At 72.9% G+C, this 113581-nt stretch carries 103 protein-coding genes and 1 pseudogene (1 of these 104 cut by a window edge); 59 read left to right on the top strand and 45 right to left on the bottom strand.

Going from position 1 to position 113581, the window contains the following annotated elements:
• Positions 1 to 152: 152 nt before the first annotated feature.
• The gene (locus AB0G14_RS06115) at positions 153 to 536 is read right to left on the bottom strand and encodes a WhiB family transcriptional regulator (protein WP_350679881.1); all 384 of its coding nucleotides are present in this window, start codon (positions 534 to 536) and stop codon (positions 153 to 155) included.
• Positions 537 to 789: 253 nt separating this feature from the next.
• On the opposite strand from AB0G14_RS06115, the gene AB0G14_RS06120 reads away from it, so the two are divergent.
• Positions 790 to 1623 (top strand): helix-turn-helix transcriptional regulator, encoded by an 834-nt coding sequence (locus tag AB0G14_RS06120; protein WP_357694259.1) that lies wholly within the window; start codon positions 790 to 792, stop codon positions 1621 to 1623.
• A 158-nt stretch (positions 1624 to 1781) separates the two neighbouring features.
• On the opposite strand, the gene AB0G14_RS06125 is transcribed toward AB0G14_RS06120, so the two are convergent.
• Positions 1782 to 2192 carry a DUF5319 domain-containing protein gene (locus AB0G14_RS06125; RefSeq protein WP_357455387.1) on the bottom strand — a complete coding sequence of 137 codons (411 nt, stop codon included), beginning with the start codon at positions 2190 to 2192 and terminating at the stop codon, positions 1782 to 1784.
• 185 nt (positions 2193 to 2377) lie between these two features.
• Between AB0G14_RS06125 and guaB the strand changes: the two genes are divergently transcribed.
• The 4 genes from guaB (at position 2378) to AB0G14_RS06145 (ending at position 8128) form a co-directional block, all read left to right on the top strand.
• On the top strand, positions 2378 to 3940 hold the full coding sequence (gene guaB, locus AB0G14_RS06130; protein ID WP_357694262.1) for an IMP dehydrogenase: 1563 nt from the start codon (positions 2378 to 2380) through the stop codon (positions 3938 to 3940).
• A 30-nt stretch (positions 3941 to 3970) separates the two neighbouring features.
• Positions 3971 to 5089, top strand: coding sequence for a GuaB3 family IMP dehydrogenase-related protein (locus tag AB0G14_RS06135; protein ID WP_357694264.1), 1119 nt, complete (start codon positions 3971 to 3973; stop codon positions 5087 to 5089).
• A gap of 49 nt (positions 5090 to 5138) precedes the next feature.
• Entirely contained in the window at positions 5139 to 6563 is a 1425-nt protein-coding gene (locus AB0G14_RS06140) for a M1 family metallopeptidase (RefSeq protein WP_357694266.1), read from the top strand.
• A 107-nt stretch (positions 6564 to 6670) separates the two neighbouring features.
• Complete coding sequence (locus tag AB0G14_RS06145) at positions 6671 to 8128, top strand: M1 family metallopeptidase (protein WP_357694268.1); 1458 nt, start codon at positions 6671 to 6673, stop codon at positions 8126 to 8128.
• Positions 8129 to 8134: 6 nt separating this feature from the next.
• Here AB0G14_RS06145 and AB0G14_RS06150 read toward each other — a convergent pair whose 3' ends face one another.
• Entirely contained in the window at positions 8135 to 9268 is a 1134-nt protein-coding gene (locus AB0G14_RS06150) for an LCP family protein (RefSeq protein ID WP_357694270.1), read from the bottom strand.
• A gap of 135 nt (positions 9269 to 9403) precedes the next feature.
• Between AB0G14_RS06150 and AB0G14_RS06155 the strand changes: the two genes are divergently transcribed.
• A complete protein-coding gene (locus AB0G14_RS06155) occupies positions 9404 to 11101 on the top strand; it encodes a GMC family oxidoreductase (protein ID WP_357694272.1) in 1698 nt (565 codons plus the stop codon).
• A 145-nt stretch (positions 11102 to 11246) separates the two neighbouring features.
• Positions 11247 to 12800, top strand: a complete 1554-nt coding sequence (gene guaA, locus AB0G14_RS06160) for a glutamine-hydrolyzing GMP synthase (protein WP_357694274.1) — start codon at positions 11247 to 11249, stop codon at positions 12798 to 12800.
• Positions 12801 to 12807: 7 nt separating this feature from the next.
• On the opposite strand, the gene AB0G14_RS06165 is transcribed toward guaA, so the two are convergent.
• Entirely contained in the window at positions 12808 to 13125 is a 318-nt protein-coding gene (locus AB0G14_RS06165; RefSeq protein ID WP_350704027.1) for a PspC domain-containing protein, read from the bottom strand.
• A gap of 144 nt (positions 13126 to 13269) precedes the next feature.
• On the opposite strand from AB0G14_RS06165, the gene AB0G14_RS06170 reads away from it, so the two are divergent.
• From AB0G14_RS06170 to AB0G14_RS06180, 3 genes are all read left to right on the top strand, one after another.
• Positions 13270 to 14217 (top strand): NUDIX domain-containing protein, encoded by a 948-nt coding sequence (locus AB0G14_RS06170; RefSeq protein WP_350704025.1) that lies wholly within the window; start codon positions 13270 to 13272, stop codon positions 14215 to 14217.
• Positions 14218 to 14345: 128 nt separating this feature from the next.
• Positions 14346 to 15254 (top strand): NUDIX domain-containing protein, encoded by a 909-nt coding sequence (locus tag AB0G14_RS06175; RefSeq protein WP_357694277.1) that lies wholly within the window; start codon positions 14346 to 14348, stop codon positions 15252 to 15254.
• A 424-nt stretch (positions 15255 to 15678) separates the two neighbouring features.
• On the top strand, positions 15679 to 16596 hold the full coding sequence (locus tag AB0G14_RS06180) for a CDP-alcohol phosphatidyltransferase family protein (RefSeq protein ID WP_357694469.1): 918 nt from the start codon (positions 15679 to 15681) through the stop codon (positions 16594 to 16596).
• A 72-nt stretch (positions 16597 to 16668) separates the two neighbouring features.
• Here AB0G14_RS06180 and AB0G14_RS06185 read toward each other — a convergent pair whose 3' ends face one another.
• The 3 genes and pseudogenes from AB0G14_RS06185 to AB0G14_RS06195 form a co-directional block, all read right to left on the bottom strand.
• The gene (locus AB0G14_RS06185; protein ID WP_357694279.1) at positions 16669 to 17922 is read right to left on the bottom strand and encodes a phosphatidylserine decarboxylase; all 1254 of its coding nucleotides are present in this window, start codon (positions 17920 to 17922) and stop codon (positions 16669 to 16671) included.
• 577 nt (positions 17923 to 18499) lie between these two features.
• A pseudogene (locus tag AB0G14_RS06190) lies at positions 18500 to 18685 on the bottom strand (hypothetical protein); the annotation flags it as partial.
• Positions 18682 to 20343, bottom strand: a complete 1662-nt coding sequence (locus AB0G14_RS06195; protein ID WP_357694281.1) for a PspC domain-containing protein — start codon at positions 20341 to 20343, stop codon at positions 18682 to 18684. The gene AB0G14_RS06195 and the pseudogene AB0G14_RS06190, both read right to left, overlap by 4 nt.
• Before the next feature lie 173 nt (positions 20344 to 20516).
• On the opposite strand from AB0G14_RS06195, the gene AB0G14_RS06200 reads away from it, so the two are divergent.
• Both AB0G14_RS06200 and AB0G14_RS06205 read left to right on the top strand, forming a co-directional pair.
• The gene (locus tag AB0G14_RS06200) at positions 20517 to 21782 is read left to right on the top strand and encodes a PspC domain-containing protein (RefSeq protein ID WP_357694283.1); all 1266 of its coding nucleotides are present in this window, start codon (positions 20517 to 20519) and stop codon (positions 21780 to 21782) included.
• Positions 21782 to 22468: a response regulator transcription factor gene (locus AB0G14_RS06205; RefSeq protein ID WP_357694285.1), complete on the top strand. Its 687-nt coding sequence runs from the start codon at positions 21782 to 21784 to the stop codon at positions 22466 to 22468. Before AB0G14_RS06200 ends, AB0G14_RS06205 begins: the two co-directional genes overlap by 1 nt.
• A gap of 74 nt (positions 22469 to 22542) precedes the next feature.
• Here AB0G14_RS06205 and AB0G14_RS06210 read toward each other — a convergent pair whose 3' ends face one another.
• A complete protein-coding gene (locus AB0G14_RS06210; RefSeq protein WP_357694287.1) occupies positions 22543 to 23277 on the bottom strand; it encodes a PIG-L deacetylase family protein in 735 nt (244 codons plus the stop codon).
• A gap of 430 nt (positions 23278 to 23707) precedes the next feature.
• On the opposite strand from AB0G14_RS06210, the gene AB0G14_RS06215 reads away from it, so the two are divergent.
• The 5 genes from AB0G14_RS06215 to AB0G14_RS06235 all read left to right on the top strand — a co-directional run bounded on the left by AB0G14_RS06215 (position 23708) and on the right by AB0G14_RS06235 (position 29532).
• Positions 23708 to 25351: an ABC transporter substrate-binding protein gene (locus AB0G14_RS06215; RefSeq protein WP_357694289.1), complete on the top strand. Its 1644-nt coding sequence runs from the start codon at positions 23708 to 23710 to the stop codon at positions 25349 to 25351.
• Positions 25352 to 25497: 146 nt separating this feature from the next.
• Positions 25498 to 26424: an ABC transporter permease gene (locus AB0G14_RS06220; protein WP_357694291.1), complete on the top strand. Its 927-nt coding sequence runs from the start codon at positions 25498 to 25500 to the stop codon at positions 26422 to 26424.
• 75 nt (positions 26425 to 26499) lie between these two features.
• The gene (locus AB0G14_RS06225) at positions 26500 to 27477 is read left to right on the top strand and encodes an ABC transporter permease (RefSeq protein ID WP_357694293.1); all 978 of its coding nucleotides are present in this window, start codon (positions 26500 to 26502) and stop codon (positions 27475 to 27477) included.
• Between the two features lie 26 nt (positions 27478 to 27503).
• The gene (locus AB0G14_RS06230) at positions 27504 to 28526 is read left to right on the top strand and encodes an ABC transporter ATP-binding protein (protein WP_357694471.1); all 1023 of its coding nucleotides are present in this window, start codon (positions 27504 to 27506) and stop codon (positions 28524 to 28526) included.
• Complete coding sequence (locus AB0G14_RS06235; RefSeq protein WP_357694295.1) at positions 28519 to 29532, top strand: dipeptide ABC transporter ATP-binding protein; 1014 nt, start codon at positions 28519 to 28521, stop codon at positions 29530 to 29532. Before AB0G14_RS06230 ends, AB0G14_RS06235 begins: the two co-directional genes overlap by 8 nt.
• Positions 29533 to 29668: 136 nt before the next feature.
• Here the strand turns inward: AB0G14_RS06235 and AB0G14_RS06240 are convergent, their stop codons facing one another.
• Both AB0G14_RS06240 and AB0G14_RS06245 read right to left on the bottom strand, forming a co-directional pair.
• On the bottom strand, positions 29669 to 30058 hold the full coding sequence (locus AB0G14_RS06240) for a chorismate mutase (RefSeq protein WP_350704000.1): 390 nt from the start codon (positions 30056 to 30058) through the stop codon (positions 29669 to 29671).
• A gap of 266 nt (positions 30059 to 30324) precedes the next feature.
• Positions 30325 to 32169, bottom strand: coding sequence for a bifunctional metallophosphatase/5'-nucleotidase (locus AB0G14_RS06245; protein ID WP_357694297.1), 1845 nt, complete (start codon positions 32167 to 32169; stop codon positions 30325 to 30327).
• A gap of 310 nt (positions 32170 to 32479) precedes the next feature.
• Here AB0G14_RS06245 and pcrA point away from each other — a divergent pair, with 310 nt between their 5' ends.
• Positions 32480 to 34885 (top strand): DNA helicase PcrA, encoded by a 2406-nt coding sequence (gene pcrA / locus AB0G14_RS06250; protein WP_357694299.1) that lies wholly within the window; start codon positions 32480 to 32482, stop codon positions 34883 to 34885.
• A 57-nt stretch (positions 34886 to 34942) separates the two neighbouring features.
• Here the strand turns inward: pcrA and AB0G14_RS06255 are convergent, their stop codons facing one another.
• Both AB0G14_RS06255 and AB0G14_RS06260 read right to left on the bottom strand, forming a co-directional pair.
• The gene (locus AB0G14_RS06255) at positions 34943 to 35704 is read right to left on the bottom strand and encodes a peptidoglycan DD-metalloendopeptidase family protein (protein ID WP_357694301.1); all 762 of its coding nucleotides are present in this window, start codon (positions 35702 to 35704) and stop codon (positions 34943 to 34945) included.
• Positions 35705 to 36000: 296 nt separating this feature from the next.
• A complete protein-coding gene (locus AB0G14_RS06260; protein WP_357694303.1) occupies positions 36001 to 36699 on the bottom strand; it encodes a M23 family metallopeptidase in 699 nt (232 codons plus the stop codon).
• Between the two features lie 442 nt (positions 36700 to 37141).
• Here AB0G14_RS06260 and AB0G14_RS06265 point away from each other — a divergent pair, with 442 nt between their 5' ends.
• The 3 genes from AB0G14_RS06265 to sucD all read left to right on the top strand — a co-directional run bounded on the left by AB0G14_RS06265 (position 37142) and on the right by sucD (position 40116).
• Positions 37142 to 37546, top strand: coding sequence for a cobalamin B12-binding domain-containing protein (locus tag AB0G14_RS06265; RefSeq protein WP_350684229.1), 405 nt, complete (start codon positions 37142 to 37144; stop codon positions 37544 to 37546).
• A 501-nt stretch (positions 37547 to 38047) separates the two neighbouring features.
• Positions 38048 to 39226: an ADP-forming succinate--CoA ligase subunit beta gene (gene sucC / locus AB0G14_RS06270; protein ID WP_357694306.1), complete on the top strand. Its 1179-nt coding sequence runs from the start codon at positions 38048 to 38050 to the stop codon at positions 39224 to 39226.
• Between the two features lie 2 nt (positions 39227 to 39228).
• Entirely contained in the window at positions 39229 to 40116 is an 888-nt protein-coding gene (sucD, locus tag AB0G14_RS06275; RefSeq protein WP_350684227.1) for a succinate--CoA ligase subunit alpha, read from the top strand.
• Positions 40117 to 40162: 46 nt separating this feature from the next.
• Here sucD and AB0G14_RS06280 read toward each other — a convergent pair whose 3' ends face one another.
• Complete coding sequence (locus AB0G14_RS06280; protein ID WP_357694308.1) at positions 40163 to 40429, bottom strand: hypothetical protein; 267 nt, start codon at positions 40427 to 40429, stop codon at positions 40163 to 40165.
• Positions 40430 to 40585: 156 nt separating this feature from the next.
• On the opposite strand from AB0G14_RS06280, the gene AB0G14_RS06285 reads away from it, so the two are divergent.
• Positions 40586 to 41887 carry a DUF6350 family protein gene (locus AB0G14_RS06285; protein WP_357694310.1) on the top strand — a complete coding sequence of 434 codons (1302 nt, stop codon included), beginning with the start codon at positions 40586 to 40588 and terminating at the stop codon, positions 41885 to 41887.
• Positions 41888 to 41954: 67 nt separating this feature from the next.
• Here AB0G14_RS06285 and AB0G14_RS06290 read toward each other — a convergent pair whose 3' ends face one another.
• Together AB0G14_RS06290 and AB0G14_RS06295 are read right to left on the bottom strand one after the other, a co-directional pair.
• A complete protein-coding gene (locus AB0G14_RS06290; protein ID WP_357694312.1) occupies positions 41955 to 42563 on the bottom strand; it encodes a DUF4190 domain-containing protein in 609 nt (202 codons plus the stop codon).
• Positions 42564 to 42583: 20 nt separating this feature from the next.
• Positions 42584 to 42883 (bottom strand): CD225/dispanin family protein, encoded by a 300-nt coding sequence (locus AB0G14_RS06295; protein WP_357694314.1) that lies wholly within the window; start codon positions 42881 to 42883, stop codon positions 42584 to 42586.
• Positions 42884 to 43065: 182 nt separating this feature from the next.
• Between AB0G14_RS06295 and purN the strand changes: the two genes are divergently transcribed.
• Entirely contained in the window at positions 43066 to 43686 is a 621-nt protein-coding gene (purN, locus tag AB0G14_RS06300) for a phosphoribosylglycinamide formyltransferase (protein ID WP_357694316.1), read from the top strand.
• Positions 43683 to 45254, top strand: a complete 1572-nt coding sequence (purH, locus tag AB0G14_RS06305; protein ID WP_357694318.1) for a bifunctional phosphoribosylaminoimidazolecarboxamide formyltransferase/IMP cyclohydrolase — start codon at positions 43683 to 43685, stop codon at positions 45252 to 45254. Before purN ends, purH begins: the two co-directional genes overlap by 4 nt.
• Positions 45255 to 45398: 144 nt before the next feature.
• Here purH and AB0G14_RS06310 read toward each other — a convergent pair whose 3' ends face one another.
• From AB0G14_RS06310 to AB0G14_RS06330, 5 genes are all read right to left on the bottom strand, one after another.
• Positions 45399 to 46427: a dipeptide ABC transporter ATP-binding protein gene (locus AB0G14_RS06310; RefSeq protein ID WP_350703979.1), complete on the bottom strand. Its 1029-nt coding sequence runs from the start codon at positions 46425 to 46427 to the stop codon at positions 45399 to 45401.
• Entirely contained in the window at positions 46411 to 47448 is a 1038-nt protein-coding gene (locus tag AB0G14_RS06315; RefSeq protein ID WP_357694320.1) for an ABC transporter ATP-binding protein, read from the bottom strand. Before AB0G14_RS06315 ends, AB0G14_RS06310 begins: the two co-directional genes overlap by 17 nt.
• A 113-nt stretch (positions 47449 to 47561) precedes the next feature.
• Complete coding sequence (locus AB0G14_RS06320) at positions 47562 to 48518, bottom strand: ABC transporter permease (RefSeq protein WP_357694322.1); 957 nt, start codon at positions 48516 to 48518, stop codon at positions 47562 to 47564.
• Positions 48519 to 48581: 63 nt separating this feature from the next.
• Positions 48582 to 49520, bottom strand: a complete 939-nt coding sequence (locus AB0G14_RS06325; protein WP_357694324.1) for an ABC transporter permease — start codon at positions 49518 to 49520, stop codon at positions 48582 to 48584.
• An 85-nt stretch (positions 49521 to 49605) separates the two neighbouring features.
• A complete protein-coding gene (locus AB0G14_RS06330; protein ID WP_357694326.1) occupies positions 49606 to 51210 on the bottom strand; it encodes an ABC transporter substrate-binding protein in 1605 nt (534 codons plus the stop codon).
• Positions 51211 to 51639: 429 nt separating this feature from the next.
• Here AB0G14_RS06330 and AB0G14_RS06335 point away from each other — a divergent pair, with 429 nt between their 5' ends.
• The gene (locus AB0G14_RS06335) at positions 51640 to 52500 is read left to right on the top strand and encodes a bifunctional methylenetetrahydrofolate dehydrogenase/methenyltetrahydrofolate cyclohydrolase (RefSeq protein ID WP_350703969.1); all 861 of its coding nucleotides are present in this window, start codon (positions 51640 to 51642) and stop codon (positions 52498 to 52500) included.
• A 185-nt stretch (positions 52501 to 52685) separates the two neighbouring features.
• The gene (gene mdh, locus AB0G14_RS06340; RefSeq protein WP_350703967.1) at positions 52686 to 53636 is read left to right on the top strand and encodes a malate dehydrogenase; all 951 of its coding nucleotides are present in this window, start codon (positions 52686 to 52688) and stop codon (positions 53634 to 53636) included.
• A gap of 59 nt (positions 53637 to 53695) precedes the next feature.
• Here mdh and AB0G14_RS06345 read toward each other — a convergent pair whose 3' ends face one another.
• Entirely contained in the window at positions 53696 to 54502 is an 807-nt protein-coding gene (locus tag AB0G14_RS06345) for an MBL fold metallo-hydrolase (RefSeq protein ID WP_357694329.1), read from the bottom strand.
• 137 nt (positions 54503 to 54639) lie between these two features.
• On the opposite strand from AB0G14_RS06345, the gene AB0G14_RS06350 reads away from it, so the two are divergent.
• The 3 genes from AB0G14_RS06350 (at position 54640) to AB0G14_RS06360 (ending at position 57711) form a co-directional block, all read left to right on the top strand.
• Positions 54640 to 55857: an NADP-dependent isocitrate dehydrogenase gene (locus tag AB0G14_RS06350; protein WP_350703963.1), complete on the top strand. Its 1218-nt coding sequence runs from the start codon at positions 54640 to 54642 to the stop codon at positions 55855 to 55857.
• Between the two features lie 248 nt (positions 55858 to 56105).
• Entirely contained in the window at positions 56106 to 57092 is a 987-nt protein-coding gene (locus AB0G14_RS06355) for a LysR family transcriptional regulator (RefSeq protein WP_357694332.1), read from the top strand.
• Positions 57093 to 57186: 94 nt separating this feature from the next.
• The gene (locus AB0G14_RS06360) at positions 57187 to 57711 is read left to right on the top strand and encodes a DapH/DapD/GlmU-related protein (protein ID WP_357694334.1); all 525 of its coding nucleotides are present in this window, start codon (positions 57187 to 57189) and stop codon (positions 57709 to 57711) included.
• A gap of 410 nt (positions 57712 to 58121) precedes the next feature.
• Here AB0G14_RS06360 and galT read toward each other — a convergent pair whose 3' ends face one another.
• The 4 genes from galT to AB0G14_RS06380 all read right to left on the bottom strand — a co-directional run bounded on the left by galT (position 58122) and on the right by AB0G14_RS06380 (position 63319).
• On the bottom strand, positions 58122 to 59198 hold the full coding sequence (gene galT, locus AB0G14_RS06365; protein WP_357694336.1) for a galactose-1-phosphate uridylyltransferase: 1077 nt from the start codon (positions 59196 to 59198) through the stop codon (positions 58122 to 58124).
• Positions 59195 to 60016, bottom strand: coding sequence for a DeoR/GlpR family DNA-binding transcription regulator (locus AB0G14_RS06370; RefSeq protein ID WP_357694338.1), 822 nt, complete (start codon positions 60014 to 60016; stop codon positions 59195 to 59197). Before AB0G14_RS06370 ends, galT begins: the two co-directional genes overlap by 4 nt.
• A 130-nt stretch (positions 60017 to 60146) precedes the next feature.
• Positions 60147 to 61676, bottom strand: a complete 1530-nt coding sequence (cysC, locus tag AB0G14_RS06375; RefSeq protein WP_357694340.1) for an adenylyl-sulfate kinase — start codon at positions 61674 to 61676, stop codon at positions 60147 to 60149.
• 143 nt (positions 61677 to 61819) lie between these two features.
• Positions 61820 to 63319, bottom strand: a complete 1500-nt coding sequence (locus AB0G14_RS06380; protein WP_357694342.1) for a glycosyltransferase family A protein — start codon at positions 63317 to 63319, stop codon at positions 61820 to 61822.
• Positions 63320 to 63542: 223 nt separating this feature from the next.
• Here AB0G14_RS06380 and AB0G14_RS06385 point away from each other — a divergent pair, with 223 nt between their 5' ends.
• The 5 genes from AB0G14_RS06385 to AB0G14_RS06405 all read left to right on the top strand — a co-directional run bounded on the left by AB0G14_RS06385 (position 63543) and on the right by AB0G14_RS06405 (position 67739).
• Positions 63543 to 64457 carry an ABC transporter ATP-binding protein gene (locus AB0G14_RS06385; RefSeq protein WP_350703954.1) on the top strand — a complete coding sequence of 305 codons (915 nt, stop codon included), beginning with the start codon at positions 63543 to 63545 and terminating at the stop codon, positions 64455 to 64457.
• The gene (locus AB0G14_RS06390; protein ID WP_357694344.1) at positions 64450 to 65328 is read left to right on the top strand and encodes an ABC transporter permease; all 879 of its coding nucleotides are present in this window, start codon (positions 64450 to 64452) and stop codon (positions 65326 to 65328) included. The genes AB0G14_RS06385 and AB0G14_RS06390 overlap by 8 nt, the downstream gene beginning before the upstream one ends.
• The gene (locus AB0G14_RS06395) at positions 65325 to 66284 is read left to right on the top strand and encodes an ABC transporter ATP-binding protein (protein WP_357694346.1); all 960 of its coding nucleotides are present in this window, start codon (positions 65325 to 65327) and stop codon (positions 66282 to 66284) included. The genes AB0G14_RS06390 and AB0G14_RS06395 overlap by 4 nt, the downstream gene beginning before the upstream one ends.
• Positions 66285 to 66286: 2 nt before the next feature.
• Complete coding sequence (locus tag AB0G14_RS06400) at positions 66287 to 66997, top strand: ABC transporter permease (RefSeq protein ID WP_357694348.1); 711 nt, start codon at positions 66287 to 66289, stop codon at positions 66995 to 66997.
• A gap of 115 nt (positions 66998 to 67112) precedes the next feature.
• Entirely contained in the window at positions 67113 to 67739 is a 627-nt protein-coding gene (locus AB0G14_RS06405) for a hypothetical protein (RefSeq protein ID WP_357694350.1), read from the top strand.
• A gap of 36 nt (positions 67740 to 67775) precedes the next feature.
• On the opposite strand, the gene valS is transcribed toward AB0G14_RS06405, so the two are convergent.
• Complete coding sequence (gene valS / locus AB0G14_RS06410; protein ID WP_357694352.1) at positions 67776 to 70340, bottom strand: valine--tRNA ligase; 2565 nt, start codon at positions 70338 to 70340, stop codon at positions 67776 to 67778.
• A gap of 65 nt (positions 70341 to 70405) precedes the next feature.
• Between valS and AB0G14_RS06415 the strand changes: the two genes are divergently transcribed.
• Positions 70406 to 71056 (top strand): nitroreductase family protein, encoded by a 651-nt coding sequence (locus tag AB0G14_RS06415; protein ID WP_357694354.1) that lies wholly within the window; start codon positions 70406 to 70408, stop codon positions 71054 to 71056.
• Between the two features lie 63 nt (positions 71057 to 71119).
• On the opposite strand, the gene AB0G14_RS06420 is transcribed toward AB0G14_RS06415, so the two are convergent.
• The 5 genes from AB0G14_RS06420 to AB0G14_RS06440 form a co-directional block, all read right to left on the bottom strand.
• A complete protein-coding gene (locus AB0G14_RS06420) occupies positions 71120 to 72691 on the bottom strand; it encodes a trypsin-like serine protease (protein WP_357694356.1) in 1572 nt (523 codons plus the stop codon).
• A 131-nt stretch (positions 72692 to 72822) separates the two neighbouring features.
• Positions 72823 to 74691: an ABC transporter ATP-binding protein gene (locus AB0G14_RS06425; RefSeq protein ID WP_357694358.1), complete on the bottom strand. Its 1869-nt coding sequence runs from the start codon at positions 74689 to 74691 to the stop codon at positions 72823 to 72825.
• On the bottom strand, positions 74688 to 76508 hold the full coding sequence (locus tag AB0G14_RS06430) for an ABC transporter ATP-binding protein (RefSeq protein ID WP_357694360.1): 1821 nt from the start codon (positions 76506 to 76508) through the stop codon (positions 74688 to 74690). Before AB0G14_RS06430 ends, AB0G14_RS06425 begins: the two co-directional genes overlap by 4 nt.
• 48 nt (positions 76509 to 76556) lie before the next feature.
• Positions 76557 to 77057 carry a methylated-DNA--[protein]-cysteine S-methyltransferase gene (locus AB0G14_RS06435; RefSeq protein WP_357694362.1) on the bottom strand — a complete coding sequence of 167 codons (501 nt, stop codon included), beginning with the start codon at positions 77055 to 77057 and terminating at the stop codon, positions 76557 to 76559.
• Positions 77054 to 78514, bottom strand: a complete 1461-nt coding sequence (locus AB0G14_RS06440) for an AlkA N-terminal domain-containing protein (protein WP_357694364.1) — start codon at positions 78512 to 78514, stop codon at positions 77054 to 77056. Before AB0G14_RS06440 ends, AB0G14_RS06435 begins: the two co-directional genes overlap by 4 nt.
• A 142-nt stretch (positions 78515 to 78656) precedes the next feature.
• On the opposite strand from AB0G14_RS06440, the gene AB0G14_RS06445 reads away from it, so the two are divergent.
• Positions 78657 to 79139 carry a hypothetical protein gene (locus tag AB0G14_RS06445; RefSeq protein ID WP_357694366.1) on the top strand — a complete coding sequence of 161 codons (483 nt, stop codon included), beginning with the start codon at positions 78657 to 78659 and terminating at the stop codon, positions 79137 to 79139.
• 16 nt (positions 79140 to 79155) lie between these two features.
• Complete coding sequence (locus tag AB0G14_RS06450; protein WP_357694368.1) at positions 79156 to 79920, top strand: peptidase E; 765 nt, start codon at positions 79156 to 79158, stop codon at positions 79918 to 79920.
• Between the two features lie 3 nt (positions 79921 to 79923).
• On the opposite strand, the gene AB0G14_RS06455 is transcribed toward AB0G14_RS06450, so the two are convergent.
• Positions 79924 to 80484: an exonuclease gene (locus AB0G14_RS06455; RefSeq protein WP_357694370.1), complete on the bottom strand. Its 561-nt coding sequence runs from the start codon at positions 80482 to 80484 to the stop codon at positions 79924 to 79926.
• Positions 80485 to 80617: 133 nt separating this feature from the next.
• On the opposite strand from AB0G14_RS06455, the gene ychF reads away from it, so the two are divergent.
• The 3 genes from ychF to AB0G14_RS06470 all read left to right on the top strand — a co-directional run bounded on the left by ychF (position 80618) and on the right by AB0G14_RS06470 (position 83078).
• Complete coding sequence (gene ychF, locus AB0G14_RS06460) at positions 80618 to 81703, top strand: redox-regulated ATPase YchF (RefSeq protein WP_357694372.1); 1086 nt, start codon at positions 80618 to 80620, stop codon at positions 81701 to 81703.
• A 13-nt stretch (positions 81704 to 81716) separates the two neighbouring features.
• The gene (locus AB0G14_RS06465; RefSeq protein WP_357694374.1) at positions 81717 to 82082 is read left to right on the top strand and encodes a hypothetical protein; all 366 of its coding nucleotides are present in this window, start codon (positions 81717 to 81719) and stop codon (positions 82080 to 82082) included.
• Between the two features lie 165 nt (positions 82083 to 82247).
• Entirely contained in the window at positions 82248 to 83078 is an 831-nt protein-coding gene (locus AB0G14_RS06470; protein ID WP_357694376.1) for a M55 family metallopeptidase, read from the top strand.
• 28 nt (positions 83079 to 83106) lie between these two features.
• On the opposite strand, the gene AB0G14_RS06475 is transcribed toward AB0G14_RS06470, so the two are convergent.
• Positions 83107 to 83973, bottom strand: a complete 867-nt coding sequence (locus AB0G14_RS06475) for an SDR family oxidoreductase (RefSeq protein ID WP_357694378.1) — start codon at positions 83971 to 83973, stop codon at positions 83107 to 83109.
• 117 nt (positions 83974 to 84090) lie between these two features.
• Here AB0G14_RS06475 and AB0G14_RS06480 point away from each other — a divergent pair, with 117 nt between their 5' ends.
• The 5 genes from AB0G14_RS06480 (at position 84091) to AB0G14_RS06500 (ending at position 88298) form a co-directional block, all read left to right on the top strand.
• Positions 84091 to 84705, top strand: a complete 615-nt coding sequence (locus tag AB0G14_RS06480) for a TetR/AcrR family transcriptional regulator (RefSeq protein WP_357694380.1) — start codon at positions 84091 to 84093, stop codon at positions 84703 to 84705.
• An 85-nt stretch (positions 84706 to 84790) separates the two neighbouring features.
• Positions 84791 to 85252, top strand: a complete 462-nt coding sequence (locus AB0G14_RS06485; RefSeq protein ID WP_357694382.1) for a hypothetical protein — start codon at positions 84791 to 84793, stop codon at positions 85250 to 85252.
• The gene (locus AB0G14_RS06490) at positions 85239 to 85799 is read left to right on the top strand and encodes a DUF3995 domain-containing protein (protein WP_357694384.1); all 561 of its coding nucleotides are present in this window, start codon (positions 85239 to 85241) and stop codon (positions 85797 to 85799) included. Before AB0G14_RS06485 ends, AB0G14_RS06490 begins: the two co-directional genes overlap by 14 nt.
• Complete coding sequence (locus tag AB0G14_RS06495; RefSeq protein WP_357694386.1) at positions 85796 to 86800, top strand: hypothetical protein; 1005 nt, start codon at positions 85796 to 85798, stop codon at positions 86798 to 86800. Before AB0G14_RS06490 ends, AB0G14_RS06495 begins: the two co-directional genes overlap by 4 nt.
• 280 nt (positions 86801 to 87080) lie before the next feature.
• Entirely contained in the window at positions 87081 to 88298 is a 1218-nt protein-coding gene (locus AB0G14_RS06500) for a transposase (protein ID WP_357694388.1), read from the top strand.
• A gap of 30 nt (positions 88299 to 88328) precedes the next feature.
• On the opposite strand, the gene AB0G14_RS06505 is transcribed toward AB0G14_RS06500, so the two are convergent.
• From AB0G14_RS06505 to AB0G14_RS06515, 3 genes are all read right to left on the bottom strand, one after another.
• Positions 88329 to 88703 (bottom strand): PH domain-containing protein, encoded by a 375-nt coding sequence (locus AB0G14_RS06505; RefSeq protein WP_357694390.1) that lies wholly within the window; start codon positions 88701 to 88703, stop codon positions 88329 to 88331.
• 35 nt (positions 88704 to 88738) lie between these two features.
• Positions 88739 to 89476: a methyltransferase domain-containing protein gene (locus AB0G14_RS06510; protein WP_357694392.1), complete on the bottom strand. Its 738-nt coding sequence runs from the start codon at positions 89474 to 89476 to the stop codon at positions 88739 to 88741.
• 80 nt (positions 89477 to 89556) lie between these two features.
• On the bottom strand, positions 89557 to 90441 hold the full coding sequence (locus AB0G14_RS06515) for a LysR family transcriptional regulator (RefSeq protein WP_357694473.1): 885 nt from the start codon (positions 90439 to 90441) through the stop codon (positions 89557 to 89559).
• A gap of 86 nt (positions 90442 to 90527) precedes the next feature.
• Here AB0G14_RS06515 and AB0G14_RS06520 point away from each other — a divergent pair, with 86 nt between their 5' ends.
• Together AB0G14_RS06520 and AB0G14_RS06525 are read left to right on the top strand one after the other, a co-directional pair.
• Positions 90528 to 90719 carry a hypothetical protein gene (locus tag AB0G14_RS06520; RefSeq protein ID WP_357694394.1) on the top strand — a complete coding sequence of 64 codons (192 nt, stop codon included), beginning with the start codon at positions 90528 to 90530 and terminating at the stop codon, positions 90717 to 90719.
• Positions 90716 to 91108: a VOC family protein gene (locus AB0G14_RS06525; protein WP_357694396.1), complete on the top strand. Its 393-nt coding sequence runs from the start codon at positions 90716 to 90718 to the stop codon at positions 91106 to 91108. The genes AB0G14_RS06520 and AB0G14_RS06525 overlap by 4 nt, the downstream gene beginning before the upstream one ends.
• Positions 91109 to 91120: 12 nt before the next feature.
• Here AB0G14_RS06525 and AB0G14_RS06530 read toward each other — a convergent pair whose 3' ends face one another.
• Positions 91121 to 91426: a 4a-hydroxytetrahydrobiopterin dehydratase gene (locus tag AB0G14_RS06530; protein ID WP_350703912.1), complete on the bottom strand. Its 306-nt coding sequence runs from the start codon at positions 91424 to 91426 to the stop codon at positions 91121 to 91123.
• A 183-nt stretch (positions 91427 to 91609) separates the two neighbouring features.
• On the opposite strand from AB0G14_RS06530, the gene AB0G14_RS06535 reads away from it, so the two are divergent.
• Positions 91610 to 92050 (top strand): (deoxy)nucleoside triphosphate pyrophosphohydrolase, encoded by a 441-nt coding sequence (locus AB0G14_RS06535; protein WP_357455575.1) that lies wholly within the window; start codon positions 91610 to 91612, stop codon positions 92048 to 92050.
• 76 nt (positions 92051 to 92126) lie between these two features.
• On the opposite strand, the gene AB0G14_RS06540 is transcribed toward AB0G14_RS06535, so the two are convergent.
• From AB0G14_RS06540 to AB0G14_RS06565, 6 genes are all read right to left on the bottom strand, one after another.
• Entirely contained in the window at positions 92127 to 93224 is a 1098-nt protein-coding gene (locus AB0G14_RS06540; protein ID WP_357694399.1) for a succinate dehydrogenase/fumarate reductase iron-sulfur subunit, read from the bottom strand.
• A complete protein-coding gene (locus tag AB0G14_RS06545) occupies positions 93224 to 95176 on the bottom strand; it encodes a fumarate reductase/succinate dehydrogenase flavoprotein subunit (protein WP_357694401.1) in 1953 nt (650 codons plus the stop codon). Before AB0G14_RS06545 ends, AB0G14_RS06540 begins: the two co-directional genes overlap by 1 nt.
• Positions 95177 to 95189: 13 nt before the next feature.
• Entirely contained in the window at positions 95190 to 95996 is an 807-nt protein-coding gene (locus AB0G14_RS06550) for a hypothetical protein (protein ID WP_357694403.1), read from the bottom strand.
• A 359-nt stretch (positions 95997 to 96355) separates the two neighbouring features.
• Entirely contained in the window at positions 96356 to 97810 is a 1455-nt protein-coding gene (locus AB0G14_RS06555) for a metallopeptidase TldD-related protein (protein WP_357694405.1), read from the bottom strand.
• A 61-nt stretch (positions 97811 to 97871) separates the two neighbouring features.
• Positions 97872 to 99308 (bottom strand): TldD/PmbA family protein, encoded by a 1437-nt coding sequence (locus AB0G14_RS06560; protein WP_357694407.1) that lies wholly within the window; start codon positions 99306 to 99308, stop codon positions 97872 to 97874.
• 113 nt (positions 99309 to 99421) lie between these two features.
• Positions 99422 to 99970, bottom strand: a complete 549-nt coding sequence (locus AB0G14_RS06565) for a Uma2 family endonuclease (protein WP_357694475.1) — start codon at positions 99968 to 99970, stop codon at positions 99422 to 99424.
• Positions 99971 to 100245: 275 nt separating this feature from the next.
• On the opposite strand from AB0G14_RS06565, the gene AB0G14_RS06570 reads away from it, so the two are divergent.
• The 5 genes from AB0G14_RS06570 (at position 100246) to AB0G14_RS06590 (ending at position 106375) form a co-directional block, all read left to right on the top strand.
• Positions 100246 to 101301 (top strand): ABC transporter ATP-binding protein, encoded by a 1056-nt coding sequence (locus AB0G14_RS06570; protein ID WP_357455683.1) that lies wholly within the window; start codon positions 100246 to 100248, stop codon positions 101299 to 101301.
• A gap of 55 nt (positions 101302 to 101356) precedes the next feature.
• Positions 101357 to 102475 (top strand): dipeptide ABC transporter ATP-binding protein, encoded by a 1119-nt coding sequence (locus tag AB0G14_RS06575; RefSeq protein ID WP_357694409.1) that lies wholly within the window; start codon positions 101357 to 101359, stop codon positions 102473 to 102475.
• Positions 102472 to 103479 carry an ABC transporter permease gene (locus tag AB0G14_RS06580; protein ID WP_357694411.1) on the top strand — a complete coding sequence of 336 codons (1008 nt, stop codon included), beginning with the start codon at positions 102472 to 102474 and terminating at the stop codon, positions 103477 to 103479. The genes AB0G14_RS06575 and AB0G14_RS06580 overlap by 4 nt, the downstream gene beginning before the upstream one ends.
• 9 nt (positions 103480 to 103488) lie before the next feature.
• Positions 103489 to 104475: an ABC transporter permease gene (locus AB0G14_RS06585; protein ID WP_357694413.1), complete on the top strand. Its 987-nt coding sequence runs from the start codon at positions 103489 to 103491 to the stop codon at positions 104473 to 104475.
• A gap of 157 nt (positions 104476 to 104632) precedes the next feature.
• Positions 104633 to 106375, top strand: a complete 1743-nt coding sequence (locus AB0G14_RS06590) for an ABC transporter substrate-binding protein (RefSeq protein WP_357694415.1) — start codon at positions 104633 to 104635, stop codon at positions 106373 to 106375.
• Positions 106376 to 106512: 137 nt separating this feature from the next.
• On the opposite strand, the gene AB0G14_RS06595 is transcribed toward AB0G14_RS06590, so the two are convergent.
• Positions 106513 to 108654: a prolyl oligopeptidase family serine peptidase gene (locus tag AB0G14_RS06595; protein WP_357694417.1), complete on the bottom strand. Its 2142-nt coding sequence runs from the start codon at positions 108652 to 108654 to the stop codon at positions 106513 to 106515.
• Between the two features lie 86 nt (positions 108655 to 108740).
• Here AB0G14_RS06595 and mshB point away from each other — a divergent pair, with 86 nt between their 5' ends.
• From mshB to AB0G14_RS06610, 3 genes are all read left to right on the top strand, one after another.
• The gene (mshB, locus tag AB0G14_RS06600) at positions 108741 to 109667 is read left to right on the top strand and encodes an N-acetyl-1-D-myo-inositol-2-amino-2-deoxy-alpha-D-glucopyranoside deacetylase (protein ID WP_357694419.1); all 927 of its coding nucleotides are present in this window, start codon (positions 108741 to 108743) and stop codon (positions 109665 to 109667) included.
• A gap of 17 nt (positions 109668 to 109684) precedes the next feature.
• Positions 109685 to 110125, top strand: coding sequence for a hypothetical protein (locus AB0G14_RS06605; RefSeq protein WP_357694477.1), 441 nt, complete (start codon positions 109685 to 109687; stop codon positions 110123 to 110125).
• A 78-nt stretch (positions 110126 to 110203) separates the two neighbouring features.
• The gene (locus AB0G14_RS06610; RefSeq protein ID WP_357694421.1) at positions 110204 to 110671 is read left to right on the top strand and encodes a hypothetical protein; all 468 of its coding nucleotides are present in this window, start codon (positions 110204 to 110206) and stop codon (positions 110669 to 110671) included.
• A 186-nt stretch (positions 110672 to 110857) separates the two neighbouring features.
• Here the strand turns inward: AB0G14_RS06610 and AB0G14_RS06615 are convergent, their stop codons facing one another.
• A complete protein-coding gene (locus AB0G14_RS06615) occupies positions 110858 to 111808 on the bottom strand; it encodes a GNAT family N-acetyltransferase (protein WP_357694423.1) in 951 nt (316 codons plus the stop codon).
• Between the two features lie 79 nt (positions 111809 to 111887).
• Here AB0G14_RS06615 and fdxA point away from each other — a divergent pair, with 79 nt between their 5' ends.
• From fdxA to AB0G14_RS06630, 3 genes are all read left to right on the top strand, one after another.
• Positions 111888 to 112214 (top strand): ferredoxin, encoded by a 327-nt coding sequence (gene fdxA / locus AB0G14_RS06620; RefSeq protein ID WP_089005361.1) that lies wholly within the window; start codon positions 111888 to 111890, stop codon positions 112212 to 112214.
• Complete coding sequence (dapC, locus tag AB0G14_RS06625; protein ID WP_357694479.1) at positions 112211 to 113320, top strand: succinyldiaminopimelate transaminase; 1110 nt, start codon at positions 112211 to 112213, stop codon at positions 113318 to 113320. The genes fdxA and dapC overlap by 4 nt, the downstream gene beginning before the upstream one ends.
• A gap of 165 nt (positions 113321 to 113485) precedes the next feature.
• A protein-coding gene (locus AB0G14_RS06630; protein WP_357694425.1) for a DUF4034 domain-containing protein crosses the window boundary here: on the top strand, positions 113486 to 113581 show its beginning. Its footprint extends 816 nt past the window's final position; only the first 96 of its 912 coding nucleotides appear in the window; its start codon is at positions 113486 to 113488; the stop codon falls past the right edge of the window.

The raw sequence follows: 113581 nt of genomic DNA on the forward strand, positions 1-113581 counted from the left end.
CCTGCCTGCTCACGACGTACACGATCGGGGTTCCTTCCTGCTCGGGACGAAAAGAAAGGGCGCCGGCGGCGCGCCGCCCGTGGACCTGGGACGGCGCGACGCCGCGCCCCGGGCGGGGGCGCGGCGTCGGCGTGGTCCTCGGGTGGCCGGGCTCAGGCGATCTTGCGCTGGGCCGGGACGGTCGACTTGTGCGGCCGGCCCAGGCGGGCCTCCAGGCGGGCGATGTCGACCCGGGTCTGGCGGCGGTCGGCCAGGTCCTCCCAGCCGACGGCGAGCAGCCGCAGCCGCTCGGACTCGCTGAAGCCGCCCCACACGCCGTACGGCTCCCGGACGGAGAGGGCGTGCGCGGCGCACTCGGCCCGGACGGGGCAGGTGCGGCAGACGGCCTTGGCGCCGGACTCGCGGCGCAGGCGCGACGAGCCGCGCTCGCCGTCGGGATGGAAGAACTGTGCGCTGTCCCGGCCCCGGCAGGCACCGAGCCGCTGCCAGTCCCAGAGATCGACGATGGGTCCGGGCAGTCTACGTACGTTCGACATCAGCACCCCTCCTCCCGCGCGGCACCGCGGAGATCCATGTGAACCGGCGTCCGGGCGGCGGTCCGCGCAGGCGCGCCGTTTCCGGCCTGGATGCTCCGTACCCGAGCTTTTCCCGGCTCACACATCGGTGATCGAAAACCTCGGGCAACTAGCGGCATATGCCCTACTTGTCGGAAAAGTTCGGAGGATTGCCGGGAACCTCCTCGCGACCGGACTCGGTCATGGTCTGCTCGTGGGCGGAGAGGAGACCACTGTGCGTACGGTTCTCGTGTGCGTTCGGACACCGCTTGCGGCGCAGCATCTGACGTCCGCGGCGGCCCGGCTCGGGCTGTCCGCCGTCGTGCGGACCGCCGTCTCCGATCCCGAGGTGATGTTGCGTCTGGCCGAGCGTCCGGCCGACGTGGTGCTGGCGGACACGGCCCTCACCCGGCCGGACAGCGCGGGCTTCGTGCGCCGGGTGCTCGCCCGCGCGCCGCAGGCCTCCGTGCTGCTGCTCGGCACCGAGGAGTCGGAGGCGGCCGCCGCCACCATCAGCGCCGGCGCCCGGGGCCTGATCCAGGGCGCGGACCACGACCTGACCAGCGCGGTGGCCAAGGCCCTGCTGCTGCTCGTCGCCCCCGGCCGGGCGACCCGGAGCCGGATCACCGACCCGGCGCGGGACACCGCGGCGGTCGGCGGGCCCGCCCGCGCCACCCCGGCCGGCCGGCCGCCGGCCGACCCGGGCCCCGCCTGGTCGACCCCGTCCGCGGACGGCGCGGGCGGCGCGCCGACCGTGGTGCCGGCGCAACGCGGCGACGACCCCGCCGACCCGGCCGACCCGGCCGGTGAGCCGGCGGAGTCGGTGCCCGCGGGGCAGCGGGGCGCGCCCGGCGCGCGTGGCGGCCGGTCCCAGATCGGGCTGACCGAGCGCGAACTCCAGGTGCTGCTCGGCATGGCGGAGGGCAAGAGCAACGCCGAGATCGGCCGCGAACTGTTCGTCTCGGAGGACACGGTGAAGACCCACGCCCGCCGGCTGTTCCGCAAGCTCGGCGCCCGGGACCGCGCGCACGCCGTGGCCGCCGGTTTCCGGGCCGGGCTGGTGGCCTGAGCCCGGAATACCGGGCCGGTGGCCTGGGCCCGGGACGCCGGGCCGATGGGCTGGCGAGCGCGGCCGCCCGCTGCCGCTCGGTGCCGAGCGTGCGGTGCCGGGCCGGTGAACTGTCGGGGGTGGCCGGCGGCCGGTGCCCCCGCGGCGGCGGCCGTGCCTCAGCTCTCCGTGCCGGGCTCCTCGTCCGAGCCCTCGGTCAGGGTGTCGTGCACGCCGTCCGCGTAGCCCCGGGCGTAGTCCCAGGTGACGTAGTGGTCCGGGTCGGGGTCGTAGGCCGGCTCGTGCACCCGGGGCCGCCCGGAGCTGAGCAGGTGACGCAGGTTGCCCCGGAGCAGGTCCCAGTCGAAGTAGTGCGGCTCCCGGCAGTCCTCGCACTCGATGACCAGCCCGCGCACCCCGATCGGCGCCAGCAGCGCCTGGTAGATCTCCAGGTCGGCGAGGTCCTCCAGCACGTCCTGCCGCTCGACGTCGGTCAGCGGGTCGAGCGGGGCGTCGTCGCCCGGATCGTGCAGACCGGCGGCCGGGTCGGCCGGGTCGCCGTTGAAGGGGTCGATGGGCTCGTCGTGCACCCCCTCACCGTAGACCCAACGCCGGGGCCGCGTCCGCCCCCGGGCCGTCGGTGACCTGCGCCGCCACCGGCGGGGGCGGCCCAGGTCAGTGGGTACGATGGGACGACGCGCAGTCACCCGGCGTGCGCCGGCGCCCGCCCGCGCCACCTCGCTGAAGCCCGTCCGAGCAGCTCAGGGGAGCAATCGTGGAAATTTCGCCCAGCACCGATCTGCCGACCGCCGCCGACAGCGGCGAGCTGGGCGGCCACCTGCCGGAGTTGCCCGCCGGCTCGGCCCGGGTGGTCCCGCTCGGCCTGACCTTCGACGACGTGCTGCTCCAGCCGGGCGAGTCGGACGTGGTGCCCAGCCGGGTCAACACGGTGACGAAGCTGACCCGCAACATCAACCTGAGCGTCCCGCTGCTCTCCAGCGCGATGGACACGGTGACCGAGGCGCGGATGGCGATCGCGATGGCCCGCCAGGGCGGCATCGGCGTGCTGCACCGCAACCTCTCCCTGGAGGACCAGGCCCTCCAGGTCGACCTGGTCAAGCGCTCCGAGTCCGGCATGATCACCAACCCGGTGACCGCCAGCCCCAACGACACCCTGCGGGACGTCGACGCGCTCTGCGGGCGCTACCGCATCTCCGGCGTGCCCGTGGTGGACGGCGAGGGCCAGCTGGTCGGCATCGTCACCAACCGCGACATGCGCTTCGTCTCCGACCCGGCCACCCCGGTCCGCGAGATCATGACCCGCACCCCGCTGATCACCGCCTCGGTCGGGGTGAGCAAGGACGACGCCCTGGGCCTGCTGCGCCAGCACAAGGTCGAGAAGCTGCCGATCGTCGACGAGTCGGGCCGGCTGCGCGGGCTGATCACGGTCAAGGACTTCACCAAGAGCGAGCAGTACCCGAACGCCACCAAGGACGACGCCGGCCGGCTGCGGGTCGCCGCCGCCGTCGGGGTGGGCGACGACGCGTACAAGCGGGCGCGGGCGCTGGTCGACGCGGGCGTCGACGTGCTGATCGTGGACACCGCGCACGGCCACCAGCGGGCGGTGCTGGACATGGTCCGCCAGCTCAAGAAGGACGTCACGATCGACATCGTCGGCGGCAACGTGGCCACGTACGCCGGCGCGAAGGCGCTGGTCGACGCGGGCGCCGACGGCGTGAAGGTCGGGGTCGGCCCGGGTGCCATCTGCACCACCCGGATCGTCGCCGGGGTCGGCGTACCGCAGATCACCGCGATCATGGAGGCCGCCCGCGCCGCGCGGCCGGCCGGCGTCCCCGTGATCGGCGACGGCGGCATCCAGTACTCGGGCGACATCGCCAAGGCGCTGGTCGCGGGCGCCGACACGGTGATGCTCGGCAGCCTGCTGGCCGGCTGCGAGGAGAGCCCCGGCGAGCTGATCTTCATCAACGGCAAGCAGTACAAGGCGTACCGGGGCATGGGCTCGCTCGGCGCGATGCAGTCCCGGGGCCAGGCCAAGTCCTACTCGAAGGACCGCTACTTCCAGCAGGACGTGCTCGCCGAGGACAAGCTGGTCCCCGAGGGCGTCGAGGGCCAGGTGCCCTACCGCGGCCCGCTGTCCGCCGTCGCCCACCAGCTCATCGGCGGGCTGCGCGCGGCGATGGGGTACATCGGCGCGGAGAGCATCCCCGAGCTGCACCGCCGCGGTCAGCTCATCCGGATCACGGCGGCCGGGCTCAAGGAGAGCCACCCGCACGACATCCAGATGACGGTCGAGGCGCCCAACTACCACTCCCGCTGACCATCCCCCCTGTGACAACTGGAGTCCCCCATGCGTGACGTGGTCGAGATCGGGCTGGGCAAGACCGCGCAGCGCGGTTACCACCTGGACGACATCGCCATCGTGCCGAGCCGCCGGACGCGGGACGTCGACGACGTATCCACCGCCTGGCAGCTCGACGCGTACCAGTTCGGCATCCCCTGCGTCGGGCACCCCTCCGACGCGACGATGAGCCCGGCGTCCGCCGTCCGGCTCGGCCAGCTCGGGGGTCTCGGCGTGCTCAACGTCGAGGGCCTGTGGACCCGCTACGAGAACCCGACGAAGGTCCTGGAGGAGCTGTCCGCGCTGGGCGAGGACGCCCGTGCCACCAAGCGGCTCCAGGAGTTTTACGCGGAGCCGATCCGCCCCGACCTGATCGCCGAGCGGGTCCGTGAGCTGCGCGCCGGCGGCGGGACGGTGGCCGTCCGGGTCAGCCCGCAGCACACCCTGGCGCTGGCCCCGGTGATCCTCGACGCCGGCGTGGACATCCTGGTCATCCAGGGCACCATCGTCTCGGCCGAGCACGTCTCCACCACCGAGGAGCCGCTGAACCTCAAGGAGTTCATCGCCGACCTGGACCTCCCGGTCATCGTCGGCGGCTGCACGGACTACAAGACGGCGCTGCACCTGATGCGCACCGGCGCGGCCGGGGTGATCGTCGGCATCGGCGGCGACGACTGGTCGACCACGGACTCCGTGCTCGGCATCCGGGTGCCGATGGCGACCGCGATCGCCGACGCCGCCGCGGCCCGCCGGGACTACCTCGACGAGACCGGCGGCCGGTACGTGCACCTGATCGCCGACGGCGACATCCAGACCTCGGGCGACATCGCGAAGGCCCTCGGCTGCGGCGCGGACGCGGTGATGCTCGGCGAGCCGCTGTCGCTCTGCGCGGAGGCGCCGGCCGGCGGCGCCTGGTGGCACTCCGCCGCCAGCCACCCGTCGCTGCCCCGGGGCGCGTTCGAGGTGGCCGGCGAGCCGCTGGGGTCGATGGAGCAGCTGCTCTTCGGCCCGGCGGACGAGCCGGACGGCCAGCTCAACCTCTTCGGCGGGCTGCGCCGGGCGATGGCCAAGTGCGGCTACCGCGACCTCAAGGAGTTCCAGAAGGTCGGCCTGGTCCTCGACCGCTGACCGCACGAAGAAGCACCGCACGCACCGGTCGCGCCGATAGGCTCGGCCGGTGCGTCGTACTCCTGCCCGGATCCGCCCGACGCTCGTCGCCGTGGCGGCGGCGCTCGCGCTGCTGGTCGCCTGCACCACCGATGCCGCCGACCGGCGGGGCGGGCGCGACGGTCTGCGCCCGGGCAGCGTCGACCTCGCCGACCCGTACGTGCCGGGCGCCGGAAACGGCGGGTACGACGTCTCGCACTACCGCCTGGCGGTCCGGTACGACCCGGCGACCGACCGGTTGACCGGGCGGGCGAAGGTCGTGGCGACGGCGGTGCACGGGCTGTCCCGGTTCACCCTCGACCTCGCCGGCCTCGACGTCGCCGCGGTCACGATGGGCGGCACCCGCACCGAGCACCGGCGCGACGGCGACGAGCTGGTGGTGACCCCGCGCCACGGGCTCCCGCAGGGCCGGCAGTTCGCGGTCGAGGTGGACTACTCGGGCGTGCCGACCGCGAAGGCCGACGGGCAGCTCGGCACCGGCGGGTTCCTGCACACCGCCGACGGCGCGATCGCGCTCGGGCAGCCCTGGTCGGCGGCCACCTGGTTCCCGGTCAACGACCACCCGTCGGACAAGGCCACGTACGACATCGAGGTGACCGTCCCGGACGGGCTGGCCGCGGTGAGCAACGGGGTGCCGGGGGAGAGGACGAGCGCCGACGGCTGGACCACCTGGCGGTGGGCCGAGCCGGCGCCGATGGCCAGCTACCTCACCACGCTGGTGATCGGCGACTACCGGGTGCAGACCGGCACGCACGCCGGCAAGCCGATGGTCACCGCCGTGCCGGCGCACCTGCCGGCCACCGGCCCCGAGGCCGCCTCGCTCGCCCGTACCGGCGAGATCGCCGACTTCCTGGCCAGCCGGTTCGGGCCGTACCCGTTCGACGCCTACGGTGGGGTCGTGGTCACCGACGACCGGGTCGGCTACGCGCTCGAGACCCAGTCCCGACCGGTCTACGGGCCCGGCTTCTTCCGCAGCGGTCGCCCCAACCTCGGAGTGGTCGCGCACGAGCTGGCCCACCAGTGGTTCGGCAACAGCGTGACGCTGACCCGCTGGGGCGACATCTGGCTCAACGAGGGCTTCGCCAGCTACGCGGAGTGGCTGTGGGAGGAGCACGACGGCGGTCGCACCGCGCAGCGCACCTTCGAACTGGAGTACGCCGCCACCGACTGGTCCCGCCCGGTCGTCGACCCCGGACGGTCGGGGCTGTTCGGCACGACCGTCTACAAGCGCGGGGCGCTCACCGTGCACGCGCTGCGCCGCACGGTCGGCGACGACGCGTTCTTCCGCATCCTGCGCACCTGGACGGCCGAGCGGCGGGGCGGCAACGCCACCACCGACGACCTGGTCGCCCTGGCCGAACGGGTCTCCGGGAGGTCCCTGCGCCAGCTCTTCGACGCCTGGCTCGTCGGCCGGTCCGCCCCCGCCGTGCCCTGACGCGGCTCCCAGGGCCGCTCGGTAGGCTGCCGCCGGACGGGCCGGGCGCGGGTCCGGCACGGGGTCGCCGGTGGGGCAGCCGGCGGCACAGGGGAAGGGACGAGGCGATGACGCTGTCGCGGCGGCTTCTGCGCGCGGGCACCGGCCTGCTGCTGATCGGGGCGCTCGGGTTGACCGGGTGCGGGTCGGCCGACGAACCGGCCCCGACCACGACCGCCGCGTCGCCGAGCGCGGCCCGCCAGTTCAAGCCCGGGGCGGCCGGCGTCGGCGACGAGTACTTCCCGACCTACGGCAACGGCGGGTACGACGTCAGCCGCTACACGGTCAGGGTCCGCTACCACCCGGAGCAGGACCGGCTCACCGGCACCACCACGCTCCAGGCGGCGGCGACGAAGGACCTGTCGGCGTTCAACCTGGACCTGGCCGGGCTGACCGTGCGGTCGGTGACGGTGGACGGCGCCCCGGCGAAGCACAGCCGCAAGGACGACGAGCTGGTGGTCACGCCGGCCAGCGGCCTGATCGCGGGCAACGGCTTCGTCGCCGAGATCGCGTACGAGGGCGAGCCGGAGCCGCTGCGCAACGAGACCCTCGGTGTCGGAGGCTTCCTGCACACCGCCGACGGCGCCATCGCGCTCGGCCAGCCCGAGTCGGCGAGCACCTGGTTCCCGGTCAACGACCACCCCTCGGACAAGGCCACCTACGACTTCGAGATCACCGTCCCGAAGGGACTGACGGCGGTCAGCAACGGCGTGCCGGCGGGGACGAGCACGGCCGGCGACTGGACCACCTGGAAGTGGGCGGAGCGCAGCCCGATGGCGAGCTACCTCAGCACCGTCGTGATCGGAAAGTTCCGGATCACGGAGGGTGAGCACAAGGGGCGGCCGGTGTTCCACGCGGTCACCACCGCCCTGCCGGAGGGTGCGGCGGACCGGTCGATCGCCGACACGGTCGAGGTGGCCGACTATCTGGAGAGCGTGTTCGGGCCGTACCCGTTCGGGGCGTACGGCGGCGTGGTGATCTCCGACGCCCGGATCCGGTACGCCCTGGAGACGCAGAGCCGCCCGGTCTACTCGGCGGGCTTCTTCCGCAGCGGCGAGAACACCGGGGTGGTCGCGCACGAGCTGGCCCACCAGTGGTTCGGCAACAGCGTGTCGCTGGCGAGGTGGCAGGACATCTGGCTCAACGAGGGGCTCGCCACGTACGCCGAGTGGCTCTGGGCCGAGCACGACGGCGGGCGCACCGCCCAGCAGGCGTTCGACGACCGGTACGCCGGCTCGTCCGGCCAGGTCTGGCGGACGCCGCCCGGCGAGCCGGGGGTGGCGAACCTGTTCAGCGAGTCGGTCTACCAGCGCGGCGGGATGACCGTGCACGCGCTGCGGGTGGCCGTCGGCGACAAGGCGTTCTTCGAGATCCTGAGGACGTGGGCGGCGCAGAAGCGGGACGCCAACGCCACCACGGCCGAGTTCGTCGCGCTGGCCGAGCGGGTCTCGGGCAAGAAGCTCGACGACCTCTTCGACGACTGGTTGCGCGGCACCGAGCGCCCCGCCCGGCCCGAGCCGCTGTGACGACGGTCAGCCCTTGACGCGCAGCTCCGGGTGGGCGGCGAGGTACGCGTCCGCCCGGCCGGCGCGCAGCTCGGTGAGGAACTTCCGGCCGGTCGGCTCGAGCTGCTCGCCCCGGTAGGCGCTGCCCTGGCCCACCCCCTCGCCGGGCAGGCCGACCAGCACGAACCGGTCCGGCGACAGCCCGCCGAGGGCGTACGCGACGTCCACGATCCGCGGCCCGCCCGCGTAGACCAGCGTGTCGCCGAGCGCGTCCACCACCTGCTGGACGCGTTCCGGCTGCCGGGCCAGGTCCTCGTCGAGGATCTTGGTCACCAGCGCCTTGACCAGCTGCTGCTGGTGGCGCTGCCGGGCGTAGTCGCCGCCGGTGATGTAGCGCTGCCGGGCGTAGTCCAGCGCCTGCCAGCCGGTGAGGTGCCGCTCGCCCTTCTCGTAGACCATCTGCGGCCCGACGTAGCCGCCGCCGCCCGGGGCGGGCTCCCGGTGCCGGCCGTCCGGGCGGCGGTGCAGCGAGACCACCCGCTGGTCGACGTAGAGGTCCACCCCGCCGAGGGCGTCCACCAGATTGTCGAAGCCGTTGAAGGTGAGCACCGCGCCGGCGTCGAAGCGCAGCCCGGTGTAGCCGCTGACCGTGCTGCGCAGCAGCTCGAACCCCTGGGCGGTGCTCGGCTCCTTGGGCTTGCCCGGCACCCGGCTGCCGTAGCTCATCGCGTGGGTGAGCTTGGTCTTCCCGCCGCCGTAGTCGGCCTTCGGGAAGGCCGGGATGTCGACCAGCAGGTCGCGGGGGAGGGAGAAGAGGTACGCCCGGTCGAGCCCCTTCGGCACGTGGACCACCAGCACGGCGTCGCCGTGCGGCTCCCAGCCGGGCACGCTGACCCGGGTGTCCACCCCGACCAGCAGGAGGTTGAGCGGGCCGGTGATGCCGGCGCCCGGCGGCGCCGTGGGGCTCGGGGTGGGATCCGCGCGCGGCGTGGCGCTCGCGGCCGGCGTGGCGGTGGCGGCGGTCGGGCCGGTCCGCCGTGACCCGTCGTCGCCGACGAGGCGGGTGACCACCAGCACGCCGGCGGCCACCAGCACCGCCGCCGCGAGGGCGGCGAGCCCCAGCACCCACCTCGGGCGCTGTGCCCCTGTCCCCTGAGCCATGCAACACCCCCGTGTGAGACAACGTTCGGACTCCGGGCCCGGGTTCGGGTGGGCGTCCCCGGATCGACGGACCGGAGCATGATCGCGCGGAAACCCTTGCTGGCGCGATGGCTACTCAGCGGTAATGATGCGTGCATGCGGTACGACGTGGTCGTCATCGGGTCCGGCTTCGGCGGCAGCGTCACCGCGCTCCGGCTGGCCGAGAAGGGCTATGCGGTCGGTGTGCTGGAGGCCGGGCGTCGCTTCGCCGACGACGAGTTCCCGCAGACCTCCTGGCGGCTGCGCCGCTTCCTCTGGGCGCCCCGCCTCGGCTGCTACGGCCTCCAGCGGATCACCCTGCTGCGGGCGGCCGACCGGAAGGCCGGCGGCGGGGTGCTGGTGCTCTCCGGGGCCGGGGTGGGCGGCGGCTCGCTGGTCTACGCGAACACCCTCTACGAGCCGCTGGACGCCTTCTACGCCGACCCGCAGTGGCGGGGCATCACCGACTGGCGCGACGAGTTGGCCCGCCACTACGACCAGGCGAAGCGGATGCTCGGCGTCACCGCGTACCCCGTCGTCACTCCTGCGGACCGGGCGATGCGGGCGGTGGCCGAGCGGATGGGGGTCGGCCACACCTTCCACGCCACCCCGGTCGGCGTGCACATCGGTCGGCCCGGGCAGCGGGTCGCCGACCCCTACTTCGGCGGCGCCGGCCCGGAGCGCACCGGCTGCACGCACTGCGGCGCGTGCATGACGGGCTGCCGGTACGGCGCGAAGAACACCCTGGTCAAGAACTACCTGTGGCTGGCCGAGCGGCTCGGTGCCCGGGTGCACCCGCTGACCACGGTGACCGCCGTGCGCCCGGTCGAGGGTGGCGGGTACGCGGTGCACACCGTGCGCACCGGGGCCTGGCCGCGCGCAGGGCGGCAGGTGGTCCACGCCGACCAGGTCGTCTTCGCGGCCGGCGCCCTCGGCACGCAGCGGCTGCTGCACGCGATGCGGGCCGAGGGGGCGCTGCCCGCGCTCTCGCCCCGCCTCGGCGAGCTGACCCGGACCAACTCGGAGGCGATCCTCGGCGCCTCGGTGCCCCGCCGGCGGGCCCGCGCCGACGGGCTCGACTTCACCGAGGGGGTGGCGATCACCAGCTCGTTCCATCCCGACCCGCAGACCCACGTCGAGCCGGTCCGCTACGGGCGGGGCTCCAACGCGATGGGGCTGCTCCAGTCGCTGCTGGTCGACGGCGGCCCGCACCGGGTGCGCCGCTGGCTGGGCACGCTGCTGCGCCAGCCCGGCCCGGCGGCCCGGCTGCTGTCGGTGCGCGACTGGTCGGAGCGGACGGTGATCGCCCTGGTCATGCAGTCGGCGGACAACTCGCTGACCACCCGGTTGCGGCGCGGCCCGCTGGGGCGGCGCCTGGTCTCCGAGCCGGGGCACGGCGTGCCCAACCCGACGTGGATCCCCGCGGGCAACCGGGCGGCCCGGCTGCTCGCCGAGGAGATCGGCGGTACGCCCGGCGGGACGCTGACCGAGCCGTTCGACATCCCGATGACCGCGCACATCCTCGGCGGGGCGGTGATCGGCGCCACCCCGGCCGACGGCGTGGTCGATCCGTGGCACCGGGTCTTCGGCCACCCGGGGCTGCACGTGGTCGACGGCGCGGCGGTGTCGGCGAACCTCGGGGTGAACCCGTCGCTGACCATCACCGCCCAGGCGGAACGCGCCATGTCCTTCTGGCCCAACAAGGGCGAGGAGGACCCCCGCCCGCCCCTGGGCTCCCCGTACGCCCGGATGGACCCGGTGCCCCCGCGCCACCCGGCGGTGCCTCCGCACGCCCCCGGCGCCCTCCGCCCCTGATCTCCCGCGATTTTGCACTTTCGGCCCCCGTTGTGCGGCTTTCGGGCCGCACGTCCGGGCGGAAAGTGCAAGATCACGCGCGGCGGGGGTGACGTGTGGCGGGCCGTCGTGGGCGCGGGCGTGACGGTGGGTAGGCTTTCTGCACATGAGCACGCCTCGCCCCGTCCTCGTGGTGGACTTCGGAGCCCAGTACGCCCAGCTCATCGCGCGCCGGGTGCGCGAGGCCAACGTCTACTCCGAGATCGTGCCCCACTCGATGCCCGTCGCCGAGATGCTGGCGAAGGACCCGTCCGCGATCATCCTCTCCGGCGGTCCGTCCAGCGTCTACGCGCCGGACGCCCCGCAGATCGACGCCGGCATGTTCGACTCCGGGGTGCCGGTCTTCGGCATCTGCTACGGCTTCCAGGCGATGGCCCAGGCCCTCGGCGGCACGGTGGCCCGCACCGGCAACCGCGAGTACGGCGGCACCCCGCTGCGTGCCCGCCCGGAGGCCGGCGTGCTGCTCCGCGAACTGCCGGACGACCTGCCGGTGTGGATGAGCCACGGCGACTGCGTCACCGAGGCCCCGGCGGGCTTCGCGGTGACCGCCGAGTCGGCGGGCGCGCCGGTCGCCGCGTTCGAGGACGTGGCCGGCCGCCGGGCCGGCGTGCAGTTCCACCCCGAGGTCGGGCACACCGCGCACGGCCAGGAGATGCTGCGCCGCTTCCTCTACGACATCGCCGGCATCGCGCCGACCTGGACGCCCGAGAACATTATCGACGAGCAGGTCGCCCGGATCCGCGAGCAGGTCGGCGACAAGGAGGTCATCTGCGGCCTGAGCGGCGGGGTCGACTCGGCCGTGGCCGCCGCGCTGGTGCACCGGGCCGTCGGCGACCAGCTCACCTGCGTCTTCGTCGACCACGGCCTGCTGCGCGCCGGCGAGGCCGAGCAGGTCGAGAAGGACTACGTCGCCGCCACCGGCATCAAGCTGAAGGTGGTCGACGCCGCCGACCGGTTCCTGGGCGCGCTGGCCGGGGTGACCGACCCGGAGCAGAAGCGCAAGATCATCGGCCGGGAGTTCATCCGGGTCTTCGAGGCCGCCGCGCGGGAGATCGCCGCCCACGGCGACGTCGAGTTCCTCGTCCAGGGCACCCTCTACCCGGACGTGGTCGAGTCCGGCGGTGGCACCGGCACCGCCAACATCAAGAGCCACCACAACGTCGGCGGCCTGCCGGAGGACCTGAAGTTCAGCCTGGTCGAGCCGCTGCGCACGCTGTTCAAGGACGAGGTCCGGGCGCTCGGCCTCCAGCTCGGCCTGCCGGAGGCGATGGTCTGGCGGCACCCGTTCCCGGGGCCCGGCCTGGCGATCCGGATCATCGGCGCGGTCGACCGGGAGCGTCTCGACCTGCTCCGCCAGGCCGACCTGATCGCCCGCGAGGAGCTGACCGCCGCCGGGCTGGACCGGGGCGTCTGGCAGTTCCCGGTGGTGCTCCTGGCCGACGTGCGCAGCGTCGGGGTGCAGGGCGACGGCCGCAGCTACGGGCATCCCGTGGTGCTGCGGCCGGTCTCCAGCGAGGACGCGATGACCGCCGACTGGTCCCGGCTGCCGTACGAGGTGGTCGCCCGGATCTCCACCCGGATCACCAACGAGGTCGCCGAGGTCAACCGGGTGGTGCTCGACGTCACCAGCAAGCCGCCGGGCACCATCGAGTGGGAGTGACCCGGCTTCACGCCGCCGGCGGGTAGGTCGGCGGCGTGGGCTGCGCCACGGTCGGCTGCGCCACCGTGGGCGGCGCGGCCTGCGCCGGGTGCGGCCAGGCGGGGGCGTCGGCCGGCTCCTCGGGCATCAGGAACCACATGATCGGGTACGCGAGCAGCGCGAGCCCGCCGGTGAGCAGGCCGGTGACCGCGAAGACCACCCGGACGAGCGTGGGGTCGACGGCGAAGTAGCGGCCGAGGCCGCTGGCCACCCCGGCGACCATCCGGTCCGTGACGGGGCGGCGGAGCTGCTTGTACGGGGGCTGGGAAGAGGCGGTGGAAGTCATGCCTCCACCATCCGCGCCGCCGACCCGGCCGACCTCGGTGACCGCCCGGAGCCTTACCCTGACCTGCCCCTGAGGCGCGAGCCTTGAGTCAGGAATCTGACTCTTTTCGATGCAGGCAACCCGGGCCGGGGAGAATTTGGCCCCGTGACCACCATGCTGGAGCCGCTCCGCAGGATCGCGGCATACGCAGTTTGTGCTGATTCAGTCGGCCGAGTGTTGCTGGTCCGCGCATCGGAGCGCTCCGGCACTCCCGGCACGTGGTCGCTGCCCGGCGGGGCGGTCGATCACGGTGAGGACCCGAACCACACCGTCGTCCGCGAGACCGCCGCCGAGACCGGCCTCTCCGTCACCGTCGACGGCCTGCACGACGTGCTGGCCGACATGCGGGCGCTGCCGGACCGGGGCATCACCATCCACACCGACCGCCTGATCTACCACGTCTCCGTCCGGGGCGGGACCCTCACCGACCGGGTCGACCGGCCGACCGACCTGGCCCGCTGGTTCACCCCGGAGGAGGCCCGCGAGCTGCCGCTGCGGTCCTTCACGGCACGCGCCCTCGGGGTGCCCGCCTCGTCCGCCGACATCGTCCCGGACGAGCCGCCGGAGTTCCCCTCGTTCTACGCCGTGCCCGGTCCGGACGGGCTGCACCGGGCCCAGCGCTTCGCCGCGTACGCCGTGGTGACCGACCCGGACGGGCGGGTGCTGCTCACCCGGGTCTCCGACGGCTACCCGGGCGCGGGCTGCTGGCACCTGCCCGGCGGCGGCACGGACTACGGCGAGCAGCCCGGCGCGGCCCTGATCCGGGAACTGGTCGAGGAGACCGGGCAGACCGGCCGTCTCGTCGAGCTGCTCGGCGTGGCCAGCCACCGGGACGCCGCGTCCCTGGGCCCGGAGGGTTACCCGATCGACTGGCACGGCGTCCGCGCGTTCTACCGGGTCGTGGTCGACAAGCCGGCCCCGCCCACCGTCGCCGACGTGGGCGGCTCCACCTGCGAGGCCCGCTGGTTCGCCCGCGAGGAGCTGGGCGCCCTCCCCACCGACCGCCTGACCGAGGTCACCGCCGAGGCCGTCCAGGCCGCCCGCCTGGCCTGATCCGCCTCCCACGCCCCCTTCTCCCACCCGTCCGCCGATCACGAGGTTGACCGGACGGCACGTCGGCTCCGCTGCCGCTAACCTCATGATCGACGGAGCGGGTCGGCGCGGGCGGGGAGTGCGGGCGGGTGGAGGAACGGCGGCGGGTCGGGGCGTACGGGGTGTGTCGGGGCGCCGGCGGTCGGGTGCTGCTGGCCCGGGGCTCGGCCTCGTGCCCGTTCCCCGGCGTCTGGCAGCTGCCGGGCGGCGGGCTTGAGCACGCGGAGGATCCCGCGCACGCCGTGGTCCGTGAGTTCGCCGAGGAGACCGGCCTCACCGTGGAGGTGACCGGGCTGCGGGCCGTGCTCGCCGACGTGGCCAGGTTCCGTGACTCCGGCGTCGCGGTGCACACCGACCGCCTCGTCTTCGACGTCACGGTGCGTGACGGCGAACCGCGGCCGGAGCCGGCCGGCGGCAGCGACGAGCTGGCCTGGTTCGCCCCCGACGAGGCGGCGGCGGTGCCGCTGATGCCGTTCACCGCCGAGGTGCTCGGCCTTCCCGTCGCGCCCTTGCCGGCGGGCCTGCCCCGGGCGCTGCCCCGCGAGGGCGCGCCGTCGGCCGACCGGCGGCAGCGCTTCGGGGCGTACGGGCTGGTGACGGACCCGGCCGGGCGGGTGCTGCTCGCCATGATCGCCGACGGCTACCCGGGGGCCGGCCGGTGGCACCTGCCCGGCGGCGGCACCGACCACGGGGAGCAGCCGGTCGCCGCCCTGCTGCGCGAGCTGGTCGAGGAGTCCGGTCAGCTCGGCCGGGTGGTCGAGCTGGTCGGCGTCGACAACCTGCACAACCCGGCCGCGCTGGGCCCGGAGGGCCGACCGCTGGACTGGCACGGCATCCGGGTGGTCTACCGGGTGGCGGTCGACGCGCCGACCGAGCCGCGGGTGACGGAGCTGGCCGGGGGCTCGACCGCCCGGGCCGCCTGGTTCACCCCGGAGCAGCTCGCCGGGCTGCGGCTCACCGAGATCGCCGCCCTGGCGCTGGGCCACCGGTCCCGCTGACGACGGTCGCCGACCCGCGCCCGGTGCGCCCGGCCGGCTGTGACATCGATGACGGTCCGTAATCGGACATCGGGGCAGGCGGCGGTCGCTCCCCGAGCCGGTGGCGAGGGCGTCCGGTACATTCGATGTGGGGTTGGTGGAGGAAACGGGCGATGGCGCCCGGGTTGGGAATAAGAGGCGGTTCGCGCGGTTTAAGGGAGATATAAGTACCGCCGGCAGCTATCGCCAACCCCCGTTCCCCTATGCGATGGTGTACTCCGCAAAATGGCTGCCGGGCCAGAAAGGTCCGGCATGAGACAGCCGGACACCCGCCCCCGTGGCGGTCAGCCGATCCGGTGATGGAGGAAACGTGCCGAGAGCCCCATGGCGCCGGCGTCGTACCACTGACAGTCCGCGCCCCGCAGGGCGTCGCTGGGCGGGCTCCCTGCGCCGCAGCAGCACGTTCGCCCGGCAGGTGCTGCTGGTTCGGGTGGGCCGCCGCGACGGCGACCTGCGCGGCGCCACCGACCTGTCGCTGCCCGAGCACCGGTACGTCGACCGGCCGCGCCGCCGCTACGGTCTGAACCGGTTCGAGCGCGGCGACGTCGCGTCGATCGCCCCGGTCAGCCCCGCGCTCCCGCCGGCGACCCCGGTCGACGAGCCGGCGATGGCGATCCCGCTGCTCCCCGGCGAGCGGACGGTCGCCCGCCGGATGAAGTTCGCGGTGGTCAACGCCTGCACGCTCAGCAGCCTGATGCTCGGCATGCTGGCGATCTTCCTCGCCATGCAGGGCGAGGTGCGGGTCGCCGCGCTGTGCCTGATCGCCTGCGTGGTGTTCGACGGCCTCGACGGCGCGCTTGCCCGCAGGTTCGGCGTGGCCAGTCCGTTCGGCGCGCAGATGGACTCGCTGGCCGACATGTGCTCGTTCGGCCTGGCCGCCCCCGTGGTGGTCTACGCCTCGCTGGCCGGGTCGGTGTCCACCGCGGCGGCGGCGGTGGCGTGCGCCCTCGTCGCGGCGTGCGCGGCCATCCGGCTCGCCCGGTTCAACGTCTCGCCGAAGGACGGCCGGTTCTTCTGCGGCGTGCCCACCACGATGGCGGCCGCCGTCCTCGCCCTCACCGTCGCCATCGGGCTGCCGGTGCCGGGCACGGTCCAGGTCGCCGGCGTGGCGCTGCTCGCCTTCGCCATGGTCTCCAGCTTCCCGTACGCGAAGCTGGCCCGCCTGGTCAAGCTGCCGCCGTGGCTGTGGCTGGCCCCGGTGATCGGCGCGCTGGTCGACATCCGGCTCACCTTCGCCCTGATCGTGGTCGGTTACCTGGTCAGCGGCCCGGTGCTCTGGCTCCGCCAGCGTCGCACCGCCTGACCCCCCACGTACGCCGAAAGGGGCGCCGCGATCCCGCGGCGCCCCTTTCGTGTCTGCCCGTGCCCGCCGGGGTCAGCGCCAGCGGGCGATGACGGTGGAGCCGCCGACCACCTTGTCGCCGGGCCCGACCAGCGGCTCGGCGGCGTCGGCCGGCAGGTAGACGTCGGTGCGCGAGCCGAACCGGATCAGCCCGAACCGCTCGCCCCTGGCCAGCAGCGCGCCGATCGGCGCCCGCTGCACGATCCGCCGGGCGATCAGGCCGGTGCGCTGCGCCACGACCACCGTGCCGTGCGCGGTGTCCAGCACCGTGTACGCGGCGACGTTGTGCTCCGCCGCCGGCTTCATCGCGTTGGCGAAGCCGCCGTCGGCGACGAAGTAGTCGACCACCTTCCCGGCGACCGGGGCGCGGTTGACGTGCACGTCCAGCACCGAGAGGAAGACCGCGACCCGCAGCCACTCGCCCTCGCCGAAGCGCTCGTCGTGCAGCCGCTGGACCGACAGCACCTGGCCGTCGGCCGCGGCGACCACCGCCGACGGGTCCTCCGGCACGTCGCGCTCCGGGTCCCGGAAGAAGGCGGCCACCGGCGCGGCGGCCAGGGCGGGGAGCAGCCAGAGCTTCGACTTCGGCCGGGCGAGCCGGGTTAGCGCGGCCAGGCCGAGCGTGATGCCGGCGGCGGCCACCCCGTTGCTGTCGATGTGCATGCCGCGGGTCAGCGGCACGCTCGACGGGCGGTGCGCCGGGGCGAGCGACGCCGCCGAGGCGGCGTCGGCCGGGGTGAAGCGGAGCCGGTGAACCCGCAGCGGCGGGTTGTTGCGCAGCAACAGGTCGGCGCCGACGCCGTACAGCGCACCCTGCCGGTCCAGCTCCGCCGCCGCGCCCGCCGTGCGCCCCGGCGTGGCGGTCGTCGCCACGCTCAGCACCGCGCCGTCGGTGAGGTACTTCGTCAGGCCCTCGACGGCGCCGCGGGTCTCGTCGGCCGTGCCGGTGAACGCCTCCCCGGCGATGACCACCGCGGCGGGCTCGGCCTCGGTGAGCGTGTCGACCACGCGGACCCGGTCGGCGACCCAGCGACCCTGGGCGGTGACGTGCTCCCGCAGCGACCCGGGGCTGGTCGACCCGGCGGGCACCAGCGTGAGGGTGTCGCCGGGCAGCAGCGCGTCGATCGCCGCGGCCAGCACCGCGGACTCCGGCGTCGCGCCGACCAGCAGGGCGGCCTTCGGGTCGTTCATCCGGGCCAGCTCGGCGACGAGGGTACGGGCGGCTCGCTCGCCGATGCGGACCGGACCGGAGCGGCCGGCGGGGCGCACGGCGGGGGACTGCGTCATGTCGGACGGGCTCCTGACGGGGTAGAGACGGGAATCGCGGCGGGACCGCCACGGCGGCGCGGTCCGGCCGGCTCGGCGGCCAGGTCGGCGCGGGCCGGCCGGCGGAGGCGAGATCTCCACCGGCCAGCATAGGCGGCTGCGGAGGCGGGCCGCACCGCTGTGGTCAGCCGCGCGGGCGCTCCTCGCCGGACGGCACGCCGCCGATCGGGCCCGGCCGGTCGTCCTCGTTGGCGGGCCGGTCCTCGACCGCGTCGGCGCGGACGTCGGTGACCGCCTCGGTGGGCGACTCCTCGGCGTCGTCCCCGGTCCGTGGGACGGCCGTCGGCGCGCCCGACATCGGCGCGGACACCTCCCACTCGGACGGCCCGCCCCATTCGGACCGTTGGCCCCAGTCGGACCGCCCGGTGCCCCATGCCGCCGGCTCGTCGGCCGGGGCCGGCCGGTCGAGGTCCCACCGGGTCGGGTCGACGTCGGCGGTGTGCCGGTCCGGCTCGTCACCGGCGGGTCCGGCGGCCGGCTGGGCGGTGGTGGGCTCGACGCCGTCCGGGGTGGAGGCCGCGTCCGTGCCGGTCGCGGCGGAGCGCCCGGAGCGCAGCGCGCCCACCAGGCCCAGCAGACCGATCACGATCAGCGCGCCGGCCAGGAACCAGCCGACCGGTGGCAGGGCGAGCCCGAGCAACTTGGCGAGCAGCCACCACGCGGCGAGCCCGACGAAGATCAGCCCGAAGGCGAACGACACGATGTCGGTGCGGTGGGCCTTCACCGGGTCACCTCCAGGTTGCCGGCGTTCACGTGGACGTAGAGGCGCAGCGTGCCGCCGCCGGCGCCGTCGGCGCCCAGGTCGGTCGACTCCCGTAGCGGGCCGTCCAGCCCGCCGGAGCGCTTGCCGAAGACGACCGCGTCACCGGCGTTGACGTCGGTCACCGTGGTGACGTCGACGTTGGGCGGCACCACCACGGTGCACTCGCCGAAGTTGACGGAGACCGTGATCTCGGTGTTCTTCTTGTCGAAGTCGACCGCCCGCAGGTCGAGGGTGGCGTCGCCGAAGCTGTTCTCGTAGCGGACGGCGAGGTCGCGGTGGTCGGTGGGGGCCCAGGTCACGTTGCCGTCGACGCCCCGGACCCGGTCGTAGGACTCGGCCACGGTGGCCACCCCGAGGGCGGCGGCGGCCACCACGCCGAGCGCGATCAGCCACCGGGCCCGTCCGAACCAGGTGCCGACCAGCAGGCCGAGCCCGATGGTGGCCAGGGTGGCGGCGAAGTACGCCGACGCCCCGACGTCGAAGACGTCCAGCAGGTCGACGACGGCGACCACGCCGAGGGCGAGGAAGATCAGCGAGAAGGTCACCGCGCCGAGCGGGGACCGCTCACGCGGGCGCTTCGGGGGCTTCGCCGGTCGCGGCGGCGGTGGCGGCAGTGGCGGGACGCCCGCCTGGCCGGCGTACGGGCCGTGCGGGGCGAACGGGGGCCGGTAGCCCGGCGGCAGGGGCGCGGGGCGGGCCGGTGCGCCCCCCGAGGTCGCGGCGGGCCAGCCGGACGTGGGCGCGGCCGGCGGCCAGCCGGCGGTCGGCGTACCCCCGGGAAAGGGGGCCGGCGCGGGCGGGGCGGCCGGTGGCCAGGCGGGCAGCTCGGCGGTCGGCTCGGCCGGCTGGCCGGTGACCGGGACGCCACCCGCGTGCGCGGCCGGGGCCGGGGTCCCGCCGGGGGCCACGGCGACGCTCGACGGGGCCTGGTACGCGGCCGGCGCGGGATAGCTGACCGGCGGCACCGGGCCGGGCGGGGCGGCCGGTGCGGGCGGGACCGTGCCGGCCGGCGTGGCCCCGGTACCCCGGTTGTCCCGGTTGAGCATCAGCGCCCCGCCGATCAGGATCGTGGCGCCGAGCAGCACCGCCCGGAACGCGTCGGTGACGATGTAGCCGAAGCTGATCGCGACCAGGATGCTGAGCACGATCACGGTGATCGGGGACATGCTGGACCGGCCCCGACCGAGCATCGACTCGACGGGGGAGGCGCTGTCCCCCTCGCCGGGGATGATCAGCCAGGCGGTGACGTAGACCAGGATGCCGATGCCGCCGAAGAAGCCGAGCACGGCGAGGAGCACCCGCCAGAGCACCGGGTCGGTGTTGGTGGCCCGGCCGATCGCCGCGCAGACGCCGGCCAGGTAGCGGCCGTCGCGGGGGCGGACCAGCCCGTACCGGGAGGTGAAGCCGGCGCCGCCGGACGGCGGCTGCGGCCCGGCGCCCGGGTCCACGCCCGGCCCGGCGCCGGGCGGCGGCGTCCACCCGGCCGCGCCAGGCGCGGCCACCGGCGGCGGCGCACCGGAGGCGGTGGACGCGGTCCCGTCGGCGGGCGTCGCGGCGGGCGGCGGTCCACCGGGCTGTGCCGCCCCGGGACGGGGGGACTGGGCAGCTTCCTCGGTCATGCCCTCGATCCTGCTGCCCCGACCGCCCCGACGACCTCAGGACCCGACCCTGACCCCACCCTGAGATCCCGGCGGCCGGAATGTCGGGGGCGTCCCCGTGGTCGGGTGGCGGCGCAGCGTGTGACGATCGAACCGGCGCCGGCAGCGGACGGTCGCCCCGCCCCGTGCCCGTCGTGACCAGGGAGCCTCCGATCGACGCCGTGACCCAGCCACCTCGCCTCTACCGCGCCCCCGAGCACCGGATGGCCGCCGGGGTGGCCGCCGGCATCGCCGACCACCTCGGTATCTCGGTGCGCCGGGTGCGGGTCGCCTTCATGGTGCTGCTCGGGCTGAGCGGTCTCGGCCTGCTGCTCTACGCGGCCTTCTGGGCGGTCGTGCCGCTGCGGCCCGGCGACACCGCCGTACCGCCCCGTCGGGACGTCGCCCAGCTGCTGCCGTTCGTGGCGATCGGCCTCGGCGTGCTGCTGGTGCAGATGATCGTCTTCGACTCGGTCGGCGCGGCCGGCACCGCCGGCTGGCTCGTCGCGATCATCGCGGTCGGCGCCGGGGTGATCTGGCACCAGTCGGCGCCGGAGCGGCGGCGGCAGTGGGGCGACTCCATGCCGGTGCCGTGGCTCGGCGCGGTGGTGGAGGAGAGCGACCGGCGGGCCTTCGTGCTGCGGTTCATCGGCGGTGGGGTGCTGGTCGCGGTCGGCATCATCGGCGTCGCCGCGGTCTACTCCCCGGCGCAGAACTTCGACGCGGTGCTCAACGGCGTGATCTTCGCCCTGGTCGGGCTCGCCGGGGTCGGGGTGGTGGCCGCGCCGGTGCTGTGGCGGACGTTCAACCAGCTCCGCTTGGAGCGCGAGGGGCGCATCCGTGAGCAGGAGCGGGCCGAGCTGGCCGCGATGGTGCACGACCAGGTGCTGCACACCCTGGCCCTGATCCAGCGCAACGCGGCCGACGTGAAGACGGTCCAGCGGCTCGCCCGGGGGCAGGAACGCTCGCTGCGCAACTGGCTCTACAAGCCCACCGGATCGCCGACCGAGCGCTTCGCCGCCGCGCTGGAGCAGGCCGCCGCCGAGGTCGAGGACACCTTCGCGATCACCGTCGAGGCGGTGGTGGTCGGCGACCGGGAGACCGACGAGCGGGTCGGCGCGCTGGTCGCGGCCGGGCGTGAGGCGCTGGTGAACGCCGCCCGGCACGCCGGGGTGCAGACGGTCTCGCTGTACGCCGAGGTCGAGCCGGACCAGGTCAGTGTCTTCGTCCGGGACCGGGGGAAGGGCTTCGACCCGGATACGGTGGAGGATCACCGGCACGGCGTCCGGGGCTCGATCATCGGGCGGATGAAGCGGCACGGTGGCCGGGCGGAGATCCGGTCCGGGCCGGGGGAGGGGACCGAGGTCCGGTTGATCCTGCCGATCTCCCGGGACTCGTCCACGGCGGAAAGGGACAAGTGATGACCGAGCAGTCGATGGAACCGGTCGAGGGAGCGGGTGCCGGCACGGAGCGGCTGCGGGTCTTCCTCGTCGACGACCACGCCATGTTCCGCGCGGGGGTGCGTGCCGAGTTGGGTGCGCACGTCGAGGTGGTGGGGGAGGCGAGCACGGTCGGCGAGGCGGTCACCCGGATCGCCGCCACGCTGCCCGACGTGGTGCTGCTCGACGTGCACATGCCGGACGGCGGCGGTCGCGCGGTGCTGGAGGCGATGCGGCGTACCCATCCGCAGGTCAAGTTCCTGGCGTTGAGCGTCTCGGACGCGGCGGAGGACGTGATCGGGCTGATCCGGGCCGGCGCGCGGGGCTACGTCACCAAGACGATCTCCCCGGAGGAACTGGCCGCCGCGATCCGCCGGGTGGCCGACGGCGACGCCGTGTTCAGCCCCCGGCTGGCGGGGTTCGTGCTGGACGCGTTCGCGGCCCGTCCGGACGCGCCGGTGGCCGATCCGGAGCTGGACCAGCTCACCAACCGCGAGCGCGAGGTGCTGCGGCTGCTCGCCCGGGGGTACGCCTACAAGGAGATCGCCAAGGAGCTCTACATCTCGATCAAGACGGTCGAGACGCACGTGTCGAACGTGCTGCGCAAGCTCCAGATGTCCAACAGGTACGAGTTGTCCCGCTGGGCGGCCGACCGTCGGCTCGTGTGATCCACCTCTTTCCCCACTCCGGCCCCGGCACCCGCTCCATGCGGTGCCGGGGCCGGACCCGTCCGGCGGTCAGGTCACCCGGTACGCAGCACGGTGAACGCCTCGGCCAGCCGGCCGGCCGGCAGCCCGGCCTCGTCGGCCGCCGTGGCGAGCTGCTCCCGGACCCAGGTCTCCACGTCCATCCGCGCGGTCTGCGAGCGGTGCGTGCGCATCGCGGCGACCTTGCGCGCGTACTGCCCGGTGACGTCGACGGTGTGGTCCGGCGCCGGGCCGCCGGCGTACCAGATCTCCCGGACCACCCACGGCTGGAGCCCCTCGGCCAGCAGTTCGGGGTGGGCGCACGGGTTGCGCGCGTCCGGGTAGACCGCGCAGGTCGTGGCCTCGCCCACGGCGAGGTGGTCGGGGTGGCCCGGCCCGGCGAGGTGTTCCCATCGGCGCAGCGGCGAGCTGGTCAGCACCCGGTCGGGCCGGTGCCGGCGGATCGCCGCGGTGACGTCCCGGCGCAGGTCGAGCGTCGGGGCGAGGGCGCCGTCGACGTACCCGTCGAGGAACTCCACCTGCCGTACGCCGACCGCGGCGGCCGCCGCCCGCTGCTCCTCCTCCCGCAGCCGGGTCACCGACCCGCGCGGGGGGCCGTCGCAGCCGCCCGCCTCGCCCCGGGTGACGATCAGGTACGCGACGTCGATGCCCTCCTCCACCCAGTTGGCCATTGTGCCCGCACAGCCGAAGTCGATATCGTCCGGATGGGCAAAAACTGCCAGCGCCCGGACGACGTCCGAAAGTGCGGGTGCGGACGCGGGAAAGCTCACAAGCGTCGAGCGTACGCCCGGGGTGCTGATCCCGCAGAACCGTGTCTTTCCTGCTCAGAGCAGTACGACCGGCACCGATCATGATCTTTTTTCAAGTATCGGCAACGTGGCAAGCAACTAACGGCTTGATAACGGCACCTTCACGGAACGGGCCGGTAAGTGTCACAGTGGCAGCACCTCACCCCTCGAGTGAGGCACTCCGTACGGCCTGACGACCACGGCCGCCGTCTGTCGACGGTGCTCCGTGGTGGTCTCGCGTGCGCGGTGCCGAGCCCGGCGGGCGGGGCGGCCCGGCGGATCGGTACAACATCTTGTCCCGTTTCACTGCGGTGAAACCGGCGTCCCGCGCTGCGGGTCGTCGGACGTGTCACCCCCCTTGCGTGCGTGAAACCCACGACGGAACCAGGTTAGAAAGAGGAGGCCCCTCGGAATGAGAGTCTCGAAGCGGGCAAGCAGCGCGGTCGCGCTGGGCGCGGCGTTCGCGCTCGTCGCGTCCGGTTGCTCGAGCAGCGACAGCGACGGCGGCGACGCCGGCGCCAGCGCCGACGGCGCGATCACCATCGAGGGCACCCAGCCGGAGAACGGCCTGGTCCCGTCGAACACCACCGAGACCGGTGGCGGCAAGATCATCGACTGGGTGTGGACCGGCCTGGTCGAGTACCCGAACGACGGCAGCGCTCCGCGCAACGCTCTCGCCGAGTCGATCGAGACGACCGACTCCAAGGTCTACACCATCAAGATCAAGAAGGACACGAAGTTCCACGACGGCACCGTCGTCAAGGCCAAGAACTTCGTGGACGCCTGGAACTGGGGCGCCTACTCGCCGAACGGCGCGCAGAACGGCAGCTTCTTCGCCGACATCCAGGGCTTCGCGGACGTCAACACCGAGGACCCGGACGGCGCCGAGGGCCCGCAGAAGGCCCCCGAGCCCAAGGCCAAGGAGATGTCCGGCCTGAAGGTCGTCGACGACTGGACCTTCGAGGTCACCCTCGCCGCGCCGACCGCCGTGTTCCCGACCAAGCTCGGCTACAGCACCTTCATGCCGCTGCCGGACGTGTTCTTCACCCAGGGCGCCGAGGCGTTCGGCAAGAAGCCGATCGGTAACGGCCCGGTCAAGTTCGTGTCGTGGGAAGACGACGTCCAGATCAAGCTGACGCGCTTCGACGACTACACGCTGCGCGACAAGATGAAGATCAAGGACGTCACCCTCAAGATCTACCAGGATGACACGGCGGCCTACAACGACCTGCTCGCCGGCAACATCGACTTCATGCAGCAGGTTCCGGTCTCCTCGCTCGCGGGCGACAAGTGGAAGCAGGACCTGACCGACCGGGCGATCTCCTCGACCACCCCGTCGACCGGCATCATCGCCTTCCCGATCTACGACAAGCGCTTCCAGAACGCCAAGCTGCGCAAGGCGATCTCGATGTCGATCAACCGCCAGGAGATCAGCGACAAGATCTTCTTCGGCAACCGGAAGCCGGCCGACAGCTGGGCCAACCCGCTGACCCCGGGCGCCAAGCCGGGTAACTGCACCGCCTGCCAGTTCAACGTCGACGAGGCCAAGAAGCTCCTGGCCGAGGCCGGCGGCTTCACCGGCGAGCTGGTCATGTACTACAACGCCGACGCCAGCCACAAGGAGTGGATGGAGGCCGTCGCGCAGCAGGTCAAGACCAACCTGGGCATCAACGCCCGCGCCGAGGGCATGCCGACCTTCGCGGTGTTCCGTCAGAACATCAACGCCCACAAGATGAAGGGCATGTACCGCGCCGGCTGGCAGCAGGACTACCCGGACGTGGAGAACTGGGTCAACCCGCTCTACGTCAAGGGTGGCTCCTCGAACGACGGTCTGTACAGCAACCCGCAGGTCGACGCCCTGGCCAAGGAGGCCAGCTCCGCGCCGAGCCTGGAGGCCGCGCACGAGAAGTTCGCTCAGGCGGTCGCCATCATCGACCAGGACGTTCCCACGGTTCCGATCTACTTCGGCGGCCAGCAGTCCGGCCACTCCGAGAAGATCAAGAAGCTCGAGCTGACCAACGTCGGCGAGCTGGACCTCACCTCGGTCGAGCTCTGATCCGAACGGTCTGACCCCGGGTCGGGCTCACCTACCGGTGGGCCCGACCCGGGCCGTTCCGTGAGGGAGTGTTACAACAGTCCCTCGCCACGTCCGTCATCCCCGTGTCGGCCGTCCGACGCGCCCCCTGTCTGGAGGACCACCCCATGGGCCGTTATCTGTTGAGACGGCTGCTCCAACTCATCCCGGTCTTCATCGGAACGACGTTCCTGATCTACTGGCTGGTCTGGTCGGTGCCCGGCGACCCCTTCGCCGGCAAGTGCGGCGAACGCGCCTGCCCGGACGCCTACGTCAACATGATGACCGAGAAGTTCAAGCTGGATCAGTCCATCTGGGTGCAGTACGGCAACTACATGCAGAACCTGTTCCGGGGCGACTTCGGGCAGACGTTCGGCGGCCGGGAGATCGGCGACATCATCGCCACGTCGTACCCGAACACTCTGAAGCTGGCCCTGGTAGCCCTCGTCATCGAGGCGGTCATCGGTCTCACCGCGGGTGTGCTGACCGGCCTGCGCCGTAACGGCTTCCTGGACAACCTGGTCCTGGTCTCCAGCCTCTTCCTGATCGCGCTGCCGATCTTCGTCATCGGCTTCGTGCTCCAGTGGGTGCTCGGCGTGCAGTGGCAGATCATCAAGCCCACCGTCTCCAGCGAGATGCGCATCTCGGAGCTGATCGTGCCCGGCTTCGTGCTGGGTAGCGCCTCGATGGCGTACATCGCCCGGGTCGCCCGGACGAGCATCGCGGAGAACCGGCGCGCCGACTACGTCCGCACCGCGATCGCCAAGGGCCTGCCGATGCGCCGGGTGGTCGGGGTGCACCTGCTGCGCAACTCCCTCATCCCGGTGGTCACCCTGCTCGGCACCGACCTCGGTGCCCTGATGGGCGGCGCGATCGTGACCGAGGGAATCTTCCAGATCAACGGAATCGGCCGCCAGGTCTTCCGCGCGATCGTCACCAAGGAGAGCGCTACGGTTGTCTCCATCGTGGTGGTCCTGGTGCTGGTCTACCTGGTCATGAACCTCGTGGTGGACCTGCTCTACGCCGCCCTGGACCCGAGGATCCGCTATGAGTGAGCGCAGCGAACGAAACCTGGTCATTGCAGCGTGCCCGGGCAACCACGCCCGGGTCGAGCGGAGCGAGGTGCCGGCATGAGCGACCCCAGTGCCGCGTCGATCGTCAGTACGCCCCCGGCCACCGCGCCGACCGAGCTGGGCGCGCCCACCAACGCGGGCCAGCCGGAGAACGCCCGCAAGGAGAAGCCGCGCGGCCTGCTCGGCGACGCCTGGCTCATCCTGCGTCGCAAGCCGCTGTTCTGGATCTCCGCGACGTTCATCGTCATCTTCCTGGTGATGACCGCGTTCCCGTCGCTGTTCAGCTCCGGCGACCCGGCGAACGGCGACCTGAAGAACAGCCTCGTCGGCCCGTCGTCGGAAGCCTGGTTCGGCTACGACTTCCAGGGGCGCGACGTCTACGCCCGGGTGATCTACGGCGCTCGCGCCTCCATCGTGGTCTCCGTGCTCTCGGTGCTCGGCGTGCTGCTGATCGGTGGCGCGATGGGCATCATGGCCGGCTACCGGGGCGGCTGGGTGGACGCCCTGCTCTCCCGGATCGCCGACGTCTTCTTCGGCCTGCCCTTCGTGCTGGGCGCCATCGTCATCCTGACCACCTTCAACGGGTCGGGCACGAGCAACAGCAAGGCCGAGATCATGGCCCTGGTGAGCATGTCCCTGGTCGTGCTGGGCTGGCCGGTCGTGATGCGGCTGATGCGCTCCTCGGTGCTGGCCACCAAGGAGGCCGACTACATCGTCGCCGCCCGGGCGCTGGGTGCCGGCACCGGCCGGATCATCCTCAAGCACCTGCTGCCGAACAGCCTCGCGCCGCTGCTGGTCTACGGGACGATCCTGGTCGGCTCGTTCATCGGCGCCGAGGCGACGCTCTCCTTCCTGGGTGTCGGCCTGAAGAGCCCGGTGGTCTCCTGGGGCATCATGATCAACGAGGCCCAGTCCCTCATCCGGGTCGCGCCGTACCTGCTCTTCTTCCCGGCCGCCTTCCTCGTCACCGCCGTGCTGAGCTTCGTGGTGCTCGGTGAGACGGTCCGCGAGGCCCTCGATCCGAAACTCCGCTAGGGGCGATTCAGTTGTCCGACATTCTCGTGTCCGAGCAGTCCGCGGCGGGTACCTCCGGTCGCCCCTCCGGCCGTCTGCTCGAGGTCGAAGACCTCCGCGTGGAGTTCCGCACCCGGGACGGCGTCGCGAAGGTCATCAACGGGGTCACGTACCACGTCGACGCGGGGGAGACCCTCGCCGTGCTCGGCGAGTCCGGCTCCGGCAAGAGCGTCACCGCCCAGACCATCATGGGCATCCTGGACACGCCCCCCGGTTTCGTCACCGGCGGCCAGGTCCGCTTCCATGGCAAGGACATGCTGAAGATGTCCTTCGAGGAGCGTCGCCGCATCCGCGGTGAGGGGATCGCCATGATCTTCCAGGACGCGCTCTCCGCGCTCAACCCGGTTTTCACCGTCGGCTTCCAGATCGCCGAGCAGTTCCGGGTGCGGCGCGGCATGAGCCGTGCCGACGCCAAGAAGCGCGCGATCGAGATGCTCGACCAGGTCAAGATCCCGAACGCCAAGGGCCGGTTCAGCAACTACCCGCACCAGTTCTCGGGTGGTATGCGGCAGCGCGCCATGATCGCGATGTCGCTGGCGCTGGACCCGGAGGTGCTGATCGCGGACGAGCCGACCACCGCCCTGGACGTGACGGTGCAGGCCCAGATCATGGACCTGCTCGCCGAGCTCCAGCGGGAGCGGCAGATGGGCATGATCCTGATCACCCACGACCTCGGCGTGGTCGCCGACGTCGCGGACCGGATCGCGGTCATGTACGCGGGTCGCATCGTCGAGGAAGCCAACGTGTACGACCTGTACGCCAAGCCGGCGCACCCGTACACGATCGGTCTGATCAACTCGATTCCCCGGCTGGACGAGAAGGGGCAGCAGCTCCGGACCATCAAGGGCCTCCCGCCGAACCTGATGAACATCCCGCCGGGCTGCCCGTTCAACCCGCGCTGCCCCATGGCGCAGCCGGTCTGCCGGGAGAAGGTCCCGCCGCTGCTGCAGGTGGGTGCCGGCCGGGCCAGCGCCTGCCACTTCGCCGAGGAGCTGGTGAACCGTGACTGAGAAGATCCTCGAGGTCCGCGACCTGGTCAAGCACTACCCGGTGACCCGGGGTGTGGTCTTCAAGAAGACCATCGGCCAGGTCAAGGCGGTGGACGGGGTCTCCTTCGACCTCAAGGCCGGCGAGACCCTGGGTGTGGTCGGCGAGTCCGGCTGCGGCAAGTCGACCCTGGCCCGGGTCCTGATGAACCTGGAGCGGCCGACCTCCGGCAGCGTGCTCTACAAGGGCCAGGACATCTCCAAGCTCTCCGGCGGGGCGCTGCGGCGGCTGCGCCGGCAGATCCAGCTGGTGATGCAGGACCCGTACACCTCGCTGAACCCGCGGATGACGGTCGGCGACCTCATCGGCGAGCCGTTCGAGATCCACCCGGAGGTGGCGCCGAAGGGCAGCCGCCGGGGCAAGGTGAAGGAACTGCTCGACCTGGTGGGTCTGAACCCGGAGCACATCAACCGGTACCCGCACCAGTTCTCCGGCGGTCAGCGGCAGCGCATCGGCATCGCCCGGGCGCTCGCCCTGCGGCCCGAGATCATCGTCTGCGACGAGCCGGTGTCGGCGCTGGACGTGTCGATCCAGGCCCAGGTGATGAACCTGCTGGAGCAGCTCCAGGGCGAGTTCGGCCTGTCGTACGTGTTCATCGCGCACGACCTGTCGGTGGTCCGGCACCTGTCGGACCGGGTCGCGGTGATGTACCTCGGCAAGATCGCGGAGATCGGCACCGAGGACGAGATCTACGAGCGGCCGACCCACCCGTACACCCAGGCGCTGCTGTCGGCGGTGCCGGTGCCGGACCCGACCGTCCGCGAGAACAAGGCGATCATCCGCCTCACCGGTGACGTGCCGTCGCCGGTCAGCCCGCCCTCGGGCTGCCGGTTCCGGACCCGCTGCTGGAAGGCGCAGGACGTCTGCGCCGAGCAGGTCCCGCTGCTGGAGATCCGGCCGGGATCGGACCACCCGAGCGCCTGCCACTTCGCCGAGAAGCGGGAGATCGTGCAGACGCACGAGGTGTGACACCCACGGGACCGCCTGCCGACGTCACCGCGACGACGGCAGGCGGTTCCGTCGTTTCCGGGCGGGCGCGGCGGCCGGCGGCCGGGACGCGACCACCACGCCGCCCGGTCCGCCCGCCGCGCCGCCCCCGTACGCCTCACAGGGGGCCGCGGCCGGCGCGGAGCAGCAGCAGCGCGAGCTGCGTGCCGTCGGCGCCGAGGGCGACCCGGAAACGCTCCAGGATCTCCCGTTCCCGGGAGAGCACGAGTCGGGTGCCGCCGGAGGCCATCCGGGTCGCCCCGACCTCCTGGGAGAGGCGGGCCCGCTCCTGCCACAGCTCGATGAGCGCCCGGTCGATCTCGTCGATCCGTTCCCGGATCTCCACGATCCGGGCGGCCGCGCCCGGCTCCGCGGTGCCGGTGCGCGCCTCCGGCTTCGCGTCGTCGGCGCCGCCCGGCGCGTCGACCTGGCCGGATGCCCCCGGGTCGGGCCGGCCCGCCCCGGGCCGCGTCAGGCTGCCGTTGGACTCCACCACGTCTGTCATCATCGGGTACCCCTCGCCGTCAGGTGCCCGGTGCCCGGATCCTGGGACGCAGAAAGCCCCGGGCTCCAGGAGCCCGGGGCTTCTCGTAGGTCTGTTGATCAGGCGCGACCCACGGCTGCCGGACTCCCGGTGCCGTAGTAAAAGTAGAAGCGCTGACCGAACACGTCGTCGAGTATGCCGACCCAGGGCCGGCGCGCGCAAGGATTCGGCCGGACACGTGGCCGGCGGCACGGTCCCGGCGCCGTCGGCGACGCCGGGACCGTGCCCGGTCAGCCGAGGCGGGTGATGCGGTCGGCCGGCCCGGGGGCCACCGGCTCGCCGGCGCCCAGGTACGCGATCAGCGCGTCGACATCGAAGCCGGGGGCCGTGGTGCGGCCGGTGCCGGCGCGCAGCTCGGTGAAGCCGTCCCCGCCGTTGGCCAGGAAGTCGTTCGTGGTGACCCGGTAGCTGGCCGCCGGGTCGACCGGCACGCCGTCGAGCGCCAGGGCGCTCACCCGCGAGCCCGCCGGGGCGGTGGTGTCGTAGGAGTAGGCCAGCCCGGCGGAGACCTGGAGGATGCGCTGGGTGGTCTGCCCGTTGAAGCCGACGAACTGCTGCTCCAGCACGTTGCGTAGCTGGGCGCCGGTGAGGGTCTGGGTGACCACCAGGTTGTTGAACGGCTGGACGGTGAACGCCTCGCCGTACGTGATCTCACCCGGCGCCTCGCCGCCGGCGGAGGCGGCGTACGGCAGCGACGCCCGGATGCCGCCCGGGTTCATCAGCGCGATCTGCGCCCCGGTCGACCGGGTGTACGCGAGCTGCGCGTCGGCGATCACGTCACCGAGCGGGCTCTCGCCGTTGGGGCGGGCGTCGCGGACGATGTCGCCCGCCACCCGGCCCACCACCCGGTTGGCGATGGGCGCCACGGCCGCCCGGTACTTGTCGGCCAGCGCCTTGGCGGCCGGGTCCACCAGGTCGGGGTTGCGCACGTACGTGCCCGGCGCGCTCTGCTGCCAGGTGCCGTCCGGGTTGCGGACGCCGTTCTCGACGACCACGTTGCGGGCGGAGATGCCGGTGAACCGGCCGGTGCGCCGGTCCAGCGAGTAGTCCACGTCGGTGATCAGCTGGCCGTTGTTGCCGGCGCTGGTGACGACGCTCTGCGCGCCGGAGGAGTTCGGCAGGGAGCAGGAGTAGAAGCGGTGCGTGTGGCCGGAGACGACCAGCCCGAACTCCGGCCGCAGGCCGCGGACGATGTCCACGATCGGGCCCGAGAAGTTGGCGCAGTCCGAGACGCCCGGGGTGGCCGGCGGCGGGGACTGCGCACCGCCCTCGTGCACCAGCAGCACCATCGCCTTGACGCCGAAGAGCTTGAGCAGCCCGGCCCACTTGTTGGCGGTCGCCACCTCGTCGGTGAACCGCACCGAGGCGATGCCGGCCGGGTTGACGATGTCCGGGGTGCCCTCCAGGGTCACGCCGACGAAGCCGACCGGCACGCCGCCGACGAACTTCACGTCGACCGGGGGCAGGATCGGCAGCCCGGTCTTCCTGCTGACGGTGTTGGCGGCGAGGTACGTGAACTTCGCGCCGGCGAAGCCGTCCCCGTCCTGGCAGCCGTCGACCGGGTGGCAGCCGCCCTTGTTGATCCGGATCAGCTCGTCGACGCCCTCGTCGAACTCGTGGTTGCCGACCGAGCTGACCTCCAGCCCGATCTCGTCCATCAGCTCGATGGTCGGCTCGTCGTGGAAGGCGGCGCTGACCAGCGGGGTGGCGCCGATCAGGTCGCCGGCCCCGACGGTGGTGGTGACCCGCCCCTCGGCGGCGGCCTCGGCGCGCAGCCGCTTCAGCCAGGTGGCGAGGTACTCCACCCCGCCGGCCGGGGTGCCGTTGACCACCGCGCCGTTGCCGCCCGGCGGGTCGATGGCGCCGTGGAAGTCGTTGTAGCTGAGGAAGTTGCCCTTGACCTCCCCGCCCGTCGGGGTGGCGTAGGAGACGGGGGCGAGGGCGGCCCACGGGTCGTCGGCGGGGGCCGGGGCGGGCCGGGAAGCGGTGGGCAGCGTGGCGACGACGGCCAACGCGAGGGCGGGCGCGGCGAGGTGACGCAGCGCCGCCCGACCGCGCGAACGCGGCTGAGTCATGGTCGTTCTCCCAGTCGTGTACGGGGGAAGGAGCCGGATTTTCACCGTCATCGTTCTGTACTCCGGCCGGCGGCACCAGACGGGACAGGGTGACATCTTCGTCTCAACCTGGCCCGCCCCGCCGGATCCCCCTGGCCCGCCCTGCCGGACCCGCCCGGCACGCCGCGCCGGATCGGCCCGCCCGGGCGCCCGTCCGGTCGCTCGGGCGGGTCCGGGCCCTCGGCCCGGCCGGTCCGCCGATGACGGCTCGGTCGCGCCGGGGTCCACGCGGCGGGGAAGTGTCCGGCCGGCGGCATAGACTCGCCGTGCGATGCATCCTCTCTTCGACATCCCCGTGTCCCCGCCCGCGCCGGCGCCTGCCCCGACCCCGCCGCACCGGCCGGGGTCCGCCGCCGCCCGCCTCGACCCGCAGGCCCTGGTCGAGGGCCTCAACGGGCCGCAGCGCGACGCCGTCACCCACGCCGGCTCGCCGCTGCTGATCGTGGCCGGCGCCGGTTCGGGCAAGACCCGGGTGCTCACCCACCGGATCGCCTACCTGCTGGCCGCCCGGGACGTGCACCCCGGCGAGATCATCGCGATCACCTTCACCAACAAGGCCGCCGGCGAGATGAAGGAGCGCGTCGCGCACCTCGTCGGCCCGCGTGCCCGGCTGATGTGGGTGTCGACGTTCCACTCCGCGTGCGTGCGCATCCTGCGTGCCGAGCACGAGCACGCCGGGCTGAAGTCGACCTTCTCGATCTACGACGCGGACGACTCCCGCCGGCTGATGCAGATGGTCGCCCGGGAGCTCGACCTCGACCCGAAGCGCTACCCGGCGCGCGGGCTCGCCGCCCAGGTCTCCAACCTGAAGAACGAGCTGGTCGACCCGGAGGCGTTCGCGGGTCGCGCCAAGGGCCCCAACGAGCGGGCGCTGGCGGAGGCCTACACGCTCTACCAGCGGCGGCTGCGCGAGGCGCACGCGCTCGACTTCGACGACCTGATCATGACGACGGTGCACCTGCTCCAGTCCCACCCGCACGTCGCGGAGAGCTACCGCCGGCGGTTCCGACACGTGCTGGTCGACGAATACCAGGACACCAACCACGCCCAGTACGTGCTGATCAAGGAGCTGGTCTCGGGCACGGAGGGGGTCGAGCCGGCGGAGCTGTGCGTGGTCGGCGACGCCGACCAGTCCATCTACGCGTTCCGCGGCGCGACGATCCGCAACATCCTGGAGTTCGAGCGCGACTTCAGCGACGCCCGCACGATCCTGCTGGAGCAGAACTACCGCTCGACCCAGACGATTCTCAACGCCGCCAACGCGGTGATCGACCGCAACACCTCCCGCAAGCCGAAGCGGCTGTGGAGCGAGGCGGGCGCCGGCGAGCGGATCGTCGGCTACGTGGCGGACACCGAGCACGCCGAGGCCGACTGGGTGGCCCGGGAGATCGACCGGCTGGTCGACGCCGACGAGACCCGCCCCGGTGACGTGGCCGTCTTCTACCGCACCAACGCCCAGTCCCGGGTCTTCGAGGAGGTGTTCATCCGGGTCGGCCTGCCCTACAAGGTGGTCGGCGGGGTGCGCTTCTACGAGCGCAAGGAGGTCCGCGACGCGCTGGCCTACCTGCGCGCGGTGGTCAACGACGACGACACGGTCAGCCTGCGCCGGATCCTCAACACCCCCCGACGGGGCATCGGCGACCGCGCCGAGGCGTGCGTGGAGGCCCTGTCCAGCCGGGACCGGATCTCCTTCGGCGCGGCGCTGCGGCGGGCGAAGGACGCGCCGGGCATCTCCACCCGGGCGGCCAACGGCATCGCGGACTTCGTCGACCTGCTCGACGGCGCCCGCGAGCTGGCCGAGACCGGCACCCCGGAGGAGGTGCTGGAGGCGCTGCTGACCCGCTCGGGTTACCTCACCGAGCTGGAGGAGAGCCTCGACCCGCAGGACGCCGGTCGGGTCGACAACCTCCAGGAGTTGGTCAGCGTCGCCCGGGAGTACACGGAGCGGATCGAGGCGACCGGCGAGGAGGGGGAGCGGGCCACCGTGGCCGGCTTCCTGGAGCAGGTCGCGCTGGTCGCCGACGCCGACCAGGTGCCGACCGACGACCCGGACCACCAGGGCGTGGTCACCCTGATGACGCTGCACACCGCCAAGGGGTTGGAGTTCCCGGTCGTCTTCCTGACCGGCCTGGAGGACGGCGTCTTCCCGCACCTGCGCTCGCTCGGCGACACCCGGGAGCTGGAGGAGGAGCGCCGGCTGGCGTACGTGGGCATCACCCGGGCCCGCCAGCGTCTCTACCTCTCCCGGGCGGTGACCCGCTCGGCGTGGGGGCAGCCGTCCTACAACCCGCCGTCCCGGTTCCTGGAGGAGTTGCCGCCGGAGCTGGTCCGCTGGGAGCGCACCGAGGGGTCGTACACCTCGTGGGCCGGCGGGGGCGGCGGCGTCGGGGGCCGCGCGGACCGGGTGCCCGGCGGGCGCGGCGGCTTCAACGGCGGCACCCCCAAGGCCGCCCAGTTGGCGAAGCGGCTCGGTGTCGACGCCAGCCGGCTGACCACGGCGAGCGAGCTGCCGCAGGGGCCAAAGGTGTCCGCCGGCGACCGGGTCAACCACCAGCGCTACGGCCTGGGGCGGGTGCTCGCGGTGGAGGGGCACGGCCCGGGCGCCCGGGCGCAGATCGACTTCGGCGACCAGACGATGTGGCTGGTGCTGCGGCACGCGCCGATCGACAAGCTCTGAGACGGCCACGGCCCGGCCCGGCGGCGCGCCGGACCGGGCCGTCCCGGTCGGTACGGGTCAGCAGGCCACGTCGATGCCCCGGGCGCGCAGGAACGGCGCCGGGTCGATCTGGTTCCACATCTGGCCCTGGTGGACCTCGAAGTGCAGGTGCGGCCCGGTGGAGTCGCCGGTGGAGCCCTCCAGACCGATGGTCTCGCCGGCGCCCACCTTGTCGCCCACGCCCACCTTGGCGGTGCTGAGGTGGGCGTAGTGGGTCAGGTAGCCGTTGCCGTGGTCGACGACGACGGAGATGCCGTACCCGTCGCCGACGTCGCCGGCCTTGGTGACCGTGCCGCCGAAGGCGGCGCGGACCGGGGTGCCGGCGGGCAGCGCGAAGTCGATGCCGGCGTGCAGGGTGCCCCAGCGCGGGCCGTAGCAGGAGGTGATCGTGGCGCCCTTCATCGGGACGACCCAGCTCGGCTTCGGTTTGCTGGTCTTCTTCGGCGTCGGCTTGGCGGTGGTCGCCTTCGGGCTGGGCTTCGCCGACGGGCTGGCCGTCGTGGGGCTCGGCGTCGGGCTGGCCGAGGGGGTGGCCGGGGCGGCCGACTCGCGCGCGGACCGGTCGGCGCGGTCGGCGGCCTCGGCGCGGGCCTGCGCGTCGAGGGAGACGGCGGCCGGGACGGAGGGCTCGTCGTTGCCGGTGGCCGCGAAGGCGGCACCGCCGAGGCCGAGGCCGACCAGGGCCGCCGCGGCGACGATCACTCGGGTGCGGCCGCCGGCCCGCCTCCGGTGCCGGGCGGGGGCGTCGGGGGTGTTCTCGTTCTGAATGTCTTCCTGCACGGCGGACCTTCGCTGATCGAGGGGGCACTTGACCTCGAAATACTGGTGTCGGCGGGGTCGGCAGCGGGTAGGGGGACCAGGTCGGGACGGAGCGACGGTGGCCGGTGCCGTCCGCTAACTCCCGACTTGAGGCTTTGGTAGCGATAAGTGATCATGGTCGGCCGTGGCGCCGGTCACACTCGCGGCTGTGACCCAGCAGACTTTCGCCTGCCGTCAGCCGACGAAAAACCGCCCGGATCGACAGATCCGGGCGGTCAACGGTCGGTACGCAGCGTCAGGGCGCGGCTACCCCGCCGTTAGAGTGCCTCGATTTGCAGCTTGATGTCCACGTTGCGCTCCTGGAGCCACGGCACCGGGTCGAGCGGCTCGCCCTTGACATGCACCTCCAGGTGCAGGTGGGAGCCGTAGGAGTGGCCGGTGTTGCCGACCAGGCCAAGCTGGTCGCCCGCCTTGACCTGCTGCCCCTGCTGCACGCTCAGCGCGGAGGAGTGGCCGTAGATCGCCTCGCTGCCGTCGGCGTGCTGGACGATCACGGTGTAGCCGTAGCCGCCGAACCAGCCGGCCTTCGTGACCGTGCCGGAGTGGATGGCGACGTAGGGCGTGCCCTCGGCGGCGACGAGGTCGATGCCGGTGTGCAGCTTGCCCCAGCGCATGCCGTAGGGGGTGTTGAACTCGTAGTCCTGGAGGGGGAGCCGGCAGGCCTCGCGTTCGGCGGCGTCCTCCGCCCCGGCGGCGCGGGTGCTGTCGCGCGAGGCGCGGTCGGCGGAGTCGGCGCGGGCCGCGGCGTCCTGGTTGACGGTCGAGGCGGCCTTGAGCTCGTCGAGGACCGACGGGCTGACGCTCTTGGCGTCCGGCATGGCTCCCGCGCCGAGGGCGACGATGCCGGCACCGAAGAACGCGGTGGTGACGACGGCGGCGTAGCGGCTACGCGGGGGGGTGGGTACGCGGCGGCGGCCGCGATATCGATCGGGCTCAGACGACAGGCGCTGGCGCACGCACACCCTCCGTTGTCGGGGATCCGATGCGGCTTCCTCGACGCTCGTGAAGCTCCGATGAACGTCGGCTGGCCGCGTCGTCACCCGTCCGTGGACCTGATGACAACCGTGGACACGTTAGCCAACCACCAGGCCCGTCACAAGCCGAAGCGCCGAATTGCTACCGCGTTCTGTCCCTTTGCGTCCGTGATTGTCACGCCTCGTTCCCGTCGAACGGCGCCCCTGTAACTGCCCGTTCGTCGCGCAGCGTGACCGAACGGCGGAGTCGTCCGGCTTGACGGCGGTGATCATCTACGGCAGGCGTACCGTCTGCGGCGGCAGCCTCCCCCGGGTGTCGCCGGCCGGTGTGCCGTGCGCTTCGCCGCCCGGATTTCCCGGGCCGGGCGGGGCGGGTTACCGTTCGTTCAGGTGAAGCCGCGGAGCCGGTGAAAGGGATGCGCAGATGAGCTCTCGTGTTCGGGTCGTCGTCGCCAAGCCGGGCCTGGACGGCCACGACCGTGGCGCCAAGGTCGTCGCGCGTGCCCTCCGGGACGCCGGTATGGAGGTCATCTACACCGGCCTGCACCAGACCCCGGAGCAGATCGTGGAGACCGCGATCCAGGAGGACGCCGACGCGGTCGGCCTCTCCGTGCTGTCCGGGGCGCACATGACGCTCTTCCGGCGGGTGGTGGAGCTGCTCGGCGAGCGGGACGCCCGCGACATCGTCGTCTTCGGCGGCGGCATCATTCCCGACGCGGACATCCCCGAGTTGCAGAAGCTGGGCGTCGCCAAGATCTTCACGCCGGGCGCCACCACCGCCTCGATCGTGGAGTGGGTCCGGGAGAACGTCGCGCAGCCGGTCGCCTGAGCGTCGGTCAGCATTCCGGCGGAGGGCGAGGACGTGCTGTTCACGGACTCGGGGCGGTCGACGGGTCGCAGACGACTTAGGCCGGTCCACGGCTGACGTCGGACAGGGGGGAGGGGCCGGACGCACCCCTCACACGTCCGGCCCCTCTATGCACGATGCCCCGCCGCCACCCCTCGACCGACAGGGCATCGGCCGTCTCCCGTCGCCGCGCTGCATCAGCGCTTTGACACCTGACTCAACGACGCCCCCGCGGAGGGGTTACGCAGCCCGGACAACATCGTCCGGACGGCTGACGTCGGGGCCCGAAGTCGCGGAAAGGCCGCGCGACGCCGCTGGTTGTGCATTACCGCACACCGCGCACCCGCTCGGTTGCGGCCGGTGTCCACCTCGCTAGGCTGCGCCCAATGGCCTGTTTCAACTGATGACAGGCGTCAAACTGTTTTCCATAACGCTGGTGGCGGCGCGACGGCGCGCCGCGGAGACGGGACGGGACGCGCAAACGTGGACCTGTACGAGTACCAGGGGCGGGACCTGTTCGAGCGGCACGGCTTGCCCGTGCTCGCCGGCGGCGTCGCCACGACCCCGGAGGAGGCCCGCGCGATCGCCGAACGCCTCGGCGGTCGGGTGGTCGTCAAGGCGCAGGTGAAGGTCGGCGGCCGGGGCAAGGCCGGCGGCGTGAAGCTGGCCGAGGGCGCGGATGAGACGGTGGCCCGGGCCACCGACATCCTCGGCATGGACATCAAGGGTCACACGGTCCACAAGGTCATGATCACCGTGACCGCGGACGTGGCCGAGGAGTACTACTTCTCCTACCTGCTCGACCGGGCGAACCGCACCTTCCTCTGCATCGCCAGCATCGCGGGCGGCATGGACATCGAGCAGGTCGCCGCCGACACCCCGGAGAAGGTCGTCAAGGCCCCGATCGACGCCAACACCGGCGTCGACGAGGCGAAGGCGCGCGAGATCGTCGCCGCCGCCGGCTTCCCGGCCGAGGTCGCCGACCAGGTCGTCGAGGTCGCCGTGGGCCTGTGGAAGGCCTTCGTCGCCGAGGACGCCACGCTGGTCGAGGTGAACCCGCTGGCCAAGACCGGCGAGGGCAAGCTGCTGCTGCTCGACGCCAAGATCACCCTGGACGAGAACGCCGGCTTCCGGCACCCGGACCACGAGGCGCTCGTCGACCAGGCCGCGGTGGACCCGCTGGAGCAGGCCGCCAAGGAGAAGGACCTCAACTACGTCAAGCTCGACGGCGAGGTCGGCATCATCGGCAACGGCGCGGGCCTGGTCATGTCGACCCTCGACGTGGTCGCGTACGCCGGCGAGCGGCACGGCGGCGTCAAGCCGGCCAACTTCCTCGACATCGGCGGCGGCGCGAGCGCCGCGGTGATGGCGAACGGGCTGGAGATCGTCCTGTCCGACCCGTCGGTGAAGAGCGTCTTCGTCAACGTCTTCGGCGGCATCACCGCCTGCGACGAGGTCGCCAACGGCATCGTGCAGGCGCTGGCCCTGCTCGAGCAGCGCGGCGAGAAGGTCACCAAGCCGCTGGTCGTCCGCCTCGACGGCAACAACGCCGAGGCCGGCCGGGCGATCCTCGACGGCGCGAACAACCCGCTGGTCCAGCGGGTGGACACGATGGATGGTGCGGCCGAGCGGGCCGCCGAGCTGGCGGCTGCGGGGGTCTGACAATGGCTATCTGGCTGACCAAGGACTCGAAGGTCATCGTCCAGGGGATGACCGGTTCCGAGGGTTCCAAGCACACCCGGCGGATGCTCGCCGCGGGCACCAACGTCGTCGGCGGCGTCAACCCGCGCAAGGCGGGCCAGACCGTCGACTTCGACGGCACCGAGCTGCCGGTCTTCGCCAGCGTCGCGGACGCGATGGCGCAGACCGGTGCCGACGTGACCGTGATCTTCGTACCGCCGCAGTTCACCAAGGGCGCGGTCGTCGAGGCGATCGACGCCGGGATCGACCTGGCCGTGGTGATCACCGAGGGCGTGCCGGTGCACGACACCGCCGCGTTCTGGGCGTACAACGTGGCCAAGGGCGAGCGGACCCGGATCATCGGGCCGAACTGCCCGGGCATCGCCTCGCCGGGCGCCTCCAACGCCGGCATCATCCCGGCCGACATCACCGGCACCGGCCGCATCGGCCTGGTCAGCAAGAGCGGCACGCTGACCTACCAGATGATGTACGAGCTGCGCGACATCGGCTTCTCGACCTGCGTCGGCATCGGCGGTGACCCGATCATCGGCACCACCCACATCGACGCGCTGGCCGCGTTCGAGGCCGACCCGGACACCGACGCGATCGTCATGATCGGTGAGATCGGCGGCGACGCCGAGGAGCGGGCCGCCGAGTTCATCAAGGCGAACGTGACCAAGCCGGTGGTCGGCTACATCGCCGGCTTCACCGCGCCTCCCGGCAAGACCATGGGGCACGCCGGCGCGATCATCTCCGGCTCCGCCGGCACGGCCGAGGCCAAGAAGAGCGCGCTGGAGGCCGTCGGCGTCAAGGTCGGCAAGACGCCGACCGAGACCGCCAAGCTGATGCGGGAGATCATGTCCGCCGGCTGATCCAGGCTGGTGGACGACCAGGGGGCCGACCGTTCGCGGTCGGCCCTCAGTCGTTGTAGAGCGGGTAGTTGCCGCCGGCCCAGAGGATGCCGCTGCCGATGATGTTGAGCACGCCGAACGCGATCGCCAGCCAGCCGAGCACCGGCGACTGGCCGAAGCGTTTGGCGTCCCGGATCGACAGGTAGCCGAAGACGATCCCCAGGATGCCGCAGCAGAGCAGGCCGAGGATGATGCCGAGCACGCCCCAGAGCGTGGTGCGGTCCTGGCCGGCCGCGGGCGGTGGCGGCGGTGGCGGCGGGTACGGAGCGTTCACGGCTTCCCTCCGGACGTCGGTGCCGCGACTTCGGTCGCGTCCCTGGGCCGAGGCTAGACCGGATCGGGGGTGGGAGACGGTGGATCACGGAACTCGCCGCCGCTCGGGGGCGGTATCGGACTGCCGCCACGCGCGCGGCATGCCAGAGTAGACCCGATGTCCTCCGTCACCCCTGATCAGCCGAGCCGCCCCGGCGTCGAGGCCGGCCCCGCCCGGCGGGCCGCGCCCGCCGGGCGGGGCCGGCGGGTGCCCGCGCCGCGGAGCGGCGAGCCCCCTCGCAGCCGCGCCCCGCTGGCCGTCGCCGCGGCGGTCGCCGCCGGCTGGGCGGCGCTCACCTCGTGGCTGCCGGTGGTGGTCGTGCTCTGGCTGTTCCAGCTCAGCGAGGACGCCGCCTCCGTGCCGAGCGCGCTCCGCGCCGGGCTGGCCGGCTGGCTGCTCGGGCACGGCGTCCCGCTCGACACCGGCGCCGGCCCGCTCGGGCTGGCCCCGCTGGCGCTGACCGCGTTGGTGGTCTGGCGACTGGCCCGGGCGGGCGTGCACACCAGTCGGGCGATCGGCGCGCGCGGTGGGGGGTCGCCCCGGCAGGCGCTCGTCGCGGCCGGCGCGGTCGGCATCGCGTACGCGCTGATCGGCGTGCTCGCGGCGGTGCTGGCCGGCGCGGGCGGCCCCGGGGCGTCACCGGTCCGCGCCGGGGTCACCCTCGCGGTGCTGGGCACGCTCGCCGCCCTGGTCGGCTCGGCCCGGACGACCCGCGTCGCCGGCCTGCTGGCCGCGCGGTCCCCGGAGCCGCTGCGTGACGGGATCCGCACCGGGCTGGTCGCCGGGCTGCTGCTGCTCGCCGCGGGCGGCGGGGCGGCGGGGCTCGCCGTGGCCACCGGGGGCGGTGACGCCGCCGACCTCATCGGGGCCTATCGCACCGGGGTCGCCGGGCAGGCCGGGATCACCCTGGTCAGCCTCGCCTACGCGCCCAACGCCACCATCTGGTCGGTCAGCTACCTGCTCGGGCCGGGTTTCGCCGTCGGCACGGACACGGCGGTCCGCACCAGCGAGGTGTCCCTCGGCGCGCTGCCGGCCGTCCCGCTGCTGGCGGGGCTGCCGCGCGGCCCGGTCGACGGCATCGGGGCGGCCCTGCTCGCGGTGCCGGTCCTCGCCGGGATGGCGGCGGGCTGGCTGCTGGCCCGCCGGCTGCTCCGGCTCGCCGCCGACGACCGGACGCCGCTGCGCTGGGGCCCGCTGCTCGGGCCGGCGGCGCTCGCCGGGCCGGTGGCCGGCGTGCTGCTGGGCGCCGCCGCGGCGGCCTCCGCCGGGTCGCTGGGTGGCGGCCGGCTGGCCGAGGTGGGGCCCGTGGCCTGGCAGGTGGCCGGCGTGGCGACCGCGGTCATCACGGTGGGCGCGCTGCTGGGCGCCGCCGTGACCCGGGCGCTCTCCCGCCCCGCCGACCCGCCCCGCGCCCGCTGAGTGAGGCCCGCCGGTACGCCGAGGGGCGCCCCGGACGAGCCGGGACGCCCCTTTCGTGCCGTGCCGGTCAGGGCTGGTAGGCGTCCATGCTGAATCCGACGAACAGCAGGACGACCTGGAGCAGGCCCAGCACGGCGCCGATGGCGCCGCAGATCAGGCCGGCGAGGGCCTGACCCTGGTTGTCGGCCAGGCCCTGGGCGGCCTTCTGCTTGCCCATCCAGCCGGTCACCACGGCGGCGATGCCCAGCGGGATGCCGAGGTAGCAGCAGACCAGCGGGATCGACGCGATGCCGAGGATCATCGACACCAGGCCGAGGGTGTTCTGCTGCTGCCCCGGCCCCTTGCCGGCGAACCCGGCGTTCGGGTACATGGGCGGCGGGTACGCCTGCTGGGCGTACGGGTCCTGGTACGGCTGCTGCCCGTACGGCTGGCCCGAGGTCGGCGGCTGCCCGTACGGCTGGCCCGAGGTCGGCGGCTGGCCGTAGGGCTGGCCGGAGGTCGGGGGCTGGCCGTAGGGGTTCTGCGGTGCGGCGTACGGGTCGTTCGGCTGCCCGGAAGTGGGCTGCTGACCGTACGGCGCCGCCGCTGGCGGGGCGTACGGGTCGTGGTGCGGCGCGGTCGGGTCCTGGTGCGGCTGCTGACCGTAGGGATCCTGACCGGGGTAACCGGGCTGCATGCGAACTCCTCGCAGTTCTGTCAGTAGGTGCTGGCCGAGCTGCCGCCAGCCAATCCGGCGAGGCCACCGAGCAGGCAGCACACCAGAGCGATCACGTACCAGCTGATGCCGACGATCAGCGCCCACTTGGACCACTTCTTCGACTCGGCGGCCGCGGCCTGGGCCCCGGCGTAGTCGCCCTGCTGGAGCAGGGTGTTCACCTTCGAGGCGTTGATGATGGCCGGGATGGCCAGCGGCCAGAAGAGAAAGATGGCGACGATCGACATCGCCATGTTGTTGTTGACCGGCGGTTGCTGCTGCGGCTGGTATCCGGGCTGCATCTCGGCGTACTCCTCATTCCACTCGACACCTCTGGGGTGCCGGATCACTGACGGGTGCGGGCCGGACGCGCGCGCCGGTCCCGAGCGACCGGCAGCGTACCCGGTTCTGCCCAATCACGTCGTCGGTGAATGTCGCGCTGCCCAGCGGATGGAACCGCCGGCCTGCCCGATAGGCTGGTCAAGTGACCGAGCCCGCGTCCGCCGCCCGCATCGTCGTCCTCGTCTCCGGCTCCGGGAGCAACCTCCAGGCCCTGCTCGACGCCTGCGCCGATCCGGCGTACGGGGCCCGGGTTGTCGCCGTCGGGGCCGACCGCGACGGTATCGCCGGGCTGGACCGGGCCGCCACGGCGGGTGTGCCGACCTTCGTCGAGCGGGTCGCCGACCACCCCACCCGCGAGGACTGGGACGCCGCGCTGGCCGCCCGCGTCGCCGAGCACCGGCCCGACCTGGTCATCTCCGCCGGCTTCCTCAAACTGGTCGGCCCGCGCTTCCTGGCCGCCTTCGGCGACCGCTACCTGAACACGCACAACACGCTGCTGCCGGCGTTCCCCGGCATCCACGGTCCGCGCGACGCCCTCGCCTACGGCGTGAAGGTCACCGGGGCGACGTTGTTCTTCGTCGACGCCGGCATGGACACCGGCCCGATCGTCGCGCAGGTCGCCGTGCCGGTGCGCGACGACGACGACGTGGAGACGCTCACCGAGCGCATCAAGGACGCCGAGCGGCACCAGCTCGTCGAGCAGGTGGGCCGCCTGGTCCGTGAAGGTTGGACGATCACCGGAAGAAAGGTCACGGTCCCGTGAGTTCCACTCAGGACGAACGCCGCCCGATCAGGCGGGCGCTGGTCAGCGTCTATGACAAGACCGGCCTGGTCGAGCTGGCCCGGGCGCTGCACGAGGCCGGGGTGGAGATCGTCTCGACCGGCAGCACGGCCTCGACCATCGCCGAAGCCGGAGTGCCGGTGACCCCGGTGGAGGCGGTGACCGGCTTCCCGGAGATCCTCGACGGCCGGGTCAAGACGCTGCACCCCAAGGTGCACGGCGGGCTCCTCGCCGACCTGCGCAAGGACTCGCACGCCGCCCAGCTCGACGAGCACGGCATCGCGGGGATCGACCTGCTGGTCTCCAACCTCTACCCGTTCCAGGCCACGGTCGCCTCCGGCGCAGGCGTCGAGGAGTGCGTCGAGCAGATCGACATCGGCGGGCCGGCGATGGTCCGGGCGGCGGCCAAGAACCACGCCTCGGTCGCCGTGGTGACCGATCCGGCCGCGTACCCGGCCCTGCTCGCCGCGCTCGACGAGGGCGGCTTCACCCTGGCCCAGCGCCGCGTGCTGGCCGCTCAGGCGTTCGCGGTCATCGCCGAGTACGACGTGGCGGTGGCCGAGTGGTGCGCCGCCGTGCTGGCGCCCGAGCAGGACGGCTGGCCGGGCTTCGCCGGGCTGTCGCTGCGCCGCTCGGCGGTGCTGCGCTACGGCGAGAACCCGCACCAGGCGGCGGCCCTCTACGTCGACCCGTCCAGCCCCGCCGGGCTCGCCCAGGCGGAGCAGCTGCACGGCAAGGAGATGTCGTACAACAACTACGTCGACGCGGACGCCGCGTGGCGGGCGGCCAACGACTTCGCCGACCAGCCGGCGGTGGCGATCATCAAGCACGCCAACCCGTGCGGCATCGCCGTCGGCGCCGACGTGGCCGACGCGCACCGCAAGGCGCACGCCTGCGACCCGGTGTCCGCGTACGGCGGGGTGATCGCGGTCAACCGGCCGGTCTCGGTCGAGCTGGCCCGGCAGGTCTCGGAGATCTTCACCGAGGTGCTGGTGGCGCCCGGTTTCGACGAGGGCGCCGTGGAGGTGCTCCAGGGCAAGAAGAACATCCGGCTGCTGCGCGCGCCGGCCTTCGACCCGCTGCCGGCCGAGTGGCGGCAGGTCACCGGGGGCGTGCTGGTGCAGATGGCGGACCGGATCGACGCCGACGGCGACGACCCGGCCAACTGGCGACTGGCCGCGGGCGAGGCGGCCGACGAGGCGACCCTGCGTGACCTGGCCTTCGCCTGGCGGGCGGTGCGCGCGGTGAAGAGCAACGCGATCCTGCTGGCGAAGGACGGGGCGACCGTCGGCGTGGGGATGGGCCAGGTCAACCGGGTCGACTCGGCGCAGCTCGCGGTCAGCCGGGCCGGGGCGGAACGCGCCCGCGGCGCGGTCTGCGCCTCTGACGCGTTCTTCCCGTTCGCCGACGGCCCGAAGATCCTCATCGACGCGGGCGTCCGAGCGATCGTCCAGCCGGGCGGCTCGATCCGTGACGAGGAGGTGATCGCCGCCGCCAAGCAGGCCGGCGTCACCATGTACTTCACCGCCACCCGCCACTTCTTCCACTGACCCCCCAGCCCTCTACCTCCCCCGACCCTCGCCCCCTCGCTTCCCGGCGATCTTGCACTTTTGTGCCCCGGCATACGGGACGAAGCACGCGATTCGCGGGCACAAAGTGCAAGATCGCGGGGGCGGGGGCGGGGGCGGGGTGGGTCAGGGGGTGGGGCGGAGTTCGGCGAAGTGGCACGCCGAGGGGTGCGGGTCCGCAGCGCGGAGCACCGTGTGCGGCTCCTCGCGGGCGCAGACCTCCTGGGCCTTCCAGCAGCGGGTGCGGAAGTGGCAGCCGCTCGGCGGGTCGGCCGGGCTCGGCACGTCCCCGGTGAGCCGGATCATGGTGCGCTGGTCGCGGGCGTCCGGGTCCGGCACCGGCACCGCCGACAGCAGCGCCTGGGTGTACGGGTGGGTGGCCCGCTCGTAGATCTCGTCCTCGGTGCCGATCTCCACGATCTTGCCGAGGTACATCACCGCGACCCGGTCGGAGATGTGCCGGACCACCGACAGGTCGTGGGCGATGAAGATGTACGACAGGCCGAACTCGTCCTGGAGCTGCTCCAGCAGGTTGATCACCTGCGCCTGGATCGACACGTCCAGGGCGCTGACGGGCTCGTCGCAGACGATGATCTCGGGCCGCAGGGCGAGCGCCCGGGCGATGCCGATGCGCTGCCGCTGACCGCCGGAGAACTGGTGCGGGTACCGGTTGATGTGCTCCGGGTTGAGGCCGACCACGTCGAGCAGTTCCTGTACCCGCTGCCGCCGGCTGCCCTTCGGCGCCGCGTCGGGGTGGATCTCGAACGGCTCGCCGATGATGTCGCCGACCGTCATCCGTGGGTTCAGCGAGGTGTACGGGTCCTGCATGACCATCTGCATGTTGCGCCGCAGCCGGCGCAGCTCGGCGCCGGAGGCCTTGAACAGGTCCCGGCCCTCCAGGGTGGCCCGGCCCGCGGTCGGCGTCTCCAGCCGCATCAGCAGCCGGGCCAGGGTGGACTTGCCGCAGCCGGACTCGCCGACCACCCCGAGGGTCTCGCCGCGGCGCAGCTCGAAGCTGACCCCGTCGACGGCCTTGACCGCGCCGACCTGCTTCTGGAACAGCACGCCCTGGCGGATCGGGAAGTGCTTGACGAGGTTGTCGACGGCGAGGATCGTCTCGCCCCGGACCTTGGTCGGGCTAGCGGGCGCTGTCATCACGGACCTCCTGCGCGAAGTGGCACGCGCTGGTCCGGCCGTCGCCGAGGACCAGGTCGTGCGGCACCACGTCCACGCAGACCTGCTGCACGTACGGGCACCGGGGGTGGAAGGGGCAGCCGGACGGGATCCGCATCAGGTTGGGCGGCAGCCCCTTGATGGTGGAGAGCTGCTGACCCCGTACGTCCATCCGCGGAATCGACTCCAGCAGCCCCTTCGTGTACGGGTGGGCCGGCGCCCGGTACAGCGAGCGGACGTCGGCGTGCTCGACGATCCGGCCGGCGTACATGACGGCGATCCGGTCCGCGACGCCGGCGACCACGCCGAGGTCGTGGGTGATCAGGATCATCGCCATGTCGAGATCGCGGCGCAGGTCGGCCAGCAGGTCCATGATCTGGGCCTGCACGGTGACGTCCAGCGCCGTGGTCGGCTCGTCGGCGATCAGTACCTTCGGGTTCATGGCCAGCGCCATCGCGATCATGACGCGCTGGCGCATGCCGCCGGAGAACTGGTGCGGGTAGTCCCCGAGCCGGTTGGCGGCGGCCGGGATCTTCACCAGGTCCATCAGCTCGACGGCCCGCCGGCGGGCTTCCGCCTTCGACATGCCCTCGCGCTGGCGCAGCGTCTCGCCGATCTGCCAGCCCACCGGGAAGACGGGGTTCAGCGCGGAGAGGGCGTCCTGGAAGATCATCGCGATCTCCTTGCCCCGCACCTGCCGGCGCTGCTCCTCCGACAGCTTCAGCAGGTCCCGACCCTGGTAGAGGATCTGACCGGAGCGGATCAGCGCCGGGGGAGTGTCGAGGATGCCCATGATCGCCTGCGCGGTGACCGACTTGCCGGAGCCGGACTCGCCGAGCACGGCGAGCGTCTCGCCGGGGTCGAGGTGGTACGAGACCCCGTTGATCACCTTGGCCACGCCCTCGCCGGTGCGGAACTCGACGTGCAGGTCCCGTACGTCCAACAGGTGCCCGCCCTCGGGCGTCGGGGAGGCCGGCGTCGGCCGGACGGCGGACTGGCTCACGGTTCCTGCCTTTCGCTCGCGACTGCGGGGCTCGCTGCGCTCACTCCTCGCGCTCGCACGGGTTCCTGCCTTTCGCCCGCGAACGCGGGGCTCGCTGCGCTCGTTCGCATCCGTCACCGCAGCTTCGGGTCGAAGGCGTCGCGGATCGCGTCGCCGAGCATGATGAACGCCAGCACGGTCAGCGCGAGGAACGTCGAGGGGACGACCAGCGGGGTGGCCGACTCCCGCATGTGCACCCGGCCGGCGTCGATGTCGATGCCCCAGGAGATCGTCGGCGCCTTCAGGCCGATGCCGAGGAAGGAGAGCGTCGCCTCGGCGGCGATGAACGAGCCGAGCGCGATGGTCAGCACCACGATCGCCGGGGCGAGCGCGTTCGGCAGGATGTGCCGCAGCATGATCCGGCCGTCGCCGGCGCCGAGCATCCGGGCCGCCGCCACGTAGTCCTGCTCCTTCGCGGTGATCACCGAGGAGCGGACGACGCGGGCGGCGGTGGTCCAGCCGAGGATCGCCAGCACGAAGATCACCGCGCCGATCCGCACCGCGGAGCTGTCGCTGTTCACCCGCTTCAGCAGCACGATCGCGGCGAGCAGCAGCGGGATGCCGAGCACGATGTCGATCACCCGGGAGAGCACCGCGTCGACCCAGCGGCCGAAGTAGCCGGCGACCATCCCGACGACCAGCGCGATCAGGCCGGTGAGCAGCGCGGAGAGGGCACCGACCAGCAGCGACGCGCGGGCGCCGTACACCGCCCGGGCGTACGTGTCGCAGCCCTGGAAGTCGTACCCGAAGATCGCCCCGCCGGACGGGCCGGCGTGCTGGCGGGCCAGCACGCAGTCGCGGGGGTCGTTCGAGGTGAACAGGCCGGGGACGGCGGCCATGGCGGCGACCAGCACCACCAGGGCGAGGCTGACCCAGAAGATCGGGTTGCGGCGCAGGTCGCGCCAGGCGTCGCCGGCCAGGCTGCGCGGCTTCTGCGGTACGCCCGCCTGACCCGGCGCGCCCGGCTCGCCGGACGGCCCCCGCCGCGCGGCCTGGTTCTCCGAAGCAGCGACGGTCTCGAAGTCACTCATGCCCGCACCTCGCTGCGCTCGGCGCCGGCACGAAACACTGCGCTGCCGATTCGTTCGCTGCGCTCACTCATAGCGGATCCTCGGATCGAGTACGGCGTACAGGACGTCCACCACCAGGTTGGAGACGAGGTAGACCACGACGAGCACGCTGACGATGCCCACCACCAGCGGGCCGTCCTCGGTGCGGATGCCGCGGAAGAGGTTGAAGCCGACACCGGGGATGTTGAACACGCCCTCGGTGATGATCGCGCCGCTCATCAGGTTGCCCAGTTCGACGCCGAGGAAGGTGACCACCGGGATGAGCGAGTTGCGCAGCACGTGGACGCTGACGATGCGCCGCTTGGCCAGTCCCTTGGAGCGGGCGGTCCGGACGTAGTCGGCGCGCAGGTTCTCCGCCACCGAGGTCCGGGTCAGCCGCAGCGCGGTGGCCAGCGAGAGGGAGCCGAGCACGATGCCGGGCAGCAGCAGCGCGTACAGGTCGGGTTCGGCCCCGGCGGTGGGCGGGAAGAGCTGCCACTTGACGCCGAGCAGGTACTGGGCGAGGGGGGCGAGCACGATCGTGGGGATGCCGAGCACCAGCAGGGTCAGCAGCAGCGTCGAGTTGTCGAAGATGCTGGCCCGCCGGATGCCGGCGAGGACGCCCGCGGTGACCCCGAAGACGATGGTGACGGCCATGGCGATCAGCGCCAGCTTGAGCGTGACGGGCCAGGCGGCGGCGAGGATGTCGCCGATCGAGCGCCCCGTCAGCGACTGCCCGAGGTCGCCCTGCAGGAGGTTCTTGATGTAGTCGAAGTAGCGGTAGAAGAAGCCGCCGACCCCGGTCTGGTCGAGGTGGAACTTCTCCGTCAGGTATGCCCGCTGCGCGGCCGTGACCGGGCGCTCCCCGGCCAGCGCCTGGATGGGATCGCCCTGGCCGGCGAACATCAGCGCGTAGACGATCAGCGTGGTTCCGAAGAACGCGAGGACCATCTGGAGCAGACGCCTCAGGATGAACCGGAACATACTTGGCAGTCTTTCTGAAAAAGGGTGAAGAGGATGGCGGGTCGGGCCACCGTCCGCCGGTGACCCGACCCGTCGTGCCGCACTGTTACTTGACGGCCTCGATCTTCAGCAGGTCGACCCGGTCGAAGAGGTCCATCTCCACGTTCTTGACCTTGGTCGAGTGGCCGAAGTTGTTCTGGCCGTACCGCAGCGGGATGACCGGCAGGTCCTTGGCCAGCAGGTCCTCCGCCGCCTGGTACTTCTTGACCGCCTCGTCCTCGTTCGCGGCGCTGGCGCCCTCGGCGAGCAGCTTGTCGAACGCCGGGTTGCTGTAGCCGTAGTAGTTCGACGAGCCGTTGCTGCTGTACAGCGGGCCCAGGTAGTTCTCCATGGACGGGTAGTCCATGACCCAGCCCATCCGGAACAGGCCGACCGGCTGCTTGGCCTTGAGCTTGGTCAGCAGGTCCGCGAACTTCGGCTCGGCGTTGCCCACGCAGTCCACGCCCAGGTTGGCCTTGAGCTGGTTGCAGGTCGCGTCGATCCAGTCCTTGTGGCCGCCGTCGCCGTTGTAGGACAGCTCGATCTTCGCCGGGCCGCCCGCGGCCTGGTACAGCGCCTTGGCCTTGGCCGGGTCGAACTCGCCGGCCTCGCCGATGGTGTTGTCGCGGTAGCCCGCGACGACCGGCGAGACGAACGAGCGGGCGGGCTGCTGCGAGTCCTTGAAGATCGACTTGGTGATCTCGTCCCGGTCGATCGCCATCGAGATGGCCTTGCGCACGTCCGGGTTGCTGAATTCCTTCTGGAACGTCGGGAACGCCAGCACCTGGAGCGACGAGGCCGGGCTCTGCTTGAACCGGTCACCGAGGTCGGTGCCGGCCGTCGACAGGTTCTCGGTCGGGATGGTCTTGATGACGTCCAGGTTGTCCGACAGCACGTCCGCGTACGCGGCGGTCGGCTGCTGGTAGATCCGGAACTCGACGCCGGCCACCTTCGGCTTCTCGCCGGGGAAGGCGTCGTACTTCTCGACCTCGACCTTGGCGTCGTGCTGCCAGGTCCCCTTCATCTTGAACGGGCCCTGGCCCACCGGCGCCTGCTCGTACCCCTCGGCCAGCACGCCGGGCGCGGAGAACGCGGCCTTCGGCATCGGGTAGAAGGCGGTGTAGCCGAGCATGGTCTTGAACTCGCTGTACGGCTCGGACAGCGTGACGGTGAAGGTCAGGTCGTCGACCTTCTTCAGGCCGGTCAGCGTCTTGGCCTTCGGCGTCTCGCCCTGCAGGTCCTCGTAGCCGGCGATCTTCTCGAAGAAGTAGCTCGAGTTCTGCCCGTTCGGCGCGTAGGCGCCGTAGTTCCAGGCGTCGAGGTAGTTGTCGGCGGTGACCTTCTCGCCGTTGTGGAAGGTGTAGCCGTCCTTGAGCTTGACCGTCCAGGTCGTGTTGTCCTCGGACGTCACCGACTCGGCCGCCACCTCGTACGGCTTGTTGGCCTCGTCGTAGTCGACCAGCGGGCTGAACAGGGCACTGAGCACCTGCGAGCCGCTCGTCTCGTTGGTGTTGGTCGGCACCAGGTGCTGCGGCTCGGCGATCTCGATCCGCACGGCCGCGTCGGGGTTGCTCTCGCCGGATCCGCCGTCGCCGCCCGAGCCGCAGGCCACCAGGCCCAGGGTCACCGCGAGCGGGAGGGCGGTCCAGGTAGCGAGCCTGCGCACGCGCATGTAGCCTCCTCATCTCCTCACGCTGCGCATTCAGACCCGGCGCTGGGTTTACGCTGCGCAACGTTGGGCAACGGTAGGTCGCGGGTGGGCGTTCGACAACGAGCGCGTTGCGAAGCGATAACGGAGCCAGCTCGGGGGCCTTGCGGCGGCCGATCTCTCCTGCTATGGCCGTCGGGTCGGCAAATGCCGCCTCACCTGCGGGGTGTGGTGAGGCGGGTGGCCGTCGCCGCCGCCTCTCGACCCTCCCGCGCCGTCCCGTCCCCGCTGTCCGGCACCGTCCCCGCCGCGGCCGCGGCGTCCGGATCCGGCTGTGACGGAACCCACGCGTGTTAACTCACAGTGATGAAATGCACGTCACTCTTCGTGATCGGGCGGCTGGCTGGCGCAGGTCGTCGGATCACCGGGCCTCGACCGTGAGACGATCTGGGCGTGACGGCGACGCTTCTGGACGGCAAGGCGACCGCGGCCGAGATCAAGGACGAGCTGCGGACGCGGGTCAAGGCACTGGCGGAACGCGGCATCACTCCCGGGCTGGGCACCGTCCTGGTCGGCGCCGACCCCGGGTCCCAGGCGTACGTCAACGGCAAGCACCGCGACTGCGCCGAGGTGGGCATCGCCTCGATCCGCCGGGAACTGCCGGCCGACGCCACCCAGGAGCAGGTCGACGCGGTGCTCGCCGAGCTCAATGCCGACCCGGCCTGCCACGGCTACATCGTCCAGCTGCCGCTGCCCGGCCACCTCGACACCCAGCGGGTGCTGGAGCTGATCGACCCCGACAAGGACGCCGACGGCCTGCACCCGGTCAACCTCGGCCGGCTCGTCCTCGGCTACGAGGGCCCGCTGCCCTGCACCCCGCGCGGCATCGTCGAGCTGCTCCGCCGGCACGACGTGGCGCTGCGCGGGGCGAAGGTCGCCGTGGTCGGCCGGGGCAACACGGTCGGCCGCCCGCTCGGCCTGCTGCTGACCCGGCGCAGCGAGAACGCCACCGTGACGCTGTGTCACACCGGCACGCTCGACCTCGCCGCGCACACCCGCGCCGCCGACATCGTCATCGTGGCCGCCGGGGTGCCGGGCCTGCTCACCGCCGACATGGTCACGCCGGGCGCGGTGGTGGTCGACGTGGGCATCACCCGGGTGATCGGTCCGGACGGCAAGGGCCGCTACACCGGCGACGTCGCCCCGGAGACGGCCGAGGTGGCCGGCAAGCTGGTGCCGATGCCGGGCGGCGTCGGCCCGATGACCCGCGCGATGCTGCTGACCAACGTCGTCGAGCGCGCCGAACGCGACTGAGGCGTTAGGAAGGGCACCTTCCTAACGCCTGAGGTAAAGGAAGGGTCCCTTCCTTGCACCTGCGAGGGCGACTGCGCCCGCGCGTACGGCCCATCGGGGTCATAACCGTCCGCCCCTGACCGGATCGGTGCCAGGATGACTGATACGGTCCGGAAAACCGACTGGTAGCAGGGAGTGGGACGACCATGGGTAAGAAGGTCACTGTCGTCGGGGCCGGCTTCTACGGCTCCACCACCGCGCAGCGCCTGGCCGAGTACGACGTCTTCGACACCGTCGTGATCACCGACATCGTGGAGGGCAAGCCCGCGGGTCTCGCCCTGGACCTCAACCAGTCGCGCGCGGTCGAGGGCTTCGAGACCAAGGTCGTCGGCGTGACCACGGGCCCGAACGGCGAGGGCTACGAGGCGATCGAGGGCTCGGACGTCGTGGTGATCACCGCCGGCCTGCCGCGCAAGCCGGGCATGAGCCGGATGGACCTGCTGGAGACGAACGCGAAGATCGTCCGCCAGGTCTCCGAGAACGTCGCCAAGTACGCCCCGAACGCCGTCGTCATCGTCGTGTCCAACCCGCTGGACGAGATGACCGCGCTGGCCCAGCTCGCCACCCAGTTCCCGAAGAACCGGGTGCTCGGCCAGGCCGGCATGCTGGACACCGCCCGGTTCACCAACTTCGTCGCCGAGGCGCTGAGCGTACCGGTGAAGTCGGTGAAGACCCTGACCCTCGGCTCGCACGGCGACACGATGGTGCCGGTGCCGTCGAAGAGCACGGTGAACGGCAAGCCGCTGCGCGACGCGATGCCGGCCGAGCAGATCGAGGAGCTGGTCGTCAAGACCCGCAACGGCGGCGCCGAGGTGGTCGCGCTGCTCAAGACCGGCTCGGCGTACTACGCCCCGTCCGCCGCCGCCGCCCGGATGGCCAAGGCCGTCGCGGAGGACTCCGGCGAGGTCATGCCGGTCTGCGCCTGGGTCGACGGCGAGTACGGCATCTCCGGCGTCTACCTGGGCGTCGAGGCGGAGATCGGGGCCGAGGGCGTCAAGCGGGTCGTCGAGACCGACCTGGACGCCGACGAGCTGGCCAGCCTGAAGGAGGCCGCCGAGGCCGTCCGCGCCAAGCAGGCCGACGTCGCCAACATGTGATCCGTCACCCGACGAGGGGGCACGCCGGTCCGCCGGCGTGCCCCCTCGTCGTCGCGCCCCTACAGTGCCACGAACGCCTCGCCGAGGTGCGGGGTGGCGAGCACCGCGGGGCCGTACGCGGCCAGGTCGCGCAGCAGCGCCACCCGCGACGCGCGGGCCGCCGCGGCGTCCTCCTCGTGGGCGTACGCCAGTTCCGGGTCGACCAGTTGCACGGCGTGCACCAGCAGGTCGCCGGTGACCAGCAGCCGCTCGTCGCCGACCTCCAGCAGCACCGACTGGTGTCCGGGCGTGTGCCCCGGCGTCGGCAGCAGTCGTACCGTCGGATCGAGCCGCGCCTCGCCGTCGACCACCCGGAGCTGGCCGGCGGCGCGCAACGGCGCGACCAGGCCGGCCGGTGGCCCGGGGTTGATGCTCTCGGCCGCGGCCAGCTCGGCCCGCTGGAGGACGTAGTCGGCGTTCGGGAAGTAGGGCGTGCCCGGCGAACCGGTGACCGCCCAGCCGACGTGGTCGGAGTGCAGGTGGGTGAGCACCACCGTGCGCACGTCGGCCGGGTCGATGCCGGCGGCGGCGAGTTCGGCCGGCAGCCGCCCGGGGACCGGCGCCCAACTCGACGCGGGGGCGCCGGCCGGGCCGATCCCGGCGTCGACCAGGGTCACCGGGCCGTCCCCCGCCCGGATCGCGAAGCTGCGGAACGGCAGCCACCACCGCCCGTCGGCGGTCACCGTGGCCGGGTCCCGCCGGTCGGCCGCGCGCCAGTGTTCCGGCGTGGCGGCCGGGAACGCCTCCGCACGGGGCTGGAAGAACGGCCCCTCGCCGTCGGTGAGCGCGGTGACCGTGATAGACCCGAGGATGCGGCGCGGTGGCATCGGGCGATGGTGTCAGCGCGGTCCCGTGCCGTGCCACCCCGTTTTCCGGCCCGACCGAGGCCGGCTGGGGACTGCCGACCAGTTTCCAGTACGCTCGTACTGCTTGAGCACGTGTCCCCCGAGAGGAGCGCCGGCCGATGGCGAAGATCAAGGTAAACAACCCGGTCGTGGAGCTCGACGGCGACGAGATGACCCGGATCATCTGGAAGCAGATCCGGGAGCAGCTGATCCTGCCCTACCTCGACGTCGACCTGCACTACTACGACCTGTCGATTCAGTACCGCGACGAGACCGACGACCAGGTCACCGTGGACGCCGCCAACGCCATCAAGCAGCACGGCGTCGGCGTCAAGTGCGCGACCATCACCCCCGACGAGGCCCGGGTCGAGGAGTTCGGCCTGAAGAAGATGTGGCGGTCGCCGAACGGCACCATCCGCAACATCCTCGGCGGCGTCGTCTTCCGCGAGCCGATCATCATGTCCAACGTGCCGCGGCTGGTCCCCGGCTGGACCAAGCCGATCATCATCGGCCGGCACGCCCACGGCGACCAGTACAAGGCCACCGACTTCGTCGTGCCCGGCCCGGGCACGGTGACCATCACCTACACCCCGACCGACGGCTCCGCGCCCGTGGAGATGGAGGTCGCCAACTTCCCCGGCGGCGGCGTCGCCATGGGCATGTACAACTTCGACGAGTCGATCCGGGACTTCGCCCGCGCCTCGATGCGCTACGGCCTGGACCGCGGCTACCCGGTCTACCTGTCGACGAAGAACACCATCCTCAAGGCGTACGACGGCCGGTTCAAGGACATCTTCGCCGAGGTGTTCGAGAACGAGTTCAAGGCCGAGTTCGAGGCCGCCGGCATCAGCTACGAGCACCGGCTGATCGACGACATGGTCGCCGCCGCGCTGAAGTGGGAGGGCGGCTTCGTCTGGGCCTGCAAGAACTACGACGGTGACGTGCAGTCCGACACGGTCGCGCAGGGCTTCGGTTCGCTGGGCCTGATGACGTCGGTGCTGATGACCCCGGACGGCCGTACGGTCGAGGCCGAGGCCGCGCACGGCACCGTCACCCGGCACTACCGGCAGTACCAGAAGGGCGAGAAGACCTCGACCAACCCGATCGCCTCCATCTACGCCTGGACCCGGGGCCTGGCCCACCGGGGCAAGCTGGACGGCACCCCGGCGGTCACCGAGTTCGCCAACACCCTGGAGCAGGTCATCATCGACACCGTCGAGGGCGGCCAGATGACCAAGGACCTCGCGCTGCTCATTTCGCGGGACGCCCCGTGGCTGACCACCGACGAGTTCATGAACGCCCTGGACGAGAACCTGGCGCGCAAGCTCTCCGCCTGATCCTCCAGGCGCCCCCTGGCGGCACCGTCGTGGTGCTGCCGCCGTTTCACACAGGAGCCCGCCGGCACCCCCCGGCGGGCTCCTGCCCTTCCTCCCCGCGTCCTCTCCGCCTGTCGCTTCCCCGCCTTCCCGACTCCTCGCCCAGGGAGGGTGCGAGCCGGGTCGGGGGCCGGTCACGCCGGAGCCTGGTCGAACAACCGGCCCCCGGCGAGCCACAACGATCAGTTGTGCGCCCCTAGGGTGAACCGGTGGACACCGAGGCGTTGCGATCGTTCGTCCGGGCGGCCGAGCTCGGACAGGTGCAGCGTGCGGCCGAGGATCTGGGCGTGACGCAGCAGGCAGTCTCCAAGCGGATCGCCGCCCTGGAGCGCGAGCTGGAAGTCCGTCTGTTGACACGTACCGCCCGAGGGGTCGAGCTGACGCTCGACGGTCAGGCGTTTCTTCCCCACGCGCGGAGCATCGTCGCGGGTGTCGAGCGCGCCATCACCGCGGTCAGGCCGGGCTTCCGGGCCCTTCGGATCGACGTTCTCGGCCTGCGAAGCGCGCAGGCCGTCGTCCTGCACGACTACTGGCGGTCGCATCCCGAAATCAACCTCGACGTGGTGACCCTCCGGGTCGACGACCCACGCGTGGCGGTCGCCGCCGTCGAAGCGGGCGATGTCGATGCCTCGTTCCGTTCCGTCACTGCCCTGGACGCACTGCCGCCCGACGTGCAGATGATTCACGCGTTCGACTCACCGCTGGAACTTCTCGTCGGCCCGGGACATCCGCTCGCCTCCGAGCGAAGACTGACGCCACGGCAGTTGCGTAAGCACCGGATATGGATGCCGGGTATCGCGCCCCGAAGCGAATGGGCGGATTTCTACGATCAGCTCACCACCGAATTCGACCTACGCATCGACGCGGCAGGCCCGCACTTCGGCGACGAAGTGCTCCTGGACACCCTCGCGGCCTCCGCGGACGTGGCCACTCTCGTGGGGGCACGCGACCGGTACACCTGGCCGGCGAACTACGACCTACGCCGCATCCCTGTCGTGGATCCGACCCTCGCGTACCCGCTCTCTCTCATCCTCCCCAGAACGAATCCACATCCAGGACTCCGGGGAATCATCACCCACCTCCGAGCCCTGCCCGCGCTCCCCGGGACGGTCTGGCGCCCGTCCTGGGCGACGACGCCACGGAGCGGCGACAGCGGCAGCGCGAATGCTCGCAGGTCACGGCCCCGACAGAGGTGACCTGATCGGCGGCTGGCAGCAGCCGCCGCCACCAGCGCCCGGTGAGTCCTGTCCGGTCACCAGAAAGGATCCTGGCATGTCCAGCGACCGTCTCATGCGCATCCACGGCGCCGAGTTCCAGGCCATGGCCGAGAGGGTCCTGCGGGTCACCGAACTCACCTCCCGCCTGAACGTCCTGCCCTTCGACGACGAAGCGGGCAGGGCGGCACTGTTCGAACAGATCTTCGGCAGGCCGCTGTCGAGGAAGGTCACGATCTATCCGCCCTTCTACACGGACCACGGCCTTCACCTGGACCTCGCGGAGCGCGTGTTCATCAACCAGAACTGCACGTTCCTGGACTACGCCGGCATCCGGCTCGGCGAGCGCGTGATGGTCGGACCAAGGGCCACGTTCATCACCGTCGGTCATCCGGTCGATCCTGAGGAGCGGCGGGGATGGCTGAGCGGCGGGCCCATCGATGTGGCGGAGAACGTGTGGATCGGCGCCGGTGCCACGATCCTTCCCGGCGTCAGCATCGGCCGTGACGCCGTGGTCGCCGCCGGCGCGGTCGTGGCCGACGACGTTCCGGCGGCGAGCCTGGTGACCGGCCGTAAGGCAACCGTACGACGACGGTGGTGACGGCCTGTCCGGAGCCACACCGAGCCCCGCTCGCCGCCGAGTTTCGGCTGCCGACGTCGTGGCCAGCGACATCCAGGGCCCTGAGCATTCGGGGTCGGCGGCGTGTCGGGGGTGACACGCCGCTGGCGTCACCTACTTCGGCGCGCCTCGTTGACCTGGGTGGACGAGATGCCAGTCGCGTCCAGGAAGGTTGACCGCTGTCGCCTCGCGGCAAGCGTGCCGATCAGCCAGCCTTCCCGGCTGTCGCGCACAGCCAGCCGTCCCTTCCCTGCGGGGGGCCCTGTCCCGGGCCCCCCGCGCCCTGTCTGCCACCTCCGCCGGCCGGCCTCCGGCCGTCGGCCTGCTGGTGCCGCCAGCGGTGGCGAGGGGCGCCTTCCGCCACCGTGGGCGTCAACCGAGGTGCCCCTGCCTCACCCGGCGCGGAGGAGTTCGGCGGCGCGTTCCGGGGCGATGTCGTTGATGAAGACGCCCATGCCGGACTCCGAGCCGGCCAGGTACTTCAGCTTGTCCCGGGCCCGCCGGATGCTGAACAGCTGCAGGTGCAGGTGGCCCAGCTCGCGGTCGACGCGTACCGGGGCCTGGTGCCAGGCGGCGATGTAGGGCATCGGCAGGTCGAACAGCCCGTCGAAGCGGCGCAGCACGTCGAGGTAGAGCGGGCCGAAGGCGTCCCGCTCGGCGTCGTCGAGCGCCGGGATGTCCGGCACCGGCCGGTGCGGGGCGACGTGCACCTCGAACGGCCAGCGCGCCGCCGCCGGGACGTACGCCGTCCAGTGTTCGTTGGCGGCGACCACCCGGTCGCCCGCGGCCCGTTCGGCGGCGAGCACGTCGGCGTAGAGGTTGCGCCCGCCGGTGCGGTCGGCGTGCCGGCGGGCGGCGGCCAGCATCGCCCGGGTGCGCGGCGTCACGAAGGGGTACGCGTAGACCTGACCGTGCGGGTGGTGCAGCGTCACCCCGATCTCCACGCCCCGGTTCTCGAACGGGAAGACCTGCTCCACGCCGGGCAGTTCGCTCAGCGCGGCGGTCCGGTCGGCGAGCGCGTCCAGCACGGTACGCACCCGACGCGGCGGCAGGCCGGCGAAGGAGGCATGGTGGTCGTCGGTGAAGCAGACCACCTCGCAACGGCCCCGGCCGGGCCGAACCGGGGTGAACGGCGTGATCTCGGCCGGCTCGTCGGCCACCCGGCCGCTCAGCGAGGGGAACCGGTTCTCGAAGACGGCGACGTCGTAGTCGGGGGCGGGGATCTCGCTGAGCCGGTCGGCGGTGGTGGGGCAGAGCGGGCACTGGTCGGCCGGCGGGAGGAAGGTGCGGGTCTGCCGGTGCACGGCGACCGCCACCCACTCGTCGGTCAGCGGGTCGTGGCGCAGCTGCGACGCGGGCGGCGGCGGGGGCAGCTCGCGCCGGTCCGGCTGGTCGCGGACGGCGTCGTCCCGCTCGTCGAAGTAGATCAGTTCGCGGCCGTCGGCCAGCTCGATCGCGGTGCGCTTCAACGCGCCACCCCCGTCGCCGTCGGCGTGGCCGCCCGCGGCCCGTCCGCCGCCGGCACGACCACCAGTTCGCCCACCCGGTCGTCGAGCGACCGCCGCGCCTCGGAAGGCAACCGGTCGTCGGTGACCAGCACGTGGGCGGCGGAGAGCTCGACGATGGCGGAGATGCCGACCGTGCCCCACTTGGTGTGGTCGGCGAGCACCACCAGCCGGTCGGCGGCGGCCACCAGCGCCCGGTTGGTCTCCGCCTCCATCAGGTTGGGCGTGGTGAACCCGGCCCGCTCGCTGATCCCGTGCACCCCGAGGAAGAGCAGGTCCAGGTGCAGCGACCGGATCGCGCCGACGGCCAGCGGCCCGACCAGGGCGTCGGACGGCGTACGCACCCCGCCGGTGAGCACCACGGTCTGGTCCGGGCGGCCCCCGGCGTGCAGGATCTCGGCCACCGGCAGCGAGTTGGTGACCACGGTCAGGCCCGGCACGTCGACCAGCCGGCGGGCCAGCTCGGCGGTGGTGGTGCCGGCGGACAGGGCGACCGCCGCGCCCGGCCGGACCAGTTCCGCGGCCCGCCCCGCGATGGCCGCCTTCTCCGCCAGCTGCCGCACCGACTTGGCCCGGAACCCCGGCTCGTCGGTCGAGCCGGGGCCGGCGACCGTGGCGCCGCCGTGCACCTTGGCCAGCAGGCCACGCTCGTTCAGCGCTTCCAGGTCGCGCCGGATGGTCATGTCGGAGACGCCGAACTCGGCGGCCAGGTCGGTGACCCGCACCCCGCCCGTGGCGCGCACCCGCTCCAGGATGGCCACCTGGCGCTGCTGAGCCAGCATCCGTCGCACCTCCGTGCTCCCCGCGCACCCTCACGCGGTCAAACGTGTTCGAACAAAGACGAACACTAGCGCGGAGGGGTGACCCACGGAAGGAACAGGGGCGGACCAACGGAAGGGAACGGGGGGCGGATCAGATGGACTGGAGCCGGGGTTCCACCCAGCCCGTCTCGGTCAGGTGGTGCAGGACGGCCTGGACCGCCTCGTCGACCGTCAGGTCGCTGGTGTCGACGACCAGGTCCGCGTCGGTCGGCTCCTCGTAGGGGTCGTCGATGCCGGTCATCCCGGTGAGCAGGCCCGCCCGGGCCCGGGCGTACAGGCCCTTGCGGTCGCGCCGCTCGCAGACCTCCAGCGGGGTCGCGACGTGCACCAGCAGGAAACCGGCCCCGGCGGCCAGGGCCATCTCCCGGGCGGTCGCGCGCGCCTGGGCGTACGGGGCGATCGGGCAGCAGATGCCGACGCCGCGGTGCCGGGCGATCTCGGCGGCCACCCAGCCGATCCGCCGCACGTTGAGGTCGCGGTCGGCCTTGCCGAAGCCCAGGCCGGCGGAGAGCTCCCGGCGCACCACGTCGCCGTCGAGCAGCGTGATCGTCCGGTCGCCCTGCTCGCGCAGCGCGTCGGCGAGGCCGCGCGCGATCGTCGACTTGCCGGAGCCGGAGAGCCCCGTCAGGAAGACCACCAGGCCCCGGTGCCGCCGGGGCGGACGGGCCCGGGCCAGCTCCCTCGCCACCGCCGGCGGGGTGTGCCACTCGGGCAGCGGGAAGCCCCGGTCCAGCAGGTCGTCGATCTCCGCCTGCGTCAGGGCCAGGCGCCGGTTGCGCGGCGGGATGTCCTCCCGCCAGCGCCACTGCCCGTCGCGGTTGTCGTAGGCCAGCTCGCGCGGCACCAGCACCCGCAGGCCCGCGCCCGAGAGCATCTCACCGGTGGAGAGCAGGTGCGTCACCCCGTACGCCGCCGACACCCGGGCCCGCAGCAGCGCGTCGCTGATCTCGTCGCGGCGCCGGCTGAGCGGCACGGCGACCAGCGTGGCCGGCGGCATCCGGTCCCGGGCGGCGAAGATGCCGCGCACCAGCGCCTCCGGGGGCAGCCCACCGACGCCGTCCTCGCCGACGGGGATCATCACCAGCAGGTGGGCGCCGAGGGTGCGGGCGGCGTGGGCGATCTGGGCGAGCTGCGGCCGGTGCAGCGGGCGGTCGGCGACCACCCCGAGCACCCGGCCGGGCGGCAGCAGCGCGCGTACCTCCTCGGGGGTGCGGCGCAGCCGCTGGAACGGGCCGTGACCGCCGTCGCCGAGCCGGCGGACCGTGCCCCCGACGCCCGCCACCCCGTCGCGGACCTGCCAGGCGTCGGCGACCTCCAGCACCGCGACCGGCGCGCCCTCGCCGTCGGTCAGCACCAGGGTGCGGCGCGCCTCGTCGCGCGGGTCCAGGCCCTGGGCGAGCGCCGCGGGCACCTGGAGCGTCACCGGCACCGGCCACGGAGCGCCGTCGGCGAGCCGCCCCCGGCGGCTCACCGAAACCAGGTCGGCGCGGGTCATGAAGCCGGTCAGCGGGGCGTACGCCCCGGTCAGCAGCAGCTCCAGGTCGGCGAGCTCGCCGGGGCGCGGCGTGTACGCCGGCGCGTCCCGGAGCACCTCGTCGGGCACCACCCAGCCGTTGCTCATCCATCCCCCAACCCGCTGACCGGCACACAGTTTCTCAGCCTGTCGGCGATCGGTCGAGAGCGCCACTCCACGCCACGTCACGCGGTGCCCGGCGGCCCGGCCGGCGGCTCCCGACGCCGGGCGGGTCACCGCCGGCGTTCCGGTCAGCGCCGTCCGAGCCGGCGCCGGACGGCCCGGCGCAACCGGGGCCAGAGCGCCCGCTCGTCCTCCACCACCGGGGCGCCGTCGCCGGCCGGGCGCAGCACCAGCGGCAGGCGGGTGTCCTCGGTCCACCCGGCGCAGGTGACCCGGGCCTTCAGCGACCAGGTGCCCGCGTCGAGGGCGGCGACGTCGACCGTGGCGACGGCACGGTGCACGAGGTGCCGCTCGCCGGCGGGGCCGGGCACCCAGCGGGTGTCGGAGGTGACCGGCAGGAAGACCTCCTCGTTCGTCTCCCGGCGCCGGGCGACGACGTCCAGCCTGCTCCGGCCCAGCATGGCCGTCATGTCCCGCAGCCCCGGGTCGAGGCCGTCGACCGGCAGCACCAGCAGGTCCCGGCCGCCGTCCGCGGCGAAGGTGACGGGCCGGCCGGCGGACTCCAGCCGGGCGGAGGCGGTGACCGTCAGCGTCGTGCCGGACACCTCGTGGCGGTCGACGGTGCCGACGGCGCCGACGCCCGTCTCCCACTCGGCCAGCCGGCGCAGGTCCGCGACCCGGCCCTGCTCGGCGAGGTGCGCCAGCACCCGTTGCAGCGGGGGCAGGCCGGCGGCGACCCCGGGCGCGAACCGCTCCCGGATCACCCCCTGGATCTCCCGGACGACCTGCGCGAGCCACTCCTCGGGGGCGTCGAGCATCCGCTGCCCGCGCACCCGGTTGAGCATCTCGTTGCGCAGCCACCGCCGGTGCAGCCGGTCGCGCAGCGGCCCCGGCTTGGTGTGCGCGTCGACGATGTCGAGCGCCTCCCGCAGGCTGGCGTAGTACTCCGCCGGGTCCAGCCGGCTGGCCGTGACGTTCCCGGCGTCGCCGCGGCGGGCGTGGTGGTAGCAGGTGTAGTCCGACAGCACGCACGTCCGCCTCGACAGGAGGTACGACCGGACGACCATCCGATGGTCCTCCAGGCGCCGCGGCGGCCCCTCCGGGAACCGCAGCCGGTGCTCGTCGAGGAAGGCGCGGCGGAACATCTTGTGGCAGGTGAGGCTGTCGATCAGCGGCGAGTTGGCCAGCGTGGCGTCGAACCGGTTCCGCCGGAACAGCTCGCGCGGCACGCCGCGCCCGTGCCCGGCCATCCGGCCGACCACCACGTCGGCGTCGTGCCTCCGCGCGCAGTCGTGCAGCCGTTCGAGCGCCTCGTCGCCGAGCCAGTCATCGTCGTCGGCGAACAGCACGTACTCGCCCCGGGCCTGCGCCACACCGAGGTTGCGCGGCCGGGACGGCCAGCCCGAGTTCTCGATCCGCAGCACCCGGAAGTGCGGGTGCGCGGCGGCGAGTTCCGCCAGCCGGGCGGGGGTGTCGTCGGTCGAGCCGTCGTCGACGAAGACCGCCTCGAACTCCGCCGGAGGCAGGGACTGGCGCAGCAGCGAGGCCACCAGCTTCTCGATGTGCGGCCCGCTGTCGTGCGTGGGCACCACCACGCTCACCTTGGGCGACCCCGTACCGCCGATCATGCCTTCTCCCGTGTGTCGGTCGACTCCGGCGGACTCCGGTCCACCCGGGCAGCGTGCACCGCTCTAGAGTGGACGCCTTACCCGCCGTTCCGGTTGCGCGGAGATTTCCGCGGAGGTTCCCCGGCGCGGGGCGCGGACCCTAGGGGGGCGGGCCGCAAGGATCAGGGGAGCGCCGGGGGCGTGCCGCTCCCAGCAGGGGCGTCGGCCTCCTACGCTGGACGTCGTGACACTGATCGCGACCGAGTCGCTGACCAAGACGTACGGGGGTGGGGTCACCGCGCTGGCCGACCTGACCGTCGCGGTCGAGCCGGGGATCATCGGACTGGTCGGCGCGAACGGCGCCGGCAAGTCCACGCTGATCAAGATCCTGCTCGGCCTCCTCGCCCCGACCAGCGGGCGGGTCCGGGTGCTCGGGCTCGACCCGACCACCGACTCCGCCGGGGTCCGCGCCCGGGTCGGCTACATGCCCGAGCACGACGCCCTGCCGCCGGACCTCTCGGCCGCCGAGCTGGTCACCCACCTCGGCCGGATCAGCGGGCTGCCGCGTACGGTGGCCCGCGAGCGGGCCTCCGAGGCGCTGCGGCACGTCGGGCTCTACGAGGAGCGCTACCGCCCGGTCGGCGGCTACTCCACCGGCATGAAGCAGCGGGTGAAGCTCGCCCAGGCCCTGGTGCACGACCCCGACCTGCTGCTGCTCGACGAGCCGACCAACGGCCTCGACCCGGCCGGCCGGGACGCCATGCTGGCCCTGGTGCACCGGATCGGCACCGAGTTCGGCATCTCCGTGCTGGTCTGCTCGCACCTGCTCGGCGAGGTGGAGCGGATCTGCGACACGCTGGTCGCCATCGACGGCGGGCGGCTGCTGCGGGCCGACCACATCTCCGCCATGACCTCGGCCACCGACGTGCTCGCCGTCGAGGTCAGCGAGGGCACCGAGGAACTGGCCGCCCGGCTCGCCGCGCTGCGCCTGCCGGTACGCCGCGACGGGCGGCTGCTGCTCGTCGAGCTCGCCGACGACGCCACCTACGACCTCATCCTCGGCGCGGTCGCCGAGCTGGACCTGCCGCTGCACCGGTTGGACCAGCGCCGGCACCGGGTCGCCGAGCTCTTCGCCACGAGGGAGCCCAGCCATGCCTGAGCCCACCGGTGTCATCCACGACATCGGATACCAGCGCTACACCGGCCCCCGCCTGGGTCGCCGGCAGGTCTTCGGCGCGCTCTACCTGCACGGTCTGCGTACGGCGTTCGGGTTCGGGCGCAGCGCCAAGGCCAAGATCTTCCCCTGGCTGGTGGTCGGCATCGTCACCGTGGTGGCCGCGGGCCTCACCGCGGTACGCAGCCAGATCGGCGAGGCGGTGATGACGTACGCCCAGTTCGCCGACAACATGAGCTGGCTGGTCATCTTCTTCGTCGCGGTGGTCGCCCCCGAGCTGGTCTCCCGGGACCTGCGCAGCGGCGTGCTGCCGCTCTACTTCTCCCGGCCGCTGCCCCGGTCGGACTACCCGCTGGCCAAGCTGCTGGCGCTGGTGACCGCGCTCTGGCTGCTGCTCGGCGGCCCACAGCTGGTGATGTTCCTGGGCGCCGCCTTCACCACCGACGACGGCATGCGCGGGGTCTGGAACGAGCTGCTCGACCTGCTGCCGGGCCTGCTCTACGCCGGGCTCTGGGCGGTGGTCTTCGCCTCGGTCGGCCTGCTGGTCGCGTCGCTGACCGGCAAGCGGGCGTTCGCGGCCGGCGGGATCGTGGCGGTGTTCCTGATGACCACCCCGATCGTCGGCACCCTGTCGATCATGCCGTCCCGGACGGTCAACGAGCTGGCCTTCCTCGCCTCGCCGTCCACGCTGGTGCGGGGCGTCGGCGACTGGGCCCTCGGCGACCTGCTCCCCAAGGGACAGGAGGGGCTCATGATCGGCGACTTCGGCCCGGTCTACGCGGCCGCCGCCGTGCTGCTCGTGGCCGGCTGCGTCGCCCTGCTGCTGCTGCGATACCGGAAGGTGGCCGCCCGATGACCACGACGAGCGCCGAGCCCGCGGCGGGGGCCGCGACCGCCACCGCCAGCACCCTGGACCTCGCCGGCGTCTCCCGCTGGTACGGCAACGTGGTGGCGGTCAACGACGTCAGCATGACCCTCGGCCCCGGCGTCACCGGGCTGCTCGGCCCGAACGGCGCGGGCAAGACCACCCTGCTGCACATGATGGCCGGCTTCCTGGCCCCGTCGCGCGGCGCGGTGACCCTGGACGGCCGGCCCACCTGGCGCAACCCGGAGGTCTACCGCCGGTTGGGTCTGGTGAGCGAGCGGGAGGCGGTGCACACCTTCCTCACCGCGCACGAGTTCGTGCTGGCCAGCGCGAAGCTGCACCGGCTGCCGGACCCGGCCGCGGCGGCCCGCCGGGCGATCGCCCTGGTGGAGATGGAGGGGGCGCAGGACCGCCGGATCGGCACGTACTCCAAGGGCATGCGGCAGCGCGCCCGGGTGGCCGCCGCGCTCGTGCACGAGCCGCAGGTGCTGCTGCTGGACGAGCCGTTCAACGGGATGGACCCGCGTCAGCGGCTGCACATGATGGAGTTGCTGCACCGCCTCGGCGACGCCGGCCGGACGATCCTGTTCAGCTCGCACATCCTGGAGGAGGTCGAGCAGGTCTCCGGCACCGTCCAGGTGATGGTCGCCGGCCGGCTCGCCGCCTCCGGCGACTTCCGCACCATCCGCCGGCTGATGACCAACCGGCCGCACGTCTTCGCCGTCCACTCCACCGACGATCGGGCGCTCGCCGTGGCGCTGATGGCGGAGGCGTCGGTGACCGGGGTGGAGTTGGGCCGCGCGGGGCTGACCGTGCGGGCCGGCGACTACGGCGCGTTCACCCGCGCGCTGCCGAAGATCGCCCTGGCCAAGGGCATCCGGGTGCGGCAACTGGTGCCCGAGGACGAGTCCCTGGAGAGCGTCTTCTCCTACCTGGTGGAGGCCTGAGCATGTCTACCGTTTCCTGGATCACCGCGCGGGGGCTGTTCGGGCGTCGCCGGTTCCTCCTGCTGGTGCCGCTCCCGGCGGTGCTGGTGCTGCTCGCCGTGCTCTCCCGGGGGCTCGGGGTTGACCCGGGCGAGTGGGGCCCGCCGGTGCTGGTCGGCCTCGGCCTGGCCGTGGTGCTGCCCGTGGTCGCGTTGATCGTCGGCACCGGCGTGCTGGGGGCCGAGATCGACGACGGCACGGTCGTGCACATCCTGACCAAGCCGCTGCCGCGCTGGCAGATCGTGCTGCCGAAGCTCGCGGTGGCCACCGGCGTCACGGCGGTCACCGTCGCGGTGCCGCTCTACGTCGCGGGCGTGCTCGCCCACTCGGTACGCCTCGGCCTGGCGCTCGCCGCCACCGCGGCGGTCGGTGCGCTGGCGTACTCGGCGTTGTTCCTGGCGTTGAGCCTGCTCACGCGGCGGCCCGTGCTGCTCGGCCTGGTCTACGTGCTCATCTGGGAGGGGCTGCTCGGCAACCTCGTCACCGGAACCCAGGTGCTCTCCATCCAGCAGTACGTGATCGCTCTCGCCGACCGGCTGGCCCCCACCGGGCTGCTGGAGGCCAGCGTCTCGGTGCCCGTGGCGGCGGTGATGACCGCGCTGATCAGCGTGGGCTTCACCGTCCTGGCGGTCGACCGGCTCCGCTCGTACAGCGTGGCCGGCGAGACGAGCTGAACCCCCGCGTGACGGCCGTCCGGGCGGCCCGACCCCCGGTGGTAGGGCTGGCCGGATGGACCGGGCCGCGCCGCCGGGCGAGGCTGTGGAAGTGAGTGCGGAAGCGGGTCTGGTCATGTCGCGCGATTCCTACCCCGGTGCCGGCCGGCACCGGCTGGTCAGCCTGGCGGTCGCCGGGCTCGCGGCGGCGGCGACCACCACGGCCGCCCAGGCCAGCGGGCACTTCCACTGGTGGGCGGGGTTCGTGCTGATCCCCGGGGCACTGATCGCCGCCGCCGGCGGGCCGCTGCTGGCCCGGGGCGGCGGGCGCGCCTTCGCCGGCTACGTGATCGCCTGCCTCGGCGCGCTGGTGTTCGCGGTCGGGGCGCTGCTGATGTTCGGCGCGTTCGGCAGGGGCTGGCCGCTGATGGTCATCCTGCCGTGCCTGGCGGTCGCCGGCACCTACCACTGGCGGCCGGTTCACCCGCTGGCCCGGGGGCTGCACCGGGCGGCCGCCCTGCTGGCGCTGGCCGGCGCCCTGCTGCTCGGCGGGACGCTGCAACTGACCCGCGTCGGCCTGGTCGACGTGGGGACCGCCCCGATGTGGGGCGCGTTCCTGATGCTGGCCGGGGTGATCGTGCTGGGCAACGCCGTCGAGCTGACCCGGCATCGGATGCCGTACCGGCTCCAGGCGATCACCCTGCTGGTCGGCCCCGCCGTCGTCGCCTTCCTTCTCGGCCTGCGCCTGCTGCGCGGCTGGTGACCCCGCCGCGCCCCGTCGGGCGCGGCGGGGCCGCGCTCAGAAGGCGCAGGCGATCACCAACTCGGTGGTGCGGTCGGGGAGCAGGTCCAGTTTCGTGATCCGGCCGGCGGCGCGGAGGTCGTCGGCGATCACGGTGAGCTGGTCCAGCAGGGCCGCCGGGCCGAGCGCCTCGGCCAGCGGCACCTCCGCCCGCATCGACAGTTTTCGCTCCGACTTGGCCCGGCGCACCTGGCTGAGCGCGTCCCCGGCCAGCCGCAGCAGCTTCGGCTCGCCGGTGCCCTCGATCGCCCGGCCCACCTCGTACGTGGTCGGCCAGGGCGCGCGGTGCACCGAGCCGTAGCGCCACCAGGACCAGACCTCCTCGGTCGCGTACGGCAGCACCGGGGCGAACAGCCGCAACTGCACCGAGAGCGCGGTGGCCAGCGCCGCCCGGGCCGAGTCCGCCCCCGGCCCGGAGCCGTAGGCGCGCTCCTTCACCAGCTCGATGTAGTCGTCGCAGAACCGCCAGAAGAACGACTCGGCCGCCTGCAACGCCGCCGTGTGGTCGTACGCCTCCAGCGCGGCCGTCGCGGCGGCGACCACGCCGGACAGTTCGGCGAGCATGGCGCGGTCCAGCGGCTCGGTCGCCGGGGCGCGCAACGCGTCGGCGGCGCCCAGCCCGAGGGCGAACCTCGACGCGTTGAGCAGCTTGGTGGCCAGCCGCCGGCCGACCTTGATCTGGGCCGGGTCGAAGGCGAGGTCCATGCCCGGCCTGCCGTTCGCCGCCCAGTACCGCACCGCGTCGGAGCCGTGCTGCTCCAGCAACGCCATCGGGGTGACCACGTTCCCCTTGGACTTGGACATCTTCTTGCGGTCCGGGTCCAGGATCCAGCCGGAGAGCACCGCGTCCCGCCAGGGCAGCACCCCGTGCTCCAGGTGCGAGCGGACCACGGTGGAGAAGAGCCAGGTACGGATGATCTCCTGCCCCTGCGGGCGCAGGTCCATCGGGAAGACCCGCGCGAACAGGTCCGGGTCGGTCTCCCAGCCGCCCACGATCTGCGGGGTCAGCGACGAGGTGGCCCAGGTGTCGAGCACGTCCGGGTCGCCGACGAAGCCACCCGGCCGGCCGCGCTGGGACTCCTCGAACCCGGGCGGGGCGTCGCTGGACGGGTCGACCGGCAGCGCGGACTCGTCCGGCGTGAGAGGGTGGGTGTGGTCCGGCTCGCCAGCGTCGTCGAGCCGGTACCACACCGGCACCGGCACGCCGAAGAAGCGCTGCCGGCTGACCAGCCAGTCACCGGTCAGGCCGCCCACCCAGTGCTCGTAGCGGTGCCGCATGTGCTCCGGCACCCAGCGCAGCTCCCCGCCCCGGGCCAGCAGTTCCTCGCGCAGGGCGGCGTCCCGGCCGCCGTTGCGCAGGTACCACTGCCGGGTCGAGACGATCTCCAGCGGCCGGTCGCCGCGCTCGTAGAACTTCACCGGGTGGGTGATCGGGCGCGGCTCGCCGACCAGGTCGCCGGCGTCGGCGAGCATCTGCACCAGCGTCCGCCGGGCACCGTTGACGGTCTGCCCGGCCAGCGCCGCGTAGGGCTGCGCCGGCACCCCGGCGGGCGCCTCCGGCAGCAGCCGGCCGTCCCGGCCGACCACCACCCGGGTGTCCAGCCGCAGCTCCCGCCACCAGGTCACGTCGGTCAGGTCGCCGAACGTGCAGACCATCGCGATGCCGGTGCCCTTGGCCGGGTCCGCCAGCGGGTGCGCCCGCACCGGCACCTCGACCCCGAACACCGGCGTACGCGCGGTGCCGCCGACCAGGTCGGCGTACCGCTCGTCGTCGGGGTGGCAGACCAGCGCCACGCAGGCCGGAAGCAGCTCCGGCCGGGTGGTGTCGATCAGCACCTCGCGCCCGGCCGGCCCGGCGAACCGCAGCCGGTGGTACGCCCCGGGCCGCTCCCGGTCCTCCAGCTCCGCCTGGGCGACGGCGGTGGCGAACCCGACGTCCCACAGCGTCGGGGCTTCCGCCTGGTACGCCTCGCCCCGGGCCAGGTTGCGCAGGAACGCCCGCTGCGAGGTCGCCCGGGCCACCCGCCCGATCGTCGTGTACGTCAGCGTCCAGTCCACGGACAGCCCGAGCCGCCGCCACAGCGCCTCGAAGACCTGCTCGTCGGCGACCGTCAGCCGCTCGCACAGCTCGATGAAGTTGCGCCGGGAGACCGGCGTCGGGTCCCGGCGGGCGGCGTCGTCGACGGGGGCGGCGGGCCGCAGCCACGACGGGTCGTACGGCAGCGTCGGGTCGCAGCGCACGCCGTGGACGTTCTGCACCCGGCGCTCGGTCGGCAGGCCGTTGTCGTCCCAGCCCATCGGGTAGAACACCGCCCGCCCGCGCATCCGCTGGAACCGGGCCACGATGTCGGTGTGCGTGTACGAGAAGACGTGGCCCATGTGCAGCTCGCCGGATACGGTCGGCGGCGGGGTGTCGATCGCGTACACGTCCGAGCGCTCCTTCGAGCGGTCGAACGCGTACGTGCCTTCCTCCTGCCAGCGGCGCGCCCAGGTCTCCTCGAGCCCGTCCAGGGTCGGACGCTCGGGGACGCCGGCGCGGGCCGTCCTCGCCGTATCAGTCATCCGTCGATGGTAGGCACCGGCCAACGGCCGGACCACGGGTTAACCGGCGTGCCACGATGGGTGTCGTGCCGACACTCCCGCTGAGCCCCGACGAGCTGCTCACCACCACCCGCTCGGTCCGCAGGCGGCTGGACCTCACCCGACCCGTGCCGATGGAACTGGTCCGCGAGTGCCTGGAGATCGCCCTCCAGGCGCCGTCCGGGTCGAACCGGCAGGGCTGGCAGTGGATCGTGGTGACCGACCCGGCGAAGCGGGACCTGATCGGCCGGATCTACCAGCGCGCGGCGCACGGCTACCTCGCCTCGGAGCGCTCGGCCGCCCGGCTCTTCGCCGACGACCCGGAGCGGGCCGAGGTGCAGCGCCGGGTGGGGGAGAGCGTGGCCTGGCTCGCCGACCGGATGGGGCAGGTGCCGGTGCTGCTCGTCCCGTGCATCGAGGTGGACTCCGGCGAGCTGCCGGCCGGCAACCAGGCCGGGCTCTGGGGGTCGGTGCTGCCGGCCGCGTGGAGCTACATGCTCGCCGCCCGGGCGCGCGGCCTCGGCACCGCCTGGACCACGCTGCACCTGGCGTACGAGGCGGAGGTCGCCGAGCTGCTCGGGCTGCCCGCGACCGTGCGCCAGGCCGCGCTGATCCCCACCGCGTTCCACACCGGGGAGGGCTTCCAGCCGGCGCGGCGGCAGCCCCTGGACGAGGTCCTGCACGTCGACGGCTGGTGAGCCACCGGCGCGACGGTCGATCGGCCCGGTGCCGGCGACCCGGTCGACGGGCCGCCGGCCGGGTCAGCGGGGGACCGGGCCGCTCAGCGGGCCCTTGGTGGCCAGCCGGATCCGCAGGCCCCCGTAGGTGCGGGCGTTCGCCCGGTCGAGGATCGTGGAGACCGGGGCGTACGAGTTGCGCTCGTCCGGGTTGGTGCACGCGCCCTGCCCCGGGTCGCCCTGCGACAGGATGCCCAGCGCCTTGCCGTCGGCCTCGGTGAAGAGCGGGCCGCCGCTGTCGCCCGGGCGGGCGCAGATGCGCACGTCGATGCCGCCGCTGGTCTTGCCGATGATCTCCCCGCAGCGGGTGCCGGGCACGTAGCCGGCCCCGGCCCCCGAGTCGACGTACTGCTCGCCGGCCTTCGGCGTGTACGCCGCCCCGGTCGCGCAGACCACCCAGCCGGGCTGGATGGCGCTCCACGGCACGTGGCCGGTGACCGCCACGTCGCGGCTGCCCCCGGTGGCGCACCGGGGGTTGTCCGGCACGCACCAGTAGTTGACCAGGCTGGGCACCTGCGTGGCCCCCGCCGGGTACGCCCACCGCCCGATCGCGCCCGGCTGGTACGGCATGATCGCGTAGTCGTACGGGTAGGCGTTCTCGGCCAGCCCCGACCTCGACGACTCGACCGTCATCGGCACCTTCGGGCCGAGGAACTGGTGCCAGGTGCGGTCCACCAGTTGGTGCCGCCCCCCGACGACGCAGTGCCCCGCCGTCAGCACGTACGGGTCGCGCAGCCCGACGAGCACGTTGAAGCCCGTCGTGCAGCCGCCCACGGTGCCGTCGTCGCGCGGCACGTCCAACCGGATGCCGCCGCGCATCGGCGCCCGCGCGCAGTCGCGCGGGTCGCAGGCCTTCTGCACCACGCTGTCGGCGACCCGGGCCTGCGCGCGGGCCGGCACCCCGGCGGCGCGCAGCGCGTCGGCCAGCCGGGGATCGTCGGCGGCGATCCGGTCGCCGGTCAGCACGACGACCTCGTTGGCCCGCTCGTCCACCACCACGTCGGCGCCGGCCGTGGCGTCGAGCGCCGTGGCCAGCCGGGTCGCCGCCTCGGTGAGCTGCCGCAGCGGGTGGCGCACCGGCACCACCCGGACGTGTGCCGCGTCCGGCATGCCGGTCAGCGCCGCCCGGACCGGTTCGACGCCGGTGGCGGCGACGGTCAGCACGCCGCCGGCGGCCTGGTCCAGCCACATCCCGCCGTACGCGGCGGGGAACTCCGTGGCGAGCCGGGCGGCCAGCGGCGCGGACAGCTCCTGGAGGGCGAGCCGCCGGGCCGCCTCGTCGGCGTCGACCCGGTAGCGGTCGCGCAGGTAGGAGACCGAGGCGGGGCTGTCGGCGGCGACCTCGGCGGCCGGGCGGGCCCGGAGGGCCGCCGCCCCCGGCGTGGCGCCGCCTCCGGGGCGGCTGCCGAGCCCGCTGTCGGCGGCCGGCGCGCCCGTCGGGGCGGCGTCGTCGCCCGGCGACGCCGGGGATTCCTGCGCGGTGGGCGTGGCCGGCGTCCGGCCGGTGTCGCCGAACGGCATCCCGGCGACCGCCGCCGCCCCCAGCGCGCAGGCGACGACCACCCCGGCCACCATCACCCGTCGTCCGAACCGCACTCGCAACCTCCCCCGTCGCCGCCGTCGGGACGACCACCCGGTGGACCGCTCCGCTCGGCGCGGTGAGTCTAGTGGCACCGGTGATCTTCGTGGGACCCGCCGACCGCGGGCGGCGGGGCGGCGACCAAAACTCACACCAGCGAATCGCGCCACTGCCGGTGCAGGGCGGCGTAGCGGCCGCCGGCGGCGGCGAGCCGGCCGGGCGGGCCGTCCTCGACGATCCGGCCGCCGTCGAGCACCAGCACCCGGTCGGCCGTCTCCACCGTGGAGAGCCGGTGCGCGATCACCAGGGCGGTGCGGTCGCGCAGGACGGTGCCGAGGGCGCGCTGCACCAGCCGCTCGGTCGGCACGTCCAGCGAGGAGGTCGCCTCGTCCAGGACCAGCACCACCGGGTCGGCCAGGAACGCCCGGGCGAACGCGACGAGCTGCCGCTGCCCGGCGGAGAGCCGGCCGCCGCGCCGGTGCACCTGCGTGGCGTACCCCTCGGGGAGGGCCGCGATGAAGTCGTGCGCGCCGATCGCCCGCGCGGCGGCCTCCACGGCGGCGTCGTCGGCGCCGGGACGGCCGAACCGGATGTTCTCCGCGACCGTCCCGCCGAAGAGGTGCGTCTCCTGGGTCACCAGCACCACCGCGCGGCGCAGCTCCGCGTCGGCGACCTCGCGCAGGTCGACGCCGTCCAGGCTGACCGTGCCGGCGAGCGGGTCGTGGAACCGGGCGAGCAGCTTGGCGACGGTCGACTTGCCGGCGCCGGTCGGCCCGATCAGCGCCACGGTCTGCCCGGCCGGGACGGCGAGGTCGAGCCCGGCGAGGATGGGCGCGTCCGGCCGGTAGCCGAAGGTGACCGCGCGGAAGGCGACCGCCCCGCGCCCCGGCCCGGCGGGCAGCGGCACGGGCCGGGCCGGCTCGGCCACCGAGGGCCGCTCGTCGAGCACCCCGGCCAGTTTCTCCAGGGCCGCCGTGGCCGACTGCAACGAGTTGTAGAACTGGCTCAGCTCCTGCATCGGCTCGAAGAACCGCCGCAGGTAGAGCAGGAACGCGGCCAGCACCCCGATCTCGGTCGCCCCGCCGAGCACCCGCCAACCGCCGTAGCAGAGCACCACCGCCACGGTCACGTTGCCGATCACCTTGATCCCCGGCGAGTACGTCGCCATCAGCCGGAACGCGTGCCGGCTCGCCACCCGGTAGTCGTCGTTGACCGCCGCGAAGATCCGCTGGTTGCGCGGCTCCCGGCGGAACGCCTGCACCGCCCGGATGCCCCGCATCGACTCCACGAAGTGGACGATGACCAGCGCCACGGTCTCCCGGGTGCGCCGCCACGCGTCCGCCGACGCCCGCGCGAACCAGCGGGACAGCCAGAACAGGAACGGGAACGCGAGCAGGGTCACCGCGGCCAGCGGCGGGTCCAGCCAGAGCAGGATGCCGGCCACCGACAGGATCGACAGCACCGCCAGCACAAGGCCGTCGATGCCGCCGCCGACCAGTTCCCCGATCGAGTCCAGGTCGCTGGTGAGCCGGGAGACCATCCGGCCGGAGGTGTACCGCTCGTGGAACGCCACCGACAGGCGCAGGAAGTGGCCGTACACCCGCTGGCGGAGGTCGAGCAGGATGGCCTGGCCGATCCGCGCGGAGAGGGTGAGGAACCCCCGGCGGGCGGCGTACTCGACGACGGTGGCGGCGGCGAACGCGGCGGCGACGGCCAGCAGCGGGCCGGGCTCGCCGGCCCGCAGCGGCGCGATGGCCCGGTCGATGCCGAGCATGACGAGGTACGGCCCGGCCATCGCGGCGGCGTTCTGGCCGAGCAGCAGCGCGACGGCCAGCCCGAGCCGGCGCCGGTGCGGGCGCAGCAGATCGCGCAGCAGCACCCGGCTGCGGGCCCGGAGCCGGGCCACCGCCTCCGGCGCGGTGTCCTCGGCGTGGCTGCGGTCGGCGTCGGGGTCGGTGGCGACGCCGCGCCACCGGGCGAGGTCCGCCCCGCCCGGGTGGGCGGCCCCGCCGGTCACGACCGCACCAGGCCGCGACCGTCGGGCGGCGCCGGGGCCGGCTCGGCGGAGAGCACCGCGCGGTACGCCGGCACGTCGGCGAGCAGCTCGGAGTGCCGCCCGACGGCGGTGATCCGGCCCCCCTCCAGCAGCGCCACCCGGTCGGCGAGGGCGATGGTGGAGGGCCGGTGCACCACCAGCAGGACCGTGGTGTTGCGCAGCACCCGCTTCAACGCGGCCTCCACCAGCGCCTCGGTGTGCACGTCGAGCGCGGAGAGCGGGTCGTCCAGCACGAGCAGCGCCGGCCGGCCGAGCACCGCCCGGGCCAGGGCCAGCCGCTGGCGTTGCCCGCCGGAGAGCGACAGCCCCTGCTCGCCCACCCGGGTGGCCAGCCCCCACGGCAGTTCGTACGCGAAGTCCGCCTGGGCCAGCGCGAGGGCGGCCCGGACCTCGTCCTCTCCGGCCTCCGGCCGGCCCAGGGTGAGGTTCTCCCACACCGACATGGAGAACAGCGTCGGCTCCTCGAAGGCCACCCCGACCAGCCGGCGCAGCGAGGACAGCCGCAGGTCGCGCAGGTCGTGCCCGTCCAGGGTGATCCGGCCACCGGTCACGTCGTGCAGCCGGGGCACCAGGGAGAGCAGTGTGCTCTTGCCGCAGCCGGTCGCCCCGACCAGCGCCACGGTCTCGCCCGGCTCGACGGTCAGGTCGACCTCCCGCAGCACCGGCGCCCCGGTGCCCGGGTAGCGGAACGAGACCCGCTCGAAGCGCAGCCGGCCGCGCACCTCGGCGTGGCGTAGGGCGACCGCGCCCGGGGCGTCCACGATGGCGGGCGGGCTGTCCAGCACCTCCAGCACCCGGTCGGCGGCGGTCGCCGCCTCCTGGCCGTTGGCGACGATCCAGCCCAGCGACTGCACCGGCCAGATCAGCATCAGCTGGAGGCTGACGAACGCGACCAGCTCGCCGATGGTCAGCACGCCCCCGGCGGTGGCCGCCGCCCCGGCCACCAGCACCACGCCCAGGGTCAGGTTCGGCACCAGGTCGAGCAGGGCGGAGGTGCGGGCCAGCAGCCGGCCCTTGCCGACCCCGGTGTCGTGCAGCGCCCGGGCGCCGGCCGCGAAGCTGGCGGCCAGTTCCCGCCCCCGCCCGTACGCCTTCATCGTGCGCAGCCCCTGCGCGGTCTCCTCGACCAGCGTGGCCACGTCGCCCTGCTGGTCCTGCATCCGGCGGGAGGCGGCGTGGTAGCGCCGGGCGAAGCGCCGGGTGATCAGGAACAGCGGCACCGCGCTCGCCGCCACCAGCAGCCCCAGCGCGGGGTGCAGCCGGATCAGCAGCGCCACCACGGCCAGGTAGGTCACCAGGTTGAGGACCAGGAAGAACAGGCCGAAGGAGAGGAACCGGCGCAGCACCGAGAGGTCGCTGGTGATCCGGGACAGGAGCTGGCCGGACTGCCACCGGTCGTGGAAGCTGGCCGGCAGCCGCTGCAGGTGGGCGTAGACGTCGGCGCGGATCGCCGCCTCGATCCGCATCGAGGACGACGACTGCACCCAGCGCCGGATGAAGATCAGCAGCGCCTCGACCAGGCCGAGCAGCAGCGCCAGCCCGGCCAGCCGGAACAGCCCGGCCGGGTCCTGCCGGGCGACCGGGCCGTCCACCACCCACTGCGTCACCAGCGGTACGGCGATGCCCGCCCCGGTGGCGGCGAGCCCGGCCAGCAGCAGCCAGCCGAACTCGGCCGCGTGGGGGCGCAGGTAGTGGCGCAGCCGCCAGAGGCTGCGCAGCGGATGCGGGCCGGCCTCGACCCCCCGGGGAGCCGGGTTGCCGTCGCCGTCCGCAGGCACTACCCGACGGTAGCGGCAAACGGGTGCGGCGCCGCTGTCAGCTTCCCGTCACGGCCGCTCGTGTCCGAGAAGCCACTTCTTCACGTCCAGCCCCCAGCGGTAGCCGCCGAGCGTCCCGTCGGTGCGCAGCACCCGGTGGCAGGGGACGAACAGGGCGACCGCGTTGCGGGCGCAGGCCGCCGCGGCGGCGCGTACGGCCGCGGGGCGGCCGGCCAGCCCGGCGAACCCGGTGTAGGTCACCGGATCACCCGGCTTCACCTCGCGCAGCACCTGCCAGGCGTGCGCCATGAACACGCCGCCGGTGTGCTGCTGGACCGGCACGGTGTCGATCGCGGTCAGCTCGCCGTCCAGGTAGGCCGCGACGGCGGCGGTGACCGGGCCGAGGTCGACCCGGCGCCGCAGCGGCGCCCGCAGCGTCGGGTGCACCAGGGGGAGCAGGTGCTCGGGTTCGCCGGTGAAGCCCGCCGCCCGGACCGCCCCGTCCGGGCCGGCCACGATGCTGAACGGTCCGGCGGGGGTGTCGACGACGGTGCTGTCGTTCATGCTCAAGCTGCTCTCCAGAGTCGGATCACCGCGTACGAGCGCCAGGGGCGCCAGCGGTCGGCGTACGCGTCGAGGGTCTTCGGGTCGTCGGGCAGGCCGAGGGCGGCGGCGCCCCGGCGTACCGCGAGGTCGGTGGGGAGGAGGACGTCCGGGTCGCCGAGGGCGCGCATCGCGACGTAGCCGGCGGTCCAGGGGCCGATCCCGGGCAGCGCCAGCAGCCGCCGGCCGGTCTCCTCCCGGTCCCCGCCGGGCGCCAGGTCCAGCGACCCGTCGGCGACGGCCCCGGCCAGGGCACGGATCGTCGCCCGCCGCCCCGCCGGCATCCCGAACACCTCGTCCGGCGCCCCGAGCACCTCCTCGGCGGTGGGGAAGCCGGCCAGCCACGGCCCGGGCCCCTCCCCGGTGTCGGACGGGTCGGGGGCGGGCGGGCGGAGGTGGTCCAGCAGGCGGGTGAGGGTGGTGCGGGCCGAGCGGACGGAGACCTGCTGGCCGACGATCGCGCGTAGGGCCATCTCGAAGCCGTCGACCGAGCGGGGGAGGCGGATGCCCGGCTCGGCGGCGACCGCCCCGGCCAGGGCCGGGTCGGCGGCGAGGGTGCCGTCGACGGCGACCGGGTCGGCGTCGAGGTCGAGCAGGCGGCGGCAGCGGGCCACCGCGGGGGCCAGGTCGCGCATGTCGGTCAGCCGCAGGGTGGCGGTCACGTGCCCGTCCGCCGGGGTCAGGGTCGCCTCGCCCGGGCCGTGCGGCAGCCGCAGGCCCCGGCGGTACGTCCCGTCGCGCACCTCCTCCACGCCGGGCAGCGCGCGCAGCGCGAGGAAGTCCAGCAGCGCCCCCGCGTGCAGCGGCGGGCGGTACGCGAGCCGCAGCGTGATGGTGCCCGCCCCGCCCGGCGCGGCGCACCGGCCGCGGGCGGTACGCAGCTCGGACGGGGCCGTCCCGTACACCTCGCGGACCGTGTCGTTGAACTGCCGGACGCTGCCGAACCCGGCGGCGAACGCGATCTCCGCCATGCCCAGGCCGGTGGTCTCGATCAGGGTGCGGGCGGTCTGCGCGCGCTGCGCCCGGGCCAGGGCGAGGGGGCCGGCGCCCATCTCCGCCCGGAGCATCCGGTGCAGGTGCCGCTCGGTGTAGCCGAGCCGGGCGGCCAGCCCCGGAACGCCGTCCCGGTCGACCACCCCGTCGGCGATGAGCCGCATCGCCCGGCCGACCACGTCCGCCCGGACGTCCCAGTGCGGGGAGCCGGGGGCGGCGTCCGGCCGGCACCGCCGGCAGGCGCGCAGCCCGGCGCCCTGGGCCGCAGCGGCCGAGGGGAAGAACCGGACGTTCTGCCGCTTCGGCGTCATCGCGGGGCAGGACGGCCGGCAGTAGATCCCGGTCGAGGTCACGCCGGTGTAGAACCAGCCGTCGAACCGCTGGTCGCGGCTGTCGACGGCCCGGTAGCACCGCTCGAAGTCCAATTCCACGTCACCGATGATGCCCCTGCTCGGCGCCCTCGGCTCGCGGAAATCGGACGCGGCCGTGCGGGTGGGAACGGGACGTCCGGCGCGGAAAGTGTCGGTTGTGATCGGTACCGTCCGGGCCACCAACTCAAGAAGGGGTGCGGCAATGGCGAGCGTGGCGGGTCGGGAAGCGGCGTCGACACGGGACGGGCACCCCCCGCTGGACGACGCGGTGGTGCAGGGCTTCTACGACCGGATGCGTGCGGTCGCCCCGTCCGCCGTCGGCGCGATCGAGCGGGACCGGGCCGGTGACCCGGGCCGGGCGTTCGGCGACACCGCCTGCGGTCGGCTGGTGCGTTCGCTGGACGCCGACGGGCTCCGCGCGCTGGGCATGTGGGTGCACCACTGGTGCATGCGCTTCTACGACGACGACACCCGGGTGGCGCTGCGCCTGGTCCGGGAGATCGCCGGCCGTCCCGGGCTGGGCTGGACGGCCGACGAGGTGCGTTGGATGCTCCGCGAGTCGTACGCGGCCGGTCCCGCCGCCGACGGCCGCTTCACGCTGCCGCTCGCCGCCGCCGGGGCACTGGCCCCGGGCGCCCTGCGGATCGAGCCGGTCGTCCCGCGCCAGCCCGGCCCCCGCGACTGACCGACGGCGCGGCAGGATGGGCGGTGCCGACACCGACGGAAGGACGACCGTGCCCGCCAGCGAACCGACCATCCTCGCCACCAGCATGGGCATCTACGCTCCCCGCGACGGCGGGGCCCGGCGGGTCAACCCCGTCTTCGACCTCGCCGCCGAGCTGGCCGGCGCCGGGCCCGAGCCGAGGCTCTGCTTCCTCAACCAGGCCGAGGGCGACCAGCCGACCACGCTGGCCCGGGTCTACGAGGCGTTCGCCGGCAGCCGGTTCCGGATGACGCACCTGGCGCTCTTCCCGATGCCGAACGTCGACGACATCCGCGCCCACCTGCTCGCGCAGGACGTGGTCTGGGTGGGCGGCGGCAGCGTCGCGAACCTCTGCGCGGTGTGGCGGGTGCACGGCCTCGGCGAGATCCTGCGGGAATGCTGGGAGGCCGGCGTCGTGCTGGGCGGCGTCTCCGCCGGCTCGATCTGCTGGCACGCCGGCGGCGCCACTGACAGCTTCGGCACCACCCTGCGCGGCTTCGCCGACGGGCTGGGCTGGCTGCCCTACGGCAACGGCGTGCACTACGACAGCGAGGAGCAGCGCCGGCCGCTGATGCACCGGCTGGTCGGCGACGGCACGCTGCCGACCGCGCACTGCACCGACGACGGCACCGGCCTGCTCTACCGGGGCGAGCGGCTGGTCGAGGCGGTCGCGGACCGCCCGGGCGTCTGCGCGTACGAGGTCAGCCGCGGCCCGGACGGCAGCGTGCGGGAGACCCCGATCGGGCCGCGCCTGCTCGGCTGACTCCTACCGCTCCCGGCCGCGGCGACGCAGGACCGCGTCGAAGACCTGGGCCAGCTCGGCGGCGTCCTCCCCGGCATGGTGGGTGTGCGGCACGTCGGTCAGGCCCAGCTCGTGCTTGATCGTGCCCTTGCGGGTCCGCACCCACTCGCAGCCGGTCAGCCCCATCCAGTAGCTGCGCAGGTCGACACCGGAACCGGTGGCGCCGAACGGGCTGTGCCCGACGAACCGGGTGAAGTACCAGTGCACGAACATGCCGTCCCAGACGGCGGGAGCGGCGAGGAACACCGGGCGGCCGATCTTGCGCAGCCCGTTGACCCATCTCGCGGCGGCGCCCATCGCCTCCACGGCCGGGGGCGCCTCCCGGAGCAGCCGGTCCCGGTCCAGGCCGGAGACGGCGAGCGCGGCCGGCACGAACTCGTCGGAGATCGGCTTCAGCTCCGTGTAGAAGGTCAGCTCCGGGCGGCCGGCGACCGCCATGCCGAGCGAGATCATGCTGTACGGCCCGGGGATCGGCCCGTCCGCCTCCACGTCGACCGCGACGTACAGCTCCGGTAGCTGGCTCATCCCGCCTCCTTGGGGTCGCTCGCGCGGAACCGTGGCACGGTAACAACGATCGGGCGATCTCCGGCGGCTGTTTTCCGCCGGTGTGGAACCTGCCTGTCCAAGGGCGGCGGTGACCGGCGTAAGCTGGCTCGTCGTGAGTCTCACCATCGGCATCGTCGGCCTGCCCAACGTCGGCAAGAGCACCCTGTTCAACGCGCTGACCAAGAACGACGTGCTCGCGGCGAACTACCCGTTCGCCACCATCGAGCCCAACGTCGGCGTTGTCGGGCTGCCGGACGAGCGGCTGCACAAGCTCGCCGAGATCTTCAGCTCGCAGAAGGTGCTGCCCGCCCCCGTGTCGTTCGTCGACATCGCCGGGCTGGTGCGCGGCGCCTCCAAGGGGCAGGGTCGGGGCAACGCGTTCCTGGCGAACATCCGCGACGCCTCGGCGATCTGCCAGGTGGTGCGGGCCTTCTCCGACCCGAACGTGGTGCACGTCGACGGCAAGGTCTCCCCGGCCGACGACATCGAGACGATCAACACCGAGCTGATCCTCGCTGACCTCCAGACCCTGGAGAAGGCGCTGCCCCGGCTGGAGAAGGAGGCCAAGCTCCGCAAGGACCGGGCCGCCGCGGTGACCGCCGCCAAGCAGGCCGTCGAGCTGCTCGACACCGGCGTCACCCTCTACGCGGGTGCCAAGGACGCGGGCATCGAGCTGGAGCACCTGCGCGAGCTGCACCTGCTCACCACCAAGCCCTTCCTGTACGTCTTCAACGTCGATGAGGCCGAGCTGGGCAACGCCGAGTTCCTCGACGAGCTGCGCGCCCTGGTCGCCCCCGCCGAGGCCGTCTTCATGGACGCCAAGATCGAATCCGAGCTGGTGGACCTGCCCGAGGAGGAGGCCCGCGAGCTGCTGGAGTCGATCGGTCAGCAGGAGCCGGGCCTGGACCAGCTCGTCCGGGTCGGCTTCCGCACGCTCGGGCTCCAGACGTACCTCACCGCCGGCCCCAAGGAGGCGCGCGCCTGGACCGTCCCGGTCGGCGCCACCGCGCCGGAGGCCGCGGGCGTCATCCACTCCGACTTCCAGCGCGGCTTCATCAAGGCCGAGGTGGTCTCCTACGCCGACCTGGTCGCCGCCGGATCGATGGCGGCGGCCAAGGCGGCGGGCAAGGTCCGCATTGAGGGCAAGGAGTACGTGATGCAGGACGGCGACGTGGTGGAGTTCCGCTTCAACGTCTGAGCGAGCCGCAGTAGTGCATCTTGATCCTGCCGTCCTGCAAGATCTGCCTCAGCTCGTTGGAGTCCAGATCGTCGAGGTGTTGGACTTCTACGACGGACCGTTAGATGGGCTGGCTCGCTACGAGGGCCGGGAGTACTGGTTCTCCGCCGTACCCGAATGGGTGCGTGACGCCGAACTGTCAGGGCCTCGTCTGCTCGTCTTGCATGTGATCACAGCCGAACAGGCGGCCCAGGTGCGGGCAGAGGCCCGTCAGTTCACCGCATTTGCAAACGGTGACGGCAACGGAGACGCCTGGCAGCAGGCATGGGATGCCCGATCCACCTACGACGAGACACCAGCGGCTGGCTGGTTCCTGGAAGCCGCTACCGACGTCGAGTGAGCCGGTCCCGGGCGGGGCGGTGCGGCTGGGGCGACAGCCTGGGCACAAGACAGCGTGAAACGTCGTCAACCAGTGTGAGGCGACGAGGACCATGACTCGGTCGGCGATCGGATTGTGCCGCAACTCGGGGCGCCCCTGCGTTGGGGAGTCGCGCTAGGGTGTGGGATGCCGAGGGTCCTGATATCAGCCGACATGGAGGGTGTCTCGGGCATCGTCCATCCCGTCGAGACGAATCCGGAGCGGTACGACTACGAGCGTGGCCGCGCCCTGATGACCGCCGACGTGAACGCCGTCATCGCCGGAGTGCTGGAGGCCGAGCCGTCGGCGGACGTCGTCGTCGCGGACGCGCACGGACCGTTCCGCAACCTGCTGCCCGAGGATCTTGACCACCGCGTTCGGCTGATCCGCGGTCGACCGCGTCCACTGGGCATGTTGGCGGGAGTCGGCGACGGCGTCGACGCGGTGCTGTTCGTCGGCTACCACGCCCGCGCGGGCGCCGGCCCCGCCGTGCTCGCCCACACGATCAGTGACGCCGTCCTGGCCGTGCGGCTCGACGGCCGGGAGGTGGGCGAGATCGGTCTCAACGCCGCACTGGCCGGCCACCACGGCGTTCCGGTCGTCCTGCTCAGCGGCGACGAGGCCGCCTGCGCCGAGGTGCGGGAACTGATACCCGGTACGTCGACCGTCGCCGTCAAGCGGGCGCTGGGCCAGGCCGCCGCCGAGGTGCTGCACCCGGCGGTGGCCCGGGACCGGCTCCGGAAGGGGGCAGCGGCTGCCATCGCCGGACGTGCCGAGGTGTCACCCTGGACGATCTCCGGGCCGGTGGCCCTGGAGGTGGATCTGTACAGCCCTACCACCGTGGACACGGCGACGCTGATACCGGGGGTTACGCGCGCCCCCGGAGCGCGGACGGTCCGGTTCACCGGCCGGGACGTCGTCGAGGCGTACGGCGTGGTCCAGCTCCTCGTGCAGCTCGCCCAGGTCAAGCCCGCCTGACCCGCCGCTCGGCCCTCGCGACGACGGCTCAGGTCAGCGCGGCCCCCGGCGCCGGGACCGCCTTCTCGGCGGCGCGACTCACCTCTTCCCAGCCCGCCCAGGTGTCCATGCGTCGCTTGGAGATGTCGAAGGCGAGGTCGTAGACCATGCTGCCCAGTAGCAGTCGCAGCGGCGGGTCGTCGCTGGCGACCAGCGTCATCAGGGCCTCGGCGGCCAGCCGTGGCTCGCTGTCGATCGACCCCTCGGCCCACTGCTTCGCCAGTTCCGCGCGCAGCGCGTCGTAGGCGGGGTGCGGGGTCGTCGCAGTGCTGCTGGTGTAGAGGTCCGTCCAGTAGCCCCCCGGCTGGACGATAGTGACCTTGACGCCGAACGGGGCGGCCTCGGCGGCCAGGGCCTCGCTCATGCCCTCCAGCGCGAACTTGCTCGCGCTGTAGAGCCCCGTGCTGGGAAAGCCGCCGAGCGCACCGATGCTGGAGATCTGCACGATGTGTCCGGCGCCCTGGGCCCGCAGGTGCGGCAGGACGGCCTGGCTCACCCAGAGCGCGCCGAAGAAGTTGAGGTCGAACTGGGCGCGGGCCTCGGCTTCGGTGAACTCCTCCACCATGCCGGCGAAGAGCGCCCCGGCATTGTTGACGACGATGTCGAGCCGGCCGAAGTGCCGGACCGCCCGGGCGACGACGTCGAGGACCGCCGTGCGGTCCGTGACATCGAGGCGCAGTGCCAGCAGCCGGTCGGGGTGTCGGGCGGCGAGGTCGTCGAGCGGCGAGACGTCGCGGGCCGCGCCTACGACCCGGTCACCGGCGGCGAGCGCAGCCTCGGTGAAGGCGCGGCCGAGGCCACGGCTGGCCCCGGTGACGAACCAGACCCGGGATGCGGCGGTGCCTGGGGTTTCCATGAGCGTCCCTTCGATTGAACGAGACGGACCGTATCGTCTCGCTGTTGGAGGCGACCATACCCGATTCGGTTCGACTGTCAAGACGGACCGTCTCGTCTCTCTTGCTAGATTGGACCCGTGCCCACGCAGAAGGTCGCCCCCGACGCCAGCCGCCGCAGCCAGACGGCACGGCGAGCCATCCTCGCCGCCGCGTTCGACCTGGTCGGCGAGGTGGGCTACGCGAAGCTCAGCATCGAGGGCATCGCCGCCGCCGCCGGCGTCGGAAAACAGACCATCTACCGCTGGTGGCCGTCGAAGGGCGCGCTGCTGTTCGACGCCTTCCTCGCGCTCACCACCGAGGGGCAGGACGGCCAGAGTGGAGCCCTACCCGACACCGGCGACCTGGCGGCCGACCTGAAGGTGGTCCTGCGGGCCACCGTCGCCGAACTGAACGACCCGCGCTACGACCAGCCCATGCGCGCCCTGCACACCGAGATCGTCCACGATCCTGCCCTGGCCGCCGACTACGCGAAGCGGTTGGACGAGCCCATGCGGGAGCTGAAGAAGGAGCGCCTGCGCGCCGCCCAGCGTGCGGGGCAGTTGGCCGAGGACGTCGAACTCGACGTGGCCGTCGACATGCTGTTCGGGCCGGTCCTCAACCGGTGGCTCCAGCGCACCGGCCCACTGACCCCCGAATACGCCGACCAGGTGGTGGACACGGCGCTGCGTGGCCTCCGGCCACGCGAGCGGTAGTCCCCCCGCTGCTCCCTCCCGCGAGGGAGGAGGTTCCCTCATCGACGGGAGGGGGCGGGGGTCCACCGCCAATACCGTCGTGTCCATGGTCAATCATGTTCACCCCCGGCGATGGCCGGCGTACGCCCTGGCGGTGCTGTTCGTCGGGTACGCCGCAGGAAAGGCCGTCTTCGCCGCGCAGTCCCGGCTCGGGTTCCCGGGTGGTCCGGTCGTGTCCGCCGCCGAGCACGAGAGCTACGCCCGGGACGTCATGGGCGTGGCCACCGCGCAGTGGTCGGCGACCGCTACCGGGTTGTTGGCCGCGTGCCTCGCCGTCGCCACGGTGACGACGCTGGGGCGGCGGGTGCCGAGGACGATGATGCTGCTGGCGCTCGCCGGCATGCTGCTGGCCGTCGGGGCCGGCGCGATGATCATGGTCGTGGACGGCTTCGTCGGCATCGGTGTGGGCTGGCAGTGGTACCACGCGATCCTCGGGCTCGTCGTGATCGGGCTGCTCCTGGAGACGATCCGGTCCTACGCGACGGCGACGAAGCGTGTCGCGGCCTGATCGCGCGCGCTGGGGCGCGTACGGGGCGGCGGCCTGCGCCGCGGCGTACGGCTCGATGAAGCTCGCTCAGGCGTTGGGGGCCAACGCGCTCGCCGACAAGGACCCGCTGCCCCCGGAGATGCGGGAACGGCTGCTCGCGCGAGACCCGCTGTTCGTGGCGAGCCACTGGGCGTTGGCCACCGCCGCCGTGGTCGGCGTCGTGGTCGCGCTGGCGACGCTGCGGCCCTGGCGGGCGGCCCTCCCGCGCCGCCTGCTGCTCGCGATCGCCTGGACGCTGGGGGTCTTCATGATCGCCCGGTCGATCGGGGTGCTGGGGTTCGGCTTCGTCGGCGACACGCTGCTGCTGGCCGGAGTCCGCCCGCCCCCGGCCGGGCACGCCGTGCTGGCTCGCGAACTGGCACGGTGGGACCTGCTGCTGTGGTCGCCGTTCTTCCTGCTCTGGGGGGTGTGCTGGACGGCGGCGGGATGGCGGCTGCACCGAAGGTCCACTGTGAACGGTGGTCCGGCGTCGGCCGTGGATGCGGCGAGCCCTACCATCTCGCCATGATCACTCCGCCGTTGGCACTCGACGTGCTCGCCCGCTACCCCGGGCTGGAGAAGCTCGGCCGCACGGCCACCCGGCTGCACCCCCGTCGCGGGGCGGTCACGGCCACCGAGAGCCACGTCGGAGGGCCGCTGCTGTGGCCGGCCGACGAGCCCTGGCCCACCTGCGCCACGCCGTGCATGGTGCAGGAGGAGGTGCCGATCCCGGCCGAGCTGTTGGCCCGGATGCGGGAGGCGGAGAGCCGCCGTACGGTGGCGCACGTGCTGGCCGACGGCGAGATCGAGCTGCACGAGGAACTCGCCCGGCTGGTCGGCCCGGGCTTCAGCGGTTGGGGCTCGGTGAACGGCGGCCCGACCGTGGGCTACCGGTACGGGCCGCGACCCCACCCCCGGCCGAACCCGATGGTGGCGCTGGCGCAACTGCGCGCGGCGGACGTCCCCGACCTGCCCCGGCCCGGCGGGGCGGACCTGTTGCAGGTGCTGTGGTGCCCGTTCGAGCACGACACGCCGCCGTGGGGGCCGATCGTGGAGCTGCGGTGGCGGCGGGAGGCGGACGTCACCGCCACGCTGACGGAGCCGCCGCGCGGTGAGACCGGGACGGAAGGGTACGTGCCCCAGCCGTGCCGGCTGCACCCGGAGCAGATCGTCGAGTACCCGTACGTCGAGGAGTTGCCGGCGGAACTGCGGGCGCTTGCCGAGGCGGACGAGGAGTACCTCGACACCTTCATGGCGCCCGGTTGGAAGGTCGGCGGGTACGCCCGGTGGAGCCTCACGGACCTGCTCCCGACGCCGTGCCCCCGGTGCGCCGGTCCCACCACGCTGGCCCTCGTCATCGACTCCTCCGAGCACGGGGCCGACCGGTGGCGCCCGACCCGGGCGGACGGCGCACCGGACGACGACGACCCGTACGAGCCGACCGGCGTGGTCGTCGGTCGGTATGGCGCGCTGCGCATCTTCGTGTGCCTGACCTGCCCGGACACGCCGTTCCTGCTCGACCAGCAGTGAGCCTGCTGGTGCCGACGAACCCGTGGTTGTCCGGGCCGACCCCCACCGGGCGGCTGCCGCGCGAACGCCTGGCGGAGCGCGTCCCACAGTGGCGTGGAGCGCCGCGCCCTGCCCGACCGGCTCAGCTAATCGAAATGCGTAGCGCGCAGACTCCGGCTTTAGCCGTGAGGGTAGCGAGCCGATTACGGACAGACAGAAGCTGGCGCTGGGCTGTAAGTTGGCTGGGTGTTCGTCACGGCGCGTTCGAACGGCAACCTCGAGTTGCAGAAGGACCGCTGAATTGCTGACCGGCCGTCGGTATCTGCTCGCGTTCACCGATGATCAGGTCGCTTATGCCGAGCAGGTGGGGGCGGTTTGTCGGGCGGTGTGGAACACCGCGTTGGAGCAGCGCCGTGAGTACCGTCGACGTGGCGGGTTCATCGGCTACGTCGAGCAGGCTCGGCAGATGGCCGAAGCCAAGAAGGACCCGCACTGCGCGTGGCTGGCCGACGCTCCGTCGCACACGTTGCAGCAGACGTTGCGAGACCTGGAACGGGCCTGCAAAACGCACGGCACGTGGAAGGTGCGGTGGCGGTCGAAATCGCGTACCGCGCCGTCGTTCCGGTTTCCCGACCCACACCACATCGCGGTGCGCCGGCTCAATCGGCGGTGGGGTGAGGTGCGCCTGCCGAAGTTCGGTCCGGTGCGGTTCCGCTGGACCCGGCCGCTCGGCGGCACCATCCGCAACGCCACGGTCAGCCGGTCCGGTGGACGCTGGCACATCTCGTTCTGCGTCGAGGACGGCGTGTCCGAGGCGACGCCGAACGGTAAACCGCCGGTGGGAGTGGATCGGGGTGTGGCCGTGGCGGTCGCCACCTCCGACGGCGACATGTGGGACCAGGAATTCGTCACGCCCGGCGAGGCGGTGAGGCTCAGGCGGTTGCAGCAGCAGTTGTCGCGGTCGTTGCGTGTTCATGGCCGTAACCGTCGGTCGGGCCGCCGCGATTCGGTGCGTGCCGCACTCGCCCGCCTGAACGCCCGTATCCGTGACCGGCGTGCCGACTTCGCCGCGCGGACCGCTGTGCGGCTCGTCCGTAACCACGGCACGGTCGTCGTGGAGGACCTGCGTATCAGGAACATGACCGCCAGCGCCAAGGGCACCATCGAGCAGCCCGGGCGTAACGTTCGGCAGAAGGCTGGCTTGAATCGGGCCATCCTCGCCAAGGGCTGGGCCGGGTTTCTGCTCAGGCTGCAGCATGTTGCCCGGTACCACGGGGCGCAGATCGTCAAGGTCAACCCCGCGTACACGTCGCAGACCTGCAATGCCTGCACGCATGTCGCCCGGGAGTCCCGCGAGAGCCAAGCGGTCTTCCGGTGCGTCGCCTGCAGGCATCAGGACAACGCCGATGTGAACGCGGCCAAGAACATTCTCGCCGCCGGGCTGGCGGTGACAGGGCGTGGAGACCTCGCCGTTGGGCGGTCCGTGAAGCGCCAACCACCCGAACGGCTGACGGCGTGAATCCGCGTCAGCCACGGGAATCCCCCGGCTTCAGCCGGGGGAGGAGGTCAAGTGGTGCAGGATCACGTTGTGCACGTGGTGGCTCTTCTGGGCGCCGCGGAACTCCACCTCGTAGGTGTGCGTGCCGACGTGGATCGCGATCGCGCCGGTGGAGAAGAACGAGCCGCCCCAGGACTTGTTGCTGACCACGCTGACGCTGGTGATCTTCGAGTACGGGATGCTGGTGATCGCGTACCGCTTGCCGACGAAGGAGCGGTCCTGGATGATCACGCGTCGGTCGGTCAGGCCGATGAAGCCCGTGCCCGTGCCGACGGCGTCGTAGACGGCGATGATCTGTTCCCCGTGGAGCAGTCCGCTCTGGATCTGCTGGAACTGCTCCTTGCGGTCGTACGTCGCGTTGGCCATGGCCCTCACGGTAGGCCGGGCGCGCCAACCCAAGATCAATACCGTCGGGCCAGGACGAGGAACTCGCCGTCGCCCCGACCGACCGGCTCCCCGCTCCAGCCGCCGTGGATCCGCTCGACCGCGAACCCGGCGGCCCGCAGCGACCTCCGCAGCTCGTCCTCCGTGCGGAAGCGCAGGGTGGCCGAGCTGAGCAGCTCCTCGCCGTCACCGAACAGGTAGTGGTGGGTGAAGGCGACCCTGCCGCCGTCGACGGCGGTCACCTCCGTCCACGCCCGCACCATCTCGCCGCCCGGCAGGGTGACGCGTCGCCGCGAGTCGACCGGGTTCCAGCGTTCCCACCGCCGGTCCGCCGGGTCGCGCGAGTCGAACGCCAGCCGGCCGCCGGGCACCAGCGCCCGGGCCAGGTCGGCGAGGGTACGCGCCCACTCGGCGTCGTCCACGAAGAACTGCGCCACGTGGCTGGTCATCACCGCCACGTCGTACGGCCGCTCCGGCAGCAGGGCGGAGGTGCCCTCGATCCAGGTCACCCGGTCCGCTCCCGGCTTGGCACGGGCGGCGGCCAGCGAGGGGCTGGCCGGGTCGACGCCGGTGACGGTGTGGCCGGCGGCGGCCAGGCCGAGGGCGAGCCGCCCGGTGCCGCAGCCCAGGTCGAGCACCCGGGCGGCGGGCGTCTCGTCGACCCGGGCCAGGAACCAGTCGTCGTCGCGCCCCCAGGGGCACTCGGCGTCGTAGACCCGGACCAGCCGCGGATGGTGGAACTCGCCGTGCCTCATCGAAACCGATCATGCCATCCGGTGCTGCGTGCGGGCGACTTCGTTGCGGAACGGTCGGCATCCGCCGAACGTGGCGCGGGTCAGCGTCCGTTCGCGTCGGTCGCGGCCCGGACGAACTCGCGGATCCGGGCCGTGGTGTTGCTCTCCCGCCAGACCAGGCCGCGCCGGATCGGCGGCGCGTCGCGGATCGGCACGTACGCCACGTCGGGGCGGGGGTAGTAGCGCCGGGTGTGCTCGCCCACGGGCAGCACGCCCCGCCCCATCGCGACCAACGTCAGCATCTCCGAGAAGGTGTTGCCGGCCGGCCCCTTCGGCACCGGCCGCCCCGACGGGGTGTGCTCGGGCGTGCGGTCGCGCTTGAACTCCACCGAGGTCACCGCCGGGTACTGCACCACCGGGTGGTCGCCGAGCACCTCCAGGGAGACGGACTCCTGCCGGGTCAGCGGGTGCCCCGCCGGCACCGCGAGCACCCGCTCCTCCTCCAGCAGCGCCGGCCCGCAGGCCATGCCGTCGAACGGGTACGCGGCCATCAGGATGTCGATCGAGCCGTCGACCAGGCTCGGCCGCGAGTTGAAGAGCTGGACCTCGTGCACCTCGACCTGGCAGTCCGGGTGGCGTTGCGCGAACAGGGCGACGGCCTTGAGCAGCACCGGGGCGGTCCACTCGCCGAGGAAGGCGACCCGCAGCCGACCGGTGACGCCCCGCCCCGCCTCGACGGCCCGGCGTACCGCCTCGTCCATGCCGGCGACCAGCGGCGCCAGGTCGTCGGCGAGCTGCCGGCCGATGGGGGTGAGCTGCACGACCCGGCTGGTGCGGGCGAAGAGCGGGGCGCCGATGCGACGTTCCAGCTTCTTGACCACGTGGCTGATCCGCCCGGTCGTCACCCGCAGGCGTTCGGCCGTCCGGCCGAAGTGCAACTCCTCGGCGAGCGTCAGGAAGGTCTCCAGCTCGTGGCGTTCCAGCACGTCGGTGTCCCGTCGTTGAATCCGGCTCAACGATCGTAGTGTGATCGCGTCTTGGTCGGCCGGGCCGGTCGGCGCATCGTGGGGGCATGGAAACGACGACAGTGACCGACTACCTGGCGGGCCTCGACGCCCCGCTGCGGGAGATCACCGACCCGTCGGGGCGGCTCGTCCCGGGCGCCCGGCAGATGGCCGCGGTGAAGCTGCGGGCCCTCGCCGACGTCGACCCGGCCCTGTTCACCGACTGGCTGCGCCAGGCCCACGACCTGGAGGCGAAGTGAGCGCGGTGCGGGTCACGGGCTTCGACCACCTGGTGCTCAACGTCTCCGACGTCGAGCGGGCGCTGGGCTTCTACTGCGGCGTGCTGGGCCTGGCCCCGGTGCGGGTCGACGAGTGGCGGGCCGGCAAGGTCCCGTTCCCGTCGGTACGCGTCAGCCCGGAGACCATCATCGACCTCGTCCGTCGGGACCGGGGCGAATCCAACGTCGACCATTTCTGCCTGGTGGTGGAGCCGCTGGACTGGCAGGACGCCGTCGACGCGGGGGTGTTCACGGTCCTGGAGGGACCGGTGGGCCGGTTCGGCGCGCGCGGCAGCGCCACCTCCCTCTACGTGCGGGACCCGGACGGCAACTCCGTCGAGCTGCGCTGGTACCCCCAGGACGCCGCGTAGCCGGCGCGTGGGTCAGGGCTGGGTGACCGCGCGGTAGGCGTCCTCGATGCGCGCGGCCAGCAGCACCTCGCGCTCGGTCAGCGGGGCGTTGCCGTGCCCGACCTTGATGTGCGTGTGGTCGGCGCGGCGGCTGATCTCGGGCCGCAGGTGCAGCGCGTCGGCGACCACCTTCACCCGCTCGGTGAGGGCCGCGTGCTGCGTGTCGTCGATCACGAGGGTCCGTCGGATCTGCTCACCCTCCCGGGTCCAACCGGTGAGCAGGGTGAGGGCGTCGCTGAGGTAGTCGTGCTTCGCCCGGCCGTTGAACAGCACGCGCATCACCGCACCTCCCAGGCGCCGTTGCCGGCTTGTGGCCAAATCGTCGCCGTTCCGTGTCTTGTCGGTGCCCTCTAGTCTGTCGTCGCACGGTGGGTGTGTCCACGCCCACACTTCCGTCTTCTCCTGCCCTGACGGTCGGCCACGCTACCCAAACCGCCGATTGATCTGGCACGCTGGATGCCCGTGCGGACCGAACGGGCTAACGGCGGCGGGCAGGCCGAACGACGGGACCTGAGGGTCGTCGTCGGGGCGGCGATCATCAGGAACGGCAGGGTGCTCGCCTGCGCCCGGGCCGCGCCGCCGGAGGTGGCGGGCATGTGGGAGTTCCCTGGCGGCAAGGTGGAGCCGGGCGAGAGCGAGACCGCCGCGCTCGTCCGCGAGTGTGCCGAGGAACTCGCCGTACGCGTGGAGATCGGCGACCGGGTCGGCCGCAACGTCCGGATGGCGCACGGCCGCTCCGTGCTCAAGGTGTACGCGGCCCGCCTGCTGCACGGCGACCAGCCGCAGGCGTTGGAGCACTCGGCACTGCGCTGGCTCTCCGCCGACGAGTTGGACAGCGTCACCTGGCTGCCGGCCGACGCCCCCATCGTTGCCGCCCTCCGCCCGATTCTCGCGCCCGGCTGAGCCGAAGCGGACACCCGGGCGGAAACGGGACGGGGGCCGGCGGCAACAGCCGCGGCCCCCGTCATCGTCGACGCCCTCAGTGCTTGTCCTGCTCCGGGTGGGCGAAGTTCAGGTGCTCCGGCGGCAGCGGGAAGGTCACGTCCTCGCCGAACGGCGACGGCGCCGCCGCCCGGTCGAAGGTGAGCTCCGTCAGCGGAAGCCTGCCGTGGGTGTCCACGGCCGGCGCCGTCGGCTTCGGCACCTCGCGGTGCCAGTTGACGCCGCGCTGCGCCTGCACCTCGGCCTGCGGGTCGTGCGAGCCGCCCGCGTGCGAGTGCACGCCCCCGTGGGCCGCGCTGCCGTGCACCGCACCGCTGGCGTGCCCGCTGGTCACGATGGTCTGAGGCACCTGACCCCTCCGGAAGATCTTGCTACCAAGCCACACGAGGGGATCGTACCTGCGGTCGACGACCCGCTCCTTCATGGGGATGATCCCGTTGTCCGTGATCTTGATGTGCTCCGGGCAGACCTCGGTGCAGCACTTGGTGATGTTGCAGAATCCGAGGCCCTGTTCGGCCTGCGCGTACTCCTTGCGGTCGGTCCTCGCGTCGAGCGGGTGCATGTCCAGCTCCGCGGCCCGGATGAAGAACCGCGGCCCGGAGAACGCCTGCTTGTTCTCCTCGTGGTCCCGGATCACGTGGCAGACGTTCTGGCACAGGAAGCACTCGATGCACTTGCGGAACTCCTGCGAGCGCTCCACGTCGACCTGCTGCATCCGGTACTCGCCGGGGGCCAGGTCGGCCGGTGGCGCGAACGCCGGGGTCTCCCGCGCCTTCTCGTAGTTGAACGAGACGTCGGTGACCAGGTCCCGGATGACCGGGAAGGTGCGCAGCGGGGTGACCGTGACCGTCTCGTCCTCCGTGAAGGTGGACATCCGGGTCATGCAGCTCAGCCGCGGCTTGCCGTTGATCTCCATCGAGCAGGAGCCGCACTTGCCGGCCTTGCAGTTCCACCGGCAGGCCAGATCCGGGGCGTCGGTGGCCTGGAGCCGGTGGATGACGTCGAGGACCACCTCGCCCTCGTTCACCTCGACCATGTAGTCCTGCAGGTCGCCGCCGTTCTCGTCGCCGCGCCAGATGCGGAACTGGCGCTTGGCGCCGGGCTTGCCGGCCCCGGGGGACTTCTGCTCCGCCATTACTTGCCCGCCTCCTCGGCCTCGGCGTCGGCGACGAGGGCGTCGAACTCGGCGAGCTCCTCGTCTGTGAGGTACTTGGCCAGCTCCGCGCGGTCGAAGAGGCCGATCAGCTCCGCGCGCATCTTCGGCAGCGGCTTGCGCTCCAGGCGCACGGTGTCGCCGTCCAGCGAGCAGACCAGGTTGACCCGGCGCCACATCGGGTCCATCGCCGGGTAGTCCTCCCGGGTGTGGCCGCCGCGCGACTCCTGCCGCTCCAGCGCCGCCTTCGCGGTGCACTCCGAGACCACCAGCATGTTGCGCAGGTCCAGCGCCAGGTGCCAGCCCGGGTTGTAGCGGCGGCCGCCGCTCGCGCTGACCTTGGCCACCCGCTCGCGCAGCTCCGCCAGCCGGCTCAGCGCGTCGGCCAGCTCACCCTCGCGCCGGATGATCCCGACGAGGTCGCCCATCACCGCCTGGAGGTCCTGCTGGAGGGTGTACGGGCTCTCGCCGGTGTCCCGCTGCAACGGTGCCAGCGCGGTCTCCACCGCGGTCTCCACCGCCGCGACGTGGACCTTCGGGCGGGCCGTCAGGCTGTCGGCGTACGTGGCGGCGTGGCCGCCCGCGCGCTTGCCGAAGACCAGCAGGTCGGACAGCGAGTTGCCGCCGAGCCGGTTGGAGCCGTGCATGCCGCCGGAGACCTCACCCGCGGCGAAGAGCCCCCGCACGGTGCCGTACGCGGCGCCCGAGTCCGGGTCCACCTCCACGCCGCCCATCACGTAGTGGCAGGTCGGCCCGACCTCCATCGGCTCCTTGGTGATGTCGACGTCGGCCAGCTCCTTGAACTGGTGGTACATCGACGGCAGCCGGCGCCTGATCTCCTCGGCCGGCAGCCGGGAGGCGATGTCCAGGTAGACGCCGCCGGCGGGGGTGCCCCGACCGGCCTTGACCTCGCTGTTGATCGCGCGCGCGACCTCGTCGCGGGGCAGCAGCTCCGGCGGGCGCCGGTTGTTGTCCGGGTCCTTGTACCAGCGGTCCGCCTCGGCCTCGTTGTCCGCGTACTGCTTGCGGAAGACGTCGGGGACGTAGTCGAACATGAACCGCTTGCCGTCGGAGTTCTTCAGCACGCCGCCGTCGCCGCGCACCGACTCGGTGACCAGGATCCCCTTCACCGACACCGGCCAGACCATGCCGGTCGGGTGGAACTGGAGGAACTCCATGTTGATCAGCGTCGCGCCGGCGCGCAGGGCCAGCGCGTGCCCGTCCCCCGTGTACTCCCAGGAGTTCGAGGTGACCTTGTAGGAGCGGCCGACGCCGCCGGTCGCCAGCACCACGGCCGGCGCCTCGAAGAGGACGAACTCGCCGGACTCCCGGTAGTAGCCGAACGCGCCGGCGACCCGGTCGCCGTCGAGCAGCAACTCGGTGATGGTGGTCTCGGCGAAGACCTTGATCCGGGCGTCGTACGAGCCGTGCTCCCGCTTGTCCTCCTGCTGGAGGGAGACGATCTTCTGCTGGAGGGTGCGGATCAGCTCCAGGCCGGTCCGGTCGCCGACGTGCGCCAGGCGCGGGTACTCGTGGCCGCCGAAGTTGCGCTGCGAGATCTTCCCGTCCTTGGTGCGGTCGAAGAGCGCGCCGTACGTCTCCAGCTCCCAGATCCGCTGCGGCGACTCCTTCGCGTGCAGCTCGGCCATCCGGAAGTTGTTGAGGAACTTGCCGCCGCGCATGGTGTCGCGGAAGTGCACCTGCCAGTTGTCCCGGCTGTTCACGTTGCCCATCGCGGCGGCGGCGCCGCCCTCGGCCATCACCGTGTGCGCCTTGCCGAAGAGCGACTTCGAGATGATCGCGGTCTTCTTGCCGGCGAGCCGGGCCTCGATCGCCGCGCGCAGGCCGGCGCCGCCGGCTCCGATCACGACGACGTCGTAGTGGTGTCGTTCGATTCGCGTGGTGGAGCTCGTGTGGTGGTGAGGATTGGTCATGTCAGGGGGCCCTCTAGTTGATGAACCGCAGGTCGTTGAACCAGTCCGCCGCGACCGCCATGACGTAGAAGTCCGTCAGGGCCAGGGTGCCGAGGGTGATCCAGGCGAGCTGCATGTGCCGGACGTTCAGGGCGGAGATGAAGGTCCAGGCCCGGTAGCGCACCGGGTGCTTGGAGAAGTGCTTGAGCCGCCCGCCGATGATGTGCCGGCAGGAGTGGCAGGAGATCGTGTACGCCCACAGCATGACCACGTTGCCGAGCAGGATGATGTTGCCCAGACCGAACCCGAAGCCCTTCGGCGAGTGGAAGGCCAGGATCGCGTCCCAGGTGTTGATCAGCGAGATGACGGCGGCGGCGTAGAAGAAGTAGCGGTGCAGGTTCTGGCCGAGCAGCGGGAACCGGGTCTCGCCGCCGTAGGACTGGTGCCCGTCCGGCACCGCGCACGCGGGCGGCGACAGCCAGAACGAGCGGTAGTACGCCTTGCGGTAGTAGTAGCAGGTGAGGCGGAACAGCAGCAGGAACGGCAGGGTCAGCGCGGCGTCCGGGATGATCCACCAGCTGGGCAGGAAGCTGCCGAAGTGCGAGGAGCCCTCGACGCACCGTTCGGTGACGCAGGGGGAGTAGAACGGGGTCAGGTAGTGGTACGCGTCGACCCAGTAGTAGTCGTGCATGAAGACCCGGACCGTCGCGTACGCGACCCACGCGCCGAGCCCGATCACGGTGAGCAGGGGGGCGAGCCACCAGCGATCGGTACGCAACGTCTTCGCCGCGATGGCGGCGCGCGCCCGCGCCCCCCGCGGCCTCGTTGCCGTTGATGTCATTCGAGTCGTCTCCCTGACGGGGCCCGCACGCGCGGGCGGATCAGTTTCCGGTCGGCACGCGGACCGGCGAACCCGCACCCGCTTGCCACGTCATGCGCACACCAACGACCGCGCCGGCGATACGGCGCAGCTAAGTGACACACGTTACGCCGATCTTTGCGGGCCGTCCGCGCAAGGCAGTGTCCCGTGTGTCCCGGCCGGTGGAAAGCCCCGAACGATGATCGATGTCCGGATGTTAAGAACCTCACCGGTCGCCTGTCCGTCGTACGCGCGCGACTCACCCGGAAGCGTCGCCGGCCCGAACTCCGTCGTGGAGCGGGCGCCGGGCCGGGCTCCGACCTGTGCAGCGGACCGCGGGCTCAGCCGGAGGCGCCGCCCGTGAAGTTCCAGGAGGCCAGCCGCAGCGGCGGGGCCTCCCACCAGACGCCGTCCGTCCGGTCCGGCTGGCGTACCGCCCGGCTGCCGACGCCGAGCACCGCGCCGGGACCGAGGGCACGGGGGTAGGACTCGGTGAAGCGCAGGTCGCGGACCGCCCGGGTCACCACGCCGTCCTCCACCAGCCAGACGCCGTTGCGGGTCAGGCCCGTGACGGCCAGGCTCTTCGGATCGAGCACGCGGGTGTACCAGAGGTCGCTGACCAGCAGCCCCCGCCGCACCCGACCGACCAGCCCGGCGGTGTCCCCGTCGACCACCGCACCCGGCACGCCGCCGCCCGCGCCCGCCGTGCCCGGCACGGCGGAGTCCGCCGCGTCGGCGCCCGACGTCGCTGCCGGCCCGCCGCCGGTGGCTCCGGCACCCGTCGGCCCGGCCGCCCGCAGGCGCAGGTTGCGGGGCATCGGGCCCCACGTCGCGGCGCCGGCCAGGGCGTGCCCGGTCGAGGCCGCGCCGGCCTCGACGGCGGTGCGCCGGTCGTGCGCCACCGCCCGGGTGGTGCCCGCCTCGACCAGGCTCACGGCGCGCCGGGGCGTGCCCTCGACGTCGAACGGCAGCCCGGAGCCGCCGAGCGGGTCGTCGACCAGGCTGATGGCCGGGTCGAACTGGGCCACCCCCGGCTCGGCGAAGGACTGCCGCTCGGCGTACCGCTTGCCGTTGAAGCCGAACCAGGAGAGATTCTGGAGCAGGTCGGCGACGGCGGCCGGCTCCAGCACCACCTCGTAGCGGCCGGGCGGCAACTCGACCGGGTCGGCCGCGGCGCGCGCCTTGGCCGCGGCCCGGGCGCCGAGCGCGGCCCCGTCGATTTCGGCGAGCCGGTCGGCGCAGAACCGGGCCACGCCGTCGGAGCCGCCGGTGCGGGCGATGCCGTCCATCGCCGCCTCGGCGGCGCGGCCCCACGCCGAGTGGCCGGCCGAATTGGCGAACGCGGAGGAGCGGTGCGCCGTGCGGCAGTAGCCGGCCGCCTCCAGCCCGCCGGCCGCCGCCACGAACGCGCGCACCAGCTCGGCCCGCTCATCCGGCTCGGCGTACGCGGTGGCCTCGTCGAAGGTCGCGGCAGTCGGCGCCGGCGCCGGCGGGGCGAGCCCCGGCCAGGCCGGGTCGGGCGGACAGAGCCGCGCCGCGGCGAGGGTGCGCTCGACCAGCGCGCGCAGCCCGTCGGCGGTGACCACGCTGCCGCTGCCGGCGGCCGTGCGCCCGCCGACGTGCAGCCGCAGCCGGACCTCGACGCCGGACTCGGCCACGTTCTGGTGGATGAACGAGTTGGCGAACCGGGTCAGCGCCAGGTCGGCCCGGGTGACCACCGCCTCGGCCTGCGCGTCGGACCCCCCGAGCCGGCGGACCAGCTCCACCACCTGACCGGCCATCTCCAGCTCGCTCATGCTGCACCCTCTTCGTTCGCGACTGCGGGACTCGCTCGCTGCGCTCGCTCATTCCTCGCGCTCACGCACGAACTCCTACCCGGACGTTGCGGAAGCGGGCCGGCGCGGCCGGGTGGCCGGTGTGGCCGACCTGGCCTGGCTGGCCCTTGCCGCAGTTGGGCGTGCCCCAGGCGACGGTCTCCGAGGAGAGCATGTCCATCGAGCGCCAGAAGAGGGGACCGATGCCGGTGTAGGTGGGGTTGCGCAGCATCCGCCCGCGCCGGCCCTTCTTCACCTCCCAGCCGATCTCGCAGCCGAACTGGAAGTTGAGCCGCTTGTCGTCGATCGACCAGGAGCGGTTGACGTCCATCAGCACCCCGTCGTCGGTGGCGGCGACGATCTCCTCCAGGGTGTGCGGGCCGGGCTCCAGGCCCACGTTGGTCATCCGCACCATCGGCAGCCGGGCCCAGCCGTCGGCGCGTACGCTGCCGCCGTGGTCCAGGCCGGCGACGGCTGCCGAGTCCCGGCCGGCGAGCACGCCCACCCAGCGACCCTCGCGCACCGCGTCGCGCCTGACGGCCGGGGAGCCCTCGTCGTCGAAGCCGAAGCTGCCGAGCGCGCCGGGGATGGTGGGGTCGATGGTGACGTTCATGAGCTCGGAGCCGTAGCGCAGCGAGCCGAGCTGGGCCAGGTCCAACCAGGAGGTGCCGGCGAAGGCGGCCTCCCAGCCGAGGATCCGGTCCAGCTCGATGGCGTGCCCGACCGACTCGTGGATCTGCAGGGCGAGTTGCTCGCCGCCGAGGATGAGGTCGGTCTCGCCGGCGGGGCAGGGCGGCGCGGTGAGCAGCGCCCGGGCCTCCTCGGCGATCCGCGCCGCATGCGCGGCCAGGTCGAGCGAGGTGACCAACTCCCAGCCGGTGGTGCCGTATTGGCCTCGGTAGCTCGGGTAGGAGCGGCGCTGGGTCTCCCCGTCACCGACGGCGGTGGCGGAGATGCCGCCGCCGCACTCGCGGATCCGCTGGTCGATCCGGTGCCCCTCGCTGGAGACGAACCACTTGGCCGTGTCCCAGACCTGGTAGAGGCCCTCGGCCACGTCGGCGCCGTGCTCCGCCATCGTCCGCGTGGCACCGACCAGCAGGTCACCCTTGTCGGAGAGCGGCACGCCGAGCGGGTCCACCACGCAGGGGGAGGCCCAGCTCGCGGTCACCGCCGCGGCCGGCACCAGGTCGATCGGCGGCCCCGGGACCCGCGCGCTCGCCGCGGCGATCCGCGCGGCGCGCCGGCCGGCCTCGCGGGCGGCGGCGTCGGACAGCTCCGGTACGGCGTGGAAACCCCAGCTCGACCCGACCAGCGCGCGGACGCCCAGCCCGATGCTCTCGTCCTGGGTCAGCTCCTCGATGTCGCCGTTGCGGGCCGACATGGACTCGTAGCGGCGGTGCATCACCCGGGCGTCGGCGTATCGGGCTCCCGCGTCGAGCGCGGCCTGCACCGCGGCGGCAGCCGCGTCGAACTCGGTCACGACGGCACTTCGCCGCGCTCTGTGCCGTCATGAGGCACCACCGGGCTGCGTTGATGATTCGCTCGCGGGAGCTCGCTCATGCGCCCGACCCTAGGCGAGCCCACCGACATCCGTCAGGCGAGCAGGTCCTCCGGCCGGATCGTGACCCGTACGGGCTCGGTCAGCTCCAGCTCGTCGCCGGCCTTGGTCACCGACCGCTCGACGTAGTGGGCGCCCTGCTGCTGGTACAGGTGCATGGTCAGGTTCTCCTGCTCCACGAGGAGGTACCACTCGATGCCGGCCGCCGCGTAGTAGTGCATCTTGAGCACCTTGTCGGTGGCCTCGTTGCCCGGCGAGATGATCTCGCAGACCAGCCGGACGTCGGCCGCCTCGATCCAGGGGTCGTCGAGGTCGATCGGAGCCGTGACCACGAGGTCGGGAATGGGGATGCGACCCGGCCGGAGCCGGACGTTCACCGCTTCCAGTAGCTCCAGCCCGAGGGCTTCGGCGGCGGGTTCGAGAAGGTTGCCCAGCTTGCGTGAGATGCGCTGGTGGCGGGGAGTGGGGGCTGGGGTCACGTGGAGGCTCCCGTCGAAGAGTTCGACGCGCTGCTGCGTCTCGCCGAGGGCGAGGTACTCCTCTTCGCTCCACGGGCCGTCGTGGCCGAACACCGCCGCGGTCATGGTCACCTCCACCTCCTGCCGGCGGGAATCCTCCCCGGGCTGCCGCGCCCATCGTCGCACCTGCTGTGCGGGCGCGGGGACGTCAACGCCGATGAATGCCGAGGTGAGGGGTGCGGGCCCGTTGCAGAGTCGTTACGCTGTGGCCCGCTGACAGCCCTCGGTTATGTAGCTTATTTTCACCCTCAGTGATTTCCTGTAGGTTCTCTTCGTCACTGAGGGAGGCGGTCGTGGGCAGTCCGGAGTCGGCGTCGTCCGGGGAACCGGGCCGCCCCAGCGTGCCGGAGCAGCGCTCCGGCCAGGACCCGTACCTGCGGGTGAGCGACCTGCGGGTCCGCTTCGACACCGAGGACGGCGTGGTGCGCGCGGTCGACGGGGTGTCGTTCGCGGTGGAGCGGGGGCGCACGCTCGGCATCGTCGGTGAGTCGGGCTCGGGCAAGAGCGTCACCTCGCTGGCCGTCCTCGGCCTGCACAACGCCAAGCGGACCACCATCACCGGGGAGATCTCCGTCGGCGGGCGCCAACTGGTCGGCCTGCCGGAGGAGGAGGTACGCCGGCTGCGCGGCCGGGACATGGCGATGATCTTCCAGGACCCGCTGTCCGCGCTGCACCCGTACTTCACGGTGGGCAGGCAGATCGCCGAGGCGTACCGGGTGCACCACCCGAAGGCCGGCAAGCGCGAGGCCCGCCAGCGCGCGGTGGACATGCTGGGCCGGGTCGGCATCCCGCAGCCGGCCCGCCGCTTCGACCAGTACCCGCACGAGTTCTCCGGCGGCATGCGGCAGCGGGCGATGATCGCCATGGCGCTGGTCAACGACCCGGACCTGCTGATCGCCGACGAGCCGACCACCGCCCTGGACGTGACCGTACAGGCGCAGATCCTCGACCTGCTGGCCGATCTCCAGGCCGAGTTCCACTCCGCGATCATCATGATCACGCACGACCTGGGCGTGGTCAGCCAGGTCGCCGACGAGGTGCTGGTCATGTACGGCGGGCGGGCCGTCGAGCACGGCAGCGTCGAGCAGGTGCTCCGGCGGCCGCAGCACCCGTACACCTGGGGCCTGCTCTCCAGCGTGCCCTCCCTGCACGGCGACGCGGACGCGGACCTGGTGCCGATCAAGGGCAACCCGCCCAGCCTGATCAACCTCCCGCCCGGCTGCGCCTTCCACCCGCGCTGCCGGTACGCCGGTCGCAACGGCGACCGCTCGCGCACCGAGGTCCCGGAGCTGCGCCCGGCGGGCGCGCCCGGCCACCTGGTGGCCTGTCACCTCTCCGCCGACGACCGGACCCGGTTGTACGCGGAGGACATCGCGCACGTGGGGGTGGCTCGGTGAGCGCGAGGAACGCAGCGGAGCGGAGTCCCGCAGTCGCGAACGAGGGTGGGACCCGATGAGTGTGGAGACGGTCGAGCCGCTGCTGCGGGTGCGCGGGCTGGCCAAGCACTTCCCGGTGCGCAGCGGGCTGCGGAGCACGGGCCTGGTGCGGGCCGTGGACGGGCTGGACTTCGACGTGCGCCCGGGCGAGACGCTCGGTCTGGTGGGGGAGTCCGGCTGCGGCAAGACGACGACCGGCCGGATGCTGGTCCGCCTGCTGGAGCCCAGCGCGGGGAGCATCGAGTTCGCCGGGCGGGACATCACCCACGCCGGCCGGCGTGAGCTGCGCCCGCTGCGGCAGGACCTTCAGATCATCTTCCAGGACCCGTACGCCTCGCTGAACCCCCGGCACACCGTCGGCCGGATCGTCGCGATGCCGTTGCAGGTCAACGGGATCGACCCGCCGGGCGGGATCAAGGCCCGGGTGCAGGAGCTGCTGGAGCTGGTCGGGCTGAACCCGGAGCACTACAACCGGTACCCGCACGAGTTCTCCGGCGGCCAGCGCCAGCGCATCGGCATCGCCCGCGCCCTGGCGCTGCGGCCGAAGCTGATCGTCGCCGACGAGCCGGTCTCCGCCCTGGACGTGTCGATCCAGGCGCAGGTGGTCAACCTGCTCCGCGACCTGCAGCGCGACCTGGGCCTGGCGTTCGTCTTCATCGCGCACGACCTGGCCGTGGTGCGGCACTTCTGCCAGCGGGTCGCCGTCATGTACCTCGGCAAGATCGTCGAGATCGGCGACCGGGACGACATCTACGAGCGCCCGCAGCACCCGTACACCCGGGCGCTGCTCTCGGCGATCCCGGACGTCACCAAGCTCGGCCCGGCCGGCCGGATCCGGCTGGCCGGCGACGTGCCCACCCCGCTCAACCCGCCGTCGGGCTGCCGGTTCCGCACCCGTTGCTGGAAGGCACAGGACATCTGTGCCAGCGAGGAGCCGGCGCTGGTGCCCCGCGACGGCGGAAGCCAGGCCGCGGCCTGCCACTTCCCGGAGCGGGGGCCCGTCGAGGCCGCCCCGGCCGGGCAGCCGGCGACGTCGGCCGCCGAGCCGGCAGACGGCGCGGGCGGCGACGCGGCAGACGGGGCGGGCGCCGAGCCGGCGGGCACGGATGCGGGCGTCGAGGAGGTGTCGAGATGAGCATGTCCCCGGTGGAGGGCGTGGCGCTGGCCGAGATCGACTCGGGCGGCGGCGCCGACGCGCCGAAGGAGAAGGGCTTCGTCGGCCGATCGCCCGGCCAACTCGCCATGCTCCGGCTGCGCCGCGACCGGACGGCGATGGTCAGCGGGGCGATGCTGGTCTTCTTCGTGCTGGTGGCGCTCGCCGCGCCGCTGATCGAGGCGTTCTACGGGATCAGCCCACGCGACCAGTTCCAGGCCAAGCTGGACGGCTTCGGCATGCCGCTGGGCTACGCCGGTGGCGTGTCGGGGGACCACTTCTTCGGGCTGGAGCCCAACCTCGGTCGGGACATCTTCATCCGGCTGGTGTACGGCCTGCGTACCTCACTGCTGATCGCCTTCGCGGCGGCGGTGATCACGGCGGCCATCGGCATCGCGCTCGGCGCGCTCGCCGGGTACCTCGGCGGCTGGCTCGACGCGGTGATCAACTGGATCACCGACCTGACCCTGGCCATGCCGTTCCTGATCATCGCGCTGGCCCTGACCCCGACCCTGACGCTGCGCTTCTACGGCGAGCGGGACGCGGTCTCGCCCGCCTTCGGCGTCGGGGTGCTGATCGCCGTCTTCGCGATCTTCGGCTGGACCGGCACCGCCCGGCTGGTCCGCGGCCAGGTGATCGCGCTGCGCGAGCGGGAGTTCGTGGAGGCCGCTAAGGCCAGCGGCGCCGGGCTGGCGCACATGCTCTTCCGGCAACTGCTGCCGAACATCTGGGCGCCGATCCTGGTGTCGTTCTCGTTGGCGGTGCCGCAGTTCATCACCAGCGAGGCCGCGCTGTCGTTCATCGGCGTCGGGCTGACCGAGGAGACGCCGAGCTTCGGTCGGATGATCTACCAGAGCCTGGACTACCTCCAGACCGACCCGGCGTTCGTCTTCTTCCCCGGCATCACGATCTTCGCGCTCGTGTTCGCGTTCAACCTCTTCGGCGACGCGCTGCGCGACGCGCTCGACCCGAAGTCGTCCCGGTAGGGGTTTCCGATGGCGCGCTTCCTGATCAAGCGGATCTTCTCCGCGGTGCTCACCCTGTTCGCGGTGAGCGTGCTGACCTTCCTGATGTTCTTCGCGCTGCCCCGCGACCCGGTCAGCGGCATGTGCCCGAAGAACTGCAACCCCGAGCGGCTGGAGCGGGTCCGCGAGGAGTTGGGCCTGCGTGACCCGCTGATCACCCAGTACGCCGGCTACATGAAGGGCATCTTCACCGGGCGGGACCTGGGCAGCGCCCAGGGCGGCCGGTGCGACGCGCCCTGCCTGGGCTGGTCGTACGTCAACAACGAGGCGGTGCTGGACACCATCGCCCGGGTGCTGCCGGTGACGCTGAGCATCGTGATCCCGGCGGCGATCCTCTGGCTGCTGCTCGGCGTCGGCCTCGGCATGGTCTCGGCGCTGCGCCGGGGCACCTGGCTGGACCGGGCCGCGATCGGCTTCTCGCTGACCGGCGCCTCGCTGCAGCTCTACTTCGTCGGCGCGGTGCTGCTGCTGGTCTTCGTCTACAACCTGCGACTGCTGCCCGTGCCGAGCTACACGTCGATCTTCGACAATCCCCTGAAGTGGGCCAGCGGCCTGGTGCTCTCCTGGGTCGCGCTGGCCTTCCTCTTCTCCGCCATCTACGCCCGGCTGTCGAGGGCGCAGATGCTGGAGACGCTCTCCGAGGACTTCGTGCGCACCGCGCGGGCGAAGGGCCTGGCGAAGCCGAAGGTGTACGGGCGGCACGCGCTGCGCGCCGCGATCACCCCGGTGGTCACCATCGCCGGCCTGGACGTCGGGGCGGCGCTGGGCGGCACGGTGATCACCGAGACCACCTTCGGCATCCAGGGGCTGGGGCGGACCGCCGTCGAGGCGGTACGCGCCGGCGACCTGCCCACCATCATGGCGACCGTGCTCATCTCGGCGGTCTTCGTGGTGATCGCCAACGTGCTGGTCGACCTGCTCTACGCCGCCATCGACCCCCGCGTACGGCTCGGGTGACCCGCCCGTCCCGGCCGGCGCGCCCGCCCCGGGCGTCCGCCGGTCGGCGGCGGTGAAATTTATCGACAACTGTTACACAACTCGTAGGTTTTCTTCTTTACGATCCTCGGGACGTCGGCGTTCACGCCCGGCGGCACCTGGGTGGAGGAGGTAGGAGATGCGACCACGCGTGGCGGCCGCCGCAGGCGGCGCGATCGCACTGGTTGTGGCATTGGGTGCGTGCTCGGAGAACACGGGCGAAGGCACCACGGTGGACACCAACCGGCAGCAGACCGGGGTCATCGCGACCGACCCGAAGGACTCCATGGGTCCGGCGGCCGAGGTGCCGGGCGCCCAGAAGGGCGGCACCTTCACCATCATCCGGGAGACCCCCATCTCCCACCTGGACCCGCAGCGGACGTACTCGTTCGCCGGCCTGATGACGTCGCCGCTGTTCTCCCGTTACCTGACCACGTGGAAGGACGACGGCAAGGGCGGCCTGGTCCTCGTCGGCGACCTGGCCGAGACGCCGGGCACCAACGTCAACAACGACTGCAAGGTCTGGGAATTCAAGATCAAGGACGGGGTCAAGTTCGAGGACGGCCGCCCGATCACCTCCAAGGAGATCGCGTACGGCATCGCCCGCTCCTTCGACCCGGACCTGTCGGGCGGCCCCACCTACATCCAGGAGTGGCTGGCCGACAGCCCGCAGTTCGACACCAAGTGGGACTTCAAGAAGAACAAGACCTCGCTGCCCCCGGGCCTGAGCACCCCGGACGCGAAGACCCTGCGCTTCGAGTTCGCCAAGCCCCGCTGTGACCTGCCGTTCGCGGTCTCGCTGCCGACCACCGCGCCGCTGCCGGCTGACAAGGACACCGGCGTCAACCTGGACCACCAGCCGTTCTCGTCCGGTCCCTACAAGATCGCCAAGAACCAGGTCGGCGTGCAGATCACCCTGGACCGCAACCCGCACTGGGACCCGAACACCGACCCGGTGCGGCACCAGTACCCGGACCAGTTCGTCTGGAGCTTCGGCGCGACGGCCGACGCCGCGAACAACCGGGTGATCGCCGACAACGGCGCCGACCAGAGCGCCGTCGCCTTCAACTACGTGCCCGCCTCGCTGGTCGCCAAGGTCGCCAACGACCCGGCGCTCAAGGAGCGGACCATCCTCTCCCCGACGCCGAGCTCCAACCAGCTCGTCATCAACAACCAGCGGGTGAAGGACCTGAAGGTCCGCCAGGCGCTGAACTACGCCATCGACCGCGAGGGCCTGATCAAGTCGGTCGGCGGGCAGACCGTCGCCGCGCCGATGACCACGCTGATGCCGCCGTCCACGATCGGCTTCAAGGCGTACGACGCCTACCCGGCCGGCGCCAACGGCAACGTCGACAAGGCCAAGGAGCTGCTGGGCGGCCAGACGCCGGAGCTGGTCCTCGGCGTCGCGGACAACACGAGCGAGCAGCAGATCGCCACCCAGCTCAAGGGCAACCTGGAGCGGGCCGGCTTCAAGATCACCGTCCGGAACATCCCGGACGACTCGAAGCTCGACGAGGTCAAGAAGAAGGACAACCCCTGGGACCTGTACATCGGTAACTGGGCGGCCGACTGGCCGAGCGGCGCCTCGATCCTGCCGGTGCTCTACGACGGCCGCACCATCAAGCCCGAGGGCAACAGCAACAGCGCGTTCTTCAACGACCCGGCGATCAACGCCGAGTTCGACCGGATCCTGGCCCTGCCGCCGGGCGAGCAGGGCCCGGAGTGGGCCAAGCTCGACGAGCGGATCATGAAGGAGCACGCCCCGGTCGTGCCGCTCTACGTCGACGTGGCCTACCTCGTGCACGGCTCCAAGGCCGGCGGGGTCTTCGTCTCCAGCGTCTTCGGCTACCCGGCCTTCGTGAACGCGTACGTCAAGCAGTAACCCGCAGGCACCAACCGCACGGACGGGCCCCGGTCGACAGCGTCGTCGACCGGGGCCTCCGCGCATTCGGCGCCGCCTGCCCGTCGTGTTAGGAAGGGCCCCTTCCTCTACCGCAGGCGTTAACAAGGTGCCCTTCCTTACAGGTGCCGGCGGACGAAGTCCAGCTCCAGCCTGAGCAGGCGTTCCGCGGTGCCGCCGGCGGCCATGTGGGTGGCCCCGGTCAGCGGGAGCACCGAGTGCGGCCGGCCGGTCGCCAGCAGCGCCGCCGACAGGCGCAGGGTGTGCGCGGCCACCACGTTGTCGTCGACCAGGCCGTGCACCAGCAGCAGCGGGCGGGCCGACTCCGGATCGGTCACCGGCTCGCCGGCCAGCTCCACCAGCGAGTGGTGCGCGTAGATGTCCGTGCCGTCGTCCGGCAGGCCCAGGTAGCGCTCGGTGTACGCGGTGTCGTACAGCGCCCAGTCGGTGACCGGCGCCCCGACGATGCCGCACCGGAACAGCTCCGGGTGCCGCAGCACCGCCAGCCCCGCCAGCCAGCCGCCGAACGACCAGCCGCGCACGGCCACCCGGCCGAGATCGAGGTCGGGGTGCTTGCCGGCCAACGCGGTGAGCGCGTCCACCTGGTCGAGCAGCACGACGTCGGCCACCCGCCGGTGGATCGCCTTCTCGAAGGAGGGGGCCACGCCCGGGGTGCCGCGGTTGTCGACGGTGACCACCGCGAAGCCGGCGTCGGCCCACCACTGGCGCTCCAGCCAGGCCGAGCGGGCGGCGAGCACCTCCTGGTGCCCCGGCCCGCCGTAGACGTCCAGCAGCACCGGCAGCCGCCGCCCGGTGACGTAGTTGTCCGGGTAGAGCACCGCCGTCGGCAGCCGCCGGTCGGTGACCCGCTCCAGCAGCGGCAGCGGCGAGTACGGCGGGGTCGCGGCGAGCGAACGCAGCACGGCCACCTCGCGCTCGCCCTGCCACACCGTCCACCGGGTGCCCGGGTGGTCGAGCGAGGCGCTGCCCACCACCAGCACGTCCCCGCCGACGGCGGCGGTGTGCCAGCCAGGGTCGGTGGTGATCCGGCGGGCGTCGACGCCGCCGCCGATCGTGGTGCGCACCCGGAACAGGTGCCGCTCGCTCGGCTCCCCGTCGCTCGCCTCCACCAGCAGGTCGGCCGGGCCGGTGTTGCCGGGCAGCCGACCCACCACCCGTCGCACGTAGAGCGACGGCGGGGTGAGCAGGGTCCCGTCGGCGAAGAGGCAGCGGGCGTCGTACCCGTCGTGGGCCAGTTCCCCGCCGACCAGCACCCGGCCGTCCGGCAGGTGCGCCGGGGTGCCGGGGATCGGCTCCACCCAGCGCGGGTCGGCCAGTTCGGCGTGCACCTGCGTCTCGCCGGTACGCGGGTCGACCGCGAGCACCAGGCCGTGCTGCTGGGAACGGCGCAGCACGGTGATCAGCGGCCCGCCGTCGGCCCAGTGCACCGCGGTCAGGTACGGGTAGGTCTCCCGGTCCCAGTGCACGTCGACCCAGCCGTCGTCGAGGTCGAGCAGGTGCAGGCTGACCTCGGCGTTCGGGCCGCCCGCCCGGGGGTACGCGACCGTGGTCGGCGGGCTCGCCGGGTCGGCCGGGTCGTGCAGGTGCCAGCGGTCCAGCCGGGACTCGTCCACCCGGGCGGCCAGCACGGAGCGCCCGTCGGGCGCCCACCAGTAGCCGCGGAACCGGTCGAACTCCTCGGCCGCGATGTGCTCGGCCAACCCCCACGTCACCCCGGAGTCCTCGCCGGCCAGCAGGGTGTCCGTGCCGTCGTGTTCGACCACCCGCAGCTGACCTCGGCGGACCCCCTCGGCGGCGTCGGTCACGTACGCCAGGCGCTGCCCGGTCGGGTCGGGCCGCGGGTCGAGCACCGGGCCGACGGTGGCCACCTCGACCACGTCGCCGTGCACCAGGTCGGCCCGGAACAGCCGGCCGGCCAGCGCGAAGACCGCCACCCGGCCGGCGGCGTCCAGCGCGTACGAGCCGATGCCGGAGGCGCTCAGCCGCAGCCGCTCGCGCAGCGCGCGCTCACCGGGGCTGAGCGCGTCGACGTCGGCGTCCGCCCCGAGCAGCGCCGCCGGGTCGGCGACCAGCCGCTCCTCGCCGGTCGCCACGTCCAGCAGCCAGAGCGCGTCGGCCGGGTCCTCCGGGCCGGCCGAGCGCAGGAAGACCACCCGGGAGCCGTCGTCGGCCACGGCGACCGCACGCGGCGCTCCGCGGCTGAACCGGCGGGTGCGGGCGGCCAGCTCCGGAAAGTCCACAGGCCAGATCGTAGAGCGGCGCCGGGGGTGATGTGGCCGACCTGCGTGGACGCGTCACGGCCGGCGGAGGAGAACCGCCGGATAGAGTGACCACCGTGACGACGCTGCCCGACCGCCGCCTCCTGCTGGTCCACGCGCACCCCGACGACGAGTCCATCGGCACCGGCTCGACGATGGCGCACTACGCCGCCGCCGGTGCCCACGTCACCCTGGTGACCTGCACGCTCGGCGAGGAGGGCGAGATCCACGTGCCGGCGCTGGCCCAGCTCGCCGCCGCCGAGGCCGACCAGCTCGGCGGGTGGCGGATCGCCGAGCTGAACGCCGCGTGCGCCGCGCTCGGCGTCACCGACCACCGCTTCCTCGGCGGCGCCGGCCGCTACCGCGACTCCGGCATGATGGGGCTCGCCACCAACGAGCACCCCCGGGCCTTCTGGCAGGCCGACCTCGACGAGGCCGCCGGCCACCTGGTGGAGATCATGCGGGAGGTACGCCCGCAGGTCGTGGTCACCTACGACGGCAACGGCTTCTACGGGCACCCCGACCACATCCAGGCGCACCGGGTGACGATGCGCGCCGTCGAGCTGGCCCGCGCCGAGGGCCTCGCCCCGGCCAAGGTCTACTGGACGGCCATGCCGCAGAGCGTCCTGGAAGCCGGGATGGAGCACTTCGCCGGCTCGTCGGACAACCCCTTCGCCGGCATCGACCAGGCCACCGAGCTGCCGTTCTGCACGCCGGACGCGCAGATCGCGGCGCGGATCGACGCCACCGACCAGCATGCCGCCAAGGAGGCGGCGATGCGCGCGCACGCCACCCAGATCCCCGACAGCTCCTGGCTCTACTCGATCGCCGGCAACTTCGGCAGCGAGTTCATGGGCGTGGAGTACTACACCCTCGCGGTGGGCGAGAAGGGCCCGGGCAGCGGGCCGTACGGCTGGGAGGACGACCTCTTCGCCGGGCTCGACGTCGCCGACGGCCCGGACCGGTCCCCGGTCGGGGCGGCCGGCCTCCGGTGACGCTGCCCGCCGCGCCGATGTCGGTCGTCCCCGAGGAGAGCGCCCCGCCACCGCCGCCCGGCCGGTCCCGGCTGCTGCTCGACCTGGCCCTGCGGGTGGCCGGCGGGCTGGTCGCCGTCCTCGGCGGGGTGCTGACCGCGGTGCTGGAGCTGCTGCTCGCCACGCTCCGGGTCGGCGGGCAGCTGATCGGCGTCTCGGTGGTCGTCGCCGTCGCCGCCAACATCGCGTTGAGCTGGTTCGCCCACGAGGCGGTCGGCCGTCGCTGGGCGGTGGCGCTGCCCGCACTGCCCTGGTTCGTCCTGATGGCGGTCGCGGCGGTCCGCACCGCCGAGGGGGACCTGCTCGTCGCCGGCGACAACTGGGTCGGCCTGGCGATGATCGTGGCCGGCGCGATGACCTTCGCGGTGATGGGCTTCCGGCAGGTACTGGCGCCGCCGCCCGTCCGTCCGGGGGACTGACGACACACAGGATCCGGTGGTAGACATTCCTGCCAGGAAGTCCGCCGCGGAGGCGGGCGGTACGGCGGGAGGCGTGCGATGAGGGAGCGGTGGCGCGCGATCGGGATACTCGCGGTCGCGCTGTTCGGGGTCAACGTGGTCGCCCGGCTGGTCATCCGGTTCGGCTTCGACGGTGACGACACCGCCGCCGCCGACCGGGTGTCGCTCGGGATGTTCGCGGTGATCGGGCTGGTGCTGGCCGTGGTCGCCTTCCTCTGGGGCAGGCGCCGACCGGTCGCCGCCTGGGGGGCCGACATGGCCGCCGCGGTCGGCGTCGCGCTGCTGCTGACGGTGCTGGTCGGGCCGCTGCTGGTCGGGGAGAACCCGTTCGGCGGGGGCGCGGGCACGTTCTTCGCCCAGATCTGGCTCTACCTCGCGGCCACCGGCGTCGGGGTGCTGCTCGGCTACCTGCTCCTCACGGCGCTCGGCCTCGACCACCGCTCGCAGTCCCTCAAGCGGTACGCCGAGCTGAAGGCCACCAAGCCCCGCAAGGTCGTCCGCCGCTGACCCGCGCGCGGCTCCGGTCCACGGGCGCGCGCCGGCCGTTTCGGGACCGGCCCGGGCGCGCGTGGCGGCACCATGCCCCTGTTCGGCCCCTGTCGAGCTGCCCGCACAGCTAAGGCACGGCCCCCGCCCCGAGGGCGGGGGCCGGATGTCGGGCGCGACTCCTGCCCGCACCGGAGGGCGGCGCGGTCAGTGCGGGGCGGTGCGGGTCAGGTAGGTGTGGTGGGTGGTGAAGCCGAGGGCCCGGTAGAGGGCCACCGCCAGGGCGTTGCGCTGCTCGACCTGGAGGAAGGCGCGCGAGGCGCCGGTCGCGGCGCCCCAGTCGGCGAGCGCGCGGATGACCCGGCCCGCCAGGCCCTGCCGCCTCGCCTCGGGCCGCACCTCGATCAGGCTGAGCCCGAGCCAGCGCCCCGGCCCGGTGACCGTGCCGCGGCCGATGGCGAGCAGCGTGCCGTCGGCGTACACGTGGGCGAAGCGGACCTGGCCCACGGCCGTGAGCACGTGCCGGGCGGCGTCCGGCAGGCCGCCCTTGCGGCCCGCGGCGACGGCGAGCCAGTCGTCCGACGGCGCGGCCGCCAGCTCGACCGGCGGTGACCCGGCGGCGGCCGGCGGCAGCCCCGCCAGCGGCGCGGTCTGCACCAGCACGGGCGGGCCGCTGCCCCAGCCCCGCGCGTCGAGTTCGGCGCCGACCGGGGCGGCGAGCGGCAGCGGGGTGTTGACCAGCGCCGGTTGGCCGAGGTTGGCGTACCAGCGCTCCACCGCGTCGAGCGCGGCGGGCAGCGGCCGGTCCGGGTCGCCGACCGGCAGCGCCGAGTTGGCCCGGCCGGTCCAGCCGTCGGCGGCGCGCAGCAGCCAGTCCCCGAGCCGACCCCGGACGGCGGCGGGCCACGCCTCGTCGGCGGCCAGCTCCAACTCGACCACGGCCGCAGCGGTGGGCCGGCGGGTCGGCGGCACCCGCTTGGCCCGGTGCACCTCGGCCACCGGGACCCGGAGCCGGCCCTGCGTGGTGGCGAGAGTGAGATGGGTCTCGCTCAGCTCGACCAGCTCGCCGAGGGCGTCCGAGAAGAGGGGCCGGCCTTCGCGAATCCCCACAATCCGGCGAACCACGATCCGGTGTCCCACATCCTGCTGTCGGAGCACGATCGACCCCCTCCCCGGCGAGATACTAGGCTCTTACCGTCGCGGGTGATCGCGGCGTGTCTTGCGGAGGAGAAGACCGGTGACCTACATCATCGCCGAGCCGTGCGTGGATGTGCTCGACAAGGCATGCATCGAGGAGTGCCCGGTCGACTGCATTTACGAGGGCAACCGGATGCTCTACATCCACCCCGACGAGTGCGTCGACTGTGGTGCCTGTGAGCCCGTCTGTCCGGTCGAGGCGATCTTCTACGAGGACGACGTCCCGGAGCAGTGGAAGGACTACACCGGCGCCAACTACGAGTTCTTCGAGGACCTGGGCTCGCCCGGTGGCGCCTCGAAGATCGGCAAGGTGGAGAAGGACGCATCCTTCGTCGCCGCGCAGCCGCCGCGCGGCGAGGGCCACTGAGCCGCCCCGTGCCGGTCTCGTCGCGGCTGCCCGAGTTCACCTGGGACACCCTGGACGCCGCGGCCACGCTGGCCGCGGCGCACCCGGAGGGCCTGATCAACCTCTCCATGGGCACGCCGGTCGACCCGGTGCCCGAGGTGATCCGGCGGGCGCTCGCCGAGGCGTCGGACGCCCCGGGCTACCCGCTGACCGCCGGCACGCCGGCGCTGCGCGAGGCGATCGCCGCCTGGGTCGCGCGGGCCTGCGGGGCGGGCGTCGACGGCCTCGGCGTGCTGCCGACGATCGGCTCCAAGGAACTCGTCGCCTGGCTGCCCACCCTGCTCGGGGTGGGCCCCGGTGACGTCGTCGTGGTGCCGTCGGTCGCCTACCCGACGTACGAGGACGGCGCCCGGCTCGTCGGGGCCACCGTCGTGCGCGCCGACTCGCTGACCGCGGTCGGCCCGACCCCCCGGGTGCGCCTGGTCTGGGTCAACTCGCCGGGCAACCCGACCGGGCGGGTACTGCCGGCGGCCCACCTGCGCAAGGTGGTCGACTGGGCCCGGGAGCGCGGCGCGGTGGTCGCCAGCGACGAGTGCTACCTGCCCCTGGGCTGGTCCGCCGAGCCGGTCTCGGTGCTCTCGCCCGAGGTCTGCGGCGGGTCGTACGACGGCGTGCTGGCGGTGCACTCGCTCTCCAAGCGGTCCAACCTGGCCGGCTACCGGGCCGGGTTCGTCGCCGGCGACCCGGCGCTCGTGGCGGAACTGCTCAAGGTCCGCAAGCACGCCGGCATGATCGTGCCCGCGCCCGTGCAGGCCGCGATGGTGGCCGCGCTGCGCGACGAGCGGCACGCCGCCGAGCAGCGGGAGCGCTACCGGGCCCGGCGGGAGATCCTGCACGCCGCGTTCACCGGGGCCGGCTTCACGGTCGAGCACTCCGAGGCGGGCCTCTACCTCTGGCTGACCCGGGGTGAGGACGGCTGGGAGACGGTCGACTGGCTGGCCCGCCGAGGCGTCCTGGCCGCCGCCGGCGCCCTCTACGGCCCGGCCGGGCGGCAGCACGTCCGGGTGGCGCTGACCGCGTCCGACGCGCACGTGGCGGCGGTCGCCGGCCGGCTCGCCCAGCCCTGACCGTTCCAGAGCCCAGCAACGGTCTGGTCTGCCCGCCGCCCTTCCGCCACCACGGGTGCGCCTCTACGATCTGCGACGACGTCACGGGGAGAGGAACGCAGCGACATGTGGCCGTTTCGGCGGAGGAAGCGGCAGAGCGAGTGGGTGCTGCCGGTGGACTGGGCGATGGGTGACCCCACTGCCCAGGCGCTGTGCGAGGCCCTGCGACGGCAGGACTGGCGGACGGCGCGGGACGTGCTGATCCCGGTCACCGACCCGGAC

The organism is Micromonospora sp. NPDC023814, from assembly GCF_040639595.1.
GTDB lineage: Bacteria > Actinomycetota > Actinomycetes > Mycobacteriales > Micromonosporaceae > Micromonospora.

Excerpts from the sequence above, each read along its gene's own strand:
- AB0G14_RS06545 (WP_357694401.1), bottom strand. The coding sequence starts at position 95,176 with ATGACCAATCCTCACCACCACACGAGCTCCACCACGCGAATCGAACGA.
- AB0G14_RS06540 (WP_357694399.1), bottom strand. The coding sequence starts at position 93,224 with ATGGCGGAGCAGAAGTCCCCCGGGGCCGGCAAGCCCGGCGCCAAGCGC.
- AB0G14_RS06290 (WP_357694312.1), bottom strand. The coding sequence starts at position 42,563 with ATGCAGCCCGGTTACCCCGGTCAGGATCCCTACGGTCAGCAGCCGCAC.
- AB0G14_RS06485 (WP_357694382.1), top strand. The coding sequence starts at position 84,791 with ATGGTCAATCATGTTCACCCCCGGCGATGGCCGGCGTACGCCCTGGCG.
- AB0G14_RS06115 (WP_350679881.1), bottom strand. The coding sequence starts at position 536 with ATGTCGAACGTACGTAGACTGCCCGGACCCATCGTCGATCTCTGGGAC.
- sucD (WP_350684227.1), top strand. The coding sequence starts at position 39,229 with ATGGCTATCTGGCTGACCAAGGACTCGAAGGTCATCGTCCAGGGGATG.
- AB0G14_RS06565 (WP_357694475.1), bottom strand. The coding sequence starts at position 99,970 with ATGACCGCGGCGGTGTTCGGCCACGACGGCCCGTGGAGCGAAGAGGAG.
- AB0G14_RS06245 (WP_357694297.1), bottom strand. The coding sequence starts at position 32,169 with ATGACTCAGCCGCGTTCGCGCGGTCGGGCGGCGCTGCGTCACCTCGCC.
- AB0G14_RS06285 (WP_357694310.1), top strand. The coding sequence starts at position 40,586 with ATGTCCTCCGTCACCCCTGATCAGCCGAGCCGCCCCGGCGTCGAGGCC.
- valS (WP_357694352.1), bottom strand. The coding sequence starts at position 70,340 with ATGACTGATACGGCGAGGACGGCCCGCGCCGGCGTCCCCGAGCGTCCG.
- AB0G14_RS06360 (WP_357694334.1), top strand. The coding sequence starts at position 57,187 with ATGCGCATCCACGGCGCCGAGTTCCAGGCCATGGCCGAGAGGGTCCTG.
- AB0G14_RS06400 (WP_357694348.1), top strand. The coding sequence starts at position 66,287 with ATGTCTACCGTTTCCTGGATCACCGCGCGGGGGCTGTTCGGGCGTCGC.
- AB0G14_RS06330 (WP_357694326.1), bottom strand. The coding sequence starts at position 51,210 with ATGCGCGTGCGCAGGCTCGCTACCTGGACCGCCCTCCCGCTCGCGGTG.
- AB0G14_RS06325 (WP_357694324.1), bottom strand. The coding sequence starts at position 49,520 with ATGTTCCGGTTCATCCTGAGGCGTCTGCTCCAGATGGTCCTCGCGTTC.
- AB0G14_RS06265 (WP_350684229.1), top strand. The coding sequence starts at position 37,142 with ATGAGCTCTCGTGTTCGGGTCGTCGTCGCCAAGCCGGGCCTGGACGGC.
- AB0G14_RS06215 (WP_357694289.1), top strand. The coding sequence starts at position 23,708 with ATGAGAGTCTCGAAGCGGGCAAGCAGCGCGGTCGCGCTGGGCGCGGCG.
- AB0G14_RS06605 (WP_357694477.1), top strand. The coding sequence starts at position 109,685 with ATGTCGGTCGTCCCCGAGGAGAGCGCCCCGCCACCGCCGCCCGGCCGG.
- AB0G14_RS06390 (WP_357694344.1), top strand. The coding sequence starts at position 64,450 with ATGCCTGAGCCCACCGGTGTCATCCACGACATCGGATACCAGCGCTAC.
- AB0G14_RS06550 (WP_357694403.1), bottom strand. The coding sequence starts at position 95,996 with ATGACATCAACGGCAACGAGGCCGCGGGGGGCGCGGGCGCGCGCCGCC.
- AB0G14_RS06320 (WP_357694322.1), bottom strand. The coding sequence starts at position 48,518 with ATGAGTGACTTCGAGACCGTCGCTGCTTCGGAGAACCAGGCCGCGCGG.
- AB0G14_RS06350 (WP_350703963.1), top strand. The coding sequence starts at position 54,640 with ATGGCGAAGATCAAGGTAAACAACCCGGTCGTGGAGCTCGACGGCGAC.
- AB0G14_RS06555 (WP_357694405.1), bottom strand. The coding sequence starts at position 97,810 with ATGAGCGAGCTGGAGATGGCCGGTCAGGTGGTGGAGCTGGTCCGCCGG.
- AB0G14_RS06405 (WP_357694350.1), top strand. The coding sequence starts at position 67,113 with ATGTCGCGCGATTCCTACCCCGGTGCCGGCCGGCACCGGCTGGTCAGC.
- AB0G14_RS06205 (WP_357694285.1), top strand. The coding sequence starts at position 21,782 with ATGACCGAGCAGTCGATGGAACCGGTCGAGGGAGCGGGTGCCGGCACG.
- AB0G14_RS06295 (WP_357694314.1), bottom strand. The coding sequence starts at position 42,883 with ATGCAGCCCGGATACCAGCCGCAGCAGCAACCGCCGGTCAACAACAAC.
- AB0G14_RS06185 (WP_357694279.1), bottom strand. The coding sequence starts at position 17,922 with ATGACGCAGTCCCCCGCCGTGCGCCCCGCCGGCCGCTCCGGTCCGGTC.
- AB0G14_RS06530 (WP_350703912.1), bottom strand. The coding sequence starts at position 91,426 with ATGCGCGTGCTGTTCAACGGCCGGGCGAAGCACGACTACCTCAGCGAC.
- AB0G14_RS06145 (WP_357694268.1), top strand. The coding sequence starts at position 6,671 with ATGACGCTGTCGCGGCGGCTTCTGCGCGCGGGCACCGGCCTGCTGCTG.
- AB0G14_RS06505 (WP_357694390.1), bottom strand. The coding sequence starts at position 88,703 with ATGGCCAACGCGACGTACGACCGCAAGGAGCAGTTCCAGCAGATCCAG.
- AB0G14_RS06165 (WP_350704027.1), bottom strand. The coding sequence starts at position 13,125 with ATGACTTCCACCGCCTCTTCCCAGCCCCCGTACAAGCAGCTCCGCCGC.
- AB0G14_RS06220 (WP_357694291.1), top strand. The coding sequence starts at position 25,498 with ATGGGCCGTTATCTGTTGAGACGGCTGCTCCAACTCATCCCGGTCTTC.
- AB0G14_RS06380 (WP_357694342.1), bottom strand. The coding sequence starts at position 63,319 with ATGATCGGCGGTACGGGGTCGCCCAAGGTGAGCGTGGTGGTGCCCACG.
- AB0G14_RS06345 (WP_357694329.1), bottom strand. The coding sequence starts at position 54,502 with ATGCCACCGCGCCGCATCCTCGGGTCTATCACGGTCACCGCGCTCACC.
- cysC (WP_357694340.1), bottom strand. The coding sequence starts at position 61,676 with ATGAGCAACGGCTGGGTGGTGCCCGACGAGGTGCTCCGGGACGCGCCG.
- AB0G14_RS06455 (WP_357694370.1), bottom strand. The coding sequence starts at position 80,484 with ATGAGCCAGCTACCGGAGCTGTACGTCGCGGTCGACGTGGAGGCGGAC.
- AB0G14_RS06590 (WP_357694415.1), top strand. The coding sequence starts at position 104,633 with ATGCGACCACGCGTGGCGGCCGCCGCAGGCGGCGCGATCGCACTGGTT.
- AB0G14_RS06520 (WP_357694394.1), top strand. The coding sequence starts at position 90,528 with ATGGAAACGACGACAGTGACCGACTACCTGGCGGGCCTCGACGCCCCG.
- AB0G14_RS06510 (WP_357694392.1), bottom strand. The coding sequence starts at position 89,476 with ATGAGGCACGGCGAGTTCCACCATCCGCGGCTGGTCCGGGTCTACGAC.
- AB0G14_RS06450 (WP_357694368.1), top strand. The coding sequence starts at position 79,156 with ATGGGCGGTGCCGACACCGACGGAAGGACGACCGTGCCCGCCAGCGAA.
- AB0G14_RS06240 (WP_350704000.1), bottom strand. The coding sequence starts at position 30,058 with ATGATGACAGACGTGGTGGAGTCCAACGGCAGCCTGACGCGGCCCGGG.
- AB0G14_RS06150 (WP_357694270.1), bottom strand. The coding sequence starts at position 9,268 with ATGGCTCAGGGGACAGGGGCACAGCGCCCGAGGTGGGTGCTGGGGCTC.
- AB0G14_RS06155 (WP_357694272.1), top strand. The coding sequence starts at position 9,404 with ATGCGGTACGACGTGGTCGTCATCGGGTCCGGCTTCGGCGGCAGCGTC.
- AB0G14_RS06310 (WP_350703979.1), bottom strand. The coding sequence starts at position 46,427 with ATGACAGCGCCCGCTAGCCCGACCAAGGTCCGGGGCGAGACGATCCTC.
- AB0G14_RS06495 (WP_357694386.1), top strand. The coding sequence starts at position 85,796 with ATGATCACTCCGCCGTTGGCACTCGACGTGCTCGCCCGCTACCCCGGG.
- AB0G14_RS06135 (WP_357694264.1), top strand. The coding sequence starts at position 3,971 with ATGCGTGACGTGGTCGAGATCGGGCTGGGCAAGACCGCGCAGCGCGGT.
- AB0G14_RS06195 (WP_357694281.1), bottom strand. The coding sequence starts at position 20,343 with ATGACCGAGGAAGCTGCCCAGTCCCCCCGTCCCGGGGCGGCACAGCCC.
- mdh (WP_350703967.1), top strand. The coding sequence starts at position 52,686 with ATGGGTAAGAAGGTCACTGTCGTCGGGGCCGGCTTCTACGGCTCCACC.
- AB0G14_RS06370 (WP_357694338.1), bottom strand. The coding sequence starts at position 60,016 with ATGCTGGCTCAGCAGCGCCAGGTGGCCATCCTGGAGCGGGTGCGCGCC.
- AB0G14_RS06610 (WP_357694421.1), top strand. The coding sequence starts at position 110,204 with ATGAGGGAGCGGTGGCGCGCGATCGGGATACTCGCGGTCGCGCTGTTC.
- AB0G14_RS06580 (WP_357694411.1), top strand. The coding sequence starts at position 102,472 with ATGAGCATGTCCCCGGTGGAGGGCGTGGCGCTGGCCGAGATCGACTCG.
- AB0G14_RS06225 (WP_357694293.1), top strand. The coding sequence starts at position 26,500 with ATGAGCGACCCCAGTGCCGCGTCGATCGTCAGTACGCCCCCGGCCACC.
- AB0G14_RS06575 (WP_357694409.1), top strand. The coding sequence starts at position 101,357 with ATGAGTGTGGAGACGGTCGAGCCGCTGCTGCGGGTGCGCGGGCTGGCC.
- guaA (WP_357694274.1), top strand. The coding sequence starts at position 11,247 with ATGAGCACGCCTCGCCCCGTCCTCGTGGTGGACTTCGGAGCCCAGTAC.
- AB0G14_RS06395 (WP_357694346.1), top strand. The coding sequence starts at position 65,325 with ATGACCACGACGAGCGCCGAGCCCGCGGCGGGGGCCGCGACCGCCACC.
- AB0G14_RS06585 (WP_357694413.1), top strand. The coding sequence starts at position 103,489 with ATGGCGCGCTTCCTGATCAAGCGGATCTTCTCCGCGGTGCTCACCCTG.
- AB0G14_RS06445 (WP_357694366.1), top strand. The coding sequence starts at position 78,657 with ATGGCGAGCGTGGCGGGTCGGGAAGCGGCGTCGACACGGGACGGGCAC.
- AB0G14_RS06470 (WP_357694376.1), top strand. The coding sequence starts at position 82,248 with ATGCCGAGGGTCCTGATATCAGCCGACATGGAGGGTGTCTCGGGCATC.
- AB0G14_RS06475 (WP_357694378.1), bottom strand. The coding sequence starts at position 83,973 with ATGGAAACCCCAGGCACCGCCGCATCCCGGGTCTGGTTCGTCACCGGG.
- pcrA (WP_357694299.1), top strand. The coding sequence starts at position 32,480 with ATGCATCCTCTCTTCGACATCCCCGTGTCCCCGCCCGCGCCGGCGCCT.